The following is a 113,861-nucleotide window of genomic DNA, read 5'->3' on the forward strand; positions in this document are numbered from 1 at the left end:
ACGACTGGAGCATCCGCGTCGACGGCACCGGGATCCGTGCGAAGGTCTGGTTCCTGCCCCCACCCGGCACCAGTGCCCCACCCCGCCCCGGCGGCAGAGCACGCACCGAAATCCTCGCCTGAAACACAGCGGTGGCGTCCCTGTGGCGTCGTCGAGCGAGGACGCCGAACACCACCGCGCTCCCGGCGTCGTCGAGCGAAGGCACCGAACACCACCGCGCTCCCGGTGTCGTCGAGCGAAGACACCGAACACCACCGCCCTCCCGGGCTCGTCGAGCGAGGACGCCGAAGGGGACCGAGGCGAAACGCCGGTCTCCTCCGGATCAACGGCGCCCTACGGCGAGCGCTGGCGCCCGTCCTCCGGCCGGGTTAGGTTCTGAATCATGAAACGCGCCGCGACGATCGCCTGGGCGACCGCGGGGGTCGCCGCGGTCGGCATCGTGGCGCTCATCGCCTCGCCGCGAGTCTCCCCCGCGACGGCGGCACACTCTGTCAGATCATCGGCGGCGAGCACGGCCGGCCCGACGCCGGGCGGCACGTCCACGCCGACGCCCGACCCGGATCGCGTCATCTGGCTCGGCGACGGGATCAGCGTGAAGGCCGGGGACCTCCCGAACGGATGCACGACCTACTCGAAGATCCAGATCTTCGACGTGGGCGCGCACAGCTACGGCCGGCTCGTCGGAGACCCCGACGACCGCGGCCCCTCGGCGGGCGCGACCGGCACCGTGAACCGCGACGCCGGCGGAGACATCCTCAGTTACACGGCCGCTCCCGGTGACGACATCTGGTCCATCGGCGACCGGCTCTGCACGAACCCGCTCATGATCGGCCGGTACAACCACGTCGGCTCGGACCCTGGGGAGCACACCCTCCAGCCCGGCGAGACCGTGGTGATCCGCCCCGACATGAACGTCGAGTGGACGCCAGGCGCCTGACCTCCGGAAGCCACAGACTGACGCCCGAAAGCGGCGGAGACGCCGCCCGCCTGAGCGCATTGCTCAGCTCCGCGCGGCCGCCTCGGCATGGCCGGCGCGCTGCTGATCCCACGCTCCGTGGTCGGCGCCCGCCGTGCGCAGGAACACGATGATCCAGCTGAAGATCAACACGGCGGCGATCAGCTCGACCGCCGTCAGGTTGTAGTACCCGGTCGCGAAGAACACGCCGAGCAGGGCGATCACGAGCACGTAGATCCAGCCCAGTGCGACGAACACGCGCGAGATCCGGCGCAGGAACCACGGCAACCCGACCACGACCACGGCGAAGCACACGGCCATGCCGGTCGCGACCGTGTTGTGCAGGAGGAAGAAGCGGTCAACGGGGAAGATCCCGACGCACGCGAGCAGGATCCCGATCAGGATGAGGCCCACCCGGACGATCGTGCGCCCGCGCTCATCCCGGGGTTCGGGCACCGGCAGCGCCGCCGTCGCGTAGCGGGCGATCGTGGTCACCATCACCCCCGCGACGATGAGGGTCGTGTTGAACGCCGGGGACGAGGCGTTGCTCGCCATGCCCAGGGCGGAGAGGTTGTCGCGCCACCAGTGCGGGTCCGTCGCCTCGAGCATCGCCGTGAGCGCGCCGATCACGAGGAAGATCGCCAGGATCAGCGAGATCGAGGTGGGGCTCAGCGCGGCCGCGCTGAGGTAGCAGACATAGGCGGTGAGGGCGAGCGCGACGCCGACCAGCACGGCCCCCGGGAACGGGAACACGGGCGCGTCCCGGAAGCCCGCCTCGAGGAGGGCGGCGAGCCCGAACAGCGCCAGCAGCGCGACGGCGCCGTGTGCGAGCGCGATCGCCGTCAGCTCGTACCAGCGCAGGCGCTGGCCCGGCGTCGCGAACCCGTCGTTCGCCGCATCCGGATCCTGCTTCTCCGGCGCCTCGGCCGCCTCCATCCGCAGCCCGATGCGCCCCGCGGTGAAGGCCAGCACGGCGACGGCGGCGCCGCCGATCGCGGCGACCATCCCGACCGACCACGGCCCGGTGATCGACAGCGTGCGGTGCCAGAAGATCACGAAGGCCACGAGGAAGCCGAGGACGAGCGCGACCGCGCCGGTCAGCAGGGCGTCCGTCTCGCGCATCTGACGCAGCGTCGCCGTGGCGCGCGCGTCGCGCATCCGCCTGATCAGTCGATCCCACTCGGTCCGCATCCGAGCACCTCCCGTGTCGTGTCCACCCTAAGGGCCGACCGGAGCCGGCCGCGTCTGCCCGCCGATACCCTGGGAGCATGCCTCAGACCTTCCGCGCCCGCGCCGCCCTGCTCGACATGGACGGCACCCTCGTCGACTCGACCGCCGTCGTCGAGCGTCTGTGGCTGGCCTGGGCGCAGCCCCACGGCCTCGACCCCGAGTTCGTCCTCAGCGTGGTGCACGGGCGTCAGGGACACCAGAGCATGGCGATCATGCTGCCCGATCGCCCGCACGAGGAGAACCTCGCGGAGAACCGCGAGATGCTGGCCCGCGAGAGCGGCGACGTCGACGGCGTCGTGGAGGTGCCGGGCGCCGCCGGCCTGCTGGCGGCCCTGACCGCGTACCCGCACGCGATCGTCACGTCGGCGGACGACCGGCTGATGCGCGTGCGCATGGGCGCCGCCGAGCTCGACGTGCCGGCCGGGCCCGTCACCGCGGAGCACGTCTCCGCCTCCAAGCCCGACCCGGAGGGCTTCCTCCTGGGCGCCAGGCGGCTCGGCGTCGATCCGGCCGACTGCCTCGTCTTCGAGGACTCCGGGGCCGGGATCGAGGCCGCCCGCGCCGCGGGGATGCGGGTCATCGGCGTGGGGGCCGGCTCTGCCGCGCACTCCCCCGACGCCGTCGTCGCCGACCTCACGCACGTGACGGTCACCGCGGACAGCGACGGGTTCGCGGTCACGGTCGACTGACAGAACGCGCAGTCGACCCGCGCGCGCGCAGCACGCTCGCGGTGCGCCGCGGCGTCTCCGCGGGGCGGCCCGCCATCAGCGCCTCCAGGGCGTCCAGCAGCGCGATCCCCGTCTCCCGCGGCGTCATCTCGATCGCCGTGATCGCCGGCCGCGCGCTGCGGGCCTGTGCGGAGTCGGATCCGGTCGCGATCATCACCTGCCCGGGCACGGCCACGCCCGCATCCAGCAGCGCCTGCTCGGCCCCGGCCGCGTGCCGCCCCGTCATGCACACGAGCGCATCGGGCAGGCCTTCGGTCAGCAGCCGCGCGGCGATCTCGGCGCCGCCGTCGAGCCCGGTCCGCTCCGGCTGGGCGATGAGCCGCGGCGCCGCGCCGCGCTCCGCGCACCACGCCGTGTACTCGTCGATGCTGTCGAGATTCCACGAGTTCGGATCCGTGCCGTGCGCGAGCACGACCGTGCGGGCCCCCGCCCTCCCGAGGTGATCCAGCAGGCGCCGCATCGCCCCGGCGTCGTCCTCCGACACCCAGTCGACGAAGTCGGGACGCCCCGGCACGCTGCCCTGGGCGACGCAGGGGATGCCCCGTCGTTCGAGCAGCGCCACCACGGCGTCGTCGCGATGCGGGTTGGACACGATGTAGCCGTCCAGGGAGAACGCCAGCGGCGGGATCGGCGTACGGGTGAGATCCGGCACGAGCACCACGCTGAGCCCTCGGGCGAGCGCCTGGGCGGAGAGCTCTCCGGCGAAGCGCATGAACACGTCCACTCCGCTGGGCCGGTAGTCGGCGAGCGCGTCGAGCGAGCGGAAGACCAGGCCGATCGCCCCGATCGACGAGCTGCGCAGCCCCCGCGCCATCGCGTCGGCCTGGTAGCCGAGCTCCTCCGCCACCCCGACGATCCGCGCGCGCGTGGCCTCGGAGAGGGTGCCCTTGCCGTTGAGCGCGTGCGAGACGGCGGTGATCGAGACGCCGGCGCGACGGGCGACGTCGCGGATCGTGATGCCGTGCCCGTGGACCATGCTCGGATGCTACGCGAACCCGCCCCGCGATGCCGAACCGCGTCCGCAAGGCGTCATGGCCTTGCATAAAACGTTTTACGTACCTAACGTGCTGCGGTAGCACCCGCCGACGGCCGAAGACGGCCCCGCGCACCGCACAGCATGGACATTGGAGACCGATGCGGCTTCTCACGCTCACCAGCAGCACCACCGACCCCCGCGAGCGCGGGCGGCAGATCGGCGGCGCGCACCCCGACGCCGTCCGGCGCAGCGCCGAGCTGTACCGTGCGCACTTCGTCGCGCTGGGCATCGACCTCGACCGCGCCGACGAGATCGCGCGCCGCAGCCACGACCTGCTGCGCGCCTGGCACGCCCCGCTCGCCGAGGAGTCCGACGCGATGGCCGATGCCGCAGGCGTCGACCGCCTCCTCGTCGCGGCGGTCGGCGCACGCACCGAGATCCTCGCCGCCGCCGAGCCGCAGCGCGAGGGCGAGTGCTCCACCGCGGTGCACGTCCCCGCGACGGGCGCGGCCGAGACCATCCAGACGTGGGACTGGCATGCGGCGCTGGTGCCGTTCGGTCTGCTTCTGGACTACGCCCCGGCAGCCGGACGGCGCGCCAAGCTGTTCACCGAGTTCGGCACGGCGGCGAAGATCGGCGCCAACAGCGCCGGTCTCGGCCTGCACTTCAACATCCTCAGCCACCGGCAGGACTCCGCGGCGGGGGGCGTGCCCGTGCACGCGATCGCCCGTCGCATCATCGACGAGGCCGATTCCGTCGACGACGCGATCGCCCTCGCCTCCTCGGCGGCCGTGAGCGCCTCCACGGTGTTCACGGTGACCGAGCGCGGCGACGACCGCCGCGCGCCGCGGGCGGCCTCCATCGAGGTCTCCCCCGCGGGCGTCGCGGTCGTTGCCCCCGCCGTCGACGGCTGGCTGCTGCACACCAACCACTTCCTCGATGAGGGACTCGCGGCGGGCGACACCATGCCCGCCGACTCGACCACGGCCGAGCGCTACGCGCACCTCGCCGCCGTGCGCTCCGGCATGACCGGCCTCGACCCCCTCGAGCGCGCCGCCGCGATGTGCGGCGGCGACGGACCCGACGCGGCCGTGTGCATGCGTCCCGAGCTCGACAAGCCCTCCCATGAGCAGTGGGAGACGCTCCTCACGATCGGAATCGATGCCGATTCCCTCCACCTCGACGTCCACCCCGGCACCCCCGCCGACGCCGCCCGTCACGGCATGACCCGCTTCTAGACCCCATCCTCAAGGACGATCATGGCTTCCCTCGACACCCGAGCCCTCGCGCAGCACGCCGCGACGGCGATGCGCACCTTCTTCATCTCCGGCTTCGGCACCGCGCTGGAGTTCTACGACTTCATCATCTACGGCTTCGCCGCGGCGCTGGTCTTCCCGACGCTGTTCTTCCCCTCGGTCGACCACCTCACCGGCACCCTGATCGCCTTCGCGGCCTTCGGGGTGGGCTTCGTCGCCCGCCCGCTCGGCGGCATCGTGATCGGCCATTTCGGCGACCGCGTCGGCCGCAAGTCCATGCTGGTGCTCACCCTGCTCGTGATGGGCTCGAGCACCTTCCTCATCGGCTGCCTGCCGACCTACGCCGCCGTCGGCGCGCTGGCGCCGATCCTCCTCGTCGCGCTGCGCCTCATCCAGGGCTTCGCCGCAGGCGGCGAGTGGGGCGGAGCATCGCTGTTCGGCATCGAGAACGCTCCCGAGAACCGCCGCGGCCTCTGGGGCAGCTTTACGAGCACCGGCATCGGCATCGGCTCGCTGCTGGGCACCCTGGTGTTCCTCGCGATCTCGATCTTCCCCGAGCCGCAGCTGCTGGCCTGGGGCTGGCGGATCCCGTTCTGGCTCGGCGGGGCGCTCGTGATCATCGGCCTGATCGCCCGCCTGCGCATGCCTCAGGAGACCATCGCCGTCGAGAAGGCGCCCAAGGTGCCGCTCTTCGCCGCGATCCGTCAGCACCCGCGTGCGATCCTGCTCGCCATCGGCGTCTCGTTCGGCTACAACACGATCGCGTACATCGGATCCATCTTCACCATCACCTACGCCGAGCAGATCGGCTACACCTCGACCGAGTCGCTCGTGCTGCAGCTGGTCGGATCCGCCGCCTTCATGATCGCGGTCCCCTTCCTGGGCCTGCTGTCCGACCGGATCGGCCGCAAGAAGCTCGTCGGCTGGGGCGCGCTCGTCTACGGCGCGTTCTTCTTCGCGTTCTTCCCTATGGCGGAGGGGCACGTCATGTTCCTCGTGGTGCTCGGCTACATCGGCGTGAACGTCTTCATGGCGATGCCGCAGAGCACGATCCCCGCCTTCCTCGGCGAGCAGTTCTCGAAGGAGTCGCGCTACTCGGCGATCTCGGTGACCTACCAGACGGGCGCCGCGATCGGCGGCGGAACGGCCGCGACCGTCGCCACGGCGATGTTCATCGCCTTCGGCGGCAATCCGATCGGCGTGGGCCTGTACTCGGCGGCGGCGTGCCTGATCCTCGCGCTGTGCGCTCTGGGGCTGCGGGAGACGTTCCGCACGCCGACCGCCGAGCTGGGCTCACCCGTCGCGCGCTCCACCGCGTCGGGCGAGGGGGCCGTGCTCAGCGCGGCGTGAGCGCCGCAACCGCGGCGGCGCGCGACTCGGCGGCGGTGCCCGCCCCGAGCGCCGCCGTCGCGGCGCGTGCGCAGTCCTCGGCCGTCACCGTCCGCAGCCGCGCCGCCACGCGCGCGAGCGAGCGCGCGGTCATCGACAGGCTCGTGACGCCGAGGCCGACGAGCACGGGGGCGATCGCCGGATCGCCCCCGGCCTCGCCGCACACCCCGACCGGCTTGCCCAGGGCGCGACCCGCGGCTCCCACCGTGCCGATGAGGCGCAGCACCGCGGGCTGCCAGGGATCGTTGAGCGCACCGAGCGGCGCCGACAGCCGGTCGGCCGCCATCGTGTACTGCGTGAGGTCGTTGGTGCCGAGACTCACGAAGTCGACCACGGCGAGCAGCTCGGCCGCGAGCAGCGCCGCGGAGGGGGTCTCGATCATGATGCCCGCCCGTGCGATCCCGGCCGCCCGGCAGGCCGCGACGAAATCGCGGGCCTCATCGACCGTGGCGACCATCGGCGCCATCACCTCGACCTCGGCGCGTTCCGCGGCCGCGGCCTCCGCGATAGCCGTGAGCTGATGAGCCAGCAGGGCGGGGTGCGCCCACGCCGTCCTCAGCCCGCGCACGCCGAGGGCAGGGTTCTCCTCGTCCGCGGCGGTCGCGAACGGGAGCGGCTTGTCGGATCCGGCATCGAGCGTGCGCACCACGACCTTCCGTCCGGCGAACGGCGCCAGCACCCCGCGATACGCGTCGACCTGCTCGGCGACGGTCGGCTCTGCGGCACGATCCAGGAAGCAGAACTCGGTGCGGAACAGCCCGATCCCCTCCGCATGCGCCTCCGCCGCGGCGCGGGCGTCGGCGGCGCCGCCGACGTTGGCCAGCAGGGGAAGGCGCGTCCCGTCGGCGAGCGCGCCGGCGCCGTCGAACGTCGGCGCCTCCTCGTCCACGACGGCCCCGCGCTGCGCCGCGGACGGGTCCGGCAGCACCGTTCCCGCCTCGCCGTCGACGAGCACGATGGTCCCCGCGGCGATCCGCGTCGCGCCCGCGGCGGCGACCACGGCGGGGATGCCCAGCGCCCGCGCCAGGATCGCCGTGTGCGAGGTGGGGCCGCCCTCCTCCGTGACGAGCGCGACGCACGCGCTGCGCCCGAGCGCGGCGGTCTCGGCGGGGGCGAGATCCCGGGCGACGAGGACGAACGGGTCGGCGCGGTCAGGGATCCCCGGGATCTCGTGACCCGTGAGCCGCGCGACGATGCGATCGCGCACGCTGTGCAGGTCCGCGACGCGCTCGGCCATGCGTCCGCCGAGCCCGCGCAGCACGGCCGACTGCGCCTCGGCCTCGTCCCACACCGCACGGGCCGGGGGCACCCCGTCGGTCCTGACGCGCGCCGCGGACGCGCTCGCGAGCTCGGGATCCGCCGCCAGCAGCGCGGTCGCCTCGAGGATCTGCGCCGCCTCGCCGCCGGCATGGGCGGCGGCGGCCCGCAGAGCGGCGGCGACGTCCGCGGCCGCGGAAGGGATCCGCGCCGCCTCCGCCTCCCGCTCATCGTCGGGCAGTCTTTCTGCCGCACCCGGTTCCGCGATCGCCGCACCGAGCTGCGCGACCGGGCCGATCGCGCGCCCCGGGCTGACGCCGAGCCCGCGGAGGATCCCCGGCCCGTCCGCCTCCGCGGTCACCGGAGCGCTCTCCCCCGGAGCCGCCGCAGCGCCCTCCAGGGTCGTCGGGCGAGCGCCGGCGGAGCCGGGGCCGGACGAAACGGGGCCCGCCGGCTCCGGCGCGCCGTCCATCTCGCCGAAGCCGTCGTCGAACAGCGCGGCGACGCGCTCGACCGCATCCGGGGATCCGACGAGCTCGACTTCGTCCCCGCGCCGCGCCCCGAAGGCCAGCAGGCGCATCATGCTCGATGCCGGGACGGGATCTCCGTCGGGCAGCAGCCGCAGCAGCAGCCCGGAGCTCCCCGCCGCCTGGGCGATCATCGCGGCCGGACGCGCGTGCATCCCGGCGGGGTTGCGCACCGGGACGACGCGCACCACGGCCCCCTCGGGCCGCGAGACCGCAGACGCCGGCGCGCTCGCGTCGAGCCCGCCCGCCTCGGGCGTGCTCCCCTCGCGCTCGGGGCCCCCCGACCCGGCCGGAGCCTGCGGCTCGTCCTGCAGCTGCGCCGCCTTGGCGACCAGCGCGTCGTCCGCCTCCCCGGCGACCTCGTCCAGCGACGCCCCCTGCGCCGCGGTCACGACCGCCGCGAGCAGCCCCTCCACGAACGGGGCGGAGGCGAGCCGCACGGGAACATCACTGGACCGCAGCTCGAGCGCGAACTCGGCGCTCATCACCGCGGATCCCAGATCCATCAGCACCAGCACGCCGTCGCAGGACGCGGCCAGCCGATCGATCGCACCGGCCACGCGCGTCGCGTCGGTGCCCAGGATGGGCGAGCCATCGGCGTCCTCCCCCGCTCCCGCGGCCAGCTCGACGTCCACCGCACCACCGGGCACCATCTGCACGGCCAGTTCTCTCGCCGCCTCAGCCAAGCGCAGGCTGTGCGATACGGCGACGATCCCGATCCCCATCAGCGCATCCCTCCCCCGCCGGCCTCGATCACCCGGCGAGGGCCGCGGCCAGCGCCTCGAACAGCAGGGTCATCGACGCCGACCCCGGATCCATGTGCCCGGCGCTGCGCTCCCCGAGATAGCTGGCCCTGCCCTTGCGGGCGACGAGGTCGATCGTCGCGTCGCGGCCCGCTGCGGCCGCCGTCGCCGCAGCCGCGGCAGCCGCCGCGGCCGAGTCTCCGGCGGCCAGCGCCCGGTCCATCGCATCGATCGCCGGGGCCGCCGCGTCGAACAGCGTCTTGTCCCCCGCCTCCGCCTTGCCGCGTGCCACGATGCCCTCCAGGCCCGCGCGGAGTCCCGCCGCGAGCGACGCCGGCTCCACCTCCGAGACGGCGCCGAGCGTCGCCCCCAGACGCAGGAAGAACGTGCCGTAGAGCGGACCGCTGGCGCCGCCGACGGTCGACACGAGGGTCATCCCCACGGTCTTGAAGAGCTCGTCCGCGGTCGTGGGCGCCGTCTGCGCCGCCTTCTCCGCCTCCGCGGTCATGCCGCGCGCCATGTTGGCGCCGTGGTCGGCGTCGCCGATTGCGGAGTCGAGCTCGGTGAGCCAGTCGCGCTGGGCCACGACCGCGTCGCGGAAGCGGTCGAGCCAGTCGACGAGGACGGTGAGCGGGATGGTGTTCGACATGCAGGTGATCTCCTTCGTTCGGGAGCGCGTCAGCGGATGAGGGTCAGGCGCCCCAGCGCAGGCCGGGGGTCACGACCGGCGCGTCCCACAGCCGGATGAGCTCGTCGTCGGCGCCGAGCACGGTCACGGAGCAGCCGGCCATGTCGAGGGAGGTGATGTAGTTGCCGACCAGATTGCGGGCGACGGTCACGCCGGCCTTCTCCAGCAGGGCGGCCACCTCGCCGTACATGAGGTAGAGCTCGATGAGCGGAGAGCCGCCCATGCCGTTGACCATCACGATCGCCGGGGATCCGGTGAAGTCCCGGTCGGCGAGGATCGGCTCGACGAGCTGGGCGGCGATGTCCTTCGCGGGGGCGAGCGGCACGCGGTGCCGGCCCGGCTCGCCGTGGATGCCGATCCCGATCTCCATCTGGTCGTCGGGAAGGTCGAACGTCGGCTTGCCCGCAGAGGGCACCGTGCAGCTCGTCAGGGCCATGCCCATCGACCGCCCCTGCCCGTTCACGCGGGCGGCGAGATCGGCGACGGCGGCGAGGTCCTGCCCCTCCTCGGCGGCGGCCCCGACGATCTTCTCGAGCAGCACGGTGAGCCCCACACCGCGACGGCCCGCCGTGTAGAGCGAGTCCTGCACCGCGACGTCGTCGTCCACCACGACCGAGCGCACCTCGATGCCGTCCATCGCCGCCAGCTCGGCGCCCATCTCGAAGTTCATGACGTCGCCCGTGTAGTTCTTCACGATGTGCAGCACGCCGGCGCCGCGGTCGATCGCCTTCGTCGCCACCTGCATCTGGTCGGGGGTGGGCGAGGTGAACACCTCTCCCGCGCAGGCGGCGTCGAGCATGCCGGTGCCGACGAAGCCGCCGTGCAGCGGCTCATGGCCCGATCCGCCTCCGCTGAGCAGACCGACCTTGCCCTGCGCCTTCGGCGTCGCGCGCAGGATCACGCGGTTCGCCAGATCGACCTCGAGCTCCGGATGCGAGAGCGCGAGCCCTCGCAGCGACTCTGCGAGCACGTCCTCCGGGGCGTTGATGAGCTTCTTCATCCTGCGACCTCCTCGTTGCAGTTCACGCAGCACCGTTGCCGTGCAATCGGCGCCGTCACCGCCCGGTGGCACCGGACGGGTGGATCCGTGTCCGATCCGCACTCCGTCCTCCTGCGGCGGCGGCCGGGTCGGGAAACCCCTTGCGTGCCGCACGACCGCACTCCAGAATCGGAATACTTTTCGTTAATGTCGAATATGCGATGAGGATGTCGGATTGTCAAGGATCCGCCGGCCGAATCGCGCCGCCGTCGCCACAGCCGTCGAGGAGGAGCCGCACCGATGATCCAGGCGATCGATCGCGCCGCGAAGGTGCTCGAGCTGCTGCAGGGCTCGCGCCACCTCGGCATCACCGACCTCGCGACCGCGCTGCAGCTGCCGCCCTCGACGGTGCACGGGATCGTGTCGTCGCTGCGCGAGCACGGCCTCGTCGCGAAGGAGCGCGGCGGCCAGCGGTACATGCTGGGCCCGACGCTGCTCAAGCTCTCAAGCGTCTACCTCGACTCGCTCGACGTACGGGCGCGGTCGCTGCGCTGGACGCAGGAGCTCGCGCGCCGCACCGGCATGGCCGTGCGCCTGGGCGTCCCGCACTTCACCGAGGTGCTCGTGGTCCACCACACGCTGCGCCCCGACGACAGCCCGCAGATGCTGGAGACCGGTGTCGCCCTGCCCGCGCACGCCTCGGCGATGGGCAAGGTGCTGCTCGCGCACGATCTGGGCCTGCAGAGCGCGGTGTTCGCCGAGCCGCTCGCGAGCCTCACCGGCGACACCGTCACCGACCCGGCGGTGCTGGCCGCGACCCTTCCCGGGATCGCGGAGCACGGCTTCGCGACCGAGACGGATGAGGCCGTGCTGGGCGAGTCCTCGCTGGCATCGCCGGTCGCGGACGCGCGCGGCGACATCGTCGCCGCCGTGGCGATCGTGTTCCCCACGGCCGAGGGGCCCGCCCCCGACGCGGCACTGCACGCCCTGCGCGACACGGCGCGCAACATCTCCCGCGAGCTCGGCGCCACCACCTGGCCGCCCCCGATCGCACCCCCAGACGACCCCACAACCGAGTCGTCCCCCTGAGCACGGCCTCTGGCTCGTGCTCAGGGGGACGACTCGAGGGATCAGGCCGTGGGCGGCAAGCCCAGGTCCTCTTCGCGCACCGTGCCCTTCGCCGACCACGGGAAGTCGATCCAGCGATCGGTGTCCTTCCAGGCGTAGTCGGGCTGGATGATCGTGGTGGGCTTGGTGTAGATCGTGACCGAGCGCACGTCGGCGCCCTTGTCCTTGAGCAGCTGGACCGCCAGGGCGAGCGTGCGGCCCGAGTCGGCGACGTCGTCGACGAGGAGCACGCGGCGGCCGTTCAGGTAGTCCATGTCGAGGGCCGGAGGCAGCACCTCGGGGGCGTCGAGCACCGTGCCGATGCCCGTGTAGAACTCGACGTTGATCGCGCCGCAGTTCTTCGCGCCGAGGCCGTACGCGATGGCGCCGGCCGGCAGCAGCCCGCCGCGGGCGATCGCGACGACCACCTCGGTCTCGAACCCCGAGTCCAGGATGTTGCGGGCCAGATCCCGCGTCGCCTCGCCGAAACCGTCCCACGTGAGCACTTCGCGCTCGATCGCCGCATCCGTCATGGATCCATTCTGCCGTGCCCCGGCCCGGATCCGCGCCCCGGCCCCACCGCCGCCCCGTCCCGCAGGCGTGCGGCGGTGCGCAACGGCGCCGCACGGTGGGTCAACTGCTCCGGCAGCGGCGTTCCTAGGCTGGGAGCGACTCGACGCCGAGAGGATCCGCGCATGGACATCACGACCGGACACAACGCCCGGCAGCGCCGCTTCGATCCGCTGCTCGCCGATGCCCCGGCCCTGGACACCGCCGATCCCGCCTACCTCGAGGCCGTCGACGGGCGGGGCGCAGCCGCCGGCGTGGCCCGCTTCGCCGCGTTCGACGCCGCGTCCCCCGACGCGGTCTGGGGCGCCCTGCGCCGTCACGAGCTCGATCTGCGGGTCGCGGGCGAGGATCCGGCCCCCGCACTCGGCCGGATCCTGGATCGGTGGCTGCAGGACCTCGCCGAGCGGGAGCGCCCGGGAGATGCGGACAGCTCGGCCCGGGTGAACGTGCCCTCGCGGGACATCACGCTGGTGCGGGCGCTGACCGAGCGCGGCTTCTCGCCCAACGGCATCAGGGCCGTGCGGCCGCGGCCCCGCGGGACCGCGGCCGCAGCTCCCGTCCTGCCGATCGCGCTCGACGGCGGCCGGGTGCGCATCGCGACCGTCGACGACGCGCCGGCGCTGGGCGCCCTCGATGCGCGGCTGCTCGCCCTCGACGCGCACTTCGCGAGCGTGACGGAGCGCCCGGGTGCGGCCGGCATGTTCGCCGAGGCCTACCGCAGCCGGCTGCGCGCGGCTCCCGACACCACCTGGGTGCTGGAGCGCCCGGGCGGGATCACCGGCTTCGTGCACGTCATGCCCGACGCGGCATCGCCCGAGCCGGGCACCCTGGCCCTCGCCGCCTCGGGCGGCCAATACCTCGTGGTGATGTACCTCGACGAGTCCGAGCGCGGCTCCGGCACCGGTGCGGCGTTCTGCGAGATCGCGCATGCGCTGCTCGACGCGTCCGGGTCCCCGTACACGCTGCTCAGCTACGCGGTCGCCAACCCCCGCTCCGGGCCGTTCTGGTCGCGCATGGGCTACCGGCCGATCGTGACCGAGTGGCAGCGCCGTCCCGCGGTGCTCGCGGTCTGAGCCGCCTCGGTCACGATCGGCCCGCGCGGCTCACTCGTCGTCGGCCTCGTACTCGGGCCCGAGGAACAGCGAGATGAACCGGAACGGGCGCTCGACGCTCTCCCAGCCCAGCGGGCAGTGCACGGTGCCGCGCGGGATGAAAACGGACCCCGTCGTGGTGAGCACGTGCCGCTCGCCGTCGATCTCCATCACGAGCCGGGCGCCGAGATCCTTGGGGTTCTCGGGGTCGTTCCCCATCCAGATGAGCACCTCGTCGTGGTCGCGGTGCACGTGCGGATGCACCCAGGTCGCGGCCTCGTCGCTGGGAGTGATCCAGCAGTAGCCCATGTGCACCTGCGACTCCGGCACCTCCGCCGGTCGCATCAGGCCGTACGGATGCCCGAGGTTCGCGGGCACGTCGGCCTTGTCCCGTACCGCGTCGCCCTCGTACGTGAACGACTCGCTGCTGTCCCACAGCTCCTTCACGAAGAGCCTGTCGTGCGCACCCATGCTGTTCTCCTTCTCCTGGTCGGGTCTTCCTCCTCCGGATCCGATCCGCTGGCGCCGATCGGATCCGGAAGTCCTGCGTCTCAGCCCGCAGCGGCGAGCGGCACATCGAGCACGTCGGCGAGCAGCGCCGCGGTGTACTCGTGCTCCGGGTGGTCGAGCACGCGATCCGTCGCGCCCTGTTCCACGACCGTGCCGCCGCGCAGCACGGTCACCGAGTCGGCGAGGCTGCGCACCACGGCGAAGTTGTGCGTGACGAAGAGCATGCTGAGCCCGTCGGCCTGCAGGCCGCGCAGCAGCTCGACGATCGCGGCCTGCACGCTGACATCGAGCGCGGAGGTCACCTCGTCGCAGATCAGCAGCCTCGGATCGCTTGCGAGGGCGCGGGCGATGGCCACGCGCTGGCGCTGCCCGCCGGAGAGCTCCCCGGGGTAGCGGTCGGCGACCGCCGCCGGCAGCTCGACCCGCTCCAGCAGCTCGGCGACCCTGCCGCGCCGGGCTCGGGCGCCGAGCCCGGCGAAGTACCGCAACGGCACGCCGATGCTCCGGCCCACCGTGGCCCTCGGGTTGAGCGAGGCGTACGGGTTCTGGAACACGTACTGCACCTCGCGCCGCTGCAGGGCGTCGCGCCTTCGCGCCGCGGGAGCGAGGGCGGCGCCGTCCAGCAGCACCTCTCCGCCGGTGCGCTCCTGGAGGCCGGCGATGCACTGCGACAGCGTGCTCTTGCCCGATCCGGACTCCCCCACGACGGCGACGCACTCGCCGGGACGCACCCGCAGGTCCACGTCGAAGAGCACGGCGCGGCGCCCGTACGCGGCGGTGAGGCCGCGTACGGCCAGCAACGCGGCATCCCCGGGCGCAGCCTCGGCACGAGGCGCCGCGACGCGCACGGTCCCGGCGGCACCGAGCTCCTCGGCGCGCAGGCAGCGCACGGCCGTGCGCCCGTCGGGGGCGTCGAGGGCGACGAGCCGCGGCGCCACGCTGCGGCAGGCGTCGGTCGCGAAGCCGCAGCGATCCGCGAACCGGCAGCTCTGCCGGGGAGGGGCGGGGGCCGGCGCGCGGCCCGGGATCGCCTGCAGCCGCAGGCGCACCCGGCTGTCCGGCACCGACCCGAGCAGGGCGCGGGTGTAGGGGTGCCGCGGCGCGAGCACGAGCCGCGCCGCGGATCCGGTCTCGACGACCTGCCCGGCGTACATCACCGCGACCTCGTCCGCCACGTCGGCGATCACCGCCAGGTCGTGCGAGATGTACACCGCGGCCATGTCCCGGCTGCGGCACAGCTCGGCGACGAGGGCGAGCACCTTCGCCTGGGTCGTGACGTCGAGGCCGGTGGTCGGCTCGTCGAGCACGAGCACGTCGGGCCGGCCCACGATCGCCATCGCGATGCCGACCCGCTGCTTCTGCCCGCCGGACAGCTGCCCCGGCCGGCGCTTCAGGAACGCCGCGTCGGCGGGCAGGTCCACGGCCCGGAGCACCTCCGCGATGCGCTCCCGACGCTCCTCGGCACCGGCGGTGATCGCCTCCTCGAGCTGGGTGCGCAGTGACAGCGCCGGGTTGAGGGCCGCGGCCGGATCCTGCGGCACGTAGGCGATGAGACCGCCGCGGGCACGGCGGCGCTCGCGGTCGCCGAGCGCGAGCATGTCCACGTCGCCGATCCGCACCGAGCCGCCCGTGATCCGGGCGCCGGGACGCGCATGCCCGAGCAGGGCGAGCGAGAGCGTGCTCTTGCCCGAGCCGGACTCGCCGACGACGCCGAGCACCCGGCCCGGCTCGACCCGCAGCGAGGCGTCGTCGACGAGACGACTGCCGTCGGAGAGCTCGACCCGGAGGTCCTTCACCACGAGTGCGCTCATCGCGCGGCTCCTTCCGTGCGCGCCACGACGCGGGCGGCGCCTTCGGCGATGAGGTTGCCGCCGACCGTGAACAGCACCACGCAGAGCACGGGCGCCACGACCGCCCACGGCTGGCCTGCGAGCCCGTTGCGGTTCTCGCTGATCATGAGACCCCAGTCGGGGGTCGGCGGCTGGATCCCGTAGCCGATGAAGCTCATCGAGGCGAGGATCCCGACCGCCCACATCAGGCGCATGCCGAGCTCGACCATGAGCGGCGAGACGAGGTTGGGCACGATCTCGCGCGCCAGGATGTGCCGGGTCGGCACTCCCGTCGCCCGCGACCAGCGCACGAACTCGCGATCGACGAGCGGGATCGCGGCTCCCCGCAGCACGCGGGAGACGCCCGGGGTGAGCCCGATCGCGACGAGCGCGACCAGCAGCCACGGCTCCGGCCCGATCACCGAGACGAACAGCAGGGTGAACAGCAGCGCGGGGAAGGCCAGCAGCACGTCCATGAAGCGCATCAGCACCACGTCGACCGCGCCGCCCGCGTAGGCGGCGCCGACCCCGACGAGCGCGCCGAGGAGCACCGCGAGCAGGGCGGCGCTCGGCGCCATCCAGGCCAGGTTCACACCGCCGGCGAGCACCCGCGAGAGCACGTCGCGGCCGAGGTAGTCCGCGCCGAACGGGAGGCCGGCGCCGGACGGTGCGAACGGACGCGCGATCGTGCGCGCCGGATCGTTCGGCGCCACGAGCGGGCCGAGCAGCGCCACGAGCAGCATGGCCACGATGAGCACGAGGCCGGCCCGCACCTGGCCGGAGCGCAGCAGGCGCGGCCCACGGCGCGCCCGGCGCTGCGGCACGACGGCCGCGGCCGCCTCCGCCGCGGCGGCCGCGATCGGGATCTCGATGGCCATGTCAGCCCCTCCCGCCCACGCGGACCAGATCCGCGACGAAGTTGAACACGAAGTAGATCGCGGCGATGATCAGCACGATCGCCTGGATCATGGGGATGTCGCGCGCCCCGATCGAGCGCAGCAGCAGCACGCCCATCCCCGGGTAGTTGAAGACGTACTCGGTGACCACGACGCCGCCGACCGTGAACGCGGCGACCAGGCTCGCGGCGGGGATCGCGGGCGCGAGCGCATTGGGCAGGGCGTGCACAAGCAGGATCCGCCAGCGTCCCTCGCCCTTGAGCTCGGCCATCTCGACGTACTCGCTGCCGAGCACGTCGATCACCGCCGCGCGCACGAGCCGGCCGAGGTACATCACCCCGCCGATCACGAGCGTGAGCACCGGGAGCACGAGCTTGGCGGGCTGATCCCAGGGGTGCGAGCCGATCGGGATGATCGAGACGGCGGGGAGGATCCGGAACACGGTCGTGCCGAACAGGAAGACCAGAAGCGTGCCGATGATGAAGTCGGGCAGCGCGTTGGCGACCATGGATCCGCCGAGGAAGGCGCGGTCGAACCACCCGTCGCGGTACCGGGCGGCGAGCACGCCGACCAGCAGCGACAGCGGCAGGATGATCGCCACCGCGACGGCGGCGAGGAACAGGCTGTTGCCGAGCGGCGCGGCGAGGATCTGCACGACCGGCCGGTCGCCGGCCAGTGACATGCCGAAGTCGCCGTGCAGCACGCCGCCGAACCAGCGGCCGAACTGTACGAGCACCGGGTCGTTCAGGCCCAGCTGCTGCGACAGCGCGTGCACCCGCTCGGGGGTGGCGTGCGTGCCGAGCAGCACCGTTGCGGCGTTGCCGGGCATGATCTGCGTCGCGAAGAAGACGCACACCGCCACCAGCAGCAGCGTCACCACCGCCTGGACCAGCTTGCCGGCCGCCGGCCCGACCCATGCCAGCGGGCGGCGGGGACGGGCCGGCAGCGTCGCCAGCAGCTCGGTCGTGCTCATGGTCGTCGTCACCGGCCCGTCCTGCTCAGTCCGTGACCGTGACGCCGGCGAAAGACTCCGACGTGTGCCCGTAGGGGTCGGTGTGCAGGCCCTTGACCCGGGCGGAGTGCGGGGTCAGGTCCTTCGGCAGGGCGGGGATGATCGACGGCGAGTCCGCGTACTGCACGGCCTGCAGCTTCGCGATCACGGCGCACTGCGCGCTCGCGTCGGTGGTGTTGAACAGCTCGGTGGCGAGGTTCGCGAAGTCGGCGTTGTTCCAGTGCGAGGCGTTGTCCTGCCCGTCCGGGAGCAGGTGTCCCGGCATGCTCGTCAGGTAGGACGATCCGACCAGGTTGACGACGAACGGCCACTGCAGCCACTTGTCCAGCAGGGATCCGGTGTCCATCGTCTTGACGTTCACGGTCACGCCGATCTGCGCCGCGTCCTGGTTGATGAGCTGGGCGACCTCGGTCATGCCCTGGAACGCCCCGTCCGTGACGAGGTCGACGGTCAGGTCCGGCTTGCCGGCCTCGGCGAGCAGCTGCTTGGCCTTCTGCAGGTCCTGCTTCCGCTGCGGGAGGTCGGGGGCCGGGCATCCGCTCGCGAGATCGACGTCGTTGCCGACCTTCGCATAGCCGTTGTAGGCGGTCTCGACGACCGCGTCGCGGTCCACGATCAGCTGCAGCGCCTGGCGCACGCGCGGGTCGTCGAACGGCGCCACGTCGGTGCGCATGTCCAGCGTGAGATGGGTGGCGCTGTCGCTCTCCAGGAACTGGATGCCCGCCGCCTTGAGCGCGTCGACGTTCGACAGCGGCACCGCCGAGGTCAGGTCGATCTGGCCGCCCTGCAGCGCGTTCACGATCGCCTGCTGATCGGCGAAGAAGTACACCTCGAGCTTGTCGAAGCCGGGCTTCTCGCCCCAGTAGTCGTCGAAGCGGGTCAGGCTCGCCTGCTGGTTCGGCTCGAAGGATCCGACGGTGAACGGCCCGGTGCCGTCGACCTTCTTCTCGGTCGAGGTCTTGCCGATCATGGCGAGCTGCTCGTACGCCCAGGCGCTCGGGAAGATCCCGTACGGCTTGCTGAGCGTGAACTCCACCGTGAGGTCGTCGATCTTCTTGACCTTGTCCGGCGACACGAAGGACGAGATCTGCGTGATCGCGCCGAACGAGTCCTTGAGCTCGAACATCTTCCTGATGCTGAAGATCACGTCGTCTGCGCCGAAGGTCGCGCCGCTGTGCAGCGCGACGTCCGGGCGCAGCTTGACGGTCCACACGGTGTTGTCGGCGTTCGGGGTGAACGACTCCGCGAGCCCCATCTGCAGCACGCCCTTGTCGTCGAGGCGGGTCAGCGTGTCGAGGGTGTTCAGCCAGATCGCGCCCTCGCCCGCGGTGCTCTGCGCGACGTACGGGAACAGCGTGTCGTTGACGCTGCCGACCAGGCCGAGGTTCAGCGTGCCGGTCCCGGATCCGGCGGCGCCGGAGGGTCCAGCGCCGGATCCCGGGGAGGCGCAGGCGGCGAGCGCGGCGACGACGACCGCGGCGGTGAGGCCGGCCCCGAGACGGCGGGCGAGGCGACGGGAGCGGGATGGGGATGCGGACACGGTATCTCCTTCGAACGGTGCCTGACGCGCTCGGCGGTGAGCGCGCGGAAGCGATCCCTCGGGCCGGATCGCGGGCCTGATGCGGTGCGGCGCCGCGGGCGCCGATGTTTCCGGGCGACGCGGCGACCGGGGGACGAGGGCACCGTGCGACGGAGCTGGATCCGCCGCACGGCCCGCGGTCAGGCGCCGGCCCTCGCGTCCTCGTCCGCGCGGCGATGCGAGGCGTAGTCCGGGCTCAGCGTGATCGCGATGAACGTGAACGGCCGGTCGACCTTCTCGAAGCCGAGGGGGCAGTGGTAGGTGCCCTTCGGGATGTAGACGGCGCCGGTGGTGGACACCAGGTGGCGCTCCCCCTCGATCGTCATGTAGAGGTCGCCGCCGAGCTCGCCGGGGTTCTCCGGGTCGTTGCCCATCCACACGAGGATCTCGTCGAAGTCGTCGTGCACGTGCTCGTGCACCCAGAAGGTCTCCTCGCCGATCGGCATCACCCAGCTGTAGGCCCCGAAGACGGTCGAGGCCGGCACGTCGAGCTGACGCATGATGCCGTACGGCACGCTGAGGTTCGGCGGCAGCGTCTCGCCGCCCGCCTCCCCCTCGTTCACCATGTCGTCGGCAACGACGTTCATGTCGACGATGAACAGGTCGTCATAGGCGCCCATGATGCTCAGGCCTGCGGGACGTTCTCGTCGGACGAGTAGCTGCCGTCGCTGGACAGCGAGATCGCGTTGAAGCGGATCGGCCGGGTCACCGTTCCCCAGTCGAGCGGGCAGTGCCGCACCCCTGCGGGGATGTAGACCGCGCCGGAGGTGTCGATCGTGTACTTCTCGCCGCCGATCCACAGGTAGGCCTCGCCGCCCAGGTCGTGCGGGTTCTCCGGGTCGCTGCCGAGGAACACCAGCACCTCGTCGTAGTCGTGCTCGTGCTCGTTGACCCAGTGGCTGCCCTCGTCGGTGGGGTGGATCCACGAGTACGTCATGTGGATCCTCGCCCCGGGCACGTCCTCGGCCCGCATGAGCGCGAACGCGTCGCCGATGTGCGCCGGCCGGGGCTCGCCCGTGGCGATCGCCCCCTCGTTGACGAGGTCGTCGCTGACGTCCCCCATGTGCCGCACGATGAGGTGCTCGTAAGTGCCGGTCATCTGTCCTCCTTCGGAATGTGCTCTCACGCTAGGGCGGCGGATCCGGGCTGCTCCAGGCACTCAGCACGGGTGCTCTGGCACTCCTGCACGGGCGCTCCCCCGCGCCGCCGCCGGCGCTCCGGCACCCCGCTTGCCCGCGCGCGCACGATCCTGTCCCCCGGGCGCGCCGCCTCGCTGCGTGTCTTGCGCGGCCGCCCCGCACCGCCTCCACTGGGTGCGTGAGGTCAACGCCGACTGCCCCCTCCGCGCGCGCCTTCGCGGAGTACAACATCGAGGAGCGCGCCACCACGCTGCACGGATCGGCCCTGGTGGGCTCATTCCGCGAGGACGGACCCGGTCCGCACATGACGCAGCCGCACCGGCACGACTTCGTCGAGCTGATCTGGATCTCGCAGGGATCCGGCGCCCACCTCATCGACACGTCGGAGTTCCGCGTCGCCCCGCGCACCCTGCACATCATCGCGCCCGGTCAGGTGCACTGCTGGAGCCCGGACGGACAGGCGCTGGACGGCACGCTCGTGCTGTTCCGCGAGGAGTTCCTGGTGAGCGCGGCGGATCTTCCGGCCCGCACGATCCGCGGCGGGATGACGGTGCCCGACGCCGCCACCGCCCGGCGCATCGACCGGATGCTGGAGGATCTGCGCGACGAGCTCGACGGCGACGCCGAGGACCGGGACGAGGTCGTGCGGTACCTGCTGTCGGCCCTCGTGACGATGTGCGCGCGCACGCGGATCCAGCCGGCCCGCCCCCGCCACACCCTGGCCCGGGCGTTCCTGCGGATCGTGCGCGCCGAACCCCGCGCCACCCTCACCGTGGCCGACTGCGCGCGGCGGCTGAACGTCACCGGCAACCACCTCGCCGAGGTCGTGGCGGCCGACCTCGGCCGCACACCGAGCGCCGTCATCCGCGCCGCCGTGCTGCTGGAGGCCGAGCGGCTGCTGTGCCGCACCGCGCTCACCTGCGCGCAGATCGCCGCCGAGCTGGACTTCGGAGACCCCTCCTACTTCTCCCGGTTCTTCCGCCGGGAGACCGGATCCACGCCCTCCGCCTACCGCAGCGCCCGCGGGCTCGTCGCCTGACCCGCGGCCGGTGATCCGCGGACCTCAGCTCCGGCCGAAGTCCTCGAAGATCAGGGTGGTGCGCGTGGAGCGCACCGCGGAGATCGCCTGGATGTCCTCGAGCACGATCCGGCGGAGGTCGCGGGCGTCGCTCGCGCGCACGAGCAGGATCACATCGAAGTCCCCGCCCACGAGCGCCATGTGCTCGACCTCCGGGATCCGCTGCAGCTGCTCCTGCACCTCCTGCCACGCCGGCTGCTCGAGCGACAGCATCACGTACGCCGAGGCGTGGTGGCCGAGCAGCACCGGATCCGTGCGCACCGTGTAGCCGGTGATGACGCCGAGGTCGGTGAGGCGCTTGATGCGCGCGTGCGCCCCGGCGCGGGAGATGTGCACGGTCTCGGCGATCGCCGTCATCGAGACGCGCGCGTCTCGGCGCAGCTCGTCGAGGATCGCCCGGTCGATGTCGTCCAGCTCCGCCATGCGCACGCCTCTCGGTCGATGTAGCAGTGACACTCTGATTCATTCTCAGGGCAAGAGAATGCAATCGTCCAGATTCTGCCGGAATCGATTGGACGAATGCACATCCGGAAGCACACTGGAGGCATCACGTTCGGCAAGGAAGGCGGACCCGATGCAGCACACCATGCCTGCCCAGAGCCACACCCGCGACGCGGATCCGCGCGAGCTGCTCCCCCGCGACGAGCCCGTGCAGCTCATCGACGAGACGGGTGCGGCCCGCGTCGACGACGACTACCCGATGCCCCCGGACGACGTGCTCGACCGGGCCTACCGCGGACTCGTCGAGGGACGCCGCATCAACGACCAGGCCAATGCGCTGGTGCGCCAGGGACGGCTCGCGGTCTACCCCTCTTCGCACGGCCAGGAGGCCTGCCAGATCGCCGCCTCCCTCGTCCTCGGCGACGAGGACTGGCTGTTCCCGACCTACCGCGACTCCGTGTCGGTGATCGCGCGCGGCGTCTCCCCCGCCGACGCCATGGTGCTGCTGAAGGGCGACTGGCACTCCGGCTACGACCCGCGCGTCCACCGGGTCGCCCCGCAGACCACGCCGCTCGCGACCCAGCTGCTGCACGCGGCGGGCTTCGCGCAGGCCGCGAAGCACCGCGGCGAGGACACCGTGGTGCTGGCGATGTGCGGCGACGGATCCACGAGCGAGGGCGACTTCCACGAGGCGCTGAACTTCGCCGCGGTCTTCCACCTGCCCGTCGTGTTCTTCGTGCAGAACAACGAGTTCGCGATCTCGGTGCCGCTCTCCCGCCAGACCGCCGCGCCGTCGCTCGCGCACAAGGCGATCGGGTACGGCATGCCGGGGCGGCGCGTGGACGGCAACGACGTGGCTGCCCTGCTCGCGGTCCTGGGCGTCGCGGTGGACCAGGCCCGCGCGGGCGGCGGGCCCACGCTCGTCGAGGCGCACACCTATCGCATGCAGGCGCACACGAACGCCGACGACGACACCCGCTACCGCGAGCGCGCCGAGGTGCAGGCCTGGGCGCAGAAGGATCCGCTGACCCGCCTCCGCACGCATCTGACCTCACGCGGCCTCCTCGACGAGGCGCGGGAGCAGCAGCTCGCCGAGGGGGCGGAGACGATCGCCGCGGCGCTCCGCGAGGCGCTCAACACCGACGCCGACCTCGACCCCGAGGACCTGTTCCGCTTCGTGCGGAGCACCCGGTCGCCGCAGCTGCAGGAGCAGTGGCAGCAGCTGCGCGACGAACTGGAGCGATCCGGATCCATCTCCGAAGGAGGCACCCGATGACCATCGCGCACGAGGACGTCCGCGTGGACGCCGCACACCCCCAGACCCCGGCGGCTCCGACCGTGCAGACGATGACGATGGCGGCGGCGCTCAACCGCGCCCTCGCCGACGCCATCGAGGCCGATCCCGACGTCGTCGTGTTCGGCGAGGACGTCGGCGCCCTCGGCGGCGTGTTCCGCATCACCGACGGCCTGACCGCGCGCTACGGCGAGGACCGCTGCTTCGACACCCCGCTCGCGGAGTCCGGCATCGTCGGCACCGCCGTCGGCATGGCGATGAACGGCATGCGCCCCGTGATCGAGATGCAGTTCGACGCCTTCGCGCTGCCCGCCTTCGAGCAGGTCGTCAGCCACGTCGCCAAACTCGGCAACCGCACCCGCGGCGCGCTGCGGATGCCGATGGTCATCCGCATCCCCACGGGCGGCGGCATCGGCGGCGTGGAGCACCACTGCGACTCCTCCGAGGCGTACTACGCGCACACACCGGGACTCACCGTCGTCTGCCCGTCCACCCCGCAGGACGCGTACTCGCTGCTGCGCGCGGCGATCGCCTCGCCGGATCCGGTGATCTTCCTCGAGCCGAAGAAGCTCTACTGGACCAAGGGGGAGGTCGACACCTCGATCGTCACGGCGATCGGATCCGCCCGCATCGCCCGCGAGGGCGCCGACGTCACCCTCATCTCCTACGGCTCCTCGGTCGCCACCTGCCTCGAGGCCGCCGAGATCGCCGCCGCGGAGGGACGCAGCGTGCAGGTGGTCGACGTGCGCACCCTCACCCCGATCGACGACACGACGATCACCGCCGCCGTGCGCTCGACGGGCCGCGCCGTGGTCGTCGCCGAGGCACCGGGCTTCGCGAGCGTGGCCAGCGAGATCCAGTCCCGGGTGTTCGAGCGCTGCTTCGAGTTCCTCGAGGCGCCCGTGCGCAAGGTCACCGGCTTCGACACCCCCTTCGCCCCGCCGAAGTTCGAGCACTGGTACCTCCCCGACGCCGACCGGGTGCTGGATGCGCTGGACACGCTGCACTTCGACGAGGACGCGCACGACGAGACCACGGGAGGTGCACGATGACCACGATCGCGCCGCGTGTGTTCCGCCTCCCGGATCTCGGCGAGGGCCTCACCGAAGCGGGCCTGGTGCAGTGGCTGGTCAAGGTCGGCGACACGATCCGCACCGACCAGCCGATCGCCGAGGTCGAGACGGCCAAGAGCGTCGTCGAGCTGCCGTCGCCGTTCGCCGGCGTCGTCACGGCGCTGCACGGCGAACCGGGCGGCACCATCGACGTGGGCGCCCCCGTGCTCGAGGTCGCCGACCCCGACGCCGCCCTCCCGTCCGCGGCGGTCGCGGTCGAAGCGGTCTCGGTCGAGAAGGAGGCCTATCGCGCCGAGGAGCGGGCCGGATCCGGTTCCGGCAACGTGCTCATCGGCTACGGCACCAGCGAACGGGCGGGATCCGGCCGCCGCAGAGCGCGCCGCACCGCGGGCCCGGTGCGCGGCGACGGCTCCCCCGCGGGCCGCCCGAGCGTCACGCCCCCCGCGCCGGCGGCCGACGACGCCCCGCGGCCGCTCGCGGACCGCACCCCCGCGCCGGCGGAGCCGACGGACGGGGAGCGGCCACCCCGGGGCCCGGTCGCCGTGCGCTCCCCCCTCGTGCGCCGGCTCGCCCGCGACCTCGGCGTCGACGTGCGCCGCATCGCCGCGACCGGATCCGACGGCGCCGTGACCCGGGCCGACGTGCTCCGCGCGGCGGTGGACCAGGCCGTCGACGGCGTCTCGCTGCAGGCGCTCCACGCCGGCGGCACTGCAGCGCCCCGGGCCGTCCCGGGCGCGGCGACATCCGCGGCGCCGTCGGCGGGCGAGAGCCTGGACGGCCTCGTGGTCGCGTCCCGGGAGCGCATGTCGCCGCTGCGCAAGGCGGTGAGCGCCAAGCTCGCCCGCAGCCGCTCCGAGATCCCCGAGGCGACCGTCTGGGTCGACGTCGACGTCACCGAGCTGTGGGCGCTGCGCGCCGCGATGGCCCCCGAGGGCGGCCGCGCGCCGTCGCTCACCGCGCTCGTCGCCCGTTTCGTGCTCATCGCGCTTGCCGAGCACCCGCTGCTCGGCTCCCGGCTCAGCGACGACGCATCCGAGATCATCTCCTTCGCCGGGGTGAACCTCGGCGTCGCCGCCGACACCGACCGCGGGCTCATGGTTCCGGTGATCCCCCGGGCGCACGAGCTCAGCGTCGACGAGCTCGACGTCGCGCTGCGCGAGCTCGCCGCGACCGCGCGCGCCGGCGCCATGCCTCCGGAGCGGCTGCGAGGATCCACCTTCACGCTCAACAACTACGGCGGGCTCGGCGTCGACGGGTCCGCGGCGATCATCAACCACCCCGACGTCGCGATCCTCGGCATCGGCCGGATGATCGAGCGCCCCTGGGTCGTCGACGGCGCCGTCGTGGCCCGCCGGATCGCCCAGCTCTCGCTCGTCTTCGACCACCGGGTGTGCGACGGCGGCTACGCGGCGTCGTTCCTGCGCCGTGTGATGGAGCTGCTGGAGCACCCGGCCCGCGCCTTCGGCCGGGTGCGCTGACCTGCGGCCGGGACTCGGCCTCGGGCGAGGCTCCTCCGCCACCCGATCCGGATCCGCTCGGCTCAGCCCCGTAGCGCGAGCACGAACGGGAGCACGTCGGTCGCTCCGGCACGACGGAGGGATCGGGCGGCGACGGTGAGCGTCCAGCGGCTGTCGGCCTGATCGTCCACGAGCAGCACCGGCCCGGCCGGGACGGCGAGGGCATCGGCGGAGAACCGGTCCCAGACGCCGGCGAGGCGGAACGCGCTGTTGCCGCCGGGCCCGCCGCTCGGCCCCCCTCCGGTCGTGGCCAGCTCGCCCAGGTACGGCAGCCGGCCGATCTCGGCGAGGCTCCTCGCGAGCGACCCGACGAGAAGCGGTCGGGTGCGCGAGGGCACCGAGACGACCGCGACCGGACGCTCGGCCCAGCCCCAGCCGGCGAGCACGCGCACGCAGGCGTCGCGCAGCCGATCGGGAACCGGGGCATCCGGCGCTCCGGCGGCGAAGAGCTCGCGCAGCGCACCGCCCCAGCCGAGGTCGGTGAGACGGGCGAGCGCGCGCCCCTCCCCCGCCTGCTCGTCCACGGCGATGCGTCCCTTCACCGGGACGCCGAGCCGATCGGCGCCGGTCGGCCACGCCCGCCGGGGCTCGACCGGCACTCCGACGCGATCGAGCGACGCCGAGGCCGCGGCACTCGCATCGGCGCCGACGCCGGTCGGATACCAGGCCCCGGCGCAGTTGTCGCACCGCCCGCAGGGTGCGGCGGTGTCATCGTCGAGCGTGCGCTGCAGGAACTCCATGCGACATCCCGAGCCCTGCTCGTACTCCACCATGTGCTGCTGCTCCGCCCGGCGCTCCGCCGCGATCCGCTCGTACCGCTCGGCGTCGTAGACCCAGGGCTCGCCCGTCGCGACCCAGCCGCCCTGCACCCGGCGCACCGCACCGTCGACGTCGAGCACCTTGAGCAGCAGCTCCAGCGGCGTGCGGCGGATGTCGACCATCGCCTCGAGGACGGGGGTCGACACCGGCGCGTCCCCCAGCGCCGCGATGACCCGCTCCGCCCGCTCCCGATCCGGCATCGACGCGGTCGCGAAGTAGTGCCAGATGTCGCGGTCCTCGGCCCCCGGCAGCAGCAGCACGTCCGCGCTCTCGCTCGCGCGCCCGGCGCGGCCCACCTGCTGGTAGTACGCGACCGGAGAGGACGGAGCCCCCAGATGCAGCACGAACCCGAGATCGGGCTTGTCGAACCCCATCCCCAGCGCACTCGTCGCGACCAGCGCCTTCACCTCGTTGCGCTTGAGCATCGACTCCGACTCGGCGCGCTCCTCCGGATCCGTCTGGCCCGTGTAGGCGCGGACCTCGTGCCCGCGCTCGCGCAGCAGGCGCGCCGTGTCCACCGCCGCCGCGACCGTCAGCGCATAGATGATGCCGGATCCGGGCAGCTCGTCCAGATGGCTGAGCAGCCAGGCCAGCCGACTGGGCGCATCGGGCAGGCGCAGCACCCCGAGCCGCAGGGAGGCGCGGGCGAGCGGGCCCCGGATCGTGAGCACCTCGGATCCGCCTCCCGCCTCCGCGGCGCCGAGCTGCTCGGCGACGTCGGCGACGACCCGGCTGTTCGCGGTCGCGGTGGTGGCGAGCACGGGCACGTCGGCGGGCATCCGCGCGATGAGCTCGCGCAGCCGCCGGTAGTCGGGGCGGAAGTCGTGCCCCCAGTCGCTGATGCAGTGCGCCTCGTCGACGACGAGCATGCCGGTGCGGCGCACGAGCGCGGGCAGCTGCTCTTCGCGGAACGACGGGTTGTTGAGCCGCTCGGGAGACACCAGGAGCACGTCGACCTCGTCGCGGTCCAGCTGCGCGAGCACGTCGGCCCACTCGTGCGCGTTCGTGGAGTTGATCGCCACCGCGCGCACGCCCGCACGTTCGGCCGCGGCGATCTGGTCGCGCATGAGCGCGAGGAGCGGGGAGACGAGCACGGTGGGCCCAGCGCCCTGCTGCCGCAGCAGCAGCGTCGCGACGAAGTAGACCGCCGACTTGCCCCAGCCGGTGCGCTGCACCACCAGCGCCCGCCGTCGCTCGGCGACCAGCGCCTCGATCGCCGCGTACTGCCCGTCGTGGAACTCGGCGTCGGGGCGGCCGACGAGGGACCGCAGCGCCGCGAGGGCTGCGGCGTGCGTCTCGGGCGAGGTGCCGTGCTGCGTCATGCTCCCAGCCTGCCGCACTCCTCCGACATACGCGCGGCCGTCCTTCCCGGGCATCCGGCTACGCTCGGACGATGAGCACATCGGCGCGACGGACGACCGGTCTCCGCGCCGCAATCGCGCCGAGGCCCGTCTCGTGATCACGCGTGAACTCGCGATCGCGCTGCGCGACGCCGGCCTGGTGTGGCACCCGGCCGAGGGCGACCGCTTCCAGCTCGTCCTGCCCGACGAGGTGGAGCTGGAGGTCGAGGCCGACGTCTTCACCGTCAGCACGATGACGATCGAGGCCCGGCGCACGCCGACCGGCATGATCCTCGCGTTCAACGGCACGACCGAGTGGGCGCTCGACGCGGTGACGCTCACGGAGGCGGTCTGGCTGCCCCGCGAGGACCAGCTGCGCGACCTGCTGCGTGGCACGTTCCGACGGCTCACGCGACTCGACGACGCGTTCCGCGTCGAGATCGAGATCGGCCCGGAGCAGCTGCGCTTCGAGCATCCGGATCCGTCCGAGGCGTACGGGCGTGCCCTGCTCGCGCTCATCGACCGCTCGCGCTGAGAGCGGTGCGGAGCGGACGAGCGCGCTCACGATGTCCGACCGCGGTGCGACAATGCCGTCATGAAGCTCAGCGAGCTCGTCGTCGCGGTCGGCCAGGCCGCCGCCACCTCATCGCGCCTGGCCAAGATCGATGCCCTGGCGGGACTCCTGCGCAGCGCCGAGCCCGACGAGCTCGCGCCGGTCGTCGGACTGCTGCTGGCCTCGCCGAGGCAGGGCAGGCTCGGGGTCGGCTGGCGGGGCATCGCCGCCGTCGAGGTGCCGCCCGCCGAGTCGGCGTCCCTGACGATCGCCGACGTCGACCGCGCCCTGGATGAGCTCGCCGCGGTCTCCGGTTCGGGGTCCTCGGCCGCGCGCTCCGCCGCGCTCGAAGGGCTCGCCGCTCGGGCCACCGACACGGAATGGGACTTCCTGGCGCGCGCGATGCTCGGCGAACTCCGTACCGGCGCGCTCGCGGGCGTGCTGCTCGATGCGGTCGCCCGCGCGTCGGACCGGGCGCCCGCGGCGGTCCGACGGGCCGCGATGCTCTCGGGCGATCTGGGCGCGACCGCGCTCATCGCCCTCACCGGCACCGCGGAGGACCTGGAGGCGGTGGGGCTCGCGGTGGGCCGGCCGGTGCTCCCGATGCTCGCGGCGAGCGCCACGACTCCGGGCGCGGCACTGGAGATCACCGGCGAGGCGTCGGTCGAGTACAAGCTCGACGGAGCGCGCATCCAGGTGCACCGGCACGGCGATGAGGTCCGCGTCTTCACGCGCAGCCTCGCCGATGTGACGCACCGGGTCCCCGAGATCGTCGACATCGTGCGCGCCCTGCCCGCGCACGACCTCATCCTGGACGGGGAGACGCTCGCGCTCGACGAGGACGGCGGCCCGCGGCCGTTCCAGGAGACCATGTCCCGCTTCGGCGCCGACGCCTCCCGCGAGCTCGCCCTGCGGCCGTGGTTCTTCGACCTCCTGCACGTCGACGGTCGCGACCTCATCGATGAGCCGCTCGCCGCGCGTCTCGTCGAGCTCGAGCGCGTGGTCGGCGGGTGGCGCATGCCCGGGGTCGTGACCGCCGATCCCGAGGCGGCGGAGCGCGTGTCCAGGGAGGCGCTGGCCGCGGGGCACGAGGGTGTCGTCGTCAAGGCCATCGGATCCGCCTATGCGGCGGGCCGGCGCGGCAAGAGCTGGGTGAAGGTCAAGCCCGTGCTGACCTACGACCTCGTCGTGCTCGGCGCCGAGTGGGGATCCGGGCGGCGGCGCGGCCTGCTCTCGAACCTGCACCTGGGCGCCCGGGATCCTGAGGGCGAGTTCGGCGAGCCCGGCGGCTTCGTCATGGTCGGCAAGACCTTCAAGGGGCTCACCGACGAGCTGCTGCGCTGGCAGACCGAGACCTTCCCCGGCTACGAGACGCGGCGCACCGCGTCCGCCGTGTTCATGCGCCCCGAGATCGTCGTCGAGATCGCGATCGACGGGGTGCAGCGCTCGCCCCGCTACCCCGGCGGCGTCGCGCTGCGGTTCGCCCGGGTGAAGCACTACCGCCCCGACAAGCCGGCCACCGAGGCCGACACGATCCAGACCCTGCGCGGACTGCTGCGCGAGTGAGGCGCGGATCCGCGTCCGTCTCGATCGGGCGCGGATCCGAAACCGTCGCGCTCGGGGAAGGACGCCGGATCCGCCGGGGCGGCCTGGCGCGATAGAATCGGCTCGTCCGGCGCCCGCGCGTCACCCGCCTCCGTGCGCCGGTGCTCGAAAAAGGGGCACGAAGCCCGCAGCGCACGCACCGACGACGGTGCGCAGCAGCTCCGGCGAGACACATACGGATCCTGTTCCGTTGTCGTCTCGAAAGGACGTTCCGCATGCCCACCGTCTCCGCGCACGTCGCGCTCACCCTCGCCCAGCACATCGACGCCGTCTTCGGCGTGATGGGAAACGGCAACGCCTACTTCCTCGACGCGATCGAGAAGCAGACCGATGCCGGCTTCACCGCCGTCCGTCATGAGCAGGGCGCCGTGGTCGCCGCCGACGCGCACTTCCGCGCCTCCGGGCGCATCGCCGCCGCGACAAGCACCTATGGCGCCGGCTTCACCAACACGCTCACAGCGCTGGCCGAGTCGGTGCAGGCGCACATCCCGCTCGTGCTCGTCGTCGGCGACGAGCCCACGAGCGGCCCGCGCCCCTGGGACGTCGACCAGATCGCCCTCGCCTCGGGCGTCGGCGCCCGCACGTACACCGTCGGCCGGGCCGATGCCGCCGCGACCACGGTCATCGCGATCGAGCACGCCCTCACCTATCGCGTGCCGGTCGTCCTCGCGATCCCCTACGACGTCGCCGCCCTCGAGGCCGGCGAGGTGCCCGCCGCTCCCGCGCCGCGCGTGCCGGCGGCGCTCGCGGTGAAGGGCGAGTTCGCCGAGGGGATGCTCGACCGCATCGCCGAGGCCCTGGGTTCCGCGAAGCGCCCGTTCCTGCTCGCGGGGCGCGGTGCCTGGCTCGCCGGGGCCGGCGAGGCGCTGGGCGCGCTCGCCGACGCGACGGGCGCGCTCACCGCGTCCTCCGCGCTCGGCCGCGGGGTGTTCCCCGACCAGCGCTTCGACCTCGGCGTGACCGGAGGCTTCGGCGCGGAGGGCGCGATGGACCTCATCCGCGAGGCCGACGTCGCCGTGGTGTTCGGCGCCTCGCTGAACCAGTTCACGATGCGGTTCGGCGCCCTGTTCGCCCCGGGCACGCAGGTCTTCCAGATCGATGTGGCGCCCGCGGCCACGCACGCGCACGTCGGCGGGTTCGTGCGGGCCGACGCCCGGCTCGCGGCCGAGGCGCTGGTCGCCCGGCTGCAGGGCGCTGAGGGATCCGGCTGGCGGGAGGGCGTCGACGTCGTCGCAGCCCGCGCGTACGCGCCCGGCGACGAGGCGGCGCCCGACGGCCGACTCGACCCGCGCTCCGCGGCCCGCCGCATCGCCGAGCTGCTGCCCGAGGATCGCGTCGTCGTCTCGGACGGCGGGCACTTCATCGGCTGGGCGAACATGTACTGGCCGGTCGCGTCCCCCGACCGGATGATGATGATCGGCACCGCCTTCCAGGCCATCGGCCAGGGCTGGCCGAGCGTCGTGGGCGCCACCCGCGCCCGCCCGGAGGCGACCGTCGTGCTCACCTCCGGCGACGGCGGCGGCCTCATGGCGATCGCCGACCTGGAGTCGGCCGTGCGCTCCGCCGGCGGCCGGGGCCTCGCCGTGATCTGGAACGACGCGGCCTACGGCGCCGAGGTCAACCTCTACGGCCTCAAGGGCCTGGCCCGCGAGCCCATGCTCATCCCGCAGGTCGACTTCGCCGCCTTCGCCGCGGCGGTGGGGGCCGAGGGCGTCGCTGTGCGCACCCTCGCGGACCTCGACCGCCTGGCCGCCTGGACGTCCGAGGATCCCGCGACCCGCCCGTTCCTCGTGCTCGACCTGCGCATCTCCGGCGACGTGATCGCCCCGTACCAGGAGGAGATCATCCGCGTGAACTCCTGAACGGAGACCGCATCAGAGCCTACGGCGAAGCGAGGACGCGTTCGCCGTAGGCTCGACCTCATGAGCGCCACCCCCGAGATCCTCCGCTACGCCGCCTTCGCCGCCGCCCCGGAAGGCGGCAATCCCGCCGGCATCGTGCTCGACGCGGGGGCGCTGACCGACGCGGACATGCAGCGGATCGCGGCCGAGATGGGCTACCCCGAGACGGCGTTCCTGCTCGGCAGGAGCGCCGAGGCGGGCGAGCGCCGCTACCGGATCCGGTACTGGTCGCCGGCGGCGGAGGTGCCGTTCTGCGGACACGCGACCGTGGCGACCGCCGTGCTGCTCGCGGAGCGCGAGGGCGACGGCGACATGACCTTCGAGACCCCCGTCGGCGACGTGGCCCTCACGGCGTCGACTGGCGCGGGCGGCATCGAGGTCGCCTTCACCAGCGTCGAGCCGGTGGTGCGGGAGCTGGATCCCGGCGTCCTCGCCCGCCTGCTCGAGGTGCTCTCGCTGCGCGCCGAGGATCTGGATCCGGCCCATCCCGCGCGCGAGTCGTTCGCGGGCAACTGGCATCCGGTGCTGGTACTGCGGGATCCGGAGATCTTCCATCAGTTCCGCTTCGCGCCCGAGCCCGTGGCCGCGCTCATGCGCGAGCGCGGCTGGACCGGCACGATCACGGTGCTGCACCCGGTCGCCGACGGGGAGTTGCTCGCGCGCAACCTCTTCCCCGTCGGCCGGATCACCGAGGACCCGGCGACCGGATCCGCCGCCGCGGCGACCGACGCCTACCTGCGGGCGATCGGCCGCGTCCCCGAGGACCGCGTGGTGCGGATCCACCAGGGCGCGCACGTCGGCCGCCCGAGCCTGCTGACGGTCACGATCCCGGAGGTCGGCGGCATCGTCGTCACCGGCGGGGCGACGCCGATCCGCGGCTGAGGCCGAACGCCCGGCGCCGGCTCCGGAGTCTCAGGCCTCCAGGAACGCCCCCTCGAGGAACGACTCCAGCTCGCCGATCGCGCCGAGCGGCAGGATCGCGGCGACGTACTGGTCGGGACGCACGACGATCACGACGCCGTCACGGGACAGCTCGCGCTCGACGAAGATGTCGCCCTTCGACCAGTGCGAGGGCGCGGCGGCGTAGAGCTTCTCCCAGTCGGTGAGCCCGAGCGGGCCCGTCTTCGGCTGGAAGAGCGCCGGCGCGGTCGTGACATCGAGGTCCTCGGCGGACTGCTGGTAGACGGCCTTCACGTCGAACACCGCGTCCACGTCGCCGTCGGCGGGCGTGAACCGGGCGAGCACGGGCGCCGCGGCCTCGGCCCAGGCGTCGAGTCCGGAGCCGGTCGCGTCGCCGAACGCGTACACGCGCCAGCGTCCGTCCGCCTTCGCATGGTGTCCGAGGTGCACGACGTTGCCGTCGGAGACGCGGACGACCTCGGCGCTCTTGAAGCGCTTGCCGAGCGGGAAGCCCGCGGCGAGCGCCTGATGCGCGGCGGATCCGGTGATCATCGAGCTCGTGTACTGGGTCATGAACCCGGAGGGGAACTCGGCGGTCGCGAGGTAGTAGTTCGCGAGCTCCTGCGGATCCGAGATCTCCTCGGGCTTGCGCGCCATGAGCGAGGACCACTCGCGATCGAAGTCGATGAGCTGCTGCGCCACGGGGTGCCGCTCGGCGCCGTACGTCGAGAGCAGCTCCTGCGGGCTGCGGCCGGTGAGCACCGACCCCAGCTTCCAGCCGAGGTTGAACCCGTCCTGCATCGAGACGTTCATGCCCTGGCCCGCCTTGGCGCTGTGGGTGTGACAGGCGTCGCCGGTGAGGAAGACCCGCGGGTGCCGGGTGCTGTCCTCCCCCACATCGTCGAAGCCGTCCGTGATCCGGTGCCCCACCTCGTAGACGCTGTGCCAGGCGACCTGCTTCACGTCGATCGCATAGGGGTGCAGGATCTCGTTCGCCTTGGCGATGATCGCCTCGATGGGAGTGTGCCTGACCTGGCGGTCGTCCCCCGCCGCGACCTCGCCGAGGTCGATGTACATGCGGCTCAGGTAGCCGCCCTCGCGCGGGATGTGCAGGATGTTGCCCGCCTCCGCGTTGATCGCGCACTTGGTGCGCCAGTCCGGGAAGTCGGTGTTCACGAGCACGTCCATGACGCCCCAGGCGTGCGCGGCCATCGCGCCCACGTGCGTGCGCCCGATCGCCTCGCGCACCCCGCTGCGCGCGCCGTCGCAGCCCACGACGTAGGTCGCGCGGATCGTGCGCTCCTCCCCCTCGCGGTCGCCGGTGACGTAGCGCACCTGCACCTCGACCGGGTGCTCGCCGTCCTCGTGGACGGTGAGGCCGGTGAACTGCACGCCGTAGTCGGGGACGATCCGGGCGGGCCCGTCGGCGGCCGCCTCGGCGAAGTAGTCGAGCACCCGCGCCTGGTTCACGATGAGGTGCGGGAACTCGCAGATGTCGTACGCGTAGTCGGCCGTGCGCGCGGTGCGGACGATGTTCTGCGGGTTCTCCGGATCCGGCCCCCAGAAGTTCATCCAGCCGATGTTGTAGGCCTCGGCGACGATGCGCTCGGCGAAGCCGAACGCCTGGAAGGTCTCGACGCTGCGCGGCTGGATCCCGTCGGCCTGACCGAGCTCCAGCCGGCCGCCGCGGCGCTCGATGATCCGGGTCGTGATGCCGGGGTACTGCGACATCTGAGCCGCCAGCAGCATTCCCGCAGGCCCGGATCCGACGATGAGCACATCGACCTCGTCGGGGAGGTCGGCGGGGCGGTCGATACCGGTGCCGGCGGCCGGGAGCACCCGCGGGTCGTGGGAGACGTATCCGTGGTGGTGGAACTGCATCGTCGTCGATTCCTTCCTGACGGCGCCGTCGGGCGTGGTTCGGGATCGTCGGCGGCTCTTGCGCACCGGGTGATCCGTGTTCTATATTCGAACGCAACGTTCTACTATTGAACACAGACTAGCCGAGGTCGCGACGTCGATCAACATCGGAAGGCGGATCCATGGCCGAAGCCCCTGCATCCCAGACGCTCAGCCGCGGAATCCGGATCCTCGAGATCCTCGGCGACGAGCGCGGCCCCCTCTCGATCGACGAGATCGCCGCACGCCTCGGCGTGCACCGCTCGATCGCGTACCGCCTGCTCCGCACCCTCGAGGACCACCGCCTGATCGGGCGGGACGCGGCGGGCCTCGTCGCGCTGGGGCCGCGCATGGCCGCACTCGCCGCCGGCGTCGCGCAGGATCTGCAGGCCGAGGCCCTTCCCGAGCTGACCGCCGTCGCGAACGAGCTCGGCATGACCTGCTTCCTCGCCGTGCTCGACGGCGAGGAGTGCATCACCCTGGTCAGCGTCGAGCCGCGGCACACCATCGCGAGCGTGGCGCAGCGCCCGGGCGCCCGGCATCCCGTGACGGTCGGCGCCCCCGGCAAGGCGATCCTCGCGCAACTGCCGGAGGCCGAGTGGCCCGAGGGAGCCCCCGCGGCGCTGCACGACGCGGTCGCCGGATCCCGCCTCGCGGGCTTCGCGACCAGCCACGACGAGGTCATCCCGACCGTGCAGTCGGTGGCGGTTCCGCTCGCCCTGCGCGGACAGCGCCCCGCCGCGATCGCCGTGGTGCACGTCGCCACCGACCGCACCGACGCCGAGATCGCCGCGCGCCTGCAGCACTCCGCCGCGACCATCCGCGACGCGCTCGGGGCCTGAGCCGGCCCAACTCAGGCCAGACCAGCCCCACCCCGCGAAACCACGGGCCAGAACCCCCACCACCGGTAGTCCAGCCTGAATACGGCGCCGCAGGCGCGGCCGATAGCGAGACTCGCGACTCGCCGCGCGCCTACGGCGCTCCGCCACAACCATCCGCGACGCGCTCCGGGCCTGAGCCGGACCCCGCCCAACTCAGGCCAGGGCAGCCCCACCAGGCGAAACCACGGGCCAGAACCCCCACCACCGGCAGTCCAGCCTGAGTACGGCGCCGCGCTCCTTCTTCCGACCTACGCCCGGGACATCCCGTAGATCGGGCTCACCGCCTGCTCGGCCTCCGCGTCGGGGCCGAGCGGGATGCCGCTGCGGTCGCGCAGCAGCAGCGTCGCGACGAGGCCGATCACCGTCATGCCGGCGAGGTACCAGGTGACCGCCTGCGTCGAGCCCGTCGCCTGCACGATCGCGGTCGCGATGGTCGGCGCGAAGGCGCCTCCGACGATGGCGCCGATCGCGTAGGAGATCGAGACCCCGGAGAAGCGGATCGAGGCGGGGAACAGCTCGGTGTAGAGCGCCGCCTGCGGGCCGTAGGTGAAGCCGAGTCCGATCGTGAGGATCGCGAGGGCCGCGAACAGCAGTCCGATCTGCCCCGTGTTCACCAGCGGGAACAGCGTGAACACGCCGACCAGCTGCAGGATCCAGCCGATGATGTAGGTGGTGCGACGCCCGATCCGGTCCGAGATCCACCCGGCGACCAGGGTCGACAGCAGCCAGGTGACGGCAGAGCCGGCCACCGCCCAGAGCACGGGTCCGCGGTCGAGCTTGAGCGCGCCCTCGGGGTTGGTCGCGTATCCCTGGATGTACCCGCCGGTGGTCATGTACCCGACCGCGTTGTTGCCGGCGAAGACGAGGGCGGCGATGATCACGAGCAGCAGGTGCTTGCGGAACAGCTGCACGATCGGCATGCTCGCGGCCTCCTTGCGCTCGGCGAGCTCGGTGAACACCGGGCTCTCCTCGACCCGACGGCGCACGTAGTAGCCGACCACGATCAGCACCACGCTGAGCAGGAACGGGATCCGCCAGCCCCAGGACAGGAACTGGTCACCCGGCGCGACGAGCGCCATGATCGCCATCACGCCGGAGGCGATCAGCAGGCCCAGGGGCACGCCGATCTGCGGCGCCGCGCCGAAGATGCCGCGCTTGGCCTTGGGCGCGTGCTCGACGGCCATCAGCACCGCCCCGCCCCACTCGCCGCCGGCCGAGATCCCCTGCAGGATGCGCAGCAGCACCAGGAGGATCGGAGCCGCGACCCCGATCGCGTTCGCATCGGGCAGCACGCCGATCAGCGCCGTCGCCGCGCCCATGAGGATCAGCGTCCACATCAGCACGGCCTTGCGACCGAACTTGTCGCCGAAGTGGCCCGCCAGGAACGCGCCGAGGGGGCGGAACAGGAAGCTCACGCCGACGGTCGCGAACCCGACGAGGGCGCTGTTCGCACCGAGGTCCTTGAAGAAGAGCTGGCCGAACACCAGGCCCACCGCGGTGGCGTAGATGAAGAAGTCGTACCACTCGACCGTGGTGCCGATGACGGTGGCGAAGACCACCCGGCGCCGGTCGGCGGCCGAGGCGATGGTGCCGGTGGGCGTGAAGCCCGGGGAGGATTCTGCGGACATTGCGTACTCCTTTGCATGGGACGTCGTCGTCTTGGCCGACATCGTCGTCGTGCCCGTCGGGGGCCTCGGATCCCGTTGCGGACGGATCCGGATTCCCTGCTTGCCGGGCTCGACACGATGATATACGATTTCGAATACGACGCCAAGGCACCCCCTGGCACCCACCGCGCGAGGAGGCGCCCATGTCCGCACCGATCGACCGGCCCGGCAAGATCATCGCGATCCACCTCAACTACCGCTCCCGTGCCGACCAGCGCGGCCGCACCCCCGCGACCCCCTCCTACTTCTTCAAGCCGTCCTCCTCCATGGCCGGCACCGACGGCGTCGTGGAGCGCCCCGCCGGCACCGAGCTGCTCGCCTTCGAGGGCGAGATCGCACTCATCATCGGCACCGCCGCCCACCGGGTGAGCGTCGAGGACGCCTGGTCGCACGTCGCCTGGGTGACCGCGTCGAACGACCTCGGGCTCTACGACCTGCGCGCGAACGACAAGGGCTCCAACGTGCGCTCGAAGGGCGGCGACGGCTACACCCCGATCGGGCCCGACCTCATCCCGGCCGCCGAGGTCGACCCCGCCGAGCTCCGCGTGCGCGCCTGGGTGAACGGCGACCTGCGGCAGGACGATGAGACCAGCGGCCTCCTGTTCCCGCTGCCGCAGCTGATCGCCGACCTCTCCCAGCACTTCACGCTCGAACCCGGCGACATCATCCTCACCGGCACCCCGGCCGGATCCAGCGTGATCGTCCCCGGGGACGTCGTCGTCGTCGAGGTCGACGCCCCGCACTCCTCCCGGACGTTCACCTCCGGCGGGCTGCGCACCACCGTCACGCAGGGCACCGTCGCCTTCGACGGCTCCCTCGGATCCCTCCCCGCCGTGGACGACCTGCAGCGCGCCGAGGCCTGGGGATCGCGCGAGGCGGCCGGGCTGCCCGCCGAAGCCGCCGCGGAAGCCCCCGCGACGGAGCCCGGACTCGACCCGCAGCTCCGCGCCAAACTCGCGGCCGCCCCGACGGCGGGCCTCAGCGCCCAGCTCCGCAAGCGCGGCCTGCACGCCTGCTTCATCGACGGGGTCTCGGCGAACCTCCCCGGCGCCAAGATCGTCGGGACCGCGAAGACGCTGCGGTTCGTCCCCGCCCGCGAGGATCTGTTCAAGACCCACGGCGGCGGCTACAACGCGCAGAAGCGCGCGTTCGATGCCGTCGAGGAAGGCGAGATCATCGTGATCGAGGCCCGGGGGGACGCCACCACGGGAACGCTCGGCGACATCCTCGCCCTGCGCGCCCAGGCCCGCCGCGCCGCCGGGGTGGTCACCGACGGCGGCGTGCGCGACTTCGCCGCGGTCGCCGAGATCGGCCTTCCGGTCTTCTCCCAGGGCGCGCACCCCTCGGTGCTCGGCCGCAAGCACGTGCCGTGGGACGTCGACGTGACGATCGCCTGCGGCGGCGCCACGGTGCAGCCGGGCGACATCATCGTCGGCGACAGCGACGGCGTGATCGTGATCCCGCCCGCGCTCGTCGAAGAGGTCGTCGACGCCACCCTCGCCCAGGAGGAGGAGGACGCCTGGATCGCCGAGCAGGTCGAGGCCGGGCATCCCGTCGACGGGCTGTTCCCGATGAACGCCGCCTGGCGGGCGAAGTACGACGCCGCGAAGGCCGCATCCGCGGAGCCCGGCGCATGACCGACCTGCTCACGGCGAGCAAGTCGGAGCAGGCCTACTCGTGGATCCGCTCCCGCATCGCCTCGCACGCCTTCGGCCCGGGCTTCCGGCTGGTGCTCGGCACGATCGCCGACGAGCTCGGGATGAGCGTGGTGCCCGTGCGCGAGGCGATCCGCCGGCTCGAGGCCGAGGGCCTCGTCACCTTCGAGCGCAACGTCGGGGCGCGGGTCTCGCTCGTGGACGAGAGCGAGTACGCGCACACCATGCAGACCCTCGGCCTGGTCGAAGGCGCGGCGACCGCGCTTTCCGCCCCGCTGCTCGACGCCGATGCTCTCGCCCGCGCGGCCGAGGTCAACGACCGCATGACCCGGCTGCTGGACAGCTTCGACGCGCACCGCTTCACCGAGCTGAACCGCCAGTTCCACTCCGTGCTCTACGAGCCCTGCCCGAACCCGCACATCCTCGACCTCGTGCACCGCGGCTGGGCCCGGCTGTCCGGGATCCGCGATTCCACGTTCGCCTTCGTGCCGGGACGGGCGGGGCACTCCGTCGAGGAGCACGTGCAGATCCTGGATCTCATCCGCTCCGGCGCCGACCCGCTCGAGATCGAGCTCGCCGCCCGCAACCACCGCTGGCGCACGATGGACGCGTTCCTCGACGCCCGCCGCTCCGAGACACTCTGACCGCACGACCGGCCCCGAGAAGGGCCGGAACAACCCAGGAACCACCCGGAAGGACGATGATGACCGACGCCTACACCCCCGCCGATCTCCCCGAGAAGATCCAGCACTACATCGACGGCGAGTTCGTCGACTCCCTCGACGGCGACACCTTCGAGGTGCTCAACCCCGTCACGAACGAGACCTACGTGCGCGCCGCCGCCGGCAAGAAGGCCGACATCGAGCGCGCGGTCGCGGCCGCCAAGCGCGCCTTCGACGAGGGCCCCTGGCCGCGCATGCTCCCCCGCGAGCGCTCGCGCGTCCTGCACAAGATCGCCGACATCGTCGAGTCCCGCGATGCGCGCCTCGCCGAGCTCGAGTCCTTCGACTCGGGTCTTCCGATCACCCAGGCGCTCGGCCAGGCCCGCCGTGCCGCCGAGAACTTCCGCTTCTTCGCCGACCTGATCGTCGCGCAGGCCGACGACGCGTTCAAGGTGCCCGGCAAACAGATGAACTACGTCAACCGCAAGCCGATCGGCGTCGCCGGCCTCATCACGCCGTGGAACACGCCGTTCATGCTCGAGTCGTGGAAGCTCGGCCCCGCGCTCGCGACGGGCAACACGGTCGTGCTGAAGCCCGCCGAGTTCACGCCGCTGTCCGCTTCCCTCTGGGCGGGCATCTTCGAGGAGGCGGGGCTGCCCCAGGGCGTCTTCAACCTCGTGCACGGCCTCGGCGAGGATGCCGGCGACGCCCTCGTGAAGCACCCCGACGTGCCGCTCATCTCGTTCACCGGCGAGAGCCGCACCGGTCAGCTGATCTTCGGCAACGCGGCGCCCTTCCTGAAGGGCCTGTCGATGGAGCTGGGCGGCAAGAGCCCGGCCGTCGTCTTCGCCGACGCCGACCTCGACACCGCGATCGACGCCTGCATCTTCGGCGTCTTCTCCCTGAACGGCGAGCGGTGCACGGCCGGATCCCGCGTGATCGTGCAGCGCGACGTGTACGACGAGTTCGTCGAGCGGTTCGCGGCGCAGGCGAAGCGCGTCAAGGTCGGCCTGCCGCACGACCCGACCACCGAGGTCGGAGCGCTGGTGCACCCGGAGCACTACGAGAAGGTCATGAGCTACGTCGAGATCGGCAAGGGCGAGGGCCGCCTCGTCGCCGGCGGCGGGCGCCCCGAGGGCTTCCCCACCGGCAACTACGTCGCCCCGACGGTGTTCGCCGACGTGGCCCCCGACGCGCGCATCTTCCAGGAGGAGATCTTCGGCCCGGTCGTCGCGATCACGCCCTTCGACACCGACGAGGAGGCACTGGCGCTCGCGAACAACACCCGCTACGGCCTCGCCGCCTACATCTGGACGAACGACCTCAAGCGCGCGCACAACTTCGCGGGCGCCGTCGAGGCCGGCATGGTGTGGCTGAACTCGAACAACGTGCGCGACCTGCGCACCCCGTTCGGCGGGGTGAAGGCGTCGGGCCTCGGCCACGAGGGCGGCTACCGCTCGATCGACTTCTACACCGACCAGCAGAGCGTGCACATCACCCTCGGCGCCCCGCACAACCCGGTCTTCGGCAAGCAGGCGCCGCCGGCCGAGCAGGACCTCGACGACCCGGACCCCCGCTGACCCGATCACCGGACCGACTTCTCTTTCACGCAAGGACGCTGACATGACCAATCGCGCCGACATGACGCTCACCTCCTCCGGCTTCTTCACGAGCCAGGAGGCGCCCATCTCCACCGACAACCCGATCCCGACCCCCTCCTCCCCCGCCCCGGACGTGCTCCGCTGCGCCTACATGGAGCTCGTCGTCACCGACCTCGCCGCCTCGCGGGTCTTCTACGTCGACGTGCTCGGGCTGTACGTGACGGAGGAGGACGACGAGACGATCTACCTCCGCTCCACCGAGGAGTTCATCCACCACAACCTCGTGCTGCGCAAGGGCCCCGTCGCGGCCGTCGCCGCGTTCTCGTACCGCGTGCGGGAGCCCTCGGACCTCGACCTCGCCGTCGCGTTCTACACCGAGCTCGGCTGCGACGTGCGACGCAACCCCGACGGCTTCGTGAAGGGGATCGGCGACTCCGTGCGCGTCGTGGATCCGCTCGGCTTCCCGTACGAGTTCTTCCACCAGACCGACCACGTCGAGCGGATGAGCTGGCGCTACGACCTGCACATCCCCGGCGAGCTCGTGCGCCTGGACCACTTCAATCAGGTCACCCCCGACGTGCCGCGCGCCGTGAAGTACATGCAGGACCTCGGTTTCCGCGTCACGGAGGACATCCAGGACGAGGAGGGCACGGTGTACGCCGCGTGGATGCGCCGCAAGCCCACCGTGCACGACACCGCGATGACCGGCGGCGACGGCCCGCGCATGCACCACGTGTGCTTCGCGACGCATGAGAAGCACAACATCCTCGCGATCTGCGACAAGCTCGGCGCGCTCCGCCGCTCCGACGCGATCGAGCGGGGCCCCGGCCGCCACGGCGTGAGCAACGCCTTCTACCTGTACCTCCGCGACCCCGACGGCCACCGCGTCGAGGTCTACACGCAGGACTACTACACCGGCGACCCGGACAACCCCGTGGTCACCTGGGACGTGCACGACAACCAGCGCCGCGACTGGTGGGGCAACCCCGTCGTGCCGAGCTGGTACACCGACGCCTCGCTCGTGCTCGACCTCGACGGCAACCCGCAGCCGGTCGTGGCCCGCACGGACAGCAGCGAGATGGCCGTCACGATCGGCGCCGACGGGTTCAGCTACACCCGTCCCGCCGACGAGGAGGCCATGCCGGAGTGGAAGCAGGGCGAGTACAAGCTCGGACACCAGCTGTGAGCCTCGACGCCGGCACCATCGCGCAGCTCGCCGCGGAGCTCGCCGAGGCCGACCGCACGCACGGGGTGATCCCACGCATCACCGCACGGCACCCCGAGGCGACCGTCGAGGACTCGTACGCCATCCAGGGCGTCTGGCGCGACGCGCAGGTCGCCGAGGGACGCCGGCTGGTGGGGCGCAAGATCGGCCTGACGAGCAAGGCGATGCAGCAGGCGACGGGCATCACCGAGCCCGACTACGGCGTCATGTTCGACGACACGGTGTACCCGTCCGGATCCGAGATCCCGGTCGACCACTTCTCGAACGTGCGGATCGAGGTCGAGCTCGCGTTCGTACTCAAGGAGCCGCTCGAAGGCCCCGACTGCACGCTCGAGGACGCCCTCGCCGCGATCGACTACGCCGTGCCGGCCCTCGAGGTGCTCAACTCGCACATCGAGCTCGAGGGCCGCACGATCGTCGACACGATCAGCGACAACGCGGCCTACGGGGCGATGGTGCTCGGCACCGTGCACAAGCGCCCGGACGAGATCGACCTGCGCTGGGTGCCCGGGGTGCTCAGCCGCAACGGCGAGATCGAGGAGACCGGGGTCGCCGCCGGCGTCCTCGGTCACCCCGCGACGGGCGTCGCCTGGCTCGCGAACAAGTTCCACCAGCACGGCGCGCGCCTCGAGGCGGGAGAGATCATCCTGGCCGGATCCTTCACCCGGCCGATGTGGGTCTCGCGCGGCGACGAGGTGCGCTGCGACTATGGGCCGATGGGAGTCATCGAATGCCGCTTCGTCTGAGCCCGACGTTCCGCGAGCGCCTCGCCGGCGCCGACCGCCCCCTGATCGGGATGTGGGCGTGCACCGGCAGCCCCGTCGTCACCGAGATCGCGGCCGGATCCGGACTGGACTGGCTGCTCGTCGACGGCGAGCACTCCGCCAACACGCTGGACACCCTCCAGGTGCAGCTGCAGGTCGCCGCGGCCTACCCGATCACCCCGCTCGTGCGCGTGCCGTGGAACGATCCCGTCATCATCAAGCAGGTTCTGGACCTCGGCGCGCAGAACCTCATCGTGCCGATGGTGTCGTCCGCCGACGAGGCGCGTGCCGCGGTCGCCGCGACCCGCTATCCGCCGCAGGGCGTGCGCGGCGTCGGATCCGCCCTGGCCCGCAGCGCCCGCTGGAACCGGGTCGAGGGATACCTCGCCGAGGCCGCGCAGCACGTGTCGGTCACCGTGCAGATCGAGACCGCCGCGGGGGTCGCCCGGGCGGCGGAGATCGCCGCGGTCGACGGCGTGGACGCGGTGTTCGTCGGGCCTTCCGACCTCGCCGCGTCGCTGGGGCTGCTCGGACAGCAGACCCACCCCGACGTGATGGCCGCCGTGGAGCAGGTGTTCGCCGCGGTGACCGCTGCGGGCAAGCCGGTGGGCGTGAACGCGTTCGACCCGGCCGCGGCCGATGCGTACATCGCCGCGGGCGCCGCGTTCGTCGCGGTGGGCGCCGATGTCGCCCTCCTCGCCCGCGCCTCGGAGGCACTCGCGACCCGGTTCCTCCCGGCCTCGGCCACCGGCCCCGCCTCCAGCTACTGACCTCGGCCTCCTCACCCGGGGAGACCGAGGCCCGGTGCGCACAATTCAGGCCGGATGTCGCTCGCGCGAGGGATCCGGCCGTGGATCCCGGTCCCGGGCGACATCCGGCCTGAGTAGTGCGTGCCGTCCGGCGTGCGGTGCGCCGAAGCTGTCAGGATGGGGCGAGTGAAGAAGGCCCTCGCCGCGCTGCAGGACCGCGGGTTCCGCTGGTTCTTCCTGGCGCGCACCCTCACGCTCGTCACCGGCTCGATGTCGTCGATCGCCCTCGCGTTCGCCGTGCTGAGCATCGACAACGATGCCGGTGCGCTCTCGATCGTGCTCACGGCGTTCACGGTGGCGAACGTCCTCTTCCTGCTGCTCGGCGGCGTCGTCGCGGACCGGCTGCCGCGGGCGCTCGTGATCCAGACCAGCTACGTGGTCGACATCCTCTCGATCGGCACGACGGCTGCCCTGCTCTTCACGCACACCGCGACGGTCCCGCTGCTGGCCGGCCTCGCCGCACTGAACGGCGCGTCCGCCGCCTTCGTCATGCCCGCGATGCAGGGGCTCATCCCGCAGCTGACGACGCCCGCTCATCTGCAGCAGGCCAACGCGCTGCTGTCCTTCGCCCGCTCCGCCACCACGATCGCGGGCCCGGTCGTCGCCGGAGGCATCGTCGCGCTCGCCGGCCCCGCCTGGGTCATGGTGATCCAGGCGGCGGGCTGGGCGCTCGCGATCGTGTTCCTCGCGCTCGTGCGCCTGCCGCCGCCCGTGCGCGGGCAGCGGGCGGGCCTGTTCCACGACCTGCACGACGGATGGCGCGAGTTCTGGTCCCGCCCCTGGCTGTGGATCGTCGTGCTCGCGTTCATGGTCCTCAACGCGATCCACGTCGGCGCCTGGGGCGTCGCGGGTCCGTACATCGCCAAGAACGACCCGCTCCTCGGCATCGCCGGCTGGGGGTGGGTCGTGAGCGCCGAGGGCGCGGGCGTGCTCGTGATGACCCTCGTGCTGCTCTGGCTGCCGCTGCGGCGCCCGCTGCGGCTGGGCATGCTCGGGATGAGCGCCCTCGCGATCCCGCTCACGCTCCTGGGCGTGCACCCCTCGGTCCTGCTCCTCATCGCCGCCGCGTTCATCGCGGGTGCGGGCGTCGAGGTGTTCAGCACCGGGTGGAACGTCACGATGATGGAGCAGATCCCCGAGGACAAGCTGTCCCGGGTGTCCAGTTACGACATGCTCGGCAGCTACATCGCGATGCCGCTCGGCACGCTCGCCTTCGGCTGGCTGATCGCGCGCGCCGACGTGACCGCGCTCATGGTCGGCTCGGCGATCGTCTACGCGGGTCATCGCCCTGGGCACCATGCTGATCCCCGGCATCTGGCGCATGGGACGGGCGACGGCCGCGTCCGGCGCCCGCGAACAGGCGCCGGATGGCGTCTGACTGGCGCATTCATAGGCGTCCGCGGCAGGATGAACCCATGACCTTCCCCGCCCTCGCGCCCCTCGCCGACCGCGCGGCACTGTTCGCCGCCCTCCGCCAGGACCAGCTGGTCGCCGCGACCGCCGCCCTGGGCGAGCACCGCTGGGACGCAGACCTCGCGGCGGGCACCCTGACCTTCACGTCCGAGACGGATCCGAGCCGCACGCTCGTCGCACGCGCGTCGCTCGTCGCGACGATCGCGCCCGGACCCCGCTCGCTGATGTGGGCCTGGGCGCACCCGCAGGGCGGATCCGACCCGTCGGTCGCAGGACTCCGCGACTACGGCACGACCTACTCGATCGCCGAGCTCTCGACCCCGGAGCTGCCGTTCCCGGCCGACGCCGATCTGGACGGCTGGATCGCCGGCGCCGCGCATCAGGTCGGCGCGATCGCGGAGGAGATCACCGGCCGCTCGCCGTACTACTCCGCGCCCGTCGGCAGCGGCACGCGCGCCGTCTTCCTGCTCGACGCGCCCCTCCCGCCGCTCACCGTCGCCGACGCCGTCGTCGCGCTGCCGCGGATCCTCTCCGAGTTGACGCTCTCCGACGCGCGCTCCTCGGTCTGGGATCTGGCCCGACTCGCCGGCTGGAGCATGCAGTGGGGCGACGAGGCCTACTCCGCGGCAGTAGTCAGCGACGCGAGCGGCAGCGCCACGTTCCGCTTCGACGAGTACGCGCGCATCGCCGGGATCGAGTCGCAGCTCGGGCAGGTCCCGCAGGCCTGATCCGGGCGGAGTCCCGCTCGCCCGCGCCCGCGCCCGCTCAGCGGCCGAGCCGCTGGCGCGCCGTGTTTCGGCCCGCGCCGACGGGCTCGTGCGCCGTCGCGGCGGCGAGTCCGAACACCGGCATGTCCGCGTAGATCGCCTCCATCTCCCCCGCCGGCACCTGGTACGTCTCGTGCCAGACCCCGACGCTGCCGGATCCGAGCATCGTGCGCATGAAGTCGCGCCACGGCTGCAGATGCGGGGCGTCCCGATCGGCGGCGAAGCGCTGCAGGTGCTCCGGGCTCTCCCAGTAGGAGAGCAGGATCGTGGTGCGCCCGAGCCAGCTCTCGCAGCCGAGCATGCCGGCCTCCGGGTGCTCTGCGAGATGCCGCAGGATCTTCGGCATCTGCCGCGCCACGCGCTGCACCCGGCCCAGCTGCCACCATCTGTTCGCCCGCATCCCGATGACGAACACCGTGATGTCGCTGCGGTCCACGGCTGCCGTGTACCGACCGGGGAAGACCTGCCTGCTCATCGCCACTCCTTGCGAACGTCGTTATAGAACACTGTTACAGAACGACGTTACGATAAGATCCCTTCCATGGCAAGACCCATCACCCACGACGCGGCCCTGCGTTCGCGACTGATCGAGGCCGCCTCGGCGATGATCGACCGGGACGGCCCCGATCGCTTCTCCGTGCGCGAGGCGGCGGGCGAGGCAGGGACCTCGACATCGGCGGTCTACTCGCTGTTCGGCAGCAAGGCGGACCTCATCACCGCCGTGGTCGCGGACTCCTTCGCCTCGTTCGCCCGCGCGCAGCGCGAGGCGGAGCCCGGGGGCCTGCGCGCTCTCGGCGAGGCGTATCGCGCCTGGGCGCTGCAGCACCCCGATCGCTACCGGCTCATGTTCAGCGGCGCGATCGCCGGAGCACCTCACGGCGCCCCGAGCGCCGGCGGCGATCCGGAGCCCGATCCGGAGCTGGATGCGCTCCTCCCCCTCGCCCGCACCCTCACCGGCGCCGATCGCGTCGACGAGGACGTCGATCTGCGCAGCACCCTGGCCGTCTGGGCGCAGGTGCACGGCGCGGTCAGCCTCGAGCTCGCACGCGTCGCCCCGCCCTGGATCGACGCCGACGCCGTGTACGCAACGGTGCTCGACGCGATCGCCGCGGTGCACCCCGGACGCTGAGTCCCGGAGGACGACCGCGAGCCCGGACCGCTCGCCCGGTGGGCCGCTGGGTAGCATGAGCCGCATGAGCGCCCTCGACCTCATCCCCGCCGGCCGCACGTTCACTCCCGACGACATCGTCGTCTACGCGGATCCGCAGCACCGCTCCCTCGACGACGCGCTGCGCGACGCCGATCTGCTCGTCAGCTGCCCGCACGCCGGCGCCGCGATCCCCGAGGAGCTCGCCGAGTTCCTCTCCCCCGCGCTCACGCGACGGCTGCAGTACGACTTCACCGATGTCGCGACGGCGGCCGTCGTGCGGCGCTGGGCATCGCAGGATCCCCGGGTCGTCGCCGTGATCAACCCGCATCCGCGTCTCGTCCGCGATCCGAACCGCGCACGGCCCGCCGACGTCGCCGCCGACCTGACCGCGGCGATCGAGCGCGTCCGCGCCGCCGGCCCCTGGCAGAGGGTCGACCTCTCCGGGGTCGACGCGATCCGCCCCGTCACGTTCTCGTTCTTCCCGATCATCGAGGTGCCGGACACAGGGGCCGGCCTGCACCGGCTCGTCGAGACGTTCGTCGAGGTCGCCGAGCGCGGTCTCGGCGTCTACGAGCGCACCCGCGACGAGCTGACCGAGCGGATGGTCGCCGAGCGGCTGCGCACCGGAGGCGCGCTCACCCGGCTGTCGTTCCACGACACCATGAACACCACGACCACGAAGGACGGCGCGGTCGACGTCCCGCGCGCCGAGAAGGACCGCCTGCCGAACATCGTCGCGCTCTCCAACCGGGGCGACGCCCGCGGCGAGGAGCGCGACCCCGCCGACCCCCCGACCATGGCGCCGGAGCGCCTGCGCGCCCTCGCCGAAGCGCACCGCGTCGGCTTCGACGCCGCGCAGCCGGGTGATGTCGCCCTCAACCAGCCCTATCTCGGCAGCCAGGAGATCCTCGCCGCCGGCGCCCGCTTCCGCACGCTCGCGGACGAGGCCGCCGCGGCGGGAGCCGTGCTCGACGCCGTGCAGGCCGAGTTCCTCCGCGAGTTCCTGCTCGGCGACGCGGCCACCGCACAGCTGCACCGGCCCGGCACCGGCTGGATCACCGAGGACCCCGCGCACGTCGACCGGATCGCCACGGCCTGCCGCCGCTCCTGGGACCTGTACCAGGCGGGCTGATCCCGGCGGAGCCCGCCCGCCGACGAGGGCGGATCAGCCGCCCCAGAGCACGCCGAACAGGGCGCCGAAGCCGATCGTCGTCACGGCGAGGATGAGCGTGGGGGCGAAGAAGGAGTGGTCCACGAGCTTCGTGCCGAGCTTCGTCGTCCCCGAGGTGTCGAAGTTCGCCGCGGCGATCTGCGAGCCGTTCGTCGGCAGCAGGTAGATGCCCGCGAAGGCGCCCGCCCACATGCCCGACAGCAGCCCGAGCGGGATCCCCGCCGCGAGGCCGATCGGCACGATCGTGCGGGTGGCCGTGGACTGGCTGGTCGTGAGCACGCAGACGAGGAAGACGCCGAGGGCGAAGATCCACGGGGCCGCGGTGACGAGGCCGCCGACGCCCTCCGAGATGAGCGTCGCGTGCGCGCCGAGGAAGGTGTCGGTGAGCCAGGCTAGGCCGAACAGCGCGATCGCCGAGACCATGCCGGCCTTGAACACCGACATCGTCGGGATCTCGCCGACCTTCGGGCGCGACACGAGGAGGATCACGGTTCCGGCCACGAACATCACGATCTCGATGATCGGCGTCATGCTCACCGGGTCGCCCGCGCCGTCGAGCGGGCGGAGCCCCTTGAACAGGCCGAACAGCACGATCACGGCGACGCCGAGCAGGAAGATGATCGCCGCGTTGCGCCCCGCGGCGGTCACGGTCACGTCCGCCTTGACCTCGGCGGCGCCCGTGCGCGGAGGTGCGAGCTCGCCGCGGGCGATCTTCGCCTGCACCTCCGGGTCGTCGGCGAGCTCCTTGCCGAGACGGTTCACGACGAGGCTCGACACCACGATGCCGACGACGGCGGCCGGGATCGTCACCTTGAGGATGTCGATGAGCTCGAAGTTCCACGGCGCCACGTCGGTGAGCGTCACCATCGCGGCCATCGCCGCCGAGACCGGGCTGCAGGCCAGCGCGACGCCGGTCGCGACCACGGAGAGCGAGAGGGGGCGCGACGGCCGGATGCCGTTGCGGTACGAGAGGTCCTGGATCACGGGCAGCAGCGGATAGAGGATGTTCGAGGTCCCCGCGCCGACCGAGAAGAGGAACGAGATGAGCGGCGCGACGAGCGTGATCTGCTTCGGGCTGCGCGCGATGAGCTTCGCCGCGACCGACACCATCCAGTCGATCCCTCCCGCCGACTGCATCATCGAGGACGCGAGCACGACCGACAGCACGATGAGGAGCGCATCCACGGGCGGCGACCCGGGCGGCACCCGGAACACGAACACGAGGATCGCGACGCCCGTCCCTCCCCAGAGGCCGAGCCCCACGCCGCTCGAGCGCGTGCCCATGACGATGCAGCCGAGGACCACGATCAGTTCGGCGATGAACAGGGCGATCTGCATGTGCGTCTCCTCGAGGGTCGCGGACGCGGCCAGCATATTGGCCTGCGGTCCGGCCGCGCACCCCCTGCCCGGCGCGGCGCCCCTCCCGGCGCGCTCCGTCGCATGACAGTCTGGACGCATGAGGAATCTGATCGTGCGGTTCGCGTCGCTCTACGTCTTCAACGTGGTCGTGCTGCTCGTGGTCGGCTGGCTGACCCCGGCGCGGGTCGGCCTGCACGCGCTGTGGGCGTCCGTGATCCTGACCCTGGCGACGCTCTTCCTCAAGCCGCTGCTGAAGAGGGCCGCCACCTCGATGTCGTCGAGCGGCACGAAGTTCGTGCAGTACCTCGCCGTGTTCGCGGTCGAGTTCCTGATCTGGGCGCTCACGGTCTGGCTGAGCGGCGTGCGCGCCGGCAACGTCTGGGGCTGGATCGTCCCGCCCGTGATCCTGCTGGTCGGCTGGGTCGTCTACGACCAGGTCGACGACGCGCTGTCCCGCAAGGCCGGTGAGCTGTACGACGCCGCCGGGGCGAGGATCGCCGGATCCCGTTCTTCGGCCTCGCCTGCGCCCTCCGCGTCGTCCGCACCGTCCTCCGCCGCGACCGCCGCCGGCCGGCAGGAGCTCGACGACGGCCTCACGCCCGAGCAGCGTCGCATGCTCGACGAGCTCGGCTGATCTCCCGTCCCGGACGGGGAACGGGCGGATCCGACGCGTCGTCGGATCCGCCCGTTCTCGTCTGCGTGCTCAGGCTGCGGCGCGCTCGGCGGCCTCCACCACGTTCGTCATGAGCAGCGCGACCGTCATCGGCCCGACCCCGCCGGGGTTCGGCGAGACCCAGCCGGCCACCTCGGCGACCGCGGGCTCCACGTCGCCGTAGACCCTGCTCTTCCCGGTCTCCGGGTCGTCCTCGCGCGTCACGCCCACGTCGAGCACCGCCGCACCCGGCTTCACGTCCTCGGCGCGGATGAGGTGCTTCACCCCGGCGCCCGCGACGATCACGTCGGCCTGACGCAGATACGGCGACATGTCCGGCGTCCCGGTGTGCACCTGCGTCACCGTGGCGTTGATGTCGCGGCGGGTGAGCAGCAGCCCGATCGGGCGGCCGATCGTGACGCCGCGGCCGACGACCACCACGTGCTTGCCCTTGAGGTCGTAGTCGTTGCGCAGCAGCAGCTCGATCACGCCGCGCGGCGTGCACGGCAGCGGCGTGTGGATCGGTGCGTTCACGTTGAGCACGAGCCGGCCGAGGTTCGTCGGGTGCAGCCCGTCCGCGTCCTTCGCCGGGTCGATCCGCTCCAGGATCGCATCGGTGTCCAGGTGCTTCGGCAGCGGCAGCTGCACGATGTAGCCGTGGCAGGCCGGATCCGCGTTGAGCTCGTCGATCACGGCCTCGACCTCGGCCTGGGTCGCGTCGGCCGGCAGCTCGCGCTGGATCGAGTTCATCCCGATCGCCTCGGACTGCCGGTGCTTCATGCCCACGTACAGCTGCGAGGCCGGATCGGCCCCGACGAGGACGGTGCCGATGCCGGGGACGATCCCCCGCTCCCTCAGCGCGGAGACCCGCTCGGCGAGCTCCGCCTTGATCTCCGCCGCCGCCGCCTTGCCGTCAAGAATCTTCGCGGTCATCGAGGTCTTCCATTCTCTCGTCGAAGGTGTTCTGTCGCCCGCCCCTCCGGGGCGTTGAGCGAGGACGCCGGCGGCGACCGAGACGAAACGCGGCGCTCTTGCGACATTTGCCGCGTTTCGTCTCGCTCGGCCTGCGGCCGTGCTCGCTCGACGACCCCGGGGGCGGTATCCCGTCGGGTCTACTGCTGCAGGTCGGGGTACAGCGGGAAGGCGCCGGCGAGCGCGTCGACACGGGCGCGCAGGGCCTCGACGTCCGCGCCGGGCTGCAGCGCGAGCGCGATGACGTCGGCCACCTCGGTGAACTCCGCATCCCCGAAGCCGCGGGTCGCGAGCGCGGGCGTGCCGATGCGCAGGCCCGAGGTGACCATCGGCGGACGCGGGTCGTTCGGGACGGCGTTGCGGTTGACCGTGATGTGGATGTCGTGCAGCAGGTCCTCCGCCTGCTTGCCGTCGATCTCGGCGTCGCGCAGGTCGACGAGCACGAGGTGCACGTCGGTGCCGCCCGAGCGCACCGCGATGCCCGCATCCTTCACGTCCTGCTGCGAGAGACGGTCGGCGATGATCGCCGCACCGCGCAGCACGCGCTCCTGGCGCTCCTTGAACTCCGGGGTGCCGGCGATCTTGAACGCGGTCGCCTTCGCGGCGATCACGTGCATGAGCGGGCCGCCCTGCTGGCCGGGGAAGACGGCCGAGTTGATCTTCTTCGCGATCTCGGCGTCGTTCGTGAGGATGAAGCCCGAGCGGGGGCCGCCGATGGTCTTGTGCACGGTCGACGAGACGACGTGGGCGTGCGGCACCGGGTTCGGGTGCAGGCCCGCGGCGACGAGACCGGCGAAGTGGGCCATGTCGACCCACAGCAGGGCGCCGACCTCGTCGGCGATCTCGCGGAACGCGGCGAAGTCCAGCGTGCGCGGGTACGCCGACCAGCCGGCGATGATGACCTTCGGCTTGTGCTCGATCGCGAGACGGCGCACCTCGTCCATGTCGATGGTCGAGGTCTCCGGGTTCACGCCGTAGGCGACGATGTCGTACAGGCGGCCGGAGAAGTTGATCTTCATGCCGTGGGTGAGGTGACCGCCCTGGTCGAGCGAGAGGCCGAGCAGGGTGTCGCCGGGACGGGCGATCGCGTGCAGCACGGCGGCGTTCGCGGTCGCGCCGGAGTGCGACTGGACGTTCGCGAACTCGGCGCCGAACAGCTCCTTGGCGCGGGCGATCGCCAGCTCCTCGGCGACGTCGACCTCCTCGCAGCCGCCGTAGTAGCGGCGGCCCGGGTAGCCCTCGGCGTACTTGTTCGTCAGCACCGAGCCCTGCGACTGCAGGACCGAGACGGGGACGAAGTTCTCCGAGGCGATCATCTCGAGGAAGGTCTGCTGACGCTTCAGCTCACGGTCGAGGACCTGGGCGATCTCGGGATCGACCTCGGAGAGAGGCGCGTTGAAGTAACGGTCGGTCATGGCGTGCTCCTTTGACGGTTGCGAAAGAGGGGTGCTCATCGGCCCAGGCGCGCGGTCGAATCCATGACGGTCGCTCCCCGGTGGTGACCCACCCAGACGCCAGTCGCGACATCCCGAGCCTACCCGATCGGGATGCGGATCCGTCGGGCGATGACGAGCGGCGGATGCCCCGGTCGGCCCGCGGGCGCGGTAGTTTTTGTTCATGGTCCTGCATGATGCGCTGCCGCTCATCCCGTTCCCGTCCTCCGCGAGCCTCGGGGAGGGATCCGTCCCGATCGCCTCCGTGCGGGTCGACGGGGATCCCGAGACGGCCGCGCTGCTGCGCACCGACCTCGCCGCGATCCTCGGCTCAGAGGCCCTCACGACCGACGGCGGCACCGTGATCAGCCTCGTGATCGATCCGGCGATCGGATCCGCCGAGGGCTACCTGCTCGATTCGTCCGCAGGCGGGGTCCGCATCACGGGGCACGACCGGGCCGGGCTGTACCACGGCACCCGCACGCTCCTGCAGTTGGTGCGCCGCGACGGGACGCTGCCCGTCGTGCGCATCGAGGACGCCGCGCGCTTCGGCTATCGCGGGGTCATGCTCGACGTGGCGCGCCACTTCTTCTCCGTCGCCGACGTGCAGCGCTACATCGACCGCGCGGCGGGGCTGAAGTTCAACCGCCTCCACCTGCACCTCACGGACGACCAGGGCTGGCGCATCGAGATCGCCTCATGGCCCCAGCTCACCGGTCGCGGCGCGGCCGGCGACGCGACCGGCGGACCCGGCGGCTTCTACACCCAGGACGACTATCGCGCGATCGTCGACTACGCGGCCGCGCGCCACGTCGCGGTGATCCCCGAGATCGACCTGCCCGGGCACACCCACGCGGTCGGCCTGGGCTACCCCGAGCTCGTCGAGGAGCCGACCCTCACCGAGGCGAACCTCACCGAGGCCGCCGAGCTCGGCCAGCCGCTGCCGGTGCACGGAGAGCAGTACGCCGGCTGGGGCGTCGGGCACTCCTCGGTGCGCATCCACGACGAGCGCACCTACGACCTCATCCGCGACGTGCTCGGCGAGATCGCCGCGCTCACCCCCGGCCCGTTCCTGCACATCGGCGGCGACGAGTGCCTGGGCACCTCGGCCGCCGACTTCGCCCTGTTCTTCGAGCGCGCGGGAAGGCTGGCCGCCGAGACCGGCAAGGTTCCCGTGGCCTGGCACGAGGCCGGCGCCGTCGAGGGCCTCCCCGCCGGGATGATCGGCCAGTACTGGGGATCCGTCACGCCGGAGGGGGATCACGCCGCGCACGCGCGCCGGTTCGTCGAGCGCGGCGGCGCGCTGATCCTGTCGCCGTCCGACCGCGCCTACCTCGACATGAAGCCCCGCGCCGATCATCCGCGCGGGCTGGCCTGGGCGGGCATCGTGCCGCTGCGCACCTCCTATGACTGGGATCCCGCACGGGTGATCGACGGAGTGCCGGTCGAGGCGATCCTCGGCATCGAGGCGCCGCTGTGGACCGAGTCCGTGACGACCCTCGCCGAGGCCGACGGCCTCGCGTTCCCGCGGATCGCCGCGCAGGCCGAGGTCGGCTGGTCGGCACAGGACGGCCCGGAGCGCTCCTGGGAGTCGTTCCGCACGCGCGTCGCGGAGCTGGTCCCCGCCTGGGAGGCGGCCGGCATCGCCGTCGATCGCGCCGCACTCGACGACGATCCGCCGGCGCGAACGGCGGACACCGAGACCCCGCACGCCCCTTCGACCACGACCGACCAGGAGACCGCATGACCGCCCGCACCGAGAGCTCCGCGCAGGGAACGCTCGTCATCCACTCCGCCCGTATCGTCTCCGGCGGGTCCTCCGTCGACGACGGGTGGGTGCGCTTCGAGAACGGCGCCGTCGTCGCGCGCGGAACCGGGTCCGGCTGGGCTCCGGCCGAGACGGTGGTCGACGCGCGGGAGGCGGCCGGCCCCGGAGCGATCCTCACCCCCGGGTTCGTGGACATCCACGGGCACGGCGGCGCGACGGCCGCGTTCGACGACGGCGTGGAGGCGATCCGCACCGCGCGCGCCATGCACCGCAGCCACGGCACCACCCGGGCCGTGGTGTCGCTGATCACCGCGGCCCTCGACCAGCTCGCCGAGCGCATCGGCATGGTCGCCGACCTGATGGAGACGGACCGGGACCTGCTGGGCTCGCACCTGGAGGGTCCCTTCCTCGATCCCGGCCACAAGGGCGCCCACGACCCCGAGCTCCTGCGCCTGCCCGAAGCCGCGGACGTCCAGCGCCTGCTCGACGCCGGCCGCGGCACGGTGCGGCAGGTCACGCTCGCACCCGAGCTCCCCGGCGGCATGGAGGCGATCCGCCTCGTCGTCGCGGCGGGCGCCGCCGCAGCGGTCGGGCACACCGATGCGGATGACGACACGCTGCGCGAGGCCTTCGACGCCGGCGCGACGATCCTCACGCACGCCTTCAACGCGATGCGCCCCGTGCACCACCGCAACCCGGGCCCCGTGCTCACGGCCGCGCACGACGAGCGCGTCACGCTCGAGGCGATCGCCGACAACATCCACCTGCACCCGCACGTGATCAAGCTCGTGTTCGACGAGGCCCCTGGCCGGGTCGCCCTGGTCACCGATGCCATGGCCGCGGCCGGAGCGGCCGACGGCGACTACATGCTGGGCTCGCTGCGGGTCACGGTCCTGGACGGCGTCGCTCGCGTCGAGAGCGGCTCGATCGCGGGATCCACGCTGACCCAGGATGTGGCCCTGCGCCGCGCCGTGGAGGCCGGCGTGCCGCTGCCCGACGTGATCGACGCGCTCACGCGCACCCCGGCGCGGGCGATCGGCGTGGGCGACCGGCTCGGCGCCCTCGAGCCGGGAAAGCTGGGGGACGCGGTGCTCCTGACCGCTGACCTGGACGTCGCGGTGGTGTGGACCGGCGGCGCGCTGACGCGCTGATCCGCGAGACGCGGATCCGGCGAGGGCCGGGGGCCTGCCGCTCCCCAGCGGCGACCCCCGTACCCTCGACCCTTCCCCAGATCCTCACGCAACCCGAAATCGGAGGATCCCCCCGTGTTCAGAGCGGGGCGGCCCGGAACTCCTCCCCCGAGGCGCCGGGCCGACCCCGCCGGCGGATCCCCATCCGCCGGAGTCGTTGTTCGCCGCCCCCCGGTGGCTTTCGCAGACTGTCTCTGACAGGAGAGATGGGGTCGCAACGGATCCATTACGCGACTTCGCAAGATTTCTTCGGATTTTTTCTGAAGCCCCGGATCCGCGGGGCCGGGGGCCGACCGGCACCGTGTCGGGAAACCGCGTCTCAGCATCCCCGACACCGAGTCCCGTGAGCGCAGAACCCGACTTCGGTTCGGGGATTTCGTTCGCACCCTGGCGCGTTCCCAGCCAGAGGGTGAAGAATGGGGAGTCCGCGTGATGAGAAGACTGGGTCCGCGTCTCTTTGCCGAGAGCGCTTCCGACCTGAGAACCGAGAGATGACCGACTACACCGAACACTCGCACGATGCCGCGGCCGCATCGCCGCGCAGCGACGCCGATCTGGTGCTGCGCACGCGCTCAGGCGACCCCGAAGCCTTCGCCCAGTTGTGGCGTCGTCACTACGCGTCGGGCATCACGGTCGCACGGTCGATCACGAGCACCTTCGATGCCGACGACCTCGTCCAGGAGGCGTTCGCGCGCACCTATCAGGCGATCCAGAAGGGCGGCGGCCCGACCGGCTCCTTCCGCGCGTATCTGTTCACGAGCATCCGCAACACCGCGGCCGGCTGGGGGCGCGCGCGCCGGGAGGCGCCGATCGACGAGCTCGACACGGTCGCCGATCCGTCCTCGACGGAGCAGGCCACGAACGACGCCCTCGATCGCAGCCTCTCGGCCCAGGCCTTCCGCAGCCTTCCCTCGCGCTGGCAGGAGGTGCTCTGGTACTCCGAGATCGAGCAGATGAAGCCGGCCGAGATCGCGCCTCTGCTCGGGATGACCGCCGGGGCGACCGCACAGCTCGCGTTCCGGGCCAGGGAGGGCCTGCGCGAGGCCTGGATCCAGGCCCACCTCAGCACCGCCGTGCCCGGATCCGTCTGCGAATGGACGATCGAGCGCCTCGGTGCGTACTCGCGCGGCAACCTCGGCACCCGTGATCGCGCCAAGCTGGAGCGGCATCTGGGCGAGTGCGCGCGCTGCCTGATCGTCGCCGCCGAGGCCAAGGAGGTCTCGCACCGGCTGGCCTTCGTGCTCCTCCCGCTCGTCCTGGGCGTCGGCGGATCGAGCGCCTACCTCGCGATGCTGCAGGGCGGCGCCCTGCCTGCCGTGGCTCTCGCGGCGATGCCGTCGAGCGTCGTGCAGGGGGCCGTCGTCGCGGGTGGCGCGAGCGCGGCGGGCGTCGGCGCGGCGCACGGCGCCGCCGCGGCGTCCTCGACCGCTTCGGGCGGGGCGACGGGCTCGTCCGGCGGTGCCATCGCAGGATTCGGCGCCCTGGTGGGCGCGGGTTCCGCGGCACTGGTGATCGCCGGCGCCATCGTCGCCGCCGCGGTCGTCCCCGGCCTCACGGCGAATCCGGCATCGACCTCCGCCCCGTCCGCGTCGGACCAGGGCGACTCCAGCATCGTCGCGCAGGTCACGCCCCCCTCCACCACGACCGTCCCCGCGCCGGCCCCGGTGCCGACGGAGCCCCCGGCCGACCCCGCACCGCACGTCGACAAGCCGAAGCCGGTGGTGAGCGCCCCGGTCGACACCACGACCGCCCCGGAGCCCGCCGCTGACCCCGTGCTCCCTCCGGATCCCCCGGCGGAGGAGAAGCCGCCCACCAACCCCGGCACGGACCCGGGAACCGACCCCGGTACCGATCCTGGCACTGACCCGGGAACGGACCCCGGCACAGACCCGGGAACCGATCCCGGCACGGATCCTGGCACTGACCCGGGAACGGACCCGGGAACGGATCCCGGTACAGACCCGGGAACCGACCCCGGCACCGATCCGGGTCCCGCGACTCCGCCGGCCTCGGCGCCGGTGCTCGGGACGGCCTCCCTGCACTGCGGCATCCTCTCGCTGATCGACGGCATCCGGGTGACCGTGCCCGTCAGCGGCGTGCCCGGCACCACGCTGCGCGCGACCTCGGACAACGGCGCGAACCTCACGACGAGCGTCGTCCTGAACGCCGCAGGAAACGGCGTGATCGAACTCGCCCCGAGCCGCAGCCAGATCAACAGCGGCGCCCTCGTGACGATCGCCTACGTCCTGGGCGACAAGGTCGGCGGATCGGCGGTGCTCGATCTCGGCACGCTCGGCCCGCTGCACTGGTGGGAGTGCCTGCTCTCGGACGTCGCCGACCCGACGCCGCCCGCCGACGCCCCCGCGACCGATCCCGCCGCCCCTCCGGCCGACTCCTTCGCCCCGGCGGACACCCCGGCTCCCGCCGAGACACCGGCGCCGACCGAACCGGCCCCCGCCGACCCCCCGACGGTCGACCCCGCACCCGCACCGCAGAACGCTCCGGAGACGGATCCCGTCTCCCCCGCGCCCGCGACGTCGGACGAGCCGACCCCGTCCTCCGACCCCGCCCCGAGCGTCCCGGCAGCCTGAGCCGCACGCCCGCCGGATCCTCTGCGGATCCTCCCCTCGCCCCCGCGTAGAATCGTCCTCATGCCCGCCGACACCCCTGCCGCCGAAAGTCCCCGGGCGACCCCGCCGCTTCCCGCTGAGCCGGTGCCGACCCCGCCTCAGGGCATGCTGCCGCGCGCCACGCCGCTCGACATCGTCCGCGTCGTCGTCCTCGTCGCCGCGCTGGCGTCGCTGGCCCTGTGGGGTCTGGTCGCGTGGACCCTGCCGTGGAACCTCGTCGCCGCGATCGGCGCGCCCGTCATCACCCTGCTGCTCTGGGCGCTGTTCCTGTCGCCGCGCCCGGTGCTGGCCGTGCATCCGTTCCTCCGCGCCGCCGTCGAGCTCGTCGTCTACGCCGGGGTGACCGTCGCCTGGTGGACGATGGGTCAGGCCTGGATCGGCATCGGTTTCGCCGTCGTCGCGGTCGCGTCCGGCCTCATGGCCGGACGCCGCGCCCTGTCCTGAGGCTGCCGTGGGCGACTCGGTGCTGGAGCGGCTGCGAGCCGCCCTGGGAGAGCTCGTCGACACCGGTTCCGCAGCCCTCGACGCCGCCCGGGCCGACCGCTCGGGCCATTCGTCCCCGACGCCGCCGCTCGCCGTGGTCCACGCCACGTCGACCGCCGACGTGCAGGCCGTGCTGCGCATCGCGCACGACACCGGGACGCCCGTCGTCGTGCGCGGCGCCGGAACCGGGCTCGCCGGAGCCGCGATCGCCGGCGCGGGCGAGATCGTCCTCTCCACCCTGCGGATGCGGCGCGTGCTCGAGGTGCGCCCCGACGACCTCCTGGCGGTCGTCGAACCGGGACTCCTCAACGGCGAACTCGACGCGGTACTCTCTCCGCTCGGGCTGTGGTGGCCGCCGGATCCGGCCAGTCGCGACATCTCGACGGTCGGCGGGAACATCGCCACGGGGGCCGGCGGCCTGCTCTGCGCGAAGTACGGCGTGGTCCGCGACGCCGTGCTGGCGGTCGACCTCGTGCTCGCCGACGGACGCCTGCTCCACCTCGGGCATCGCAGTGTGAAGGGCGTGACGGGCCTGGATCTGACCTCCCTCGTGATCGGATCCGAGGGACGACTCGGCGTGATCGTCGGAGCCACCCTCAAGCTGCGCCGCCTCGAGCCGGGCGCCGAATGCACGATCGTGGCGACCTTCCCCGCCGGGCGCGACGCCGCACGGGCGTCGGCGGCCGTGACGGCGTCGGGTGCGCAGCCGGCGATCATGGAGCTCATGGACGCGCACAGCCTCGCCGCCGTGCACGCCCTGCTGCAGCTCGAGCCTCCCGCCGCCGAGCTCGCCCAGCTCACCATCCGGACGGACGGCCGTTCGGCCGCCGCCGAGGCCGACCGGATCGCGACGGTCCTGCGCGAGGCGGGCGGCGCGGTGACCGTCACCGACGATCCCGCGGAGGGCGAGGAGCTGCTCCGGATCCGCCGCTCGATGCACGCGGCGATGGCCAGCCTCGGGACCACGCTCATCGAGGACGTGTCCGTGCCCCGCAGCGCGCTGCCCGCGATGTTCGACGAGATCGCCCGGATCGAGCGGGCCTACGGCATCGTGATCCCCACGGTCGCGCACGCCGGGGACGGCAATCTGCATCCGAACTTCATCGTGCCGGGACCCGAGATCCCGGACCGCATCTGGCAGGCCGCGGACGACCTGTTCCGCGCCGCACTCCGCCTCGGCGGCACGCTCACCGGCGAGCACGGCATCGGCATCCTCAAGAGCCGCTGGCTCGCCGACGAGCTCGGCGAGGATCAGTGGGAGCTGCAGCGCGAGATCGTCCGGGTCTTCGACCCGCGCGGGATCCTCGCGCCCGGCCGCGTCTTCGCACCGCAGGCCGCCGATCCACGACCCGCCGCCGCGCACCCCTCCGAGGAGCCCCATGCCTGACATCCACGTCTCGGCCGCGATCATCACCGACGGCGCCGGACGCGTGCTCGTGGTGCGCAAGGAGGGGACCGAGCGCTTCATGCAGCCCGGCGGGAAGCCCGAGGCGGGCGAGACGCCCGCTCAGACGCTCGCCCGGGAGCTGCACGAGGAGCTCGGCCTGCGGATCGAGGAGGACGCGCTGGTGCCGCTGGGCGTGTTCGTCTCGGCCGCCGCCAACGAACCCGGGCACCGCGTGATCGCCACGGCGTTCGCGACCACGGCCGAGCCGGCCGACGTGCACGTGCAGGCCGAACTCGCCGAGCTGCGCTGGATCACGCCGGCCGATGCGGAGACGCTGCCGCTGGCCCCGCTCAGCGAGGAGCACCTGCTCCCGCTGGCGTGGCCCGGCGTGAGGGGCCGCTGAGCGAGTCGGTGCTCGCCCGGCAGCCCCGGCGGGGTCGTGTCAGATCCCCTGCCACGACGGCTTGTGCGCGAAGGTGTAGCGGTAGTAGTCCGCGAGCTTGAGCTTCGACGCCGCCTCCTCGTCCACGACGACCGTGGCGTGCGGGTGCAGCTGGATCGCCGATCCGGGGACGAAGGCCGACAACGGACCCTCCACCGCGTCCGCGATCGCCTGCGCCTTGCCCGCACCGTAGGCGAGCAGGACCAGGTGGCGCGCCTCGAGGATCGTGCCGAGCCCCTGGGTGATGCAGTGCATCGGCACCTGGTCGGGGGAATCGAAGAAGCGGGCGTTGTCCTCGCGGGTCTGCTCGGTGAGCGTCTTCACCCTGGTGCGGGACGCGAACGAGCTGCCCGGCTCGTTGAACCCGATGTGCCCGTCGGTGCCGATGCCGAGCAGCTGCAGGTCGACGCCGCCCGCCGCGTGGATCTTGGCGTCGTACTCGGCTCCGGCATGCTCGATGCCGTCCTCGGATCCGTCCGGCACGTGCACGAGGGAGGGGGTCAGCCCCAGGGGCTCGACGACCTCCCGCGTGATCACCGAGCGGTAGCTCTCCGGGTGCGACGGGTCGATCCCGACGTACTCGTCCAGGGCGAAGCCCCGCACCCGCGACAGATCGACCCCCTTCAGCTGCGTGCGCAGAGCCGAGTACACCGGCAGCGGCGTGGATCCGGTCGCGAGCCCGAGGACCGCGTCGGAGCGGCGGGCGATGAGCCGGCCGATCTCGGCGGCCACCAGCTCACCCGCGGCGGCGGAGTTCTCGACGATGACGACTTCAGCCATGCACGGCTCCTTCTGTTTCGATCTCGGGACGTTCGGTCCCGACGGGAATGCTGGGCGCGGCACCCGCGCCCAGCATGACACGACCTGTGTGCGGGTTCTCGCCCTCCCGCAGTGCGGCGCCCACCAGAGCGGCGCCGAGAGAGGCCGCCGGCGATCCCGCCGGCAGCAGCTCGACGCGCTCGTCCAGCCGCAGCGAGGCGAGGAACGGCGACGCCGCGTTCTCGCGGCGCAGTCGCGCGAGGAGGTCGTCGAGCAGCCGGTCGCCGAGGGCGGTGATCCCGCCCCCGATGACGACGGTCTCCACGTCGGCGCTGAGCACCAGGCTGCGCACGGCCGAGGCGGCGCCGAAGGCGATCCCCGCGCGCAGCTCGGCGGCCAGCGGGTCCCCCGTCTCGGCCAGATCGAAGATGTCGCGGATGGGCAGCTCTCCGCCGCGGCCCCAGGCCTTCATGACGGCGCCCCCGCCGCAGAACGTCTCGATGCAGCCGTGCTGTCCGCAGCCGCACACGCGGCCCGCCGGATCCACCGAGAGATGCCCGACCTCTCCGGCGGTGCCGCGCGCGCCGCGCCAGAGCACGCCGTCGATCACGATGCCGGCGGCGACCCCGGTGCCGAGGTTCAGGTAGGCCATCGACCGGGAGTCGCCGCGAAGCGACCCCGCCCCCACGGCGGCGGCCTTCACGTCGTTCTCCACGGCGACCGGGACGGGGATCCGCGCGCGGATCGCCGCCGCGAGGTCGAGCTCCTCCACCCCCAGGTTCACCGCGTGCAGTACCCGTCCGCCGGCGGCATCGACGAGGCCGGGGATGCCGATGCCGATCGAGATCACCTCGCTGGCGGTGAAGCCCCCCTCGTCGGACAACGCCGCGATCGCGGCGAACACGGCGGCGATGACGCCCTCGTCACCCCAGCCCGTCGGGATCCGCGTGCGCGCGAGGATCGTGTCCTCCGCGCTGAGCGCGAGCGCCTCGATCTTCGTGCCGCCGACGTCCAGGCCCACCCGGATCGCGCTCATGACACGCCCAGTTCGCCGGAGAGCACCATCACGGCGGCGCCACGCAGCACGATGTCGTCCTGGGCGGTGAGACGGATCACGAGGTCGTCGAACACGCCCTCGAGGGTCCGCGCGGTCAGCGTGCTGCGCGCGGCGTCGATCAGGGTGCCCGCGAGCAGATCCGCCGGACCCGAGAGCACGATCTCGGACAGGTCGAGGGCCGCCACGATCGGGGCGATGGCCACTCCCAGCCTGGTTCCGGCCTCGCGGAGGACCTCCTCCTCGGAGGCGGGATCCTCGGCGATGCGCGCCCGCAGGCTCGTGGCGTTCAGCCACGCCTCCAGACAGCCGTGCTTGCCGCAGGCGCAGCGCGGTCCCCCGTCGGTGCCGACCACGACGTGGCCGATCTCGCCGGCCGCGTACCTGCTCCCGACGAGCGGCTGGCCGTCCGAGATGAGCCCGGCGCCGACGCCGCGGCCGATCCGGATGAGCAGCATGTCGGGCAGCGCCTGGCCGAACGTGTACTCGGCGAGGACCGCCGCGTTCGCGTCGTTGCGCACCAGCACCGGCAGATCGAGCGCCGCCCCCAGCAGTGCCTCGAGCGGGAAGTCGCTCCAGCCGAGGTTCGGCGAGTTCAGCACCACCCCATCGGGTCGCACGATGCCCGGAGCGCCGACGCCGACCCCCAGCACGGGCACGGTGGACAGGGCGACCAGCTCCTCGGCGAGGGAGCGCACCGCCTCATAGGCCGCGGTGCCCCCGGCGGGCCGCGGCAGTTCGCGGCGCTCCAGGACGACCCCGTCGAGGCTCATCAGGGCGCCCTCGAAGACTCCGGGACCGGAGAGGTCGAGACCGACGATGCGGTGCCCTTCGCGGGCGATGTCGATGAGGATGGGCGGCTTGCCGGGGCCGGTCGTCTCCCGGATGCCCCTCTCCACGACGATCCCGTCGTGGATGAACTCCCCGACGAGGTCGGAGATCGTCACGCGGGTCAGTCCCGTCTCACGGGAGAGATCGGCACGGCTCATGGCGCCGGAGTGGTAGAGCGTCTGCAGGACGAGAGCCCTGTTGTGCCCGCGGGCGTGCTCGGGCAGCACTTTGGTGCTCGTGCGCAGCTGGCGCGCCGACCCGAAGCGGTGCGGACTCGCGCCGCCGTTCTCCGCGCTCACCGGGCGACCCTGCTCATTCGTGCGACCATGTTTGTAAGTACACCTTACGAACGAGGTGAAAATCAAGCCCTCACGCGCGTGGCGCGTTTCGGGACCTGCCACAGGTTACCGGATCCGCAGGCCCAGGCCCGGCTTTCCCGTCATGCCGTCTCACGCGTCCGCCCGCCCGGGTTCCGCGTGCCCCTCCACCGATGTGCCTCCGTTGCCGTTTTGTGATATGGCTTCGCGTATCCTGGAAAGACTGACAATGCTCTGAAGCAGGGGGGTGTGCACGTGACGGATCTGGCAACGGCAGCGGGGGCTCCGACCGAGGAGAACGCGATCGTCGACGGCACGGATGCGACCGGTTCCGCGGAGTCCGCGGGCGGTGACGGCGCAGGAGACCGCCCCGTGGAGTGGGCTCCCGCAGAGGACGCACCGAAGAAGAAGCGCCACATCGGCCGCTGGATCGGCATCGGACTGGGTGTCATCGCGCTCGGTCTCGGGGCCGCCTCGACGATCCTCATCGCCCCCGGCACCGCGATCGCCGGCGTGCAGGTCGGCGGCATGACGGCGGGCGCCGCGGCCGAGGCCGTGAGCAACCACCTGAACGGGATGCAGGTCACGCTCACCGGGGAGGGCGGCGGCAAGCAGGTCACCGGATCCGATCTGGGCGTCCGCGTCGATGCGACCAAGCTCGCCGACAAGGCCTTCGCCGAGCGCCCGATGTGGAACATCACGAGCTGGATGGCCGCGCCGATCAGCGCGCCCCTCACCCTCGACGACCGGGCCGCCGATCACGCGCTGCGCGCGCAGGTGCCCACGGTCTATCAGGACGCCACCGACGCCACCGTGTCGTTCACCGGCGCGGGCTACACCGCGACGCCGGCCAAGAACGGCTCCGGAATCGACCTGAAGGCGCTCACCGCGGCGATCTCCGACGCAGCGGAGAAGGGCCGCAGCACCCTGTCGTTCCGGGCCGAGCCTGCAACGGTCGCCCCGGCGATCAGCGACAAGGACGCCGCGGCCACGGTCGGCGAGCTCAACACCCTGCTCTCCACGGTCGGCTTCTACGTCGGCACCGAGCGCACCGTCCCGATCGACGCGGCGACCGCCTCGAAGTGGCTCACCGTCGCCCCGGTGGACGGCAAGCTCACCATCCGGGCCGACCAGGCGGCCATCCAGAAGTCGGTCGATGCGCTGCCCGCACTCGTCAACCGGGCGCCCGTCAACGCCACCAGCATCGTCGACTCCTCGGGCTCCGTGCTCGACGACGTGACCCCCGGCGTCGCCGGGCGGCAGCTCGGCGACGTCTCCGGAGCGGCGGCCGCGTTCGCCGCGCAGCTCGCCGGGGGCAAGGGGAACTTCGCCCTGCCGGTCAAGGACACCCCGTTCGCCTCCACGACGCTGCTGCGCAAGATCGACGTCAACCTCAGCACCGAGACGCTGACGGTCACCGAGAACGGCAACGTCGTGGATTCCTGGCTGATCTCCTCGGGCCGCGGCGACTTCGCCACGCACACCGGCTCGTTCACCGTGAACTGGAAGCTCGACAGCCAGAACATGGGCAACACCGACCTCACGAAGGCGCCGTTCTACTACCAGCCGGATGTGAAGTGGGTCATGTACTTCAATGGCGACGAGGCGCTGCACGGCGTGTACTGGCACGACAACTGGGGCACCCCGATGAGCCACGGCTGCGTCGGCATGCCGGAGTGGCGCGCCGAGTGGCTGTTCGACTGGAGCCCGCAGGGCACCGAGGTCAACGTCCACTACTGAGCCGGATCCTCCCGCATCCGGGGGCCTTGAGCGAAGACGCCGAAGGGGCGGACGCAGCGCGCGTCCGCCCCTTCGGCGTTCCGATCAGCTCAGGCCGTCGACGACCGCGTTGAGCGTGGCGGACGGGCGCATGACCTTCGCCACCAGCGCGCCGTCGGGACGGTAGTAGCCGCCGATCTCGGCGGGCTTGCCCTGCACCGCGGTGAGCTCGGCGACGATGCGGTCCTCGTCCGCGGCGAGCGCCGCGGCCACGGGAGCGAACACCGCGGCGAGCTCCGCGTCCTCCGTCTGCTTCGCCAGCTCCTGCGCCCAGTACAGCGCAAGGTAGAAGTGGCTGCCGCGGTTGTCGATCGTGCCGAGCGCGCGGCCCGGCGAACGGTCGTTCTCCAGGAAGGTGCCGGTCGCCGCATCGAGGGTCTTCGCGAGGATCGCGGCCTTCGCATTGCCCGTGCGGTCGGCGTAGTGCTCGAACGATGCGGCCAGCGCGAAGAACTCGCCCAGCGAGTCCCAGCGCAGGTAGTTCTCCTCGACGAGCTGCTGCACGTGCTTCGGTGCGGACCCGCCCGCCCCGGTCTCGAACAGGCCGCCCCCCGCGAGGAGCGGGACGATCGACAGCATCTTCGCGCTCGTGCCGACCTCGAGGATCGGGAAGAGGTCGGTGAGGTAGTCGCGCAGCACGTTGCCGGTCACCGAGATGGTGTCCTCGCCCTTGCGCATGCGCGCGAGCGAGTAGCGCGTGGCCTCCTCCGGGGTGAGGATCTCGATCGTCAGCCCGGTGGTGTCGTAGTCCTTCAGGTACTCGGTCACCTTGGCGATCAGCGCTGCGTCGTGCGAGCGCGCCGGGTTCAGCCAGAAGACGGCGGGAGCGCCGGTCGCGCGGGCGCGGCTCACGGCGAGCTTGACCCAGTCGCGTACCGGGACGTCCTTGGTCTGCGTCGCGCGCCAGATGTCGCCCTTGTGCACCTCGTGCTCGAGGACGACCTCGCCGGCCGCGTTCACGACCTGCACGCGGCCGTCCGCGGCGATCTCGAACGTCTTGTCGTGGCTGCCGTACTCCTCGGCGGCCTGGGCCATCAGGCCCACGTTCGGCACGGTGCCGATCGTGGCGGGATCCAGCGGGCCGTTCGCGATGACGTCCTCGATCGTGGCCTGGTAGACGCCGGCGTAGGAGGAGTCGGGGATGACCGCGAGGGTGTCGGCCTCGCCGCCGTCCTTGCCCCACAGCTTGCCGCCGTTGCGCACCAGCGCGGGCATCGAGGCGTCCACGATCACATCGCTCGGCACGTGCAGGTTCGTGATGCCCTTGTCCGAGTTCACGTAACTGAGGCGCGGGCCGTTCTCCATCGCCGCCGCGAACGCCGCCGCGATCTCGGCGCCGCCCTCGACGTTCGCGAGGCCGGCGAGGATGGCGCCGAGCCCGTCGTTGCCGGTGAGCCCGGCGGCGGCGAGCGTGTCGCCGTAGGTCGCGAACACGTCCTTGAAGTAGGCGCGCACCACGTGGCCGAAGATGATCGGGTCGGAGACCTTCATCATCGTGGCCTTGAGGTGCACGGAGTACAGCACGTCCTCGGCCGCCGCCGTGGCGAGGGTCTCGGCGAGGAAGGCGTCGAGGGCGGCCGCGTTCAGGAAGGTCGCGTCGACGATCTCGCCGGGGAGCACCTTGAGGTTCTCCTTGAGGACGGTGACCTGGCCGTCGCCGGAGACGTGCTGGATCGTCAGCACGTCGTCGCCGGGCGAGACCCAGCTCTTCTCGTTCGCCTTGAAGTCGTCGTGCCCGAGGGTCGCGACGCGGGTCTTGGATCCGGCGCCGAACGCCTTGTTGCGGTGCGGGTGCTTCTTCGCGTAGTTCTTGACCGCGAGCGGGGCGCGGCGGTCGCTGTTGCCCTCGCGCAGCACCGGGTTCACCGCGGAGCCCTTGATGCGGTCGTAGCGGGCGCGGACGTCCTTCTCCTCGACCGTGTTCGCGTCGTCCGGATAGTCCGGGACGTCGAAGCCCTTCTGCTGCAGCTCGGCGATGGCCGCCTTGAGCTGCGGGATGGAGGCCGAGATGTTCGGCAGCTTGATGATGTTGGCCTCGGGGGTGGTGGCCAGTCCCCCGAGCTCGGCGAGCGCGTCGCCGACGGCCTGCCCTGCGCTCAGGCGCTCCGGGAAGGCGGCCAGGATCCGGCCGGCGAGCGAGATGTCGCGGGTCTCGATGTCGACCCCCGCCTGGTGGGCGTAGGCCTGGACGATCGGCAGCAGCGAGGCCGTGGCCAGAGCCGGCGCCTCGTCTGTGTAGGTGTAGATGATGGCGTCGTCGGTCACCGGGGTCTCCGTTTCGCACAGGGCGGATTTCACGCAGGATTTGTCTCGATACCAAGATACCTTCCCCCGGTCCTGCTCCGTGCGGATCCGGACCGTCGCGGCCTGCTCCGGCCGGTCCGGGCCGAAGATGAACTTCTCCCCACGTTTCACCGCGCTCCGCCACGAGCGCCGTCCAGGGGTTAGCCTGGGGACCATGACGGAACTGCGACTGGTCGAACTGTCCGCGGCGACGATCGTCGCGGTCAACAACCTCTCCCTGAAGCCCGGGCAGGAGCAGTACCTCGCGCCGGTCTCCTACGGCATCGCCTCGACCGTCATGAACCCGCAGACCAGCTGGCAGCGGGTCGTGCTGGACGGCGACGAGGTCGTCGGCTTCGTCAGTGCCAACTTCGATCACGACGCCCCCGAGGAGCACTTCCGCTCCGTCCTGTGGCGGATCAACGTCGATGCCGACGACCAGGGCCGCGGCGTCGGCCGGTTCGCCGTCGAGAGCATGATCGCCGAGGCGCGCACGCGCGGCTTCGAGCATCTGAACGTGATCTACGAAGCCGGTGACGGGGGTCCCGAGGCGTTCTTCCAGCGCGTCGGCTTCAGCCCGGTCGGCGAGACCGAGTACGCGGAAGTGATCGCCGAGATCCGTTTCTGATCTTCGGTGCGGCCGAGTTGCACGGTACGGCCGGGTTGCACAGTAATCTGAGACCGGCGGCGGGGCTTCGAATCCCCTCCCCCATCGAAGCCCCGTCGTCCTCCGTCACCTCGAGTCACGTCCCGGATGCCCTGCACATCGGCACCGGAGCCGCCGACCGACGGCCCGCCGGTCCTCCGCCGCCCTCTTCTCAGTCGCGCCCGTCGCGACGCTTCGAGCCCCGGCCGCGGGCGTTCCACGCAGCGACCCAGGAGGCCGCCGCGTCCGTGGCGCGGTCCAGCACGTCCGACGAGAGCGCGAGCACCTGCTGCGCCGCGTCCTGCCATCCGGTCGCGCGCTCCGCACGCTCGCGCTCGCTGAGCGGATCCCGTCCTTCCGCGCGCGCCCGGGCGTCGGCCTCCGCCAGGCCGAAGGTGCGGCGGAGGCGGTCCACGGCGTCGCGATAGGCGCCGAACTCCGCGGGCGTCACCTTGGCGGTCGGCGCGGGTCGCGCATCACGGGCCTCGGCCATCGCCGTCAGGAAGGCGTGCGTCGAGGGATCCCGCGCATCGCCCATCGTCGGGAAGGCGAGGAGCAGGCCGGGATCGGTCTCGTAGGCCATCCAGCGGGTGAGCACCGCGTCGTGCGCCGCGAGGGTGCGCGGAAGCGGACGGCGCTGCGGATCCGCGCCGATCGCCAGCTCCGCGCGGGCCGCGTCGAGCTGGGCGCGCCGCGCGCGCACCGCGGCCGTCGCGGCACGCGAACGCTGCTCGGCGTCGCGGGCGAGGCGACGCGCCTCGGCGACCGTCGCTGCATCCGTCGCCCCCGCGGCGCGGCCCGCGACCAGGCCCGTGAGCTCGGCCCGGGCGACGCGCACGGCGACGCGGGACTCGTTCGCCTCTCGCAGGGCGTTCCGCAGATCGAGCCGGGCGGCGTCGTACCCGAGGCGACGGCCGCCGGAGCGGAGCCGCTGCCGTGCGCCGGCCACGCTCAGCACCGCCCCGCCGGCGAGCACCGGCGCGACCCACCAGAACTCCGCGGCCGCGGCCCAGAACGGATCCACGCCTCGAGCCTACCGATCTCGCCCTCGCCGCCTCGGCCGTCCGTCGTGGTGGGGGCGTCGCCCGCGCGCGCACGGCGCACCACTCCACAGGACGATTGCAGTTCCATAGGAAAGTTCCTCCGGATCCATCCTGCAGAGTTGCCGACGTCCTGCACAACGTGCGGCGGGTGCACGACCGCACGCCGGCGGCGGATCGTCCTCCACATCGGCATGTCGGCACGACCTGTCCCCCTGTTCCGCAGATCGGCTCCCGCTCGCCTCTGCTGCACCGCAGGCTGTCCGCATGGATCTGCTCACCTGGCTCTCTCTTCGCGAAGGCATCGGTCACCGAGACGACGCCGCGGCGGCCGGCTTCTCTCCTGTCCGGGTGCGGGCCGCGATCCGCACGGGCGGGGTTCAGCGCATCCGCGCCAGATGGATCGCGCTCCCGTCCGCTCCGGTCGAGCTGAAACGAGCAGCTGCGGCCGGTGGCGCGCTCACCTGCGTCTCTCTGGCGCGACGGAGGAAGTGGTGGGTGCCGCCCGAGGCGGACGATGCGCTGCATGTCCACCTGCCGGGACACGAGTCGATCCGGGAGGGCGGCCTTCGGGCGCACTGGGCGAAGCCGCTCGGCCCGACTCGGCCGAGATCCCTGGAGGCGTCGGTGGAAGACGCACTCGCCCACGCAGCGGAGTGCTTCGAACTCGACCAGGCGACGGCGATCTGGGAATCGGCGATCCGCACCGAGGCGATCACCCTGGATTCCCTGCAGCAGGTGAAGTGGCGCAGCACGGCTGCGCGTCGCGTCGCCGAGCACACGCGCAACGACACCGGATCCTCGCTGGAGACGATCTTCGACGTGCGGCTGAGCGGCTGGGGCGTGCGCCTGCGCTTCCAGGTGCATCTGGCCGGCCACGACGTGGACTTCGTGATCGGCACGCACCTCATCGTCCAGGTCGACGGCTGGGCCTATCACTCGTCGTCGGCAGACCGCACCCGTGACATCGCGCACGACGCCGAGCTGCGTCTGCGCGGCTACACCGTGTTCCGGTTCTCCTACGCGCAGATCATGTACGACTGGCCGAGCCTCGAGCGGATCCTCTTCGCCGCGATCAGTCGCGGTGCGCATCTCGCCCCGTTCCGCGCATGACGACGAGGCGTGACGCGCAGGACGTTCGCAACTCTGCAGGACGATCCACGCGGATCCATCCTGCAGAGCTGCAAACGTCCTGCAGAATCGCGTCTCCTGGCCGATCAGACCAGGGTCTGCTGCCAGGCGGCGTGCAGCTGCGCGAACTTGCCCGTGCCGGCGATGAGGGCGGCGGGGGCGTCGTCCTCGATGATGCGGCCATGCTCCATGACCAGCACGCGGTCCGCGATCGCCACCGTGGACAGCCGGTGCGCGATGATGATCGCCGTGCGGTCGGCGAGCAGCGTCTGCAGCGCGTCCTGGATCAGCCGCTCCGACGGGATGTCGAGCGAGGCGGTCGCCTCGTCGAGGATCAGCACCGCGGGATCGGCGAGGAAGGCGCGCGCGAACGAGATCAGCTGGCGCTGTCCCGCCGAGACGCGGCCGCCGCGCTTGTTCACGTCGGTGGCATAGCCGTCGGGCAGGGATTCGATGAACGTGTCGGCGCCCACCGCCTTCGCCGCGGCGCGGATCTCCTCCAGCGTCGCGTCGGGCTTGCCCAGCGCGATGTTGTCGGCGACCGTGCCGCTGAACAGGTAGGCCTCCTGCGTGACCATGACGATCGCCCGGCGGAGGTCCTTCGGATGCAGATCACGCAGATCAACGCCGTCCAGCGTCACGGATCCGGCGGTCGGGTCGTAGAAGCGCGACACGAGCTTCGCCAGGGTCGACTTCCCCGCGCCGGTCGTGCCGACCAGGGCGATGGTCTCCCCCGCCGGGATGTCCAGCGAGAAGTCGGGCAGGATCACCCGATCCGCCGCGTAGCCGAACTCGACGCCGTCGAAGCGCACGTGCCCCTTCGACTCCCACAAGTCCTTCGGCTTCGCGGGATCCGGAACCGTCGGCACCTCCTCCAGCACCCCGGACACCTTCTCCAGCGCGGCCGTGGCCGACTGGAAGGAGTTCAGGAACATGGCGATCTCCTGCATGGGCGCGAAGAAGTTGCGCACGTACAGCACCGCCGCGAGCAGGATGCCGACCTGGATCTCGCCCTGCGCCATGCGGATGCCGCCCCACACCACGACCACGCCGAGGGTGAGCGCGGCGACCGCCATGAGCCCGGGCTCGAACGTGCCGAAGAGCAGCATCGAGCGGCGGTTCACGTCGCGGTAGTCTCCGGCGACCTCCTGGAAGGAGACGTCGTTGCGCGGCTCCTTGCGGAACGCCTTCACCGCGCGGATGCCGGTCATGGTCTCCACGAACTGCACGATGACCTTGGCGCTGATCACGCGCGACTCGCGGTACACGAGCTGAGAGCGCTGGTAGAACCACCGCATCAGGTACACGAGAGGGATCCCCGCGAGCACGAGCACCACGCCCGACTCCCAGTCCACCAGCACGAGCGCGATGAACGTGAACACCCCGTAGAGGAGTCCCGAGGTGAGCTCGTTCAGCCCCCCGTCCAGGAGCTCCCGGATCGAGTCCAGGTCGCTGGTCTGGCGCGAGATGATCCGGCCGGACGTGTAGCTCTCGTGGAACTCCAGGCTCAGCCGCTGGGTGTGCAGGAACATACGCTTGCGCAGGTCGAGCAGCACCGCCTGGGTGATCCGGGCGGTGAGCACGGCGTACCAGCCGATGAGGGCGGATCCGAGTCCGCCGATCACGAGGAACGCCGCGCCCACGACGAACGTCGGCATCCAGTCCCCGTGCTTCAGCACGGCGGGAAGAGCCGAGTTCAGCCCGTAGGCGATCAGCGCGGGACCGGCCACCTGTGCGGCGGTCGAGATCACGAGCACGAGCGCCGTGAGCGTGATCTGCACCTTGAGCGGCGCCATCAGCGATCCGAACAGCCGCATGGACCTGTTCCGGATCGCCCGGCTCTCCTCCTTGGTCAGGACGGAGCGGTCCTCGTCCTGCGTTCCGACGACGCTCATGCCTGCACCTCCTCTGCTTCTGTGCGCTCTTCGACGGGCTCGGAGCCCCCTTCGGGAGCCTCGGAGCCGCCTTCGTCGCGTTCGGTCACCGTGATGACGGGGATCGCTCCGGTGCGCACCGCCTCCTCCGCCTCCAGGCTGGAGATCACATGACGGTAGTGCGCATTCGTGCGCAGCAGCTCGGAGTGCGTGCCCACGGCCGTCACCCTCCCGTCCTGCAGCAGCGCGACGCGGTCGGCCAGGGCCACGGTCGACGGGCGGTGCGCGACGATGAGCGCCGTGGTCTCGGCGAGCACGTGGCGCAGCGCCTCCTCGACGAGCGCCTCGGTGTCGACGTCGAGCGCGGACAGCGGGTCGTCCAGCACGAGCACCTTGGGCGACGCGGCCACGGCGCGCGCGAGGGCGAGCCGCTGGCGCTGACCGCCGGACAGGCTCATGCCCTCCTCGCCGATCATCGTCTCGACGCCCTCCGGGAGGGTGTCGACGAACGAGGCCTGGGCGACGTCGAGCGCCTCGCGGAGCACGCGCTCCGCCTCCGGGCTGCGGATGTCCAGATCGGCCCGGCCGAGCAGCACGTTCTCCCGCACGGTCGCCGAGAACAGCGTCGCATCCTCGAACGCCATGGCGATGTGCGTGCGCAGCTCCGCCAGGGTGAGGTCGCGCACGTCCACGCCGTCGAGCGTCACGCGTCCTCCCGTCACGTCGTACAGACGCGTCGGAAGTGTCGTGAGCGTGGTCTTGCCGGATCCGGTGATGCCGACCAGCGCCATCGTCTCCCCCGGCCGCAGCACGAGATCGATGCCGTCGAGCAGGTCGCGCTCGTGCGGCCGGGCGTCCTGATAGCGGAACCGGGCGCCCTCGAACGCGAGCTCGCCGCGCGGCTCGACGATGGTGACCGGGTGCTCCGGGTCGGTGATCGTGTTCTGCTCGTCGTAGATCTCGAACACCCGATCGGTGGCCGTGCGCGCGTCGAGCATGAACGAGAACAGGAAGCCGATCGACTCGATCGGCCAGCGCAGCACGGTCGCCATCGCGAAGTACGCGAAGAGCTCGGGCGCGTTCAGCGCTCCCTGGGCGATCAGCCAGATGCCCGCGACGAGGTTCAGCGCGAACGCGATCTCGGGCATGAGCACGAGCCAGAACCAGATCCAGCCCACCGAGCGCGCCTTGCTCAGCTCGGTCTCGCGGAGGGACTCGGCCTGCCGGGCGAACTTGACCAGGGCGTGCTTGCCGCGTCCGAACGCCTTGAGCACGCGGATGCCGTGCACGCTCTCCTCGACGCTCGTGGCGAGGTCGCCGGCCTGGTCCTGGCTGCGCCGCGTGAGCACGCCGTAGCGCTTCTCGAAGAGGAAGCCCGAGATCCACAGCGGCACGGCCGTGATCAGGAAGATCGTGCCGAGCAGCCAGTGCCAGCGGAACAGCAGGGCGGCGCCGATGACGATCGTGAGCAGGTTGACGACGAGCAGCACGAGGCCGAACGCCAGCCAGCGGCGGATCAGGCCGATGTCCTGCATCATGCGGCTCAGCAGCTGTCCGGACTGCCAGCGGTCGTGGAAGGCGACCGGGAGGCGCTGCAGGTTGGAGTACAGCTGCGTGCGCATGCGGTACTCCACCTGCGTCGCGGGGTTCAGCACGAACTGGCGGCGCAGCCACACCATGAGCGCCTCGCCGAGGGCGAGCACGGTCACGGCCACGGCGCCCCAGACGATGGCGCCGATCTCGCCGGTCGCGATGGGGCCTTCGAGCACGACCTGCAGCAGCAGCGGCACGCACAGCGCGATGACGGCGGCGGCCAGCGCCGAGAGCCCGCCGCCGACCAGGCGCCAGGCGACCGGTTTGACGAAGGGCGCCAGGCGCGCGAGCGCGCGGGGAGTGGACAGGGAGGAGGCGGATGAGGGCGTGATGTGTTCAGACATGATTCTCAGAAGTGACGTATCGCGGCAACGGAGGGAAGGGACGAGAAGGAGCGGATGCGATGCATCCGTGCGATGAGCGGCCGGTGTGGGACGAGGAGGACCGGAGCGGTCAGTCCTCGGCCGGGGTGAGGGGCGAACCGGTGACAGCGCTGATCGACGACGCAGTGGTGATCGTGGGCATGGTGTCCTCCTCGGTTCGACGGCCGCCGGTCGGTTGACGCGACAGCCGTCCAGCCTATGTTCGGGATCCACGGGAGCGCAAGCGTTTTCCCGAAATCGGTCTCACGGTCGCGCGGCACCGGCCGCGGGCGCCGCGCCGGGGCGATTCTCCGGTGCGAGGGGGAACGTCCCGCGGCCCGGATCCCTTCCCTGACGGCCCGATCGTCGGATCGGATCAAACGGGGCAGCGGGTTTCGGTCGAGCGGACAGTCGGGCGGCTCCCGGGCCTCAGCAGGATGGGACCACCCCCATCCGAAGGAGCCGCCATGCCGGAACCCGTCGAGACGATGGTCGCGGAGATCCTGCGCCTCGTCCGCTGCGAGTCGCCGTCGGACGACCTCGCCGCCGTCGCCCGCAGCGCCGACGCCGTGGCCGAACTGGGCACGACCCGCCTCGGCGCGGCGCCGGAGCGGATCGTCATCGACGGACGCACCCATCTGCGCTGGCGCTTCGACGGCGCACCGCGGATCCTCGTGCTCGGCCATCACGACACGGTGTGGCCGGTCGGATCCCTCGACGAGCTCCCCGCCCGAGCCGACGACGAGACCCTCGCCGGCCCCGGTTCCTTCGACATGAAGGCCGGGCTGGTCATCGCCTTCCACGCGCTGAGCCGGCTGACCGACCTGGCCGGGATCACCGTGCTCGTGACCGGCGACGAGGAACCCGGCTCGGCGACCTCGCGGGCGCTCATCGAGGACGAGGCCCGTGCCTCGATCGCCGCCCTCGTGCTCGAGGCCGCGGGTCCGGACGGCGCTCTGAAGATCGCCCGCAAGGGGGTCTCCCGCTACGAGATCGCGGTGCACGGCCGGGCGTCCCACGCCGGGCTCGACCCCGAGCGGGGCGTGAACGCCACCCTGGAGCTCGCGCACCAGGTGCAGGCCGTCGCCCTCCTCGGCGACGCCGCGGCGGGCACCACGGTCACCCCGACGCGCACGAGCTCGGGCACGACGACGAACACCGTCCCGGCGCTGGCCTCGTTCTCGGTCGACGTGCGCGCCCTCTCCGCCGCCGAGCAGGAGCGCGTGCATGCCGGGATGCTCGCGCTCAGCCCCCGGATCGACGGCGCCCGCGTCGTGGTCGACGGCGGTGTCAACCGCTCCCCCCTCGCCGCGGACTCCTCCGCCGAGCTGTTCCGCCGGGCGCAGCGCGTCGCGGATCGGCTCGCGCTGCCCCCGCTCACCGGGATCAGTGTCGGCGGAGCCTCGGACGGCAACTTCACCGCCGGCGTCGGCACGCCCACGCTCGACGGCCTCGGCGCCGTCGGCGGCGGCGCCCACGCCGCGCACGAACACGTGCTGATCGCCGAGCTCGAGCCGCGGGTGCGGCTGCTCGCCGGTCTCATCGACGATCTCCGCGCCGCGCCGCCCGCCCCGCCCGCTCCGGCTGCGTCCTCGACGCCGGCCCCCATCTCGAGCACGGCCCGATGAACGGCGTCACCGCCCTCGCCCCGGGCGCACGGAGCGCCCTGGCCGCCGGCGCCGACCGCGCGGCCGCGGACGCGGAGGCCGCGTCCGGCGTGGTGATCCGCCTGCTCGACGACGTGCGCGACCTGGCGGCCGTGCGTGCGCTGTACGAGGGCATCTGGCGCACGGGAGCGACGAATCCCCCGGTCACCGCCGATCTGCTGCGCGCGCTCGTGCAGGCGGGCAACTACGTCGCCGGCGCCTTCGACGACCGCGGCGGCGACCCGGAGCTCGTCGGCGCCTGCTTCGGCTTCTTCGGCCCGCCCGCCGCGCGCACCCTGCACAGCCACATCGCCGGCACGGTGCCGCGGGCACGCGGACGGCACCTCGGCTTCGCCCTGAAGCTGCACCAGCGCGCCTGGGCGCTGCACCGCGGGATCGACACGGTCACCTGGACCTACGATCCGCTCATCCGCCGCAACGCGCACTTCAACCTCGGCAAGCTCGCCGCATCGGTCGGCGCCTATCTGCCCCGCCTCTACGGCGCGCTCGACGACCGCATCAACGGCGGCGACGAGACCGACCGGATCCTGGTGCGGTGGGAGCTGGCCTCGTCGCCGGTCCTCGCCGCGGCCGCGCACCGGCCGCTCGTGGTCGACGCCGACCGGGCGCGCGCCGAGGGCGCCGCCGTCGCGCTGCGGCCGGACGATGCCGACGCCCCGCTCGTCGCGGCGTTCGACGCCGACACAGTGCTGATCGGGGTGCCCGCCGATATCGAGGGCATGCGCGAGACGGATCCGCGGCGAGCCGCCGACTGGCGGCTCGCCCTGCGCGACGTGCTCGGGGCGCTCCTCGCCGAGGGCGCGACCGTGCGCGGCTTCGACCGCGCGGGCTGGTACATCATCGACAGACGGGAGAGGTCATGAAGCTCGAGGGCGTGGAGATCCGGACGATCCGGATGCCGCTGGTGAGCCCGTTCCGCACCTCGTTCGGCACCGAGACCGTGCGCGAGGCGGTGCTCGTGCGAGCGGTGGGCGCGGGCGGCGAGGGCTGGGGCGAGTGCGGAGCGAGCGCGCTGCCGCTGTACAGCTCGGAGTACACCCCGGCGGCGTCGGCGGTGCTGGCGGACGTGCTCGTGCCCGCGCTCGCCGGCCAGGGGGACCTGGATCCGCACCGCGTCGCCGCGGTGCTGTCGCCGTTCAAGGGGCACCGCCAGGCCAAGGCCGCGCTGGAGACCGCGATCCTGGACGCCGACCTCCGCGCCCGGGACGTGCCGCTCTCGTACCACCTCGGCGCCGTGAAGGACCGGGTCGCCTGCGGGGTCTCGGTGGGCATCACCCCGACGATCCCCGCACTCCTGGACGCCGTCGAGGGCTACCTCGCCGACGGCTACGTGCGGATCAAGCTGAAGATCGAGCACGGCTGGGATCTGGAGCCCGTCCGCGCCGTGCGCGAGCGCTTCGGCGACATCCTGCTGCAGGTGGACGCGAACGCCGCCTACGGACGAGCCGACATCGAGCACCTCGCGAAGCTGGACGCGTTCGACCTCTCGCTTCTGGAGCAGCCCCTGGCCGCCGACGACCTTGTGGGCCATGCGGCGCTCGCACGACGGATCGGCACGCCGATCTGCCTGGACGAGTCGATCCTCTCCGCCGAGCATGCGGCCCAGGCGATCGAGCTCGGCGCGTGCCGCATCGTCAACATCAAACCGGGACGCGTGGGCGGCTACCTCGAGTCCCGCCGGATCCACGACCTCTGCCGGGCGCACGGGGTCCCGGTCTGGTGCGGAGGGATGCTGGAGACCGGCATCGGCCGCGCGGCCAACCTCGCCCTCGCCGCCCTCCCCGGCTTCGCGCTGCCGGGCGACACCTCGGCGTCGGAGCGCTATTACGCCACCGATCTGACCCCGCCGTTCCGGCTCGAGGACGGGCACATGACGGTGCCGACGGGCCCGGGCATCGGCGTGGCCCCGGATCCGGACCTGCTGGAGGCGGTCACGGAATCGCGCGCCTGGATCCCGCTCGCGTCATGAGCGGCGCGGCGCCCGTCGAGACGCGTCCCGGCCCCGCCCAGGGCGGCGACGAACGCCCGGGAGCGCCCGCGCCCGCCGTGCTAGCGTCGCGAAGGTGCCCCCGATGAACCACCGTCCGCAGGTGACCCTGGTGCGGGTGCTCGAGGCGCTCGACACCACGCTGCTCACGGTCGTATGCGGGACGGTCCGGCCCGATCGCACGGTCGAGGCGATCGTCATCCACGACCCGCGCGACGTGCCGGACGCCCCGCGCAACTCGCTCGTCATGGGCGTCGGCGTCGAGGATCCCGACCTCGTCCTGGGCCTGCTCCCCCTGCTCGCGCAGGCCGGGGTCACGGCGCTCGTGGTGCGGGCGCCGTTCGCCGCGGGAGAGGCCCTGCGTGCCGAGGCCGAGGCGACCGGGGTCGTCGTGCTCGCCCTCAACCCCGGCACCACCTGGGCGCACCTGGCCGGCATGCTGCGCTCGCTGATGACGCCGGGGGATCCGGACGACGCGCGTCCGGTCACCTTCGGCGGAATACTCGCGGGAGACCTGTTCGCGGTGGCGGACGCGATCGCCGCCCTGCTGGAGTCCCCCGTCACGATCGAGGACCGCAACGCGCAGCTGCTCGCCTTCTCCAACGGCCCGGAGTCGCAGCGGGTCCCCGGGATCCGTGCCAGGCCGCTGCCGCCGCAGGACATGCGCACGCTGGAGGAGAGCGGGACGCTCGCGCGGATCGCCCGCAGCGAATGGCCGGTCGAGGTGACCGCCGGATCCGCCGGCGACGAGGTGCGCACCGCGATCGCGGTGCGCGCGGGCGACGAGGTGCTCGGCACGATCTGGGTCGCCGGCTCCCTCACCCCCGAGCGCGGCGCGTCACTGCGCGAGGGCGCCAAGCTCGTCGCCATGCACCTGGTGTGGCAGCGCACCGACGCCGACGTCGAGCGCCGGCTGCGGGCCGAGCTGCTGCGCACCGCCCTCGCCGGCGGTCCCTCCGCCGGTGAGGCCGTGCACCGGCTCGGCCTGCGCGAGGAGCCCTGCGTCGTGCTCGCGCTGACCCTGCACGGCCCTGCGGCCGAGCAGCTCCCGCACGCGCACCTCGCCGCGGAGCGCAAACGCGTCGCCGATGCGCTCGCGGTGCACCTCTCGTTCGCGCACCCGCGCTCGGTGTCGGGGCTCGTCGGCGACGTCGCCTACGGGGTGCTCCCCCTCGCCGCGGACGCGGACGACGAGGGCGACAGCGCGGCACGGGTCGCCACGGAGTTCCTCGCCCGGATGCGCTCGGCGCTGCGTCCCCTGATCGGCGTCGGGGTCGCGGTCGCGGAGACGTCGCTGCTGCCCCGCTCGCGGACCAGCGCCGACCGCGCGCTGCGCGTGCTCCGCGCCGGGATCGTCGACCGGCAGGTCGTCCGTCTCGACGAGGTGCACGCGGAGGCGCTGCTGCTCGAGGTCGCCGGGGCCGCGCGGGACATCCCGTCAGGACCCCTGGCGCGGCTGATCGCCTATGACGAGACCCACGGATCCAGCCTCACCGAGACCCTCGAGGCCTGGCTGGACGCGTTCGGCGACGTGACCGTCGCCTCGGCCGCGAAGTTCGTGCATCCGAACACCTTCCGGTACCGCCTGCGCCGGGTGGCCGAGGTCGGCCGGATCGACCTCGACGACCCGAACGCGCGCTTCGGCGCGATGATGCAGCTGCGGCTGCGCGCGATCAACGCGGAACGCTGACCGGATCCGGATCCGGGAGCCCGAGCGCGCCCAGCAGGCAGGCCAGCCAGGCCGCGTCCTGCGCGACGATCACGTCGTGGCCCGTGCCGGATCCGTGTCCGGCGTTCTCGTACACGTGCAGCAGGATCGGCGCCGGCCCGCGCTGCGCGGCCTGCAGACGCGCGACGAACTTGCGCGCCTGCCAGGGAGGGCAGCGCGGATCGTTGGCCCCGGCCTCCACGTACAGCAGCGGATACTCGGCCGGACGCACCCGCTCGTAGGGCGACAGCGCGATCATCCGCGCCACGTCGACGGGGTCGGCGGGGTCGCCCCAGGCCTTGCGGATCACGAAGTCCAGGTACGGGTTGCGGAACCCGCCGACGAGGTCGAGCAGAGGGGCGCGGGGCAGCACGGCGCGCCACAGCTCCGGGCAGGCCGTGATCGCGTTGCCGCACATCAGCCCGCCGTCGGAGCCTCCGGTGAGCGCCAGCCGCCCCGGCGCGGCCACTCCCTCGGCGAGCAGGTGCTCCGCGACCGCGAGCAGGTCCTCGTCGCGGACGCCGCGGCGCTCGCGGTCGGCGGCGCGGAACCAGGCGCTGCCGAACTCTCCCCCGCCGCGCAGATAGGCCTGCACGAGGGTGCCCCCGGCGGCGACGAAGGCCGCGAGGTCGGGCTGGTACTGGGGCAGCGTGGGGATCCCGGCCGCACCATATGCCGAGATGAGCACGGGACCGGGCCCGGACGCGCCGCGCGGGCGCACCACGTGGTACGGGATCGGGGTGCCGTCGGGGGCGGTCGCCGCGCGCAGCTCCGCGTGCGCGTCGATCGTCACCGCCGGCTCCCGCAGCATCTCGAGCGCGCCGCCGGGACGGTGCCGGTAGACGCCCCAGGACGACGTGAGCGTCGAGAACGCGAAGACGAAGGATCCGTCGCTCGTGGCCGCGAGCCCGGTGAGCGGGAAGAACGGGGCGGCGAGCGCCCCCTCCCCGGGCAGCGGCAGCACGCCCTGCTCGGTGCCGTCGCCGCGCAGGATCCGCACCCGCGCCGCCGTGCGGTGGAACTCGCTCAGGTAGAGCGCGTCGCCGACGGGGAGGACCGACCGCAGCACTGCGTCGCTCTCCGGTACCAGCTCCGCCCAGCAGGCCGGGTCGTCGGGATCGGCGGCGTCCAGCGGGATCGCCACGAGCCGCCGGCGCGGCGCGCCCCGGTCGGTGACGGCGACGTAGCGGTCTCCGACGACGTGCCCGGCCACCGTCTCCGGCCCCGGGGCGAGGAAGGGCCGCCAGCCGCCGGAGGGATCGTGCAGGTCGCGCACCGCGACGGGGAACGGCGTGCCGACCCGATGGCTGGCGACCGCCCAGCGACCGTCCGGCGAGAACTGGATCCGGGTGTACTCACGGGAGCCCTCCGGCAGGGGCACGTGCTCGAGCTCGGAGGGGCCGCGGACGCCCAGGTCCCGGCGGTACACGACCTGGTGGAAGTCGTGCGCCGGGCCGCTGAGCCCGAGGAACGAGAACCCGCCGCTGTCCGGACGCCACGAGATCCCGCCGCCCCAGGCGCTGTGCAGCAGCTCCGGCGGGGCGTCGTCGCGCCGCGTGGCCGAGCGCACGTCGACCAGCTCGACACGGTTGTGCTCGCTGCCGTCGGTGCAGACCCCGACCGCGAGCACCGTGCCGTCCGGGGACGGGGCGAACCAGCTGAGCACCGCCGTGCGCCCGGGTCCGTCGAACTCCGCCAGGTCGACGAGCGCGCGCCCGGGACCGTACGGCTCGTCCGCGACGACGATGCGGCGTCCCTCGGCGCGGAACCACCGGCCGCCGGCGCCGACGGGCAGCTCCGGGCGGGCGCCGGCGTGGCTGCGCTCGATGAGGGCGCGCACGGCGTCGCGGTCCCGGCCCGCCCAGATCGTCTCCTCGGCGTAGGCGGCTTGCGCGCGCTGCCAGGCGCCGACCTCGGGGTCGGCCGCGGCGTCCCCCTCCAGCCAGCGGTACGGATCCGCGACGGCGATCCCGGCGACGGTCTCGACCGTCGCTCCGGTGCGCGCCAGCGGCGGCGCACCGGCCGCTGCCGGGGCGCCGAACTCGGCGCGCAGCCTCTCCAGGCGGCCCTCCACGAGCGACGCGCGCCGGAGGTGGGCGATCGCGTCGAAGGCGGTGGCGGCGTCGGCGAGCGGGTCGAGCCCGGTGCCGGCGAGCGTGCCCACGACCCCCGCGAGGAGCGCGGCCGGCGCCCTGCGCAGGTCGACGACCGCGTCGCCGAGCGGGTCGAGGGCGTGCTCCAGGGAACCGGGCACGGGCTCCCGCTCGGCGAGCGTCGCCTCCCAGTCGAAGGGCCGCGGCGAGCGCTCGGCGAAGGAGACGACCGGGCCGCGGCCGGAGGTCATGCCGATCACACGCAGGTCGGATCCCCAGCGCTCCTGCAGCAGGGAGCCCAGGCTGGGCCGGCCGTGCAGCGGCTCCCGGCGGACGTGCGCGTTGTGCGCGAGCACGAGGATCCGCTCCTCGCGCTCGGCGATCCAGTTCACGGTGCCGGCCATGAGCGACTCGCGCGGATAGGGTCCCTCGCCGCCCGACCACGACAGCTCGGCGAGGAAGGCGCGCAGGGTCTCGGCCGAGCGGCGCGCGAGGTCGTCGCCGTGACGCTCGACGCGGTCCAGGAGCCCCCTGATGCCCGCCCGGATCTGCTCGCGGGCCGCCTCGTCCCTGGTCTCCCAGGCGATCGCCGCCTCGGTGCGCCCTCCGAGGTCGGTGATCCGGCGCAGCTCGTCGTCGCCCGCCTCCGCGGGGATCCGGGCCAGGCACAGCCGCACGGCGGAGCCCGGGGACGTGGCGGAGCCGGGCAGGTCCATGCCCCAGAAGCGCAGCGGCGACCGCCCACGGGCGTTCTCCGCGCGCATCCACGTCAGCTGGCGCCGCACCGCCTCGGACTCGCCGAAGCCGTAGGTGAGCCCGGCGCGGGCGATGTCGCCGACCTCCCCGGGACCGCCCTGGATCCAGTCGTCCACCTCGATGCCCTCGGCGAAGCCCGACTCCCTCACGAACGCCGTGAAGCCGAGATCGCTCGCGAGCGTGCGGAAGAGCCCGTCGGCGAGCCGGGCGAAGTCGTCGACGCCGTGCGCGCCCTCGCCGAGCAGCACGATGCGCGCATCGCCGACCAGCTCCCTGACGAGCGCGGGATCCCAGGGCTCGCCGGGTGCCGCCAGGGGCAGGACGTGCGTCCGGTCGGTCTCATGCATCGGGGTCGATCCTCTCACCGTGCCGGGGCCGGCCTTGCTCGGCCGGCCCCGGATCCGGATCCGCTACTTCTGCTTCTCGGTGAAGTACCACTGCTCCGGGGAGTAGATGAACTTCAGCAGGCCCTCGAACGTCTCGGGCGGTCCGGAGAGCGTGCTCTTCCAGACGATGAGGTTGTCGGGGGTCGGCAGGAACAGCACCGGCAGATCCTTCGAGATCAGGGTGGTCTCCGCGCTCAGCGCCTTCGGATCCGAGCCGAACACGCTCGCCTCGATCGCCTTGTCGGCCTCGGGGTTGCTGTAGCTGCCCAGGTTGAAGCTGCCGTCGGTGTTGAACGCGCCGTTCGCCGTCGGGTACGACGTCATCACGAGGGGACCGGTGTCCTGCATCCCCCACTCGTCCGCGTTCGCCGGAGCGCCCGGGTTCGTGTAGTTCTCGTACATGTAGTTCAGCGACTTCGTGACGACCTTCACGTCGATGCCGAGCTTCTTCGCCTCCGAGGAGAACGCCAGATCGCGGGCGCCGACGTAGCTCGGCGAGCTCGCCGAGGCGAGCGTGAAGGAGATCTTCTGCCCCTTCTCGATGCCCTCGCCGCACTGACCGGATCCCGCTCCCGGCTTCTCGCAGACGGTCCCGGCCTTGTCGACCTTCCAGCCGTGCTCGGTCAGCAGCTTCTCCGCGGCCTTCGGGTCGAACGGGTAGGGGGCCTTGTCCCCGAACGCGGGCGGGAAGGCGGAGCCGAGTCCCACGGTCGCGTAGTTCTCGCTGGCCGCGCCGTTGTAGACCCCGCGGCTCTTGATGTAGCCCGGCTGGTCGACGAGGTGCTGCAGCGCCTGGCGCACGTACGGCTGCGCGATGATCCTGTCGAAGCCGCCGGTCGTGTTGGCGAAGTTGATCACCAGCGGATCCGATCGCGCCGGCGCCGGAGCCGCGTAGACGTCGTAGCCCTTCTTGCGCAGGTCCTCGATCTTCGACGAGTAGCTGGAGTCGAGGCGCCCGACGGTCACCGTTCCCGCCTGATACTGGTTGTAGACAGCGGCCGCCGACGTGAACGCCTTGAAGTCGACCTGCGCGAGCTTGTGCTCGCCCGGACCCGTGTACGCGGGGTTCGGCGTGAGCGAGAAGGAGCCGGTGGTGGGCTCGAAGCTCTTCAGCGCGTAGGGGCCGCTGACGACCTGCCAGAGCGGGTTCGTCGCGAACGACGACTGGTCGGCGGACTGGCCGGTGAGGAACGTGTAGATCGCGGCCGCGTTGGCCGGATCGGTGTAGTCCAGGACGGGCCCTCCCGCCGTCGCGATGCTCCAGTCCGCCGAGGGGAGCACGACGAGCTGCTGCAGGAGCGACTCGAGGTAGGCGGGGTTGTACGCCTTCTCGAGCGTCAGCACGACGGTGTCGGCGCCGCTCGCGGTCGCGGTCACGCCGTCGGGGAACTGGCCCGGGGTGTAGAACGCCCAGTTGGCCGCGCTCGCGGCGACGGCCGCCTTGAGGATGTCGAGGGAGAAGACCACGTCGCCCGCGGTGAGGGGCTTGCCGTTGGACCAGTCGTTCTTCTTGAGGGTGATCGTGACGGTGCGCCCGTCGTCGCCGTACACGGGGGCCTCGGCGAGGCTCGTGTCCGCGTTGCTCTTGCCGTCGACGTCGGCCCGGTACAGGGTGCGCCACATCAGGTCGTAGCCGATGACGGCGCCGTTCGCCTCGGCGGGCGGGTACGGGAAGATGTAGTTCGGCGCGAGGCCCGGCGTCATGGCGACCGTGATGACGCCTCCGTCGACGGCCTTGCCGCTCGAGGCGGGGATGGTGCGGTACTGGGAGGGGTCGACCTTGGCGGTGCCGGCGCTGCAGCCCGTGGTGATCAGTGCGGCGGCGACCGTGAGGGCGATCAGGAGGCGCCGTCGCCTCCGGGGAACCTGCGGGTTCATGCTGTGCTCCTTGTTCGGGTGGGTCGGGTCGGGCGGACGCTATCGGCGGTGCGGCCGCCGGCGTCGTATTCCGGTGATTCGAGGGTGCAGGACGGGCGCGGCCGCCCGTTCAGCGATCCGGACAGTTTCGATGCGGTGCGCCTGTGTGCGCGGACACACCCCGGCGGCCGCTCATCTGCGCCGGTCCAGGACGTCGCGCAGGGCGTCTCCGAGCAGGTTCAGCCCGAGCACCACGAGCACGATGCAGAGCCCTGCGGGGTAGATGAGCCACCAGTTGCCGGCGGTGATGTAGGCGACGCCGCTGGAGAGCTGGCTGCCCCAGTCCGTGACGGGATAGCTCAGCCCGAAGCCGAGGAATCCGAGGGCGGCGATCACCAGGATGGCGTCGGCGACCTGGAACGTGAGGTTCACGATGATCACGCCCATGGTGTTCGGGATCAGGTGGGTGAAGATCAGCCGGCGATCGCTGGCGCCCATGAGACGCGCCGCCTGCACGAACTCGCGGACCCGCAGGGACAGCACCTCGCCGCGGATCAGCCGGGCCGAGACGAGCCAGGAGAACCCTCCGATCACGAGGCTCAGGGTGAGCGGCGTCGCGGTGAAGCGCGCCGCGATGATGAGCACGAAGAACAGGAACGGGATCGCCAGCAGCACGTCGACGAAGCGCATCATGATCCCGTCCACCACACCGCCCACGAGTCCCGCGACGGCGCCGTAGACGGTGCCCAGGGTGGTCGCGAAGACCGCGGCGAGCAGACCGATCTCGAGCGACACCTGACCGCCGAGCATGAGCCGGCCGAGCACGTCGAAGCCGTTCGGATCCGTGCCGAGCGGGTAGCCCTCGCCGGGGGGCAGCAGCGCGTCGAGGAGGTTCACGTCGGTCTGGTTCGTCGGGTACAGCAGCGGTCCGACGAAGCTGAACAGCACGAGCAGCACGAGCAGCGACGCGCCCGCCACCGCCATCGGACTGCGTCGCAGCGCGCGCAGCACGGCGGCGGCCGCGAGAGGTCGCGCCGCCGTGGCGGTGGCCACGATGACGTCGGTCTTCTCGGACATCTCGGGGTGTGCGGTGGTCATCTGCTCAGCTCGATCCGTCGGTCCGCGCGTGCGACCACGAGGTCGGCGAGGAGGTTGCCCAGCACGGTGAGCGCGCCACCGATGAGGGTGTAGGCCAGCAGCACCGGGTAGTCCTCCCGATGCAGGCTGTTGAGGAACAGGAGGCCGAGGCCGGGGTAGTTGAACACCGACTCGACGATGAGGTTTCCGGCCAGCAGCGTCGGGATCATGACTCCGACGAGCGTGATGAGCGGGATGCAGGCGTTGCGCAGCAGGTGGCGCAGCAGCACGATCCGCTCCGGGGCGCCCTTGGCCCGGGCGACCTTGATGTAGTCCATGCCGAGCTGTTCGAGCGCCGCCGAGCGCTGGTACTGGGAGAACACCACGACGTTCGTGAGCGCGAGCGTGATCAGCGGCAGCGCCATGGCCCGCGGATCCGTGAACACGACCCAGGGCGAGGTCGACTGCGAGGCCTCCGCGGGGAAGAGCGGCACGAGCTGGCTGAGCAGCGCGATCAGCAGCAGCGCGACGAGGAACGAGGGGGTCGCGTAGAGGAGGTAGGCGACGCCGGTGGCGGCCCGGTCGACGACGCTGTTGCGGCGCACCGCCTGGAGGATCCCGAGCGGGATCGCGATGAGCAGCGCGAGCACGAGCCCGGAGAGCGACAGCACGGCGCTGCGTCCCGCGTTCTGCGCGAACAGCACCGTGACCTCCTCGTTCAGCTTGTAGGAGCGGCCGAGGTCGCCGTGCAGGAGCTGCACCACGTAGTCCGCGTACTGCACGAACAGCGGCCGGTCGTAGCCGTTCTCCCGGTTGAAGGCCTCGACCGCCGCGGCGGAGGCCTGGGGCCCGAGCACCACGCGGCCCGGGCTGTCGGAGATGAGGTGCAGCATCACGAAGATCACGATCGAGATGCCGATGAGCACGAGCAGCGAGACGAGGATCCGCCGCAGCAGGTAGGAGATCACGCCGCCGCCTCCGTCTCGCCCGGCCGCGCGCCCGGGGCGCTCGCGTCCGCCGGCGCCTGTGCCTTGGGCTGCAGCGGGAAGTGGCACGCCACGTCGTGCGCGTCCCCGACCGCCTCCAGCATCGGCTCGACCGTCGCGCACAGCTCGGTCGCGAGCGGGCACCGGGTGCGGAACCGGCAGCCGCTGGGCGGATCCAGGGGGCTGGGCAGCTCGCCCCGGACGCGCTCTGCGGCGTCCGGCGGCGGCGCATCCGGATCCGCGATCGGCACCGCGGCGAGCAGGCCGGCGGTGTACGGGTGCGCCGGGCGCTCGTACACCTCGTCGGTGGCGCCGACCTCGACGATCTTGCCGAGGTACATCACGCCGACCCGGTCGGAGAGGTAGCGGATGACCGACAGGTCGTGCGAGATCACGACGCTGCTGAGCCCGCGCTCGCGCTGCTGGGTGCGCATGAGGTTGAGCACCTGGGAGCGGATCGAGACGTCGAGCGCGCTCACCGGCTCGTCCGCGACGAGGACGTCGGGATCCAGTGCGAGAGCGCGGGCGAGCCCGATGCGCTGCCGCTGCCCGCCGGAGAGCTCATGCGGATACCGTTCCAGGATCGACGGGCCGAGGCCGACGCCGTCCAGCAGCGCGATCGCCCGCTCGGTCCGCTCGGCGGTCGTGCCGATCCCCTGGATCGCGAGGGGCTCCCGCAGGATCGTGCCGATCGTCATCTTCGGATCCAGCGCGGCGCCGGAGTCCTGGAACATCATCTGCAGCCGCGCCCGGCGAGCGCCGAGCCCGCGCCGGCCGACGCCGGAGACCTTCGTGCCCTCGAGGCGCACCTCCCCCGCCGTGGGCCGGTCCATCGCGACGAGCATGCGCCCGAGCGACGACTTGCCGCATCCGGACTCTCCGACCAGCCCCAGGGTCTCCCCTGCCTGCACCGTGAAGCTCACCCCGGAGACCGCCTTCACCGTGCGCCGGCGCCCCTTCGGAGCCCAGCCGGAGACGGGGTGCTCCTGCACGAGGTCGACGACCTCGAGCCGCGGCTCCGTCGACGTCTCGACCACGGGGGCAGCCGGGAGCGCGCGGCCCGGGAGCACGGGCGGCGCGTCGGCGACCGGGTTCCAGCAGGCGAAGACGTGCCCGCCCTCGCCCTCGAGCGGCGGGCGCTCGGCCCGGCAGCGATCCGTGGCGGCGGCGCAGCGCGGCGCGAACCGGCATCCGGGAACCGTCTCGGCGGGATCCGGCGGGGATCCGGGGATCGAGAACAGCTCGACGCCGCGGTCCTGCTCGAGCGAGGGGATCGAATCGAGCAGCGCGCGCGTGTAGCGGTGCCGGGTGCGCCGGAACAGCGCGCGCGTCGGACCGGTCTCCACGAGCCGTCCGGCGTACATGACGCCCACCCGGTCGGCGTGCCGCGCCACCACGCCCATGTCGTGCGTGACGAGGATCATGGCCATGCCGAGCTGGTCCTTGAGCCTTCCCAGCAGCTCCAGGATCTCCGCCTGGATCGTCACGTCGAGGGCGGTCGTCGGCTCGTCGGCGATGAGCAGATCGGGCTCGGCGATGAGCGCCATGGCGATCATCACGCGCTGCCGCATGCCGCCGGAGAGCTGGTGCGGATAGTCGCGCATGCGCTCGGACGGGCGCGGGATGCCGACCAGCGCCAGCATCTCCTCGGCCCGGCGCAGCGCCTCCGCCCGGTGCGCGAGACCGTGCAGCAGCAGCGGCTCCGCGACCTGGTCGCCGATGCGCCGGGTCGGGTTCAGGGCGGTCAGCGAGTCCTGGAACACCATGGAGATCCGGCGTCCGCGCAGCGACCGGTACGCCCGGGGGTCGCGGCCGACGAGCTCCTCGCCGTCGAAGCGGATGGATCCGTTCGTGATCTCGGATCCGGCCGGCAGCATCCCCATGATGGCGAGACCGGTCATCGACTTGCCCGAGCCGGTCTCGCCCACGATCCCGAGCGTCTCGCCGCGGGCGAGGTCGAGGTCCACTCCGCTGATCGGACGCACGATCCGGTCGCCGGTGCGGATCTGGACCGAGAGGTCTCGAATCGTCAGCATTGCGCGCTCCCTTGCGCCCGCCGCGCGTGTTCGGCGCCGCCGGGCTTGGCTTCTCTCATGATCCTGCGGCACCGGGTCGGCCGCTCGTTCGTCCGATCCGTCGAACGGACCCGTGCGAGTTCGTCCCCCTGCACGACTCCGCGGACCTGGCCGCTCATCGTCCGCCGGGCACGCCGAGTTCGCGGCGGAACAGCCGCTGCACGTTCCCGCCGAGCACGCCGAGGATATCGGCCTCCGGCCACCCGCGGCGCAGCAGCGCGTCCGTGAGCAGCGGGAGTCCCCGCGGGCCCTCCAGCCCCGGGAGATAGATGTCGGCCGGCACCCCCTGCACCTCGGTGACGGTGCAGCAGGGCGGGGTGGTCTCCGCGATGACCTCCTGCACGAAGTCCGGGCCGATCCCGGTGTGCTCCACACCCGCGACGGCGGCGATGTGCTCCAGGTGGTCGACGAGCCGGTCGATCGTGGGGTGCCCGTCGTCGAGGAACGGGGCGAAGAAGTTGGCGCAGACCACCCCTCCGCCCGCCGCGATCGCCACGAGCTGGTCGTCGGGGAGGTTGCGGTGGTGGTCGCGCAGCGCCCGCGCCGAGGAGTGCGTCGCGATCACCGGTCGGGTCGCGATCTCCAGGACGTGCGAGACCCCCGCGGCGCCGAGATGGCTGAGGTCGACGAGCATCCCGATGCGCTCCATCTCCTGGACCGCGGCGACGCCGGCCGCGGTCAGGCGGCTGCGGGCCGCATCCTCGCCCGACCCGTCCGCGAACGCGCCGCGTCCCACATGCGTGAGCGAGCCGACGCGCACGCCGAGCCGGTGCATCGTGGCGAGGAGCTCGACGTCGCCGTACAGCCCCGGCATGCCCTCGAGGGCGAGCACCAGCGCGATCCGGCCGTCCGCGATCGTGCGGTCGACCTCCGCCCCGGTGCGGCACAGGGCCACGCGTCCGGCGTTCTCCTCGGCCAGACGGTGCGCCGCCTCGATCATGCGCAGCGTGCGGCGCAGCGCCCCCTCGGGACGATACGGGTCTTCGACGAACACCGGGAGCACCTGCAGGTCGACCCCGCCCGCCACGAGCTGCGGCAGCCAGCGCTCCCGGAAGAACGCGCCCCACAGCTCCGGAGGACGGGCGACGACCGCGCAGAGCAGGTCGTTGTGCGCGTCCGCGACGACCGCGCGATGGTGCAGCGCCTCGGCGGCGCGCGACGGCGTCATGACGCCACCCGCCGGTCGGCGCGGCCGGTGTGCAGGAACAGGGCGCGGCCGGCGCCGTCGTCGCCGAGGAAGGCGACGGGCTGCCGCATCCCGCCGTCGGTCTCCACCGGCAGGAGCACGTCTCCGCGCCAGCCCACCAGCTCCGTGCGGAACGGCAGGTCGCCGAGGTCGGCGACCACGCCGTGCGGGACGCGGTCGAGCCACACCCGGCCGTCCGCGGTGCGGCTGATCGTGGTGAGCGCGGTGCTCGACGCGTACCGGCCGACGAAGCGGTCGGCGTCCGCCGGCACGGCACCGGAGGGAGCGGGAGCGGGCTTCGCCGCGATGCCGGCGAGCTCCTCGAGCACGACGTCCACGAGCGCCGCGAACACGGGATGGGGGTCGCCGCCGTTGGCGAGCACGGCGATCGCCGCGTCCTGCTCCGGCAGCAGCCGCAGGCACGCCGACTGCCCGATCGTGTTCCCGTCGTGGCCCGGGATCAGGCGCCCCGCGCGGTCGAACAGCTCCCAGCCGAGCCCCCAGGCGGCTCCCTGGTCGATGTCGGGCAGGAGGATCTGCGGGGTGCGCATCGCCTCCGCTCCCTCCCGGGAGAGCAGGCGGGTGCCGTCCCGGGCGACCCCGGCGCGCAGATGCAGCCGGGCGAATGCGAGCAGATCGGCCGCACTCATCGCGAGCCGCGAACCTGCCGCCGCCCCCGCGCGTTCCATCGCCCAGACCGCGGTCGGGGCGAACTCGCCGTCGTCCTGGCGCAGGTGCCCCACGGCGGCACGATGCAGGATCGCCTCGGAGGCGTCCACCGCCGCGTGACGCAGCCCCAGGGGCGCGAGCAGGCGATCGCGCAGCACCCGCTCGTACGGCGCCCCGCGGAGCACCTCGACGATGCGCCCGAGCGTGGAGAACCCCGCGTTGTTGTACGAGAACATCTCCCCGGGCGCGAAGAGCTGCGGCGTCTGCGCGAGGAGGCCGACATAGCGCGCCAGGGCGTCGTCGCCGTCGCCCGTGTCGACGAACACGTCGCCCTCGAAACCGGCTGTGTGGCTGAGCAGCTGGCGCGTCGTGATCGTCGCCGACGCGTCGTCGTCCAGGACGCGGAACCCCGGGAGGATGCTCCGCACCGGGGCGTCCGGATCCAGCACCCCCTCCTCGACGAGCTGCAGGACCAGTGTGGCCGTGAGCACCTTCGTGACGGATCCGATCTGGAACACGGATCCGGGGTCGGCCGTGACGCCGGTGCCGCGGTGGAGGATCCCCCCGGCCCAGACGAACGTCGCGTCTCCGGCGCCGATCGCCAGGGAGACGGCGGGCACGCGATGGCGTGCCATCAGCGCGGGAAGGTGCTCCTCGATCCAGGCCTGGACGGTGGCGAGCTCGGGCATGGTCCTCCTCGACGTCGGCTCAGGTCGAGGCTAGAGCGCTCCGAGGGCTCCCGATTCGTCGATCCGCACCAGCGGGACCATCCCGGATCGTCGGGACCGCCAGCGCTCAGGCGCGGATCGCCTGGGCGGCCTCCCGATCCAGCAGCCGGCGCTTCACGTCCTCGCCCCAGGCGAACCCGCCGAGCGTCCCGTCCACGCGCAGCACCCGATGGCACGGCACGAACAGCGCTGCGGCGTTGCGGGCGCAGATCGAGGCGGCGGGGCGCACGGCCCCCGGCCGGCCGAGCGCGGCGGCGAACCCGGTGTAGGTCAGCGGCGCGCCCGGCGCGATCCGCCGCAGGGCGTCCCACCCGGCGTCCTGCATCCCGGTGCCGGACTGGTGCACCTCGACGGCGTCGATCGCGGCGAGGTCGCCCGCGTAGTACGCGTCGACCGCGGCGGCCGCCCGGGTGGTCCCGGCGACGACGTCGGCCGGGCGGTTCCGGTCGGCGAGACGGTGCAGGATGGCGTCGCGGTCGGCGGTCCATCCGGACGCGAGCACGCGGTCCTGTGCATCCGCGAGGATCGTGAACGGGCCGTCGGGGGTGGCGATGGTCTGGATGATGGCGGTCATTCTCGGGCTCTCCGTGGTCGAGGGGGTGGGTGGGGTCATCGGCGTGAGGCGGGACGCGGCGCGGAGGCGCCCGGCGAACCGGCGCCCGGCGCCTCCGGCCGGCCGCTCCGGGCGCCCTTCGCGGGCACCGCGCGCCAGAGGTGCGCGGTGAGGTAGCTGCGCCAGGGGGCCGTGCGGGCCGCCCACGCGTCCAGGGGGCCGGCCTCCGCCGGGAGCCCGGCGCCGCCGGCCCCGGCGCGCGCGGCCACGTCGCCGGGCAGGAACACGTCGGGATCCCCGAGCACCCGCATCCGCACGTAGTCGGCGGTCCACGGTCCGATCCCCGGCATCGCGAGGAGCGCCCTGCGCTGCTCCGCGCCGTCGTCCGCGAGCGTGAGCCGGAGCGAGCCGTCGGCGAGGGCGGCCGCGGCGCCGGTGACGGCCCTGATCCGCGCGGCAGGTCCGCGCAGCACCTCGTGCCCGTGCTCGGCGATCGCCGCCATCGTCGGGAACAGGATCCGCGACTCCGGGTCGTCCGCCGCGTTCCCGTCGCCGAAGTCGTCCGAATCCGCGGCGGAGGACGACGTCTTCTGCGACGGGAACGAGCTGTCGGATCCGATCCGCTCCCCCAGCTCCTCGGCCAGCCGGGCCAGCGCGGTGCGCGCCGCCGCGACGGTGACCTGCTGTCCGACCATCGTGCGGATGAGCATCTCGTGCGGATCCGCGGCCCCCGGCACCCGGATGCCCGGGACCCGGGCGACGAGCGGCGCGAGCGGGGCGTGCGCGGACAGCGCGGCGTCCACGGCCTGCGGATCGGCGTCGAGGTCGAAGAGCCTCCGGGCGCGGGCGACGACCGGCGCGAGGTCGCCGAGACCCGTCAGCCCCGCCCGCAGATGCAGCCGGTCGGCGTCGTCGAGGCGCAGCTCGAACCATCCCGGTCCGCCGTCCAGCCGCAGGTTCCTGCGGAAGAAGCGCTCGCCGGCCTCCTCCACCCCGGGCAGCGCCCGCGCCCGCATCCACGCGAACAGCCCTGCGGCGTCGAACGGCGCCCGGTACGGCAGCAGCAGGCCGATCTCGCCCGGCGCGGCGGCGGTCCGCTCGTCGCGGCCGTGGCGGCGCGCGCGCAGCTCCCCCGGGGTCAGGCCGAATACCTCGCGCACCGTGTCGTTGAACTGGCGCACGCTCGCGAACCCCGCCGAGAACGCGACGTCGGCGATCGCCAGGTCGGTGCCGACGAGGAGCATCCGCGCGGTGTGCGCACGGTGGGCGCGGGCGAGCGCGAGCGGGCCCGCCCCGAGCTCGGCGGCGAGCAGCCGGGTGAGGTGGCGCGAGGAGTAGCCGAGCCGCGCGGCGAGCCCCGGCACGCCCTCGCGCTCGACGACGCCGTCGGCGATGAGCCGCATCGCGCGGGCCACGACGTCGCCGCGCAGGTTCCACTCCGGCGATCCGGGCGCCGCCTCGGGCAGGCACCGCTTGCATGCGCGGTATCCGGCCTCGTGCGCGGCGGCGCTGGTGGGGAAGAACGTGACGTTCTCGGGCCGGGGCGTGCGGGCCGGACAGCTCGGCCGGCAGTAGATCCCGGTCGAGCGCACGGCCGTGACGAACTGCCCGTCGAAGCGGGTGTCCCGCGCGTCGATGGCGCGGTACCGCTCGTCGAAGGTCATCGCGGGAAGGCTCATGCCTCCACCCTGTCATGTCCGATTCCCGCAGGCTCGCGGAAATCGGACATGACAGTGCGCTCCCGCCCGGTCCTCTCGGCTCAAGAGAAAAGGACGATCGCACGTCTGCAGGACAGGATCCGCGGATCCATCCTGCAAACGTGCGATCGTCCTGCAGAGTGCGGGCCGGCTGGGAGCCGTGGAGACCTCCGGCTCAGTGGAAGAAGTGCCGCTCCCCGGTGAAGAACATCGTCACGCCGGCCTTGCGCGCCGCGTCCACGACCTCCTCGTCCCGCACCGATCCGCCCGGCTGCACGATCGCCGTGACACCGGCGTCGATGAGCACCTGGGCGCCGTCCGCGAACGGGAAGAACGCGTCGGAGGCGGCGACGGATCCGGCCGCGCGGTCGCCCGCGCGCTCGACGGCGAGACGGCAGGAGTCGACCCGGTTGACCTGCCCCATGCCGACGCCGACCGTCGCGTTCGCCTTGGCGAGCACGATCGCGTTCGACTTCACCGCGCGGCACGCCTTCCAGGCGAAGATGAGGTTCTCCATCTCCAGATCGTCGGGGCGCTCGCCCGAGACGAGCTCCCAGTTCGCGGCGACCGAGACGATGTCGTCCGGGAACCGGTCCGCGTCCTGCAGCAGCAGTCCGCCGGAGACGAGGCGCACGTCCATGCGCTCCTGCTGCCAGTCGTCGGGCAGCTGCAGCAGGCGGAGGTTCTTCTTCGCCTTGAACACCTCGAGCGCCGCCGGCTCGAACGCGGGGGCGACGATGACCTCGGTGAAGATGTCCTTCAGGTTCTCCGCCATCTTCAGCGTCACGGTGCCGTTCGCCGCGATCACGCCGCCGTACGCGGACACGGGGTCGCACTCGTGCGCGCGCAGGTGCGCGCTCGCGATGGGATCCAGCGCGTTCGGCGCCGTCGTCGCGATGCCGCACGGGTTGGCGTGCTTGATGATGGCGACCGCGGGGTGCACCATGTCGTAGGCCGCGCGCAGGGCGGCGTCGGCGTCGACGTAGTTGTTGTACGACATCTCCTTGCCCTGCAGCTGCGTGGCCTGGGCGATGCCGTGCCCGCCCGCGCGCGTGTAGATCGCGGCGCGCTGGTGCGAGTTCTCGCCGTACCGCAGGGTGGCCAGGCGCGACGCCGAGATGGTGAGGTGCTCCGGCAGCTCGGTGTCGCTGGACAGGGTGCCGTCGGAGAACCACTGCGCGACGGCCGTGTCGTAGGCGGCCGTGTGCGCGAAGGCGCGCGCGGCGAACTCGCGGCGCTGCGCGAGAGTGGTGCCGCCCTCCTCGAGGGCGCGCAGCAGCGACGGGTAGGACTCGGGCGAGACGACGATCGCGACGTTGGCGTGGTTCTTCGCCGCCGCGCGCACCATCGCCGGGCCGCCGATGTCGATCTGCTCCACGACGTCGTCGCCGACCGCGCCCGAGGCGACGGTCTCCACGAACGGGTAGAGGTTCACCACGACGAGCTCGAACGGGCTGATCCCGAGCTCGGCGAGCTGCTGCTCGTGGTCCTCCAGCCGCAGGTCGGCCAGCACGGCCCCGTGGATCGACGGGTGCAGCGTCTTCACGCGGCCGTCGAGCATCTCGGCGACGCCTGTGACGGCCGCCACATCGGTGACGTCGAGCCCCGCGGCACGGATGGTCTGGGCGGTGGATCCGGTCGACACGATCTCGATGCCGTTGTCGGCCAGCGCCTGCGCGAGGGGGACGAGACCGGTCTTGTCGCTCACGGAGACGAGAGCGCGGCGGATGCGCACCGCATCGCGGGGACGGTAGAGGGACGGGTCGTGGGCGGGACCGGCCATCGGGGTTTCCTTCCGGGTTGGCGTCAGGTCGCGTCGCCGGCCTGCGGCCGGTGCGCGTCCCGAGCAGGGGGGCGTGCGCCGAGGTCGAGCTCGCCCTCGGCGATGCGGCGGACGACGTCGATCAGCAGGCGCCGCTCGACGGGCTTGATGCGCTCGTGCAGCGCGGACTCGGTGTCGCCCTCGTGCACCGCCACGCGCTCCTGCGCGAGGATCGGTCCGCTGTCGACGCCGTCGTCGACCACGATCACGCTGGCTCCGGTCTCGCTCACGCCCGCGGCGATCGCGTCACGCACGCCGTGCGCCCCGGGGAACTCGGGCAGGTAGGCGGGATGCGTGTTGATGATGTTCGGCGCCCAGGCCGCCACGACGTCGTGCGGTAGCAGGCGCATGAGGCCGGACAGCACGATCAGGTCGGGGTTCCAGACCTTCAGCTGCGCGTCGAGCTCGGCGCCCCACTCCTCCCTGGTGGCGAAGGCCTCCCATGGCACGACGAACGAGGGGATCCCGAAAGCCTCGGCGTGGGCGAGCCCGTCGGCCTCCCGGTCCGCCCCGATCACGATGACGCGGGCCGGGAATCCGGGGTCGTCGGCCGCGTCGAGGAGGGCACGAAGATTCGAGCCGGTGCCCGAGATGAGTACGGCGACCGTCAGCACCCGAACAGTCTAGGGGGTGTCCGCCGTGGCGAGTCGTCGCGGGCGACGGGCCGCGGAGGCGCCGCGCTCATACGCGGTCGGAGCGGAGCGCGTCCTCGTCGTCGAGCCAGGCGGCGTCGAGCGGACCGCGGCGGCGAGGGGCGAGGAGCAGGATGCCGGCGCCGACGAGGACCTCGAGCCCGAGCGCGAGCGCCACCGGTCCCGGATCCGGCCCCGCGACGGCGAGCCGCCCCGGCCCGAGGGATCCGCGCGACAGCGCCGCGAGCAGGGCGCCCGCTCCCCCGGCCAGCACCGCGATGCCCGCCGCCGTCGCGGCGCGGGGGCCGAAAGGGGCCTCGGCCCCGGCGGCGACCTGCTGCGAGCGGATGAGCCAGCCGGCGAGGGCGCCCGCGGCGATCGGCACGAGCACGATGATGAGGAACCACGGCGAGGAGCTGTCCGGCACGAGGCCCAGCGCCGGGACTCCGGGGACCACTCCGAGCGCGGTGCCCGCCGGAGACACGGCGGTGCCGGCGCCGATCGAGAAGCCGGGGCCTGCGATCCAGGCGACGGCCCACGCGACGAGCGTGGGGACGTAGGCGAGCTGTGCGAGCCCGATCACCACGACGCCGAGCCCGTCGGCGCGCAGGGCCTCGAACAGCGCGACGACCTGACCGCCCCGCACCAGCGCCGCGACGGCCACGACGACCGCGGCCGCACCGACGACGCCGGCGACCGCGACGGCCGCCCCTCGTACGATGTCGCCCGGCGTGTGCGCCCAGTCGGGGTGGCGGTCGAGGGCGTCCTGCACCCGGTCAACGAGGCCTCCGTCGCCCTCGCCCCACGCGGTGGCGATCGCGCCGGCGAGCGCACCGCAGAGGAAGACGAGCGGCGGGAAGAGCACCGCCGTCCACAACGGGGTCTGCACCGCCCCGAGCGCGCCCGTGAGCGCGGCGCCGGCGGAGATCGCCGCGAAGACGACCGTGCCGCTGATCACGCCGCTGGGCCAGGATCCGGCGAGTGCCGCGCGGCGGCCGGAACGCGCCGCGAAGATCGCCGTGAAGCAGAGCAGCAGCAGCGGGGCGACCGACAGGACGAAACGCGCGGCGGAGGGATCCAGTCCGGTCGATCGCACCAGCGCGTCGGGCAGGGCGACCGTCAGCGGCACCCCGTGGCCGAACTGCCACAGCGTCGCCGTCGTCGGCCACAGCGCCCCCCAGTCGGCGCGCTGCCCGAACGCCACCGCCCAGATCACGGTGAGCGGGGCGAGCAGCAGGGCGAGGCCGATCGCGGCCGCGACCACGGCGTCGACCGCCGCCAGGAGCACGATGAGGAGGCGTTGCATGACGGTTTCGAGCCTACGTCCTCCCCTCCGCGCTCCCCTGCGGGCACGCGGGCGACGCCGCCCGCAGCGCGACACACGGACGACATCCGCGACGCGATACGGTTTTCCGCGGAGGTCCCCCATGACAACAGTCCCCCCGCCCACGACCGACCAGACCGCCGCGGAGCCGAAGAACGCCCTCGACCGGTTCTTCGAGATCACCCGACGCGGATCCACCCTCGGCACCGAGGTCCGCGGCGGCATCGTCACCTTCGTGACGATGGCCTACATCGTGATCCTCAACCCGATCATCCTGGCCACGCCCGACGTCGCCGGCCACACCCTCCCCGGCACTGCCGTCGCCGCCGCCACGGCGCTGACCGCGGGCGTGATGACGATCCTGTTCGGGCTCGTCGCCCGGCTGCCCTTCGCCTTCGCGGCCGGGCTCGGCATCAACGCGTTCCTCGCGTTCACGGTCGTGAAGTCGGTCACCTGGCCCGAGGCGATGGCACTGGTGATGATCAACGGCCTCATCATCGTCCTGCTCGCCGCGACCGGACTGCGCAAGCTCATCTTCGACGCCGTTCCCGTGCAGCTCAAGCTCGCCATCACGGTCGGCATCGGCCTCTTCATCGCCTTCATCGGCTTCGTGAACGCGGGCTTCGTCACCTCGACCAAGCAGCCCTCCCCGCCGGTCGACCTCGGCGTCGGCGGATCCGTCGCCTCGATCCCCACGCTGCTGTTCGTGCTCACCCTGCTGATCGGCGGGGTGCTCATCGCCCTGCGGGTCAAGGGGGCGATCCTGATCGCGCTCGTGGGCGGAACCGTGCTCGCCGCGATCCTCAACCTGATCTGGCCGTTCGGGCTGAACTTCGGCTTCTCGGGCAGCATCGTGAGCATCCCCGACCTCAGCCTGATCGGGCGGGTCGACTTCGGCTTCGACCTCGCGAAGGTCGGCGGCGTCACCCTGGTGATGTTCGTCTTCACGCTGCTGTTCTCGAACTTCTTCGACGCGATGGGCACGATGACCGGTCTCGCGAAGGAGGCCGACCTGGCGAACGAGAAGGGCGACTTCCCGCGCATCAAGTCGGCGCTCGTCGTCGAGGGCGTCGGCGCGATCGTCGGCGGGGGCACGTCGTCCTCGTCCGCGACCGTGTTCGTCGAGTCCGGCGCGGGCATCGGCGAGGGCGCGCGCACGGGCCTCGCGACCACCGTCACCGGCGTGCTGTTCCTGCTCGCGATGTTCTTCACGCCGCTCACCGCCCTGGTCCCGAGCGCGGTCGCGGCGGCGGCGCTCGTGCTCGTCGGCGCGATGATGCTGTCGCAGATCAAGAACATCGACCTGACCGACTTCCGCGTCCTGCTGCCCGTGTTCCTCACCGTCACGGTCATGCCGATGACCTACTCGATCGCCAACGGCATCGGCGCCGGCTTCGTCAGCTGGATCGTCGTGAACGCCCTCACCGGCCGCGCGAAGACGATCCATCCGCTGCTGTGGGCGGTCGGCATCGGGTTCGTGCTGTTCTTCGCCCGCGGCCCCATCGAGGCGCTGCTCGGCGCCTGAGGATCCGCCGGCCGCGCCCGGATCCGCCCAGATCCGTCGAGGCCCCCTCGCAGCATCGAGGCCCCCTCCCCGGAACGTTTCGGGGAGGGGGCCTCGGTGCGCAGAGGGGGCTTCGACGTGCGCCCGGCGGTGCACCGCGTCCCGGGGCTCAGAGCGGGAGCGGGACGCCTGCCTCCGGCACGCGCAGCCGGTCGGACAGGCCCGCGTAGCCGAACTCCCGCACGAGCCGCTCGCGGGTCTCGGAGAAGTGGTGCCAGCCCTCGGCGTGCACGGGCACGATCACGGCGTCGCCGAGCTCGCGCGCCGCCTCGACCGCGGTGCGCGCGTTGAGGGTGAGGTCGGCGTCGCCGAAGCGGCCGACGTTCGCCGCACCGGCGAAGAGCACCGCGACGTCGATGCGCCCGATCCGCTCCGCGATGGCCGTGACGAGCGCGACCGAGGCGTTGTCGCCCGAGACGTAGACGACCCGCTCCCCCGGTGCGCTCAGCACGAAGCCGGTCACCGTGCCGGACAGCTCCTCGGCGCCCTCCGGCCCGTGCAGCGCCGGCACCGCCGTGATCTCCACGTCGCCGATGCGGTGGGTCTGCCATGGCGCGAGCCCGGTGACCCCTGCCACCCGATCCTCGGCCTCCGGGGTGGAGAGCACGACGCCCGCGCGCGGCAGGAAGGCCCGCCCCGCCTCGTCGAGGTTGTCCGGATGCTGGTCGTGCGAGAGCAGGACCGCATCGATCTCGCCCACCGCCTCGGCGTCGAGGGCGGGGCCGGTGAGCTTGTGCAGCGGGATGCCGCCCGGATAGGTCTGCGGGGCGTCGAAGGTGGGATCCGTGAGCAGACGCAGGCCGGCGTAGTCGATCACGGCGGTCGGTCCGCCGACGAGGGTGAGGGTCAGAGGGTTCTGGGTCATGGATCCATCGTGCCGAGCCGGTAGACGGCGTGGGAGTGGCCCCGATGACACCTTTCGATAAGATCGGGCCATGCGCACCGCCGCCGTCCTCGCGTTCCCCGGGATCAGCCCCTTCCACCTCTCCGTCCCGCTGATGGTCTTCGGCGGGGTCGGCGTCCGCTCGGTCGAGGCCGCCTACCGCGTCGTCACCGTCGCGGAGCACCCCGGAGCCGTCCGCACCGCCGCCGGGCTCGACCTCCTGGTGACCGACGGGCTGGACCTCCTCGCGACCGCGGATCTCGTCGTGCTGCCGAGCTGGGATCCGGATCTGGTGCCGAGCGCCGAGCTCCTGCACGCGGTCCGCACGGCGCACGCGCACGGGGCGAAGGTGCTCGGCCTGTGCCTCGGCGCTTTCGTGGTGGCCGCGAGCGGCATCGCGCAGGGCAGGGAGGTCTCCACGCACTGGTCCGCGGGCCCGCAGCTCGCCGCGCGCCACCCCGAGCTCACGGTGCGGTGCGAGGCGCTGTGGACCGACCTCGGCGACGTCGTGACCTCCGCCGGCGTGGCAGCCGCCCTGGACTGCTGCCTGCACGTCGTGCGCACGGAGCAGGGCAGCGCCGTCGCCGCCGACCTGGCCCGCTCGCTCGTGATGGCGCCGCACCGCGAGGGATCCCAGGCGCAGTTCCTCTCCCGCCCGCTCGCCGCCGACCGGGACGGCGACGAGATCGACCGTGCCATCGCCTGGGCGCTCGAGCGGCTCGACACCCCGGCGCCCCTCGACGCCTGGGCGGGCGCCGTGCATCTGTCCCGCCGCACGTTCACCCGGCGCTTCCGCGACCGCACCGGCAGCAGCCCCGGCGACTGGCTGCTGCAGCGCCGCCTGGACGAGGCGCGGCGGCTGCTGGAGGCCTCGGATCTGCCCGTCGAGGCCGTCGCGCACCGCACCGGCTTCGGCAGCGCCGTGACCCTGCGCCACCACTTCCGCGCGCGCTTCGGCACCACCCCTGGCGCGCACCGCCGGGCGTTCGCCGGCCCCGCCTGACCGTCGCGCCGTGGGCTTCCGGCTGGCGGAGTCCCGCCCGTCCCGGCCCGCCTCCTGCCCCGCCTCCTGCCCGCCTCCTGCCCGTCCTGCCCCGCCTCCTGCCCGCCTCCTGCCCCGCCCCCTGCCCCCAGATCAGGACCATCGACCGAGATCAGGCGGATCCCGCCAGATCCGCCCGATCTCGGTCGATTCACCTCTTCCCGGCGGGCCGGAGCGCTCTCCGGGCTTCACCGGACGGCACGACGAAGGGCCCCGGGCAGATCCGCCCGGGGCCCTTCGATCGGCGGCTGCTTACAGCGCGGCGAACACCTCGCGCAGCAGGGCGGCGGTCTCGGACGGCGTCTTGCCGACCTTGACCCCGGCGGCCTCGAGGGCCTCCTTCTTCGCCTGGGCGGTGCCCGCGGAGCCGGAGACGATGGCGCCGGCGTGGCCCATGGTCTTGCCCTCGGGGGCGGTGAAGCCCGCGACGTAGCCGACGACGGGCTTGGTGACGTTGGCCTTGATGAACTCGGCCGCGCGCTCCTCGGCGTCGCCGCCGATCTCGCCGATCATCACGATCGCCTTGGTCTCGGGGTCGGCCTCGAACGCGGCGAGCGCGTCGATGTGCGTGGTCCCGATGATCGGGTCGCCGCCGATGCCGATGGCGGTGGAGAAGCCCAGGTCGCGCAGCTCGAACATCATCTGGTACGTCAGGGTGCCCGACTTCGAGACGAGGCCGATCGGGCCCTTGCCCGTGATGTTCGCCGGCGTGATGCCCGCGAGCGCCTCGCCCGGGGTGATGATGCCGGGGCAGTTCGGGCCGATGATGCGGGTCTTGTTGCCCTTCTCGGTCGCGTACGCCCACGCCTCGGCGGAGTCGCCGACGGGCACGCCCTCGGTGATGACGACGAGCAGCGGGATCTCGGCGTCGATGGCCTCGATCATCGCGTCCTTGGTGAACGCCGGCGGCACGAAGGCGACGGACACGTTGGCGCCGGTCTTCTCGATGGCCTCGGCGACCGAGGCGAACACCGGCAGCTCGACGGCGTTGCCGTCCTTGTCGGTGTGCGAGACGGTGGTGCCGGCCTTGCGCGCGTTGACGCCGCCGACGACGTTGGTGCCGGCCTTCAGCATGAGCGCGGTGTGCTTGGTGCCCTCGCCGCCCGTGATGCCCTGGACGATGACCTTGGAGTCCTTGTTGAGGTAGATAGACATGTTCCTAGTCCTTGTCTCGTCGGAAGGTCAGGCGTTCGCCAGCTCGGCGGCCTTGTCGGCGCCCTCGTCCATGGTGGCGGCGAGCGTGACGAGCGGGTGGTTCGCGGCCGTGAGGATCGCGCGCCCCTCCTCGACCTGGTTGCCGTCGAGGCGCACGACGAGCGGCTTGGTGGCCGCGTCGCCGAGGATCTCGAGCGCCTTGACGATGCCCTCCGCCACGGCCACGCAGCTGGTGATGCCGCCGAAGACGTTGACGAAGACGCTCTTGACCTGCTCGTCGCCGAGGATCACGTCGAGGCCGGAGGCCATGACCTGCGCGTTCGCGCCGCCGCCGATGTCGAGGAAGTTCGCCGGCTTCACGCCGCCGTGGTTCTCGCCCGCGTAGGCGACGACGTCGAGGGTCGACATGACCAGGCCCGCGCCGTTGCCGATGATGCCGACCTGGCCGTCGAGCTTGACGTAGTTCAGGCCCGACTCCTTGGCCTTGGCCTCGAGCGGGTTCTCGGTCGCCTTGTCGGCGAGCTCCTCGTGCTCGGGGTGGCGCACCTCGGAGGCGTTGTCGTCGAGCGTGACCTTGCCGTCCAGGGCGATGATGTCGCCGTCCTCGGTCTGCACGAGCGGGTTGACCTCGACCAGGGTCGCGTCCTCGCCCTTGTAGACCTCGTAGAGCTTGACGAAGACGTCGGCGACCTTCTCGGCGAGGCCCGGCTCGAAGTTGCCGGCCTTCGCGATCTCGAGCGCCTTCTCCGGGGTGATGCCCTCGAGCGGGTTGACCTCGACGCGGGCGAGCGCCTCGGGCTTCTCCACGGCGAGCTGCTCGATCTCCATGCCGCCCTCGACCGAGGCGAGGCTCAGGTAGGAGCGGTTGGAGCGGTCCAGCAGCACGGAGAAGTAGAACTCGCGGGCGATGCGGGCGCCGGCGGCGACCATGACGCGCTTGACGACGTGGCCCTTGATGTCCAGGCCCAGGATCGCCTTCGCGGCCTCGTACGCCTCGTCGGGGTTCTTCGCGACCTTCACGCCGCCGGCCTTGCCGCGGCCGCCGGTCTTGACCTGCGCCTTGACGACGACCACTCCGCCGAGCTTCTCCGCCGCTGCCTTCACCTCCTCGGGGGTGTCGGCGACGATGCCGGCGAGGACCGGCACTCCGTACTTCTCGAAAAGGTCTCGTGCCTGGTACTCGTAGAGGTCCACGTGCAGTCCTTCGCTGGTTGCGACGAATGGGACGCGACAGGAATTCTGTCGGGTGTCGATGTGATTCGACCCGATCAACCAGCCTACTACCGCGGAATCGCGCTTCCTGACCGCGGACCCGGCCACCTGTCCGGCCCCCGAGACCTCGGGTGACTCGGCAGTCCCGGCGCAGGATCCGGACAACTAGGCTCTCCTACTATGACCGAGCACGCCGACGTGTCGCCCGCCCGCACCGCCGTGGTGCGTGCGGCGCTCGAGCTGTTCTCCGCCCAGGGCTTCGATTCGACCTCCGTCGAGCAGATCGCGCGGGCCGCGGGCATCTCCCGTTCCACCTTCTTCCGCCAGTTCGGCGGCAAGGACGACGTCGTCTTCGCCGACCACGAGGAGCTCCTGGAGGGGCTGCGCCGCTATCTGGACCGCGCGCATCCCAATCCCTGGAGCGCGGTGTGCGACGCGTCGATGATGGTGTTCCGCGCGTTCGCCGCCGACCCCGACCTGGCGCGCCTGCGCTATCAGGTGGTGCGCGAGGTGCCCACCCTGCGCGATCGTGAGATCGTCGCGGTGTTCCGCTACGAGCGCCTGTTCGACGAGTACCTGCGCCGCTCGCTCCCGGATCTGGATCCGCTCGACGCGGTCGGCTTCGCCGCCCTCGTCACCGCCGTGCACAACCATGTGCTGCGCCGGCTGCTCCGCGGATCGCGCACCTCGGCGGCCGCCCTGCGTCGCGCGCTCGACGACGTGCTGCGCCGGTACGGCGTGCACCCGGACGGCATGAAGGAGCCCGGCGAGGACGCGGTCGTGGTGGCCGTGTTCCCGCGTTCCATGCCGATGGCGGAGATCACCCGCCGCCTGCGCGACGAACTGGACTGAGCGCGGCGCGGCACGACGGATCCCCGGTGGATCCGATGCTCGTCGCGCCTCGCGAATGGCGGTACGCTGTCTCATGAAACCTGAGACTCAGTCTCACTCCTCGGACGGAGACCCCATGAGCAACGACGCCCGCTTCCCCGGTGAAGCCGTCACCTCCTACGACCTGACCGGTCGCGGCGGCACCGACTACTACGAGGTCTTCTCCGACATCCCGGCCGCCGATCGCGCGCACTGGGAGCGCGCCCAGGCCTACGTCGACGAGGTCGGCCCACGCATGCAGGCCGCCTGGGACCGCGCGGAGTACCCGCTCGACGTCGCCCGCCGCATGGGCGAGATGGACCTCGTCGTGGACGGCATCGACCACCCTGCCCTCACCCGGATGAGCCCGCTCGCGGCGGGCCTGGTCAACATGGAGATCTCACGCGGCGACGGCTCCCTCGGCACCGTGCTCGCCGTGCAGGGCGGACTCGCGCTGCGCACCCTCGCGCTGTTCGGCAGCCCCGAGCAGCAGGAGCGCTGGCTCGTCCCCCTCGCCGACGGCTCCGTGCTCGGATCCTTCGCCCTCACCGAGCCCGACCACGGATCCGATTCCGTCTCGCTCGAGACGGTCGCCCGTCGCGACGGCGACGAGTGGGTGCTGCGCGGGGCGAAGAAGTGGATCGGCAACGGCGCCTCCGGCGGCATCACGTTCGTGTGGGCACGCGTCGACGAGGGGGCCGAGGACCACGGGGCCGTGCGCTGCTTCCTCGTCGAGCAGGAGCGCCCGGGCTACCAGGGCACGGTGATCACCGGCAAGGTGTCACTGCGCGGGATCCATCAGGCGCACATCCGCCTCGACGACGTGCGCGTGCCGCTGGACGCGGTGCTGCCCGGCACGCACAGCTTCAAGGACGCGTCCACCGTGCTGTACGCGACGCGCTCCGGCGTGGCCTGGTCGGCCCTCGGGCACGCGACCGCCTGCTACGAGGCGGCGCTCGCCTATGCGAAGACCCGGATCCAGTTCGGCAAGCCGCTGGCGAGGTTCCAGATGGTGCAGGAGCGCCTCACGCACATGCTGGAGGAGCTCACGGCGATGCAGCTGTACTGCCGTCGCATGGCCGACATGGACGGGGTGGGGACGCTCCGGCCCACACAGGCGTCGCTGGCGAAGTTCCACAACACCCGCGCCGCCCGCCGCATCGCGCAGACCGCGCGCGACCTGCTCGGCGGCAACGGGATCCTGCTCGAGAACGGCGTGATGCAGCACATGGCCGACATCGAGGCGATCCACACCTACGAGGGCACCGAGAGCGTGCAGGCGCTGCTCATCGGCCGCGACATCACCGGGATGAGCGCCTTCGCCTGACGGGCGTCGGCGCGCATCCGCGCGCACGCCCGCTCCGCCCGGTCCGCGGAAGTTGCGCAGGGCCCGCCGACGTTGCGCAGGGCCCCGGGGCCGTTGTGCAGGGACCCGGTGGCGTTCTGCAGGGCCCCGGGGCCGTTGTGCAGGGACCCGGGGCCGTTGTGCAGGGACCCGGGGCCGTTCTGCAGGGCGAGATCCGGTATTCCGGCCATTCCACGGGCGGCCACCGGGGCATGCGCGCCGGGGCTCCTGCAGAACGGCGCGGCCTCCTTGCGCAACAGCCGGGCCTCCCTGCACAACGACCGGGCCTCCCTGCAGAACGGCGCGGGGTCCCTGCAGAACGGCGTGGGACTTAGTCGCAGCCGCAGCCGCCGGACGGCGTCTTCACCATGAAGCACACGTCGCAGATGCCGTAGTCGCGCTCCGCGAGCGGGGTCGCCTTCGGGGCGCGCGGCTCCGGCTTGGGCTTCGCCGGGGCGCGGGTGCCCGCGGCGCGCGACGGACGGGCGACGCCCGCCGGCGCGCCCTGCAGCTCGCTCGGATGCGTGACGTAGAAGTACGGCGCCCGCCCCTCGCTGGGCGCGAGCGGCAGCACGCGCCCGGCGACGACGACCTGCTCGTCCTCGCCGAAGCCGTTCGTGTAGGTGCGCCCGATGTGCAGCGCCGCCCCCTCGCCGCGCCGGATCGCCTCGATGTAGCGACCGCGGTCGATGAAGGTGCTGATGCCCACGGCCTCGACGATCGCGCGGATGAAGTCGTGGTTCACCGGATCGATGCGCTGACCGCGCAGCGCCTCGGCGAGGGACTTGTAGGGACGGGAGGTGCCGGTGGGGGTCGGGCCCTGGACTTCGTTCATCTCGTCCAGGATCCCACGTCCTGCTGCACGCGACCTGCACGTCCGCGCTCCGCACACGTCTGCGCTCCGCACGCGGGCGCGCGACTCCGACTCCGACTCCGACTCTGACTCCGTGCCAGACTGGCGGCATGCCCCGCGCCACCGTCATCGGCAGCGGACCGAACGGGCTCGCCGCCGCCGTCTCCCTCGCCCGCGCCGGCTATGCCGTCGAGGTCCTCGAGGCGGCCCCGACGATCGGCGGCGGCGTGCGCAGCGCGGCGTCGACCCTCCCGGGGTTCGTGCACGACGTCTGCTCGGCGGTGCACCCCGCGGCCTACTCCTCGCCGTTCCTGCGGGCCTTCGGCCGGGACCGCGTCGAGTGGATCATTCCCGAAGCGGCATATGCGCATCCCCTCGACGACGGAAGGGCCGGCATCGCCTGGCACGACCTCGAGCGCACCGCCGACGCGCTCGGGCCGGACGCCCGGGCCTGGCGCGCACTGCTGCGTCCCCTGAGCACGCATATCGAGGGCCTGCTCGACGCCACCGGCGGCTCGCTGCTGCGGATCCCCCGGGATCCGGTCACGGCGGTGCGGTACGGGCTGCGGGTGCTGGAACAGGGATCGATGATGGCCCGGGGCACCTTCCGCACCGCCGAGGCGGCCGGGCTGGTCGCCGGCGTCGTCGCGCACGCGAACACGGCGCTGCCCGCGCTCAGCGGGGCCGCGGCCGGGCTCCTGCTCATGGCCCAGGCGCATGCGGGCGGCTGGGCGTATCCGCGCGGCGGCGCGCAGCGGATCGCCGACGCGCTGGCCGACGACCTGCGCGCCCACGGCGGCGCGATCCGCACGGACACCCCCGTGGCCGACCTCTCGGCTCTGGACTGGGGGGATCCGCACCGCGGCGATCTGCTGTTCCTCAACACCGCACCGCGGCTCGCGCTCACGCTGCGCGACGTGCCGGCCCGGTACGCCTCGGCGATCCGGGCCTACCGCTACGGCCCCGCCGCCGCCAAGGTCGACTTCGCCCTGGACGGGCCGGTGCCGTGGACGAACCGGGAGGTCGCCCTCGCCCCGACCGTGCACGTGGGCGGCACCCGCGAGGAGGTGTGGGCGAGCGAGAACGCCGTCGCCCAGGGGCGCGTCTCCGAACGGCCCTACGTGCTGGTCGCGCAGCCCTCCGTGCTCGACGACTCCCGCGCCCCGGCGGGGAAGCAGACGCTGTGGGCGTACATCCACGTGCCGGCGAACTCGGACGCGGATCCGACCGAGCTCGTCGTGCGGCAGATCGAGCGCTTCGCGCCCGGGTTCCGCGACCGCATCCTGGCGAGCCACGCGGTGCCCGCGCGGGAGCGCGTGCACCTCAATCCCGCCGAGATCGGGGGCGACATCTTCGGCGGCTCCTTCACGATGCGCCAGGCCGTGGTGCGCCCCGTGCTCTCGCCCGCCCCCTGGCGCACGCCGATGCCCGGGGTCTATCTCGCCTCCGCGGCGACCCCGCCCGGCCCCGGGGTGAACTTCCAGGCCGGCTGGCACGCGGCGCGCACGGCGCTGGCGGATGCGGGCGAGCGCGTCGACCTCGGAGACCTGTTCGGATCCGCGCAGGCGGGTCCGCCCCATGGCGATTGAAGCCTGTCGGGCGGCAGGATGGGATCCATGCGCTACGAGATCCCCGCACCGATGCTCGCGAAGGCCGCCGCTTCCGTGCCCGAACCGGCGAAGTTCCCGGGCGGCCTGCTGTACGAGCCCAAGTGGGACGGGTTCCGCGGACTGATCTCGTGGGACGGCGAGTCGGTCGAGATCGGCTCACGGGGCGCGAAGCCGCTGACGCGCTACTTCCCCGAGCTCGTGGAGGCGATCCCGCGCCTGCTGCCCGGGCCGTGCCTGCTCGACGGCGAGATCGTCGTCGCATCCGGACCGGCCGGTTCCCAGCGCCTGGACTGGGAGGCCCTGAGCCAGCGGATCCACCCCGCCGCGTCCCGGGTGCAGAAGCTCTCGGCGGAGACGCCGGCGATGTTCATCGCGTTCGACCTCCTCGCCGCGGGCGACGAGGACCTGCAGCCGCTCCCCTTCGGCGAGCGACGCGCACGCCTGGAGAGGCTGCTCGCCGACGTCCCGCACCCGCTGCACCTCACCCGCACCACGGCCGACCCGGACACGGCCCGGCGCTGGCTCGCCGAGTTCGAGGGCGCCGGCCTCGACGGCGTCGTCGCGAAGCCCCTCGATCAGCCCTATGCGCCCAACAAGCGCACCCTGTTCAAGATCAAGCACGCCCGCACCGCCGACGTGGTCGCGCTCGGCTACCGGATCCACAAGAGCGGATCCGGTGTCGGATCCCTCCTCGTCGGCCTCTTCGGGGACGACGGGGTGCTGCGCCAGGTCGGCGGCGTCGCGGCCTGGAGCGACGCGATGCGGCAGCAGCTGGTCGACGACCTCGCGCCCCTCGTGGAGCGCGACGAGTCCGGCACAGCCCTGACCGGCGACGGCGAGCGCTCCCGGTTCAGCGGCAGCAAGGACACCTCGTTCGTGCGGCTGCGCCCCGAGCGGGTGCTCGAGGTGCGCTACGACCAGCTCGAAGGCTGGCGGTTCCGCCACACCGTGCAGTTCGAGCGCTGGCGCGACGACCGCGAGGCCCGCTCCTGCACCTACGAGCAGCTCGAGACCGTCGCCGGCTACGACCTCGGCGACGTCATCGACTGAGGCCGGGGCTCACTCCTCGACGCGTTCGCCGTTCTCGTCCCAGTGCGCGGCGACCTTCTTCGAGGGCTGCACGCGCGGGGGCTCTCCGGGCATCTTGGGGAACTCCGGCGGGAACGGCATCTCGCCGAGCCCGTTCTCCACGTCGCGCTCCCACCAGGCCAGGAGCGTGTCGATGCGGCCCGGGGCGTCCTGCATGCGCGCCCACGGGTCGCCGACGTCGGCGAGGCGCTGCGGGACCGTGCGCACGGTGAACCGGGTCGGATCCACCCCGTCGAGCTCGTCCCACTCGACCGGGGTCGACACCGTGGCGCCGGCCAGTGCGCGCGGGCTGTAGGCGCCGGCCATGGTGCGGTCTCGGTTGGCCTGGTTGAAGTCGACGAAGATGCGCTCCCCGCGCTCCTCCTTCCACCACGCCGTGGTGACGCGGTCGGGCATCCGCCTCTCCAGCTCGCGCCCCGCCGCGATCACGGCGTGCCGCACGGTCAGGAACTCCCACTCCGGCACGATCGGGCAGAACACGTGCAGCCCGCGGTTGCCGCTGGTCTTGATGAAGGCCTCGAGCCCTGCTTCGCGCAGCACGGCGCGCAGCTCGTGCGCGGCAGGGATGGCCTCGGCGAAGCCCGTGCCCGGCTGCGGGTCGAGGTCGATGCGCAGCTCCACCGGGTTGTCCGTGTCCGATGCGAGCGAGGCCCAGGGGTGGAACACGACGGTGTTCATCTGCACGGCCCAGACGATGGCCGCGGCCTCGGTGAGCACGATCTGCGGGTGCTTGCGGCCGGAGTTGTAGGTGCACATCACGCTCTGCACGAAGTCGGGCGTGCCCTTGGGCGGGTTCTTCGAGAAGAAGCTCTCCCCGGAGATGCCGTCGCGGTACCGCTCGAGCGAGACGGGCCGGTCGCCGGTCGAGGCGAGGAACGGCGTCGCGACCGTCTGCACGTACTCGGCGAGCTCGGCCTTGGTGATGGGGCCGCCCTCGGCGTCCGGCCAGACCGCGCGGTTCGGGCTGGACAGATCCAGCGACCGCTCGCCCTCGGGCCCGGGGATGGTCAGCGTGATGCGCTCGGATGCCATGAGTCGAGGGTAGGGGGCGCCGGCGCGTTTGCGCCATGAGACTCCGCGAGAGCGGAGATCCGACTGCTGGTGCGATCAGCCGCGGGGCAGCGACTGCGGTGCGTAGAGCGCGCGGGCGAGGCCGTCCATGATGTCGGGGATGAGGGTGCCCGCGGCGAAGATCTCGGTGTCCTCGGCGTCGATGATCCTGCGGTTCTTGCCGGCGGCCGTGAGGGCGATGCTCGGCTGCGCCTCGAGCAGCCCGTCGATGCCGCCGACGCTCTCGAGCCCCTTGGTCATCACGAGGATCACGTCAGGATCGAGCTTCACCAGCGCCTCGGGCGTCATCGGACGCTCGCCCTGCCAGCCCGCCTCCGTGGCGGCGTCCACCGCGCCGACCGCGTCGATCAGGCTGTCGGCGCCGCTGCCCCGACCGAAGAGGTAGTAGATGCCCGCGGTCCCGCGCACGTACAGGAAGACCACCCGGGGGCGGTGCGCAGGGTCCGCGGGCAGCAGCCGCTGGATCTCGACGGTCTTGGCGGCGATGGCCGAACGCAGCGCGGTGCTCACGGTGTCGGCGGCGGCCGGGATCCCCAGCGCTGCGGAGATCTGCGTGATCGCGCGGTGAGTGCTCTCCTCGTCGACCGCACGCGACACGGTCACGACGGGGATGCCGGCGTCCCCCAGCTGGAGGACGACGTCGGCCGGGCCGATGGATCCGTCCGTGAGGATGAGCGTCGGTCGCAGCGCGAGGACCGCCTCGGCGTCGATCGTGTGCCCTTTCTTCGTCACGACGGGCAGGTCGGCGGTCTCGGGCAGATCGGTCGAGACGTCCCGCCCGACGAGCCGGTCGCCGAGTCCCAGCGCGTGCACGAGCTCGGCGACGGTGCCGCTGAGCGAGAGCGCGATGACGCGCGAGGTGTCGCGCACCGTCACGCTGCGTCCGCCGCCGTCCTCGGACTGCACGGTGGCCGGCAGTTTCGCCGCGGGCGGCGTGATCGGGCTCATCGACGGACCGTCGATCGGCACGGTCGACGGTCCCTCGACGGTCCGCGGATCCGCGACGGGCGTGAGCGAGGAGAGCGGGGGCAGCGCCGCCCGCGAGGACGGCGCCGCATCGGCACGGGGCGCCGCATCGGCGGTGCACCCGGCCAGCGCCAGGACGAGTGCGGCGCCGGCGACGGCCGCGACGAGACTCCGGAATCCGCGCAACGGCTCCGCCCTTCCCCGTGATGGTGCCGATGGTCCGAGCGGAAGCCGACGGCGCATTTAATTAAGTGAGCCTATCCTAAGCTGGATCCATGCCCCCCTCCCCTCCGACGACCGCCGCCCCTCCGGGATCGGTGCGCCGACCGCTTCGCCGGCCGCCTCGTGACGGCGGGCTGGACGCCCCCGTCCCGACGGCGGCGGCGCCGGACGTCCGCGGGCCGCGGACGTCCCTGCGGATCCTGGTGCCGCTCGGCCTGGCGATCGCTCTCGCCGTGTCCGTGATCGTCGCCGCGGGGGCCGGGCAGTTGGCCGTCCCGCCCGGCGAGGTGCTGGGCGTGCTGCTGCGCCCGCTCGGGATCACGGCGCTTCCGGAGCCGTCCAGCGACGTCGTCTCGTCCGCGCTCTGGTCGATCCGCTTCCCCCGCGTCGCGATGGCGGCCCTCGTGGGCGCCGCCCTCGCCGTGGCGGGCCTGCTCATGCAGGCGGTGTTCGGCAACCCGCTCGCCGAGCCCGGGGTCGTGGGCGTCTCCTCGGGGGCTGCCGTCGGCGCCGGCGTCTGCATCGTGTTCGGCATCGGCTTCCTCGGATCCTGGACGGTGCCGGTCTTCGCGTTCCTCACCGGTCTCGCCGTGAGCCTCGCCGTCTACGCCCTCAGCCGCGCCGAGGGGCGCACCGAGGTCGTCACCCTCGTGCTCACCGGCATCGCCGTGAACGCGGTCGCCGGCGCCGCGATCGCGCTGCTCACCTTCCTCGGCGACACCCAGTCGCGCGAGCAGATCGTCTTCTGGCAGCTGGGCAGCCTCGCCGGCAGCCGGTGGTCCCAGGCCGCCGTGGTGGCGCCGCTGCTGGCGATCGGCCTGGTCATCGCGTTCCTGGTCGCGCACCGGCTCGATCTGCTCTCGCTCGGCGAGCGCACGGCGCGCCACCTCGGCGTGCACGTGGAGCGGCTGCGCCTGGGCACCATCGTGCTCGTCGCGCTCCTCGTCGGAGCGGCCGTCGCCTTCGTCGGCATCATCGCGTTCGTGGGCCTCGTGGTCCCCCATCTCATGCGGATGCTGCTCGGCCCCGCCCACCGGCCCCTCGTCGCCGCGAGCGCACTCGGCGGGGCGCTCCTGCTGACCCTCGCCGACCTCGGGGCGCGCACGCTCGTGCCGATGGCCGATCTGCCGCTCGGGATCCTCACCTCGCTGGTCGGCGGCCCGTTCTTCTTCTGGCTGCTGCGTCGGACCCGTCGCTCGGCGGGAGGCTGGGGATGAGCGCGCCGCTCGCCGCACACGTCGGGACCGCCGTGTGCACGGCAGAAGGGGTGCGGGTGGTCCGAGGCGGACGTGTCCTGCTCGACGACGTGAGCGTCACCCTGCGCGCCGGGGAGGTGCTCGCGGTGCTCGGGCCCAACGGCGCCGGCAAGTCGACGCTGCTCGGCGTGCTCGCCGGCGACCTGCGCCCCGACGCGGGCGAGGTGCTGTTCGACGGGCGGCCCCTGCACTCCTGGAGCCTGGGCGATCTCTCCCGGCGGCGCGGCGTGCTGCTGCAGGACAACGCCACGGCGTTCCCGTTCACGGTGCACGAGGTGGTGCGCATGGGGCGGGCGCCGTGGCGGCGCACGACGCGGGCGGCAGAGGACGACGACGCCGTCTTCGAGGCCGTCGCCTCGGCCGACATCGGCGGTCTCGTCGATCGTGCCGTTCCCTCGCTGTCCGGCGGCGAGCGCGCGCGCACGGCGTTCGCGCGCGTCCTCGCCGGACGCACGGGGGCTCTGCTGCTCGACGAGCCGACCGCGGCTCTCGATCTCGGACATCAGGAGGCGCTGCTCTCCCTCGCGCGCGAGCATGCGCGCGCCGGGGACGCCGTGCTGATCATCCTGCACGACCTGAACCTGGCCTCGGCGTACGCCGACCGCGTGATGCTGCTGCAGGACGGGCGCGTGGCCGTGGACGGAGCGCCGGAGGAGGTGCTGACCGCGGCCACCGTGTCGGAGGTCTACCGCACTCCGGTCGAGGTGATCCCGCACCCGGTGACCGGACGGGCGATCATCCTGCCGCACCGCCCGGCGTGAGCCGCGCCCGGTCCGGGTGCTCCGAATGGGCGCCCCGCCGGACGCCCCCGGGTCAGGACCTCCGGCGGCGGGAGACGAGGATCGTCGCGACGGCGCCCACCACGACGACCGCTCCCGCGCCGATGGCT

Annotated in this window: 94 protein-coding genes and 1 riboswitch (1 of these 95 running past the window's edge); of the genes, 47 read left to right on the forward strand and 47 right to left on the reverse strand. The window is 72.6% G+C overall.

The genetic code is table 11. The features are described from left to right. The first annotated feature begins 382 nt into the window (after positions 1 to 382). A complete protein-coding gene (locus tag WFJ01_RS14315) occupies positions 383 to 937 on the forward strand; it encodes a hypothetical protein (protein WP_336629431.1) in 555 nt (184 codons plus the stop codon). Between the two features lie 63 nt (positions 938 to 1,000). On the opposite strand, the gene WFJ01_RS14320 is transcribed toward WFJ01_RS14315, so the two are convergent. Next, positions 1,001 to 2,113, reverse strand: coding sequence for a DUF998 domain-containing protein (locus WFJ01_RS14320; protein WP_336629432.1), 1,113 nt, complete (start codon positions 2,111 to 2,113; stop codon positions 1,001 to 1,003). 110 nt (positions 2,114 to 2,223) lie between these two features. Between WFJ01_RS14320 and WFJ01_RS14325 the strand changes: the two genes are divergently transcribed. Then, positions 2,224 to 2,874, forward strand: a complete 651-nt coding sequence (locus tag WFJ01_RS14325; RefSeq protein WP_336629433.1) for an HAD-IA family hydrolase — start codon at positions 2,224 to 2,226, stop codon at positions 2,872 to 2,874. Here the strand turns inward: WFJ01_RS14325 and WFJ01_RS14330 are convergent. Continuing rightward, positions 2,861 to 3,889, reverse strand: a complete 1,029-nt coding sequence (locus tag WFJ01_RS14330; RefSeq protein WP_295035117.1) for a LacI family DNA-binding transcriptional regulator — start codon at positions 3,887 to 3,889, stop codon at positions 2,861 to 2,863. The genes WFJ01_RS14325 and WFJ01_RS14330 overlap by 14 nt on opposite strands. 158 nt (positions 3,890 to 4,047) lie before the next feature. Between WFJ01_RS14330 and WFJ01_RS14335 the strand changes: the two genes are divergently transcribed. Together WFJ01_RS14335 and WFJ01_RS14340 are read left to right on the forward strand one after the other, a co-directional pair. Beyond that, on the forward strand, positions 4,048 to 5,127 hold the full coding sequence (locus tag WFJ01_RS14335; RefSeq protein WP_336629434.1) for a C45 family peptidase: 1,080 nt from the start codon (positions 4,048 to 4,050) through the stop codon (positions 5,125 to 5,127). A gap of 21 nt (positions 5,128 to 5,148) precedes the next feature. Then, positions 5,149 to 6,495, forward strand: a complete 1,347-nt coding sequence (locus tag WFJ01_RS14340; RefSeq protein ID WP_336629435.1) for an MFS transporter — start codon at positions 5,149 to 5,151, stop codon at positions 6,493 to 6,495. On the opposite strand, the gene ptsP is transcribed toward WFJ01_RS14340, so the two are convergent. Genes ptsP through dhaK form a run of 3 tightly spaced genes read right to left on the reverse strand, consistent with a single transcriptional unit; the run spans position 6,482 to position 10,749 of the window. Beyond that, positions 6,482 to 9,043 (reverse strand): phosphoenolpyruvate--protein phosphotransferase, encoded by a 2,562-nt coding sequence (gene ptsP / locus WFJ01_RS14345; RefSeq protein ID WP_336629436.1) that lies wholly within the window; start codon positions 9,041 to 9,043, stop codon positions 6,482 to 6,484. The two genes, WFJ01_RS14340 and ptsP, sit on opposite strands and share 14 nt — an antisense overlap. A gap of 28 nt (positions 9,044 to 9,071) precedes the next feature. After that, the gene (dhaL, locus tag WFJ01_RS14350; protein WP_336629437.1) at positions 9,072 to 9,710 is read right to left on the reverse strand and encodes a dihydroxyacetone kinase subunit DhaL; all 639 of its coding nucleotides are present in this window, start codon (positions 9,708 to 9,710) and stop codon (positions 9,072 to 9,074) included. A 43-nt stretch (positions 9,711 to 9,753) separates the two neighbouring features. Beyond that, positions 9,754 to 10,749: a dihydroxyacetone kinase subunit DhaK gene (dhaK, locus tag WFJ01_RS14355; protein WP_336629438.1), complete on the reverse strand. Its 996-nt coding sequence runs from the start codon at positions 10,747 to 10,749 to the stop codon at positions 9,754 to 9,756. Positions 10,750 to 11,028: 279 nt separating this feature from the next. Here dhaK and WFJ01_RS14360 point away from each other — a divergent pair, with 279 nt between their 5' ends. Further along, complete coding sequence (locus WFJ01_RS14360; RefSeq protein ID WP_251438581.1) at positions 11,029 to 11,817, forward strand: IclR family transcriptional regulator; 789 nt, start codon at positions 11,029 to 11,031, stop codon at positions 11,815 to 11,817. Positions 11,818 to 11,858: 41 nt separating this feature from the next. Here WFJ01_RS14360 and WFJ01_RS14365 read toward each other — a convergent pair whose 3' ends face one another. Then, complete coding sequence (locus tag WFJ01_RS14365) at positions 11,859 to 12,368, reverse strand: phosphoribosyltransferase (RefSeq protein WP_336629439.1); 510 nt, start codon at positions 12,366 to 12,368, stop codon at positions 11,859 to 11,861. A 162-nt stretch (positions 12,369 to 12,530) separates the two neighbouring features. Here WFJ01_RS14365 and WFJ01_RS14370 point away from each other — a divergent pair, with 162 nt between their 5' ends. Beyond that, the gene (locus WFJ01_RS14370) at positions 12,531 to 13,478 is read left to right on the forward strand and encodes a GNAT family N-acetyltransferase (protein WP_336629440.1); all 948 of its coding nucleotides are present in this window, start codon (positions 12,531 to 12,533) and stop codon (positions 13,476 to 13,478) included. A 30-nt stretch (positions 13,479 to 13,508) separates the two neighbouring features. On the opposite strand, the gene WFJ01_RS14375 is transcribed toward WFJ01_RS14370, so the two are convergent. From WFJ01_RS14375 to WFJ01_RS14405, 7 genes are all read right to left on the reverse strand, one after another. Next, on the reverse strand, positions 13,509 to 13,967 hold the full coding sequence (locus tag WFJ01_RS14375) for a cupin domain-containing protein (protein WP_295034751.1): 459 nt from the start codon (positions 13,965 to 13,967) through the stop codon (positions 13,509 to 13,511). An 80-nt stretch (positions 13,968 to 14,047) separates the two neighbouring features. Then, the gene (locus WFJ01_RS14380) at positions 14,048 to 15,817 is read right to left on the reverse strand and encodes an ABC transporter ATP-binding protein (protein ID WP_336629441.1); all 1,770 of its coding nucleotides are present in this window, start codon (positions 15,815 to 15,817) and stop codon (positions 14,048 to 14,050) included. Further along, positions 15,814 to 16,713 (reverse strand): ABC transporter permease, encoded by a 900-nt coding sequence (locus tag WFJ01_RS14385; protein ID WP_251438586.1) that lies wholly within the window; start codon positions 16,711 to 16,713, stop codon positions 15,814 to 15,816. Before WFJ01_RS14385 ends, WFJ01_RS14380 begins: the two co-directional genes overlap by 4 nt. A gap of 1 nt (position 16,714) precedes the next feature. Continuing rightward, positions 16,715 to 17,716, reverse strand: a complete 1,002-nt coding sequence (locus WFJ01_RS14390; protein ID WP_336629442.1) for an ABC transporter permease — start codon at positions 17,714 to 17,716, stop codon at positions 16,715 to 16,717. A gap of 13 nt (positions 17,717 to 17,729) precedes the next feature. Beyond that, a complete protein-coding gene (locus WFJ01_RS14395) occupies positions 17,730 to 19,283 on the reverse strand; it encodes an ABC transporter substrate-binding protein (RefSeq protein WP_336629443.1) in 1,554 nt (517 codons plus the stop codon). A gap of 179 nt (positions 19,284 to 19,462) precedes the next feature. Further along, complete coding sequence (locus WFJ01_RS14400) at positions 19,463 to 19,942, reverse strand: hypothetical protein (RefSeq protein ID WP_295034569.1); 480 nt, start codon at positions 19,940 to 19,942, stop codon at positions 19,463 to 19,465. Between the two features lie 5 nt (positions 19,943 to 19,947). Then, on the reverse strand, positions 19,948 to 20,421 hold the full coding sequence (locus WFJ01_RS14405; RefSeq protein WP_251438590.1) for a hypothetical protein: 474 nt from the start codon (positions 20,419 to 20,421) through the stop codon (positions 19,948 to 19,950). Positions 20,422 to 20,639: 218 nt separating this feature from the next. Between WFJ01_RS14405 and WFJ01_RS14410 the strand changes: the two genes are divergently transcribed. Further along, a complete protein-coding gene (locus WFJ01_RS14410) occupies positions 20,640 to 21,500 on the forward strand; it encodes a helix-turn-helix domain-containing protein (RefSeq protein WP_292884809.1) in 861 nt (286 codons plus the stop codon). Between the two features lie 24 nt (positions 21,501 to 21,524). Here the strand turns inward: WFJ01_RS14410 and WFJ01_RS14415 are convergent, their stop codons facing one another. Then, a complete protein-coding gene (locus tag WFJ01_RS14415; protein WP_251438592.1) occupies positions 21,525 to 21,962 on the reverse strand; it encodes an Lrp/AsnC family transcriptional regulator in 438 nt (145 codons plus the stop codon). Between the two features lie 151 nt (positions 21,963 to 22,113). Here WFJ01_RS14415 and WFJ01_RS14420 point away from each other — a divergent pair, with 151 nt between their 5' ends. Genes WFJ01_RS14420 through WFJ01_RS14430 form a run of 3 tightly spaced genes read left to right on the forward strand, consistent with a single transcriptional unit; the run spans position 22,114 to position 25,825 of the window. Then, a complete protein-coding gene (locus tag WFJ01_RS14420) occupies positions 22,114 to 23,256 on the forward strand; it encodes a thiamine pyrophosphate-dependent dehydrogenase E1 component subunit alpha (protein ID WP_292884813.1) in 1,143 nt (380 codons plus the stop codon). After that, positions 23,253 to 24,326: an alpha-ketoacid dehydrogenase subunit beta gene (locus WFJ01_RS14425; protein ID WP_336629444.1), complete on the forward strand. Its 1,074-nt coding sequence runs from the start codon at positions 23,253 to 23,255 to the stop codon at positions 24,324 to 24,326. Before WFJ01_RS14420 ends, WFJ01_RS14425 begins: the two co-directional genes overlap by 4 nt. Next, the gene (locus WFJ01_RS14430; protein ID WP_336629445.1) at positions 24,323 to 25,825 is read left to right on the forward strand and encodes a dihydrolipoamide acetyltransferase family protein; all 1,503 of its coding nucleotides are present in this window, start codon (positions 24,323 to 24,325) and stop codon (positions 25,823 to 25,825) included. The genes WFJ01_RS14425 and WFJ01_RS14430 overlap by 4 nt, the downstream gene beginning before the upstream one ends. Positions 25,826 to 25,887: 62 nt before the next feature. On the opposite strand, the gene WFJ01_RS14435 is transcribed toward WFJ01_RS14430, so the two are convergent. Further along, a complete protein-coding gene (locus WFJ01_RS14435; protein ID WP_336629446.1) occupies positions 25,888 to 28,005 on the reverse strand; it encodes a DEAD/DEAH box helicase in 2,118 nt (705 codons plus the stop codon). Between the two features lie 133 nt (positions 28,006 to 28,138). On the opposite strand from WFJ01_RS14435, the gene WFJ01_RS14440 reads away from it, so the two are divergent. From WFJ01_RS14440 to WFJ01_RS14455, 4 genes are all read left to right on the forward strand, one after another. Then, positions 28,139 to 28,558, forward strand: coding sequence for a pilus assembly protein CpaE (locus tag WFJ01_RS14440; RefSeq protein WP_251438620.1), 420 nt, complete (start codon positions 28,139 to 28,141; stop codon positions 28,556 to 28,558). Positions 28,559 to 28,618: 60 nt separating this feature from the next. Next, positions 28,619 to 30,142, forward strand: a complete 1,524-nt coding sequence (locus tag WFJ01_RS14445) for an ATP-dependent DNA ligase (RefSeq protein WP_336629447.1) — start codon at positions 28,619 to 28,621, stop codon at positions 30,140 to 30,142. A gap of 254 nt (positions 30,143 to 30,396) precedes the next feature. Then, on the forward strand, positions 30,397 to 32,043 hold the full coding sequence (locus WFJ01_RS14450) for a thiamine pyrophosphate-binding protein (protein WP_292884883.1): 1,647 nt from the start codon (positions 30,397 to 30,399) through the stop codon (positions 32,041 to 32,043). A gap of 60 nt (positions 32,044 to 32,103) precedes the next feature. Continuing rightward, positions 32,104 to 32,964, forward strand: a complete 861-nt coding sequence (locus tag WFJ01_RS14455) for a PhzF family phenazine biosynthesis protein (RefSeq protein WP_336629448.1) — start codon at positions 32,104 to 32,106, stop codon at positions 32,962 to 32,964. Between the two features lie 30 nt (positions 32,965 to 32,994). Here WFJ01_RS14455 and WFJ01_RS14460 read toward each other — a convergent pair whose 3' ends face one another. Then, positions 32,995 to 34,863 carry an FAD-dependent monooxygenase gene (locus tag WFJ01_RS14460; RefSeq protein ID WP_336629449.1) on the reverse strand — a complete coding sequence of 623 codons (1,869 nt, stop codon included), beginning with the start codon at positions 34,861 to 34,863 and terminating at the stop codon, positions 32,995 to 32,997. Between the two features lie 161 nt (positions 34,864 to 35,024). Here WFJ01_RS14460 and WFJ01_RS14465 point away from each other — a divergent pair, with 161 nt between their 5' ends. Beyond that, positions 35,025 to 35,723, forward strand: coding sequence for an IclR family transcriptional regulator (locus WFJ01_RS14465; RefSeq protein WP_292884892.1), 699 nt, complete (start codon positions 35,025 to 35,027; stop codon positions 35,721 to 35,723). Positions 35,724 to 36,010: 287 nt separating this feature from the next. On the opposite strand, the gene WFJ01_RS14470 is transcribed toward WFJ01_RS14465, so the two are convergent. Beyond that, positions 36,011 to 37,390 (reverse strand): MFS transporter, encoded by a 1,380-nt coding sequence (locus WFJ01_RS14470; protein WP_292884895.1) that lies wholly within the window; start codon positions 37,388 to 37,390, stop codon positions 36,011 to 36,013. A gap of 182 nt (positions 37,391 to 37,572) precedes the next feature. On the opposite strand from WFJ01_RS14470, the gene WFJ01_RS14475 reads away from it, so the two are divergent. The 8 genes from WFJ01_RS14475 (at position 37,573) to WFJ01_RS14510 (ending at position 46,286) form a co-directional block, all read left to right on the forward strand. Next, the gene (locus tag WFJ01_RS14475) at positions 37,573 to 39,066 is read left to right on the forward strand and encodes a fumarylacetoacetate hydrolase family protein (protein WP_292884898.1); all 1,494 of its coding nucleotides are present in this window, start codon (positions 37,573 to 37,575) and stop codon (positions 39,064 to 39,066) included. Continuing rightward, a complete protein-coding gene (locus WFJ01_RS14480) occupies positions 39,063 to 39,728 on the forward strand; it encodes a GntR family transcriptional regulator (protein ID WP_251438630.1) in 666 nt (221 codons plus the stop codon). The genes WFJ01_RS14475 and WFJ01_RS14480 overlap by 4 nt, the downstream gene beginning before the upstream one ends. Before the next feature lie 59 nt (positions 39,729 to 39,787). Then, the gene (gene hpaE, locus WFJ01_RS14485) at positions 39,788 to 41,326 is read left to right on the forward strand and encodes a 5-carboxymethyl-2-hydroxymuconate semialdehyde dehydrogenase (RefSeq protein WP_251438631.1); all 1,539 of its coding nucleotides are present in this window, start codon (positions 39,788 to 39,790) and stop codon (positions 41,324 to 41,326) included. Between the two features lie 43 nt (positions 41,327 to 41,369). Next, positions 41,370 to 42,533, forward strand: coding sequence for a 3,4-dihydroxyphenylacetate 2,3-dioxygenase (hpaD, locus tag WFJ01_RS14490; RefSeq protein WP_336629450.1), 1,164 nt, complete (start codon positions 41,370 to 41,372; stop codon positions 42,531 to 42,533). Continuing rightward, a complete protein-coding gene (locus WFJ01_RS14495; RefSeq protein ID WP_336629451.1) occupies positions 42,530 to 43,318 on the forward strand; it encodes a 2-keto-4-pentenoate hydratase in 789 nt (262 codons plus the stop codon). The genes hpaD and WFJ01_RS14495 overlap by 4 nt, the downstream gene beginning before the upstream one ends. Further along, on the forward strand, positions 43,303 to 44,106 hold the full coding sequence (locus tag WFJ01_RS14500) for an HpcH/HpaI aldolase family protein (RefSeq protein ID WP_336629452.1): 804 nt from the start codon (positions 43,303 to 43,305) through the stop codon (positions 44,104 to 44,106). The genes WFJ01_RS14495 and WFJ01_RS14500 overlap by 16 nt, the downstream gene beginning before the upstream one ends. A gap of 165 nt (positions 44,107 to 44,271) precedes the next feature. Continuing rightward, the gene (locus WFJ01_RS14505; RefSeq protein ID WP_336629453.1) at positions 44,272 to 45,564 is read left to right on the forward strand and encodes an MFS transporter; all 1,293 of its coding nucleotides are present in this window, start codon (positions 44,272 to 44,274) and stop codon (positions 45,562 to 45,564) included. Then, positions 45,561 to 46,286, forward strand: coding sequence for a DUF6882 domain-containing protein (locus WFJ01_RS14510; protein WP_336629454.1), 726 nt, complete (start codon positions 45,561 to 45,563; stop codon positions 46,284 to 46,286). The genes WFJ01_RS14505 and WFJ01_RS14510 overlap by 4 nt, the downstream gene beginning before the upstream one ends. Positions 46,287 to 46,323: 37 nt before the next feature. Here the strand turns inward: WFJ01_RS14510 and WFJ01_RS14515 are convergent, their stop codons facing one another. Then, positions 46,324 to 46,800, reverse strand: coding sequence for a DUF4188 domain-containing protein (locus WFJ01_RS14515; protein ID WP_292884915.1), 477 nt, complete (start codon positions 46,798 to 46,800; stop codon positions 46,324 to 46,326). A 66-nt stretch (positions 46,801 to 46,866) separates the two neighbouring features. Here WFJ01_RS14515 and WFJ01_RS14520 point away from each other — a divergent pair, with 66 nt between their 5' ends. Next, entirely contained in the window at positions 46,867 to 47,454 is a 588-nt protein-coding gene (locus WFJ01_RS14520; RefSeq protein ID WP_292884916.1) for a TetR/AcrR family transcriptional regulator, read from the forward strand. Between the two features lie 64 nt (positions 47,455 to 47,518). After that, entirely contained in the window at positions 47,519 to 48,607 is a 1,089-nt protein-coding gene (locus tag WFJ01_RS14525; protein WP_336629455.1) for an N-formylglutamate amidohydrolase, read from the forward strand. A gap of 33 nt (positions 48,608 to 48,640) precedes the next feature. On the opposite strand, the gene WFJ01_RS14530 is transcribed toward WFJ01_RS14525, so the two are convergent. After that, entirely contained in the window at positions 48,641 to 49,984 is a 1,344-nt protein-coding gene (locus WFJ01_RS14530) for an anaerobic C4-dicarboxylate transporter family protein (protein ID WP_292884918.1), read from the reverse strand. 118 nt (positions 49,985 to 50,102) lie between these two features. On the opposite strand from WFJ01_RS14530, the gene WFJ01_RS14535 reads away from it, so the two are divergent. After that, positions 50,103 to 50,639 (forward strand): hypothetical protein, encoded by a 537-nt coding sequence (locus WFJ01_RS14535; protein ID WP_251438641.1) that lies wholly within the window; start codon positions 50,103 to 50,105, stop codon positions 50,637 to 50,639. A gap of 69 nt (positions 50,640 to 50,708) precedes the next feature. On the opposite strand, the gene WFJ01_RS14540 is transcribed toward WFJ01_RS14535, so the two are convergent. Continuing rightward, positions 50,709 to 51,590, reverse strand: a complete 882-nt coding sequence (locus WFJ01_RS14540) for a bifunctional methylenetetrahydrofolate dehydrogenase/methenyltetrahydrofolate cyclohydrolase (protein WP_292884919.1) — start codon at positions 51,588 to 51,590, stop codon at positions 50,709 to 50,711. 179 nt (positions 51,591 to 51,769) lie between these two features. Then, entirely contained in the window at positions 51,770 to 53,044 is a 1,275-nt protein-coding gene (glyA, locus tag WFJ01_RS14545; RefSeq protein ID WP_336629456.1) for a serine hydroxymethyltransferase, read from the reverse strand. Positions 53,045 to 53,078: 34 nt separating this feature from the next. Further along, positions 53,079 to 53,161: riboswitch (ZMP/ZTP riboswitch) on the reverse strand. A gap of 85 nt (positions 53,162 to 53,246) precedes the next feature. On the opposite strand from glyA, the gene WFJ01_RS14550 reads away from it, so the two are divergent. From WFJ01_RS14550 to WFJ01_RS14575, 6 genes are all read left to right on the forward strand, one after another. After that, entirely contained in the window at positions 53,247 to 54,809 is a 1,563-nt protein-coding gene (locus WFJ01_RS14550; protein WP_336629457.1) for a family 20 glycosylhydrolase, read from the forward strand. Then, positions 54,806 to 55,981, forward strand: a complete 1,176-nt coding sequence (gene nagA / locus WFJ01_RS14555; protein WP_336629458.1) for an N-acetylglucosamine-6-phosphate deacetylase — start codon at positions 54,806 to 54,808, stop codon at positions 55,979 to 55,981. Before WFJ01_RS14550 ends, nagA begins: the two co-directional genes overlap by 4 nt. 530 nt (positions 55,982 to 56,511) lie before the next feature. Beyond that, positions 56,512 to 58,611: a sigma-70 family RNA polymerase sigma factor gene (locus tag WFJ01_RS14560; protein WP_336629459.1), complete on the forward strand. Its 2,100-nt coding sequence runs from the start codon at positions 56,512 to 56,514 to the stop codon at positions 58,609 to 58,611. Between the two features lie 144 nt (positions 58,612 to 58,755). Next, positions 58,756 to 59,094 (forward strand): YrdB family protein, encoded by a 339-nt coding sequence (locus tag WFJ01_RS14565; protein ID WP_442928058.1) that lies wholly within the window; start codon positions 58,756 to 58,758, stop codon positions 59,092 to 59,094. Positions 59,095 to 59,101: 7 nt separating this feature from the next. Then, positions 59,102 to 60,520 (forward strand): FAD-binding oxidoreductase, encoded by a 1,419-nt coding sequence (locus WFJ01_RS14570; protein ID WP_336629460.1) that lies wholly within the window; start codon positions 59,102 to 59,104, stop codon positions 60,518 to 60,520. Next, entirely contained in the window at positions 60,513 to 60,923 is a 411-nt protein-coding gene (locus tag WFJ01_RS14575) for an NUDIX hydrolase (protein WP_336629461.1), read from the forward strand. Before WFJ01_RS14570 ends, WFJ01_RS14575 begins: the two co-directional genes overlap by 8 nt. 39 nt (positions 60,924 to 60,962) lie before the next feature. Here WFJ01_RS14575 and nagB read toward each other — a convergent pair whose 3' ends face one another. The 3 genes from nagB to WFJ01_RS14590 are packed head-to-tail and all read right to left on the reverse strand — an operon-like array spanning position 60,963 to position 63,905. Continuing rightward, complete coding sequence (nagB, locus tag WFJ01_RS14580; RefSeq protein WP_251438649.1) at positions 60,963 to 61,742, reverse strand: glucosamine-6-phosphate deaminase; 780 nt, start codon at positions 61,740 to 61,742, stop codon at positions 60,963 to 60,965. Continuing rightward, entirely contained in the window at positions 61,735 to 62,757 is a 1,023-nt protein-coding gene (locus WFJ01_RS14585; protein WP_336629462.1) for an ROK family protein, read from the reverse strand. Before WFJ01_RS14585 ends, nagB begins: the two co-directional genes overlap by 8 nt. Beyond that, positions 62,754 to 63,905, reverse strand: a complete 1,152-nt coding sequence (locus tag WFJ01_RS14590; protein WP_251438650.1) for an ROK family transcriptional regulator — start codon at positions 63,903 to 63,905, stop codon at positions 62,754 to 62,756. The genes WFJ01_RS14585 and WFJ01_RS14590 overlap by 4 nt, the downstream gene beginning before the upstream one ends. Positions 63,906 to 64,178: 273 nt before the next feature. Here WFJ01_RS14590 and WFJ01_RS14595 point away from each other — a divergent pair, with 273 nt between their 5' ends. After that, positions 64,179 to 65,663, forward strand: a complete 1,485-nt coding sequence (locus tag WFJ01_RS14595; protein ID WP_292884935.1) for a L,D-transpeptidase family protein — start codon at positions 64,179 to 64,181, stop codon at positions 65,661 to 65,663. A gap of 84 nt (positions 65,664 to 65,747) precedes the next feature. On the opposite strand, the gene WFJ01_RS14600 is transcribed toward WFJ01_RS14595, so the two are convergent. After that, the gene (locus WFJ01_RS14600) at positions 65,748 to 67,967 is read right to left on the reverse strand and encodes an NADP-dependent isocitrate dehydrogenase (protein WP_292884937.1); all 2,220 of its coding nucleotides are present in this window, start codon (positions 67,965 to 67,967) and stop codon (positions 65,748 to 65,750) included. A 193-nt stretch (positions 67,968 to 68,160) separates the two neighbouring features. On the opposite strand from WFJ01_RS14600, the gene WFJ01_RS14605 reads away from it, so the two are divergent. Then, a complete protein-coding gene (locus tag WFJ01_RS14605) occupies positions 68,161 to 68,613 on the forward strand; it encodes a GNAT family N-acetyltransferase (protein ID WP_251438653.1) in 453 nt (150 codons plus the stop codon). A 190-nt stretch (positions 68,614 to 68,803) separates the two neighbouring features. On the opposite strand, the gene WFJ01_RS14610 is transcribed toward WFJ01_RS14605, so the two are convergent. Further along, positions 68,804 to 69,655, reverse strand: coding sequence for a hypothetical protein (locus WFJ01_RS14610; protein WP_292884940.1), 852 nt, complete (start codon positions 69,653 to 69,655; stop codon positions 68,804 to 68,806). A 283-nt stretch (positions 69,656 to 69,938) separates the two neighbouring features. On the opposite strand from WFJ01_RS14610, the gene WFJ01_RS14615 reads away from it, so the two are divergent. Beyond that, complete coding sequence (locus WFJ01_RS14615) at positions 69,939 to 70,784, forward strand: endonuclease domain-containing protein (protein WP_336629463.1); 846 nt, start codon at positions 69,939 to 69,941, stop codon at positions 70,782 to 70,784. A gap of 104 nt (positions 70,785 to 70,888) precedes the next feature. On the opposite strand, the gene WFJ01_RS14620 is transcribed toward WFJ01_RS14615, so the two are convergent. Together WFJ01_RS14620 and WFJ01_RS14625 are read right to left on the reverse strand one after the other, a co-directional pair. Continuing rightward, positions 70,889 to 72,697, reverse strand: coding sequence for an ABC transporter ATP-binding protein (locus tag WFJ01_RS14620; RefSeq protein WP_336629464.1), 1,809 nt, complete (start codon positions 72,695 to 72,697; stop codon positions 70,889 to 70,891). Then, complete coding sequence (locus tag WFJ01_RS14625) at positions 72,694 to 74,613, reverse strand: ABC transporter ATP-binding protein (RefSeq protein ID WP_336629465.1); 1,920 nt, start codon at positions 74,611 to 74,613, stop codon at positions 72,694 to 72,696. The genes WFJ01_RS14620 and WFJ01_RS14625 overlap by 4 nt, the downstream gene beginning before the upstream one ends. Positions 74,614 to 75,098: 485 nt before the next feature. On the opposite strand from WFJ01_RS14625, the gene WFJ01_RS14630 reads away from it, so the two are divergent. From WFJ01_RS14630 to WFJ01_RS14645, 4 genes are all read left to right on the forward strand, one after another. Then, the gene (locus WFJ01_RS14630; RefSeq protein WP_295034625.1) at positions 75,099 to 76,259 is read left to right on the forward strand and encodes a M20/M25/M40 family metallo-hydrolase; all 1,161 of its coding nucleotides are present in this window, start codon (positions 75,099 to 75,101) and stop codon (positions 76,257 to 76,259) included. Next, the gene (locus WFJ01_RS14635; RefSeq protein ID WP_336629466.1) at positions 76,256 to 77,161 is read left to right on the forward strand and encodes a GNAT family N-acetyltransferase; all 906 of its coding nucleotides are present in this window, start codon (positions 76,256 to 76,258) and stop codon (positions 77,159 to 77,161) included. The genes WFJ01_RS14630 and WFJ01_RS14635 overlap by 4 nt, the downstream gene beginning before the upstream one ends. Continuing rightward, a complete protein-coding gene (gene menC / locus WFJ01_RS14640) occupies positions 77,158 to 78,267 on the forward strand; it encodes an o-succinylbenzoate synthase (RefSeq protein ID WP_336629467.1) in 1,110 nt (369 codons plus the stop codon). Before WFJ01_RS14635 ends, menC begins: the two co-directional genes overlap by 4 nt. A 103-nt stretch (positions 78,268 to 78,370) precedes the next feature. Then, on the forward strand, positions 78,371 to 79,975 hold the full coding sequence (locus WFJ01_RS14645) for a PucR family transcriptional regulator (RefSeq protein WP_336629468.1): 1,605 nt from the start codon (positions 78,371 to 78,373) through the stop codon (positions 79,973 to 79,975). Here the strand turns inward: WFJ01_RS14645 and WFJ01_RS14650 are convergent. From WFJ01_RS14650 to WFJ01_RS14705, 12 genes are all read right to left on the reverse strand, one after another. After that, on the reverse strand, positions 79,959 to 83,189 hold the full coding sequence (locus WFJ01_RS14650; RefSeq protein ID WP_336629469.1) for an erythromycin esterase family protein: 3,231 nt from the start codon (positions 83,187 to 83,189) through the stop codon (positions 79,959 to 79,961). The genes WFJ01_RS14645 and WFJ01_RS14650 overlap by 17 nt on opposite strands. A gap of 63 nt (positions 83,190 to 83,252) precedes the next feature. Beyond that, positions 83,253 to 85,106, reverse strand: coding sequence for an ABC transporter substrate-binding protein (locus WFJ01_RS14655; RefSeq protein WP_251438664.1), 1,854 nt, complete (start codon positions 85,104 to 85,106; stop codon positions 83,253 to 83,255). A 171-nt stretch (positions 85,107 to 85,277) separates the two neighbouring features. Then, on the reverse strand, positions 85,278 to 86,183 hold the full coding sequence (locus tag WFJ01_RS14660) for an ABC transporter permease (RefSeq protein WP_251438665.1): 906 nt from the start codon (positions 86,181 to 86,183) through the stop codon (positions 85,278 to 85,280). Further along, positions 86,180 to 87,130, reverse strand: coding sequence for an ABC transporter permease (locus tag WFJ01_RS14665; RefSeq protein ID WP_251438666.1), 951 nt, complete (start codon positions 87,128 to 87,130; stop codon positions 86,180 to 86,182). The genes WFJ01_RS14660 and WFJ01_RS14665 overlap by 4 nt, the downstream gene beginning before the upstream one ends. Further along, a complete protein-coding gene (locus WFJ01_RS14670) occupies positions 87,127 to 89,184 on the reverse strand; it encodes an ABC transporter ATP-binding protein (RefSeq protein WP_336629470.1) in 2,058 nt (685 codons plus the stop codon). The genes WFJ01_RS14665 and WFJ01_RS14670 overlap by 4 nt, the downstream gene beginning before the upstream one ends. Before the next feature lie 154 nt (positions 89,185 to 89,338). Continuing rightward, on the reverse strand, positions 89,339 to 90,391 hold the full coding sequence (locus tag WFJ01_RS14675) for a dipeptidase (protein ID WP_295035644.1): 1,053 nt from the start codon (positions 90,389 to 90,391) through the stop codon (positions 89,339 to 89,341). Beyond that, positions 90,388 to 91,767, reverse strand: a complete 1,380-nt coding sequence (locus tag WFJ01_RS14680; protein ID WP_295035643.1) for a serine hydrolase domain-containing protein — start codon at positions 91,765 to 91,767, stop codon at positions 90,388 to 90,390. Before WFJ01_RS14680 ends, WFJ01_RS14675 begins: the two co-directional genes overlap by 4 nt. Positions 91,768 to 91,873: 106 nt before the next feature. Further along, positions 91,874 to 92,380 carry a methylated-DNA--[protein]-cysteine S-methyltransferase gene (locus WFJ01_RS14685; RefSeq protein ID WP_251438670.1) on the reverse strand — a complete coding sequence of 169 codons (507 nt, stop codon included), beginning with the start codon at positions 92,378 to 92,380 and terminating at the stop codon, positions 91,874 to 91,876. Positions 92,381 to 92,415: 35 nt separating this feature from the next. Next, the gene (locus WFJ01_RS14690; RefSeq protein WP_336629471.1) at positions 92,416 to 94,038 is read right to left on the reverse strand and encodes a DNA-3-methyladenine glycosylase 2 family protein; all 1,623 of its coding nucleotides are present in this window, start codon (positions 94,036 to 94,038) and stop codon (positions 92,416 to 92,418) included. A gap of 193 nt (positions 94,039 to 94,231) precedes the next feature. Then, on the reverse strand, positions 94,232 to 95,839 hold the full coding sequence (purH, locus tag WFJ01_RS14695; RefSeq protein ID WP_251438672.1) for a bifunctional phosphoribosylaminoimidazolecarboxamide formyltransferase/IMP cyclohydrolase: 1,608 nt from the start codon (positions 95,837 to 95,839) through the stop codon (positions 94,232 to 94,234). 23 nt (positions 95,840 to 95,862) lie between these two features. Then, positions 95,863 to 96,492 carry a phosphoribosylglycinamide formyltransferase gene (purN, locus tag WFJ01_RS14700; protein WP_251438673.1) on the reverse strand — a complete coding sequence of 210 codons (630 nt, stop codon included), beginning with the start codon at positions 96,490 to 96,492 and terminating at the stop codon, positions 95,863 to 95,865. Positions 96,493 to 96,559: 67 nt separating this feature from the next. Continuing rightward, entirely contained in the window at positions 96,560 to 97,816 is a 1,257-nt protein-coding gene (locus WFJ01_RS14705; RefSeq protein ID WP_295032861.1) for a cell division protein PerM, read from the reverse strand. Positions 97,817 to 97,937: 121 nt separating this feature from the next. Here WFJ01_RS14705 and WFJ01_RS14710 point away from each other — a divergent pair, with 121 nt between their 5' ends. After that, positions 97,938 to 99,359 carry an NCS2 family permease gene (locus WFJ01_RS14710; protein ID WP_251438675.1) on the forward strand — a complete coding sequence of 474 codons (1,422 nt, stop codon included), beginning with the start codon at positions 97,938 to 97,940 and terminating at the stop codon, positions 99,357 to 99,359. Positions 99,360 to 99,507: 148 nt separating this feature from the next. On the opposite strand, the gene WFJ01_RS14715 is transcribed toward WFJ01_RS14710, so the two are convergent. After that, on the reverse strand, positions 99,508 to 100,263 hold the full coding sequence (locus WFJ01_RS14715) for an MBL fold metallo-hydrolase (protein ID WP_336629472.1): 756 nt from the start codon (positions 100,261 to 100,263) through the stop codon (positions 99,508 to 99,510). A gap of 70 nt (positions 100,264 to 100,333) precedes the next feature. Here WFJ01_RS14715 and WFJ01_RS14720 point away from each other — a divergent pair, with 70 nt between their 5' ends. Then, positions 100,334 to 101,284 carry a GlxA family transcriptional regulator gene (locus tag WFJ01_RS14720; RefSeq protein WP_336629473.1) on the forward strand — a complete coding sequence of 317 codons (951 nt, stop codon included), beginning with the start codon at positions 100,334 to 100,336 and terminating at the stop codon, positions 101,282 to 101,284. A 291-nt stretch (positions 101,285 to 101,575) separates the two neighbouring features. Here WFJ01_RS14720 and sucD read toward each other — a convergent pair whose 3' ends face one another. Further along, positions 101,576 to 102,478 (reverse strand): succinate--CoA ligase subunit alpha, encoded by a 903-nt coding sequence (gene sucD / locus WFJ01_RS14725; protein ID WP_251438678.1) that lies wholly within the window; start codon positions 102,476 to 102,478, stop codon positions 101,576 to 101,578. Between the two features lie 27 nt (positions 102,479 to 102,505). Then, positions 102,506 to 103,672, reverse strand: a complete 1,167-nt coding sequence (gene sucC, locus WFJ01_RS14730; RefSeq protein WP_251438679.1) for an ADP-forming succinate--CoA ligase subunit beta — start codon at positions 103,670 to 103,672, stop codon at positions 102,506 to 102,508. 198 nt (positions 103,673 to 103,870) lie between these two features. Between sucC and WFJ01_RS14735 the strand changes: the two genes are divergently transcribed. Beyond that, complete coding sequence (locus WFJ01_RS14735) at positions 103,871 to 104,542, forward strand: TetR family transcriptional regulator (RefSeq protein WP_251438680.1); 672 nt, start codon at positions 103,871 to 103,873, stop codon at positions 104,540 to 104,542. Between the two features lie 115 nt (positions 104,543 to 104,657). Then, positions 104,658 to 105,887 (forward strand): acyl-CoA dehydrogenase family protein, encoded by a 1,230-nt coding sequence (locus tag WFJ01_RS14740; protein ID WP_336629474.1) that lies wholly within the window; start codon positions 104,658 to 104,660, stop codon positions 105,885 to 105,887. 349 nt (positions 105,888 to 106,236) lie between these two features. Here the strand turns inward: WFJ01_RS14740 and WFJ01_RS14745 are convergent, their stop codons facing one another. Beyond that, on the reverse strand, positions 106,237 to 106,740 hold the full coding sequence (locus WFJ01_RS14745; RefSeq protein ID WP_336629475.1) for a hypothetical protein: 504 nt from the start codon (positions 106,738 to 106,740) through the stop codon (positions 106,237 to 106,239). 128 nt (positions 106,741 to 106,868) lie between these two features. Here WFJ01_RS14745 and WFJ01_RS14750 point away from each other — a divergent pair, with 128 nt between their 5' ends. After that, positions 106,869 to 108,347 carry a phytoene desaturase family protein gene (locus WFJ01_RS14750; RefSeq protein ID WP_336629476.1) on the forward strand — a complete coding sequence of 493 codons (1,479 nt, stop codon included), beginning with the start codon at positions 106,869 to 106,871 and terminating at the stop codon, positions 108,345 to 108,347. A 27-nt stretch (positions 108,348 to 108,374) separates the two neighbouring features. Beyond that, positions 108,375 to 109,418 carry an ATP-dependent DNA ligase gene (locus WFJ01_RS14755; RefSeq protein ID WP_336629477.1) on the forward strand — a complete coding sequence of 348 codons (1,044 nt, stop codon included), beginning with the start codon at positions 108,375 to 108,377 and terminating at the stop codon, positions 109,416 to 109,418. A gap of 9 nt (positions 109,419 to 109,427) precedes the next feature. On the opposite strand, the gene ligD is transcribed toward WFJ01_RS14755, so the two are convergent. Next, entirely contained in the window at positions 109,428 to 110,489 is a 1,062-nt protein-coding gene (gene ligD / locus WFJ01_RS14760) for a non-homologous end-joining DNA ligase (protein ID WP_336629478.1), read from the reverse strand. 75 nt (positions 110,490 to 110,564) lie between these two features. Then, positions 110,565 to 111,680, reverse strand: a complete 1,116-nt coding sequence (locus WFJ01_RS14765; protein WP_336629479.1) for a heme/hemin ABC transporter substrate-binding protein — start codon at positions 111,678 to 111,680, stop codon at positions 110,565 to 110,567. A gap of 89 nt (positions 111,681 to 111,769) precedes the next feature. Here WFJ01_RS14765 and WFJ01_RS14770 point away from each other — a divergent pair, with 89 nt between their 5' ends. Together WFJ01_RS14770 and WFJ01_RS14775 are read left to right on the forward strand one after the other, a co-directional pair. After that, the gene (locus WFJ01_RS14770) at positions 111,770 to 112,933 is read left to right on the forward strand and encodes a FecCD family ABC transporter permease (RefSeq protein WP_336629480.1); all 1,164 of its coding nucleotides are present in this window, start codon (positions 111,770 to 111,772) and stop codon (positions 112,931 to 112,933) included. After that, positions 112,930 to 113,733 carry a heme ABC transporter ATP-binding protein gene (locus WFJ01_RS14775; RefSeq protein ID WP_336629481.1) on the forward strand — a complete coding sequence of 268 codons (804 nt, stop codon included), beginning with the start codon at positions 112,930 to 112,932 and terminating at the stop codon, positions 113,731 to 113,733. The genes WFJ01_RS14770 and WFJ01_RS14775 overlap by 4 nt, the downstream gene beginning before the upstream one ends. Before the next feature lie 52 nt (positions 113,734 to 113,785). Here the strand turns inward: WFJ01_RS14775 and WFJ01_RS14780 are convergent, their stop codons facing one another. Continuing rightward, positions 113,786 to 113,861, reverse strand: the final stretch of a protein-coding gene (locus WFJ01_RS14780) for an HtaA domain-containing protein (RefSeq protein WP_336629482.1). The gene runs 752 nt beyond the window's last position; only the last 76 of its 828 coding nucleotides appear in the window; the start codon falls outside the window, past its right edge — the gene reads right to left on this strand; its stop codon occupies positions 113,786 to 113,788.

It is taken from the genome of Microbacterium sp. MMO-35, from assembly GCF_037147555.1.
Taxonomy (GTDB): Bacteria; Actinomycetota; Actinomycetes; order Actinomycetales; family Microbacteriaceae; genus Microbacterium.

Excerpts from the sequence above, each read along its gene's own strand:
- dhaL (WP_336629437.1), bottom strand. The coding sequence starts at position 9,710 with ATGTCGAACACCATCCCGCTCACCGTCCTCGTCGACTGGCTCGACCGC.
- WFJ01_RS14520 (WP_292884916.1), top strand. The coding sequence starts at position 46,867 with ATGGCAAGACCCATCACCCACGACGCGGCCCTGCGTTCGCGACTGATC.
- WFJ01_RS14475 (WP_292884898.1), top strand. The coding sequence starts at position 37,573 with ATGTCCGCACCGATCGACCGGCCCGGCAAGATCATCGCGATCCACCTC.
- WFJ01_RS14560 (WP_336629459.1), top strand. The coding sequence starts at position 56,512 with ATGACCGACTACACCGAACACTCGCACGATGCCGCGGCCGCATCGCCG.
- WFJ01_RS14375 (WP_295034751.1), bottom strand. The coding sequence starts at position 13,967 with ATGGGTGCGCACGACAGGCTCTTCGTGAAGGAGCTGTGGGACAGCAGC.
- WFJ01_RS14535 (WP_251438641.1), top strand. The coding sequence starts at position 50,103 with ATGAGGAATCTGATCGTGCGGTTCGCGTCGCTCTACGTCTTCAACGTG.
- WFJ01_RS14635 (WP_336629466.1), top strand. The coding sequence starts at position 76,256 with ATGAACGGCGTCACCGCCCTCGCCCCGGGCGCACGGAGCGCCCTGGCC.
- WFJ01_RS14715 (WP_336629472.1), bottom strand. The coding sequence starts at position 100,263 with ATGACCCAGAACCCTCTGACCCTCACCCTCGTCGGCGGACCGACCGCC.
- WFJ01_RS14425 (WP_336629444.1), top strand. The coding sequence starts at position 23,253 with ATGACCATCGCGCACGAGGACGTCCGCGTGGACGCCGCACACCCCCAG.
- WFJ01_RS14315 (WP_336629431.1), top strand. The coding sequence starts at position 383 with ATGAAACGCGCCGCGACGATCGCCTGGGCGACCGCGGGGGTCGCCGCG.
- WFJ01_RS14630 (WP_295034625.1), top strand. The coding sequence starts at position 75,099 with ATGCCGGAACCCGTCGAGACGATGGTCGCGGAGATCCTGCGCCTCGTC.
- WFJ01_RS14720 (WP_336629473.1), top strand. The coding sequence starts at position 100,334 with ATGCGCACCGCCGCCGTCCTCGCGTTCCCCGGGATCAGCCCCTTCCAC.
- WFJ01_RS14510 (WP_336629454.1), top strand. The coding sequence starts at position 45,561 with ATGACCTTCCCCGCCCTCGCGCCCCTCGCCGACCGCGCGGCACTGTTC.
- WFJ01_RS14540 (WP_292884919.1), bottom strand. The coding sequence starts at position 51,590 with ATGACCGCGAAGATTCTTGACGGCAAGGCGGCGGCGGCGGAGATCAAG.
- WFJ01_RS14770 (WP_336629480.1), top strand. The coding sequence starts at position 111,770 with ATGCCCCCCTCCCCTCCGACGACCGCCGCCCCTCCGGGATCGGTGCGC.
- WFJ01_RS14530 (WP_292884918.1), bottom strand. The coding sequence starts at position 49,984 with ATGCAGATCGCCCTGTTCATCGCCGAACTGATCGTGGTCCTCGGCTGC.
- WFJ01_RS14515 (WP_292884915.1), bottom strand. The coding sequence starts at position 46,800 with ATGAGCAGGCAGGTCTTCCCCGGTCGGTACACGGCAGCCGTGGACCGC.
- WFJ01_RS14325 (WP_336629433.1), top strand. The coding sequence starts at position 2,224 with ATGCCTCAGACCTTCCGCGCCCGCGCCGCCCTGCTCGACATGGACGGC.
- WFJ01_RS14470 (WP_292884895.1), bottom strand. The coding sequence starts at position 37,390 with ATGTCCGCAGAATCCTCCCCGGGCTTCACGCCCACCGGCACCATCGCC.
- WFJ01_RS14525 (WP_336629455.1), top strand. The coding sequence starts at position 47,519 with ATGAGCGCCCTCGACCTCATCCCCGCCGGCCGCACGTTCACTCCCGAC.
- glyA (WP_336629456.1), bottom strand. The coding sequence starts at position 53,044 with ATGACCGACCGTTACTTCAACGCGCCTCTCTCCGAGGTCGATCCCGAG.
- WFJ01_RS14645 (WP_336629468.1), top strand. The coding sequence starts at position 78,371 with ATGAACCACCGTCCGCAGGTGACCCTGGTGCGGGTGCTCGAGGCGCTC.
- nagA (WP_336629458.1), top strand. The coding sequence starts at position 54,806 with ATGACCGCCCGCACCGAGAGCTCCGCGCAGGGAACGCTCGTCATCCAC.
- hpaE (WP_251438631.1), top strand. The coding sequence starts at position 39,788 with ATGACCGACGCCTACACCCCCGCCGATCTCCCCGAGAAGATCCAGCAC.
- WFJ01_RS14320 (WP_336629432.1), bottom strand. The coding sequence starts at position 2,113 with ATGCGCGACGCGCGCGCCACGGCGACGCTGCGTCAGATGCGCGAGACG.
- WFJ01_RS14360 (WP_251438581.1), top strand. The coding sequence starts at position 11,029 with ATGATCCAGGCGATCGATCGCGCCGCGAAGGTGCTCGAGCTGCTGCAG.
- WFJ01_RS14690 (WP_336629471.1), bottom strand. The coding sequence starts at position 94,038 with ATGAGCCTTCCCGCGATGACCTTCGACGAGCGGTACCGCGCCATCGAC.
- sucD (WP_251438678.1), bottom strand. The coding sequence starts at position 102,478 with ATGTCTATCTACCTCAACAAGGACTCCAAGGTCATCGTCCAGGGCATC.
- WFJ01_RS14620 (WP_336629464.1), bottom strand. The coding sequence starts at position 72,697 with ATGAGCGTCGTCGGAACGCAGGACGAGGACCGCTCCGTCCTGACCAAG.
- WFJ01_RS14330 (WP_295035117.1), bottom strand. The coding sequence starts at position 3,889 with ATGGTCCACGGGCACGGCATCACGATCCGCGACGTCGCCCGTCGCGCC.
- WFJ01_RS14710 (WP_251438675.1), top strand. The coding sequence starts at position 97,938 with ATGACAACAGTCCCCCCGCCCACGACCGACCAGACCGCCGCGGAGCCG.
- WFJ01_RS14430 (WP_336629445.1), top strand. The coding sequence starts at position 24,323 with ATGACCACGATCGCGCCGCGTGTGTTCCGCCTCCCGGATCTCGGCGAG.
- WFJ01_RS14775 (WP_336629481.1), top strand. The coding sequence starts at position 112,930 with ATGAGCGCGCCGCTCGCCGCACACGTCGGGACCGCCGTGTGCACGGCA.
- WFJ01_RS14585 (WP_336629462.1), bottom strand. The coding sequence starts at position 62,757 with ATGAGCGCGATCCGGGTGGGCCTGGACGTCGGCGGCACGAAGATCGAG.
- hpaD (WP_336629450.1), top strand. The coding sequence starts at position 41,370 with ATGACCAATCGCGCCGACATGACGCTCACCTCCTCCGGCTTCTTCACG.
- WFJ01_RS14460 (WP_336629449.1), bottom strand. The coding sequence starts at position 34,863 with ATGCAGTTCCACCACCACGGATACGTCTCCCACGACCCGCGGGTGCTC.
- WFJ01_RS14465 (WP_292884892.1), top strand. The coding sequence starts at position 35,025 with ATGGCCGAAGCCCCTGCATCCCAGACGCTCAGCCGCGGAATCCGGATC.
- dhaK (WP_336629438.1), bottom strand. The coding sequence starts at position 10,749 with ATGAAGAAGCTCATCAACGCCCCGGAGGACGTGCTCGCAGAGTCGCTG.
- WFJ01_RS14480 (WP_251438630.1), top strand. The coding sequence starts at position 39,063 with ATGACCGACCTGCTCACGGCGAGCAAGTCGGAGCAGGCCTACTCGTGG.
- WFJ01_RS14385 (WP_251438586.1), bottom strand. The coding sequence starts at position 16,713 with ATGGCCATCGAGATCCCGATCGCGGCCGCCGCGGCGGAGGCGGCCGCG.
- WFJ01_RS14670 (WP_336629470.1), bottom strand. The coding sequence starts at position 89,184 with ATGCTGACGATTCGAGACCTCTCGGTCCAGATCCGCACCGGCGACCGG.
- WFJ01_RS14750 (WP_336629476.1), top strand. The coding sequence starts at position 106,869 with ATGCCCCGCGCCACCGTCATCGGCAGCGGACCGAACGGGCTCGCCGCC.
- WFJ01_RS14420 (WP_292884813.1), top strand. The coding sequence starts at position 22,114 with ATGCAGCACACCATGCCTGCCCAGAGCCACACCCGCGACGCGGATCCG.
- WFJ01_RS14625 (WP_336629465.1), bottom strand. The coding sequence starts at position 74,613 with ATGTCTGAACACATCACGCCCTCATCCGCCTCCTCCCTGTCCACTCCC.
- WFJ01_RS14675 (WP_295035644.1), bottom strand. The coding sequence starts at position 90,391 with ATGACGCCGTCGCGCGCCGCCGAGGCGCTGCACCATCGCGCGGTCGTC.
- WFJ01_RS14565 (WP_442928058.1), top strand. The coding sequence starts at position 58,756 with ATGCTGCCGCGCGCCACGCCGCTCGACATCGTCCGCGTCGTCGTCCTC.
- WFJ01_RS14380 (WP_336629441.1), bottom strand. The coding sequence starts at position 15,817 with ATGAGCGCACTCGTGGTGAAGGACCTCCGGGTCGAGCTCTCCGACGGC.
- WFJ01_RS14575 (WP_336629461.1), top strand. The coding sequence starts at position 60,513 with ATGCCTGACATCCACGTCTCGGCCGCGATCATCACCGACGGCGCCGGA.
- purH (WP_251438672.1), bottom strand. The coding sequence starts at position 95,839 with ATGGCCGGTCCCGCCCACGACCCGTCCCTCTACCGTCCCCGCGATGCG.
- WFJ01_RS14735 (WP_251438680.1), top strand. The coding sequence starts at position 103,871 with ATGACCGAGCACGCCGACGTGTCGCCCGCCCGCACCGCCGTGGTGCGT.
- ptsP (WP_336629436.1), bottom strand. The coding sequence starts at position 9,043 with ATGGGGATCGGGATCGTCGCCGTATCGCACAGCCTGCGCTTGGCTGAG.
- WFJ01_RS14680 (WP_295035643.1), bottom strand. The coding sequence starts at position 91,767 with ATGCCCGAGCTCGCCACCGTCCAGGCCTGGATCGAGGAGCACCTTCCC.
- WFJ01_RS14405 (WP_251438590.1), bottom strand. The coding sequence starts at position 20,421 with ATGACCGGCACTTACGAGCACCTCATCGTGCGGCACATGGGGGACGTC.
- WFJ01_RS14550 (WP_336629457.1), top strand. The coding sequence starts at position 53,247 with ATGGTCCTGCATGATGCGCTGCCGCTCATCCCGTTCCCGTCCTCCGCG.
- WFJ01_RS14415 (WP_251438592.1), bottom strand. The coding sequence starts at position 21,962 with ATGGCGGAGCTGGACGACATCGACCGGGCGATCCTCGACGAGCTGCGC.
- WFJ01_RS14705 (WP_295032861.1), bottom strand. The coding sequence starts at position 97,816 with ATGCAACGCCTCCTCATCGTGCTCCTGGCGGCGGTCGACGCCGTGGTC.
- WFJ01_RS14745 (WP_336629475.1), bottom strand. The coding sequence starts at position 106,740 with ATGAACGAAGTCCAGGGCCCGACCCCCACCGGCACCTCCCGTCCCTAC.
- WFJ01_RS14435 (WP_336629446.1), bottom strand. The coding sequence starts at position 28,005 with ATGACGCAGCACGGCACCTCGCCCGAGACGCACGCCGCAGCCCTCGCG.
- WFJ01_RS14500 (WP_336629452.1), top strand. The coding sequence starts at position 43,303 with ATGCCGCTTCGTCTGAGCCCGACGTTCCGCGAGCGCCTCGCCGGCGCC.
- WFJ01_RS14365 (WP_336629439.1), bottom strand. The coding sequence starts at position 12,368 with ATGACGGATGCGGCGATCGAGCGCGAAGTGCTCACGTGGGACGGTTTC.
- ligD (WP_336629478.1), bottom strand. The coding sequence starts at position 110,489 with ATGGCATCCGAGCGCATCACGCTGACCATCCCCGGGCCCGAGGGCGAG.
- WFJ01_RS14755 (WP_336629477.1), top strand. The coding sequence starts at position 108,375 with ATGCGCTACGAGATCCCCGCACCGATGCTCGCGAAGGCCGCCGCTTCC.
- WFJ01_RS14340 (WP_336629435.1), top strand. The coding sequence starts at position 5,149 with ATGGCTTCCCTCGACACCCGAGCCCTCGCGCAGCACGCCGCGACGGCG.
- WFJ01_RS14740 (WP_336629474.1), top strand. The coding sequence starts at position 104,658 with ATGAGCAACGACGCCCGCTTCCCCGGTGAAGCCGTCACCTCCTACGAC.
- WFJ01_RS14445 (WP_336629447.1), top strand. The coding sequence starts at position 28,619 with ATGAAGCTCAGCGAGCTCGTCGTCGCGGTCGGCCAGGCCGCCGCCACC.
- WFJ01_RS14335 (WP_336629434.1), top strand. The coding sequence starts at position 4,048 with ATGCGGCTTCTCACGCTCACCAGCAGCACCACCGACCCCCGCGAGCGC.
- WFJ01_RS14685 (WP_251438670.1), bottom strand. The coding sequence starts at position 92,380 with ATGACCGCCATCATCCAGACCATCGCCACCCCCGACGGCCCGTTCACG.
- WFJ01_RS14660 (WP_251438665.1), bottom strand. The coding sequence starts at position 86,183 with ATGACCACCGCACACCCCGAGATGTCCGAGAAGACCGACGTCATCGTG.
- WFJ01_RS14615 (WP_336629463.1), top strand. The coding sequence starts at position 69,939 with ATGGATCTGCTCACCTGGCTCTCTCTTCGCGAAGGCATCGGTCACCGA.
- WFJ01_RS14455 (WP_336629448.1), top strand. The coding sequence starts at position 32,104 with ATGAGCGCCACCCCCGAGATCCTCCGCTACGCCGCCTTCGCCGCCGCC.
- WFJ01_RS14400 (WP_295034569.1), bottom strand. The coding sequence starts at position 19,942 with ATGGGCGCCTATGACGACCTGTTCATCGTCGACATGAACGTCGTTGCC.
- WFJ01_RS14650 (WP_336629469.1), bottom strand. The coding sequence starts at position 83,189 with ATGCATGAGACCGACCGGACGCACGTCCTGCCCCTGGCGGCACCCGGC.
- WFJ01_RS14450 (WP_292884883.1), top strand. The coding sequence starts at position 30,397 with ATGCCCACCGTCTCCGCGCACGTCGCGCTCACCCTCGCCCAGCACATC.
- WFJ01_RS14370 (WP_336629440.1), top strand. The coding sequence starts at position 12,531 with ATGGACATCACGACCGGACACAACGCCCGGCAGCGCCGCTTCGATCCG.
- WFJ01_RS14655 (WP_251438664.1), bottom strand. The coding sequence starts at position 85,106 with ATGAACCCGCAGGTTCCCCGGAGGCGACGGCGCCTCCTGATCGCCCTC.
- nagB (WP_251438649.1), bottom strand. The coding sequence starts at position 61,742 with ATGGCTGAAGTCGTCATCGTCGAGAACTCCGCCGCCGCGGGTGAGCTG.
- WFJ01_RS14605 (WP_251438653.1), top strand. The coding sequence starts at position 68,161 with ATGACGGAACTGCGACTGGTCGAACTGTCCGCGGCGACGATCGTCGCG.
- menC (WP_336629467.1), top strand. The coding sequence starts at position 77,158 with ATGAAGCTCGAGGGCGTGGAGATCCGGACGATCCGGATGCCGCTGGTG.